Origin of the sequence: Streptomyces sp. NPDC056231 (assembly GCF_048270745.1) — a bacterium.
In the GTDB taxonomy this organism is placed as follows: domain Bacteria; phylum Actinomycetota; class Actinomycetes; order Streptomycetales; family Streptomycetaceae; genus Streptomyces.
In genome coordinates, this window is record NZ_JBLVKW010000008.1 from 1 (window position 1) to 115343 (window position 115343).

The following is a 115343-nucleotide window of genomic DNA, read 5'->3' on the forward strand; positions in this document are numbered from 1 at the left end:
CCGCAGCTCTGCGGCGGCCCGCCCGGCCGAGGCTCATCTTCCGCATCCGTTCCCCGCTGCTCTCAGTACGCCCCGCGGCCGTCGGTGACGGCGCGCAGCGTACGGACCATGAGTCCCAGATCCGTGGCCACCGACCAGTTGTCGACGTACCACAGATCAAGCGAAACCGTCTCCTGCCAGGAGAGGTCGGAACGCCCGCTGACCTGCCACAGCCCGGTCAGCCCGGGCCGGACCGCGAGCCGCCGGAGCTCGCGCTCGTCGTAGCGGGACACCTCCTCCGGAAGAGGCGGACGAGGGCCCACCAGGGACATCTCGCCACGGACGACATTGAGCAACTGCGGCAGCTCGTCGAGCGAGCTCCGGCGCAGCAGCCGGCCGATCCGCGTCACCCGGGGATCTCGACGGATCTTGAACATCGCACCGTCGTTCTCGTTCGCTGCGACGAGCTCCGCCTTGTGCGTTTCGGCGTCCTCGACCATGGTGCGGAACTTCCACATGGTGAATGGCCGGTTGTGCCGGCCCTGGCGGATCTGGCGGTGGAACACCGGGCCCTCGGAGGTGAGCCGTACGACTGCCCCGATCAGGAGCAACAACGGTGCCAGCAGCACCAGTCCGAGCGCCGCACCCGTGCGGTCCACCGCAGCCTTCAGGGCCATCTGCGGCCCCCGGCGGAGCGGCGGCACGATGTGCAGCAGCGTCAGTCCGGCCGCCGAGGCGGGTCGGACCCGGCCTGCCGCGATCTCCGAGAGGTCCGACAGCACGGACAGCTGCAGCCCCCCGTCGTGCAGGCCCCAGGACAGTTGCCGCAGCCGCTCCCCGGAAAGCTGTGGTCCGGGTATCACCAGGGCCAGGTCAGCCTCGTGGGCGAAGGCCCCGCCCAGCACCGTCGACACGTCGTCGTCGGCGGGAGCCGGTGCGAGGTGCCCCGGGACCGGAGCCTCGCAGTCGAGTGATGCCTCCCCTACGGGGATGGCCGCAACGACGTTGTACGCGTGGTCCGTTCGAGAGCCGAGCAGCCGCACCGCCCGGTCCACCCCTGAAGCCTCGCCGACTACCAGCACGCGGTGCTCGGCGCGCTGCCGCGCTCCTGGCCAGGGGAGTTGGCGTACGAGCGAGACGGCCACGGTCACCAGCAGGCCGGGCAGGAGCGCCTCGACCGTGGGAACCGGCCTCACCGGCTCGCCCAACACCGTGCCGAGGACGGCCAGTGCGCCGATGAGCAGCAGCCAGTCCCCGGGCGCGGTCAGTGCACCCCGGAGGCCCCCCGGCTGCTTGATTCTGTACCGGCCACGCGCCAGCCGGGCTCCGAACCACACCAACGCGGCGACGGCCGCCGCAAGTTGGGCCCGCGGGAGCCCGCCCGTGCGAAGGATGAGCCAGGCCGGTATCCCCATCCCGAGAAGATCGGCACCGACGACGAGCGGCAGGTACCGGCCCGGTCTCCTCTTCGGTGCGGGCGTCTGGTCAGAACGCTCGCGCTGTACAGTCGGGGCACTCCACAGCCGTTCAAGTTCCCTGCTGCGAGGCCGATTCGAAGCGGTCCGTAGTCGTGGCGCCCCCGCCAGTCCCACGGATCCCGGTATGTCGGATTCGGGTAGCTCGACATGCCCCATGAACCCCCCAGTCACAGTTGCATCTCCACAAACGGGACGCACCCGCCGATCCAAGGGACCGGCGGATGCGCCTTCGCTGGCTGCACGATATCCACACACGTGCCATTTTGCTGGAGTTCTCGTGAAGTTCAGACATAAACGATGGCTCGGATCTCGTCCCGTTCCGTGTTGTATACAGGAGGTCTGCGGTCGGCTGTTGGCATTTGGCGGGATCCGCCCTGGGACTATGTGCGGACATGTCACGGCCTCGTGGTGCCGCCTTCGCATCTGGGAGAATCAGCGGAGGCTGCGAGCGCCGGCGACGAGAGAGAGAAGGCGTGCCGTGACTCCCGCGGAGAAGAACTGGGCCGGAAACATCGCCTTCGGGGCGCGGCGCCTCCATGCCCCCCGCTCGGTGGCCGAGATCCAGGACATCGTGGCCTCCGGCACCACAGCCGGCACCACGGTACGGGCACTGGGCACCCGGCACTCCTTCAGCACCGTCGCGGACACGGCTGGAGACCTTGTGTCGCTGGCCGGACTGGACCGCGTCGTCGAGATCGACCGGGCGGCCGGATCGGTCACCGTCAGTGCGGGGCTGCGCTTCGGGGAGTTCGCCGATGTCCTTCATGAGAACGGCTACGCCCTGCACAACCTGGGCTCACTGCCGCACATCTCTGTGGCAGGAGCCTGCGCGACCGGCACGCACGGCTCGGGCATCGGCAACCGTTCGATCGCCGGGGCGGTCCGGGCGCTGGAGATGGTCACGGCGGACGGCCGGACCGCGGAGCTGAAGCGCGGCGACGCGGACTTCCCCGGGGGTGTGGTCGCCCTGGGCGCCCTGGGGGTGGTGACCCGGCTGACCCTGGACCTGGTGCCCGCCTTCGACGTACAGCAGTGGGTCTACGAGGACCTGCCGCGGTCCCGGCTCGGTGACGCGGACGGATTCGACGAGGTGATGTCCGCCGCGTACAGCGTCAGCGTCTTCACCGACTGGCGTGGTGGCCCGCTGAACCAGGTCTGGCTCAAGCAGCGGGTGGACACCGAAGGCGCGCGGCAGGCACCCGCCGAATGGCTCGGTGCCCGGCTCGCGGACGGCCCGCGCCACCCGATCCACGGCATGCCCGCCCGGAACTGCACCCGGCAGCAGGGCGTCCCCGGCGCTTGGCACCGGCGACTGCCTCACTTCCGGCTGGAGTTCACCCCCAGCAACGGGGACGAGCTGCAGTCGGAGTACTTCGTGGCACGGCGCGACGCCGCGGCGGCGTTTGCGGCACTGGACCGGATCCGGGACCGGATCGCCCCGCTGCTGCAGATCGGCGAGATCCGCGCCGTGGCCCGCGACGACCTATGGCTCAGCCCCGCGAGCGGCATCGACGCGGTGGCCTTCCACTTCACATGGGTCCCGGACCTGGCCGCCGTCACGCCGGTGCTCGGCGCGATCGAGGAGGCGCTCGCACCGTTCGGCGCCCGGCCGCACTGGGGCAAGGTGTGCACGACCGCGCCCGAGACGCTGCGCGCGCTGTACGGGAAGTACGGCGCCTTCGAGAAACTGATGGCCCGGTACGACCCGTCCGGCACCTTTCGCAACGACTTCTTGGACCGCCACTTCCCGTAGTGACGCACAGCCTGGAGGTCAGCGGCCGTCGCGCTCGTCCCGGTAGCGGGGCGGCCACGCGCTGGCCGATCGTCCCGGTGCGAGATGGTCCACCACGTCGGCGAGCTCCTCACAGGCCTGCTCGATCCTGCGCCGGATGTTCATGTCCTCGCTGACGATCGACGCCAGCAGCAGTGCGGTGAGTGCCATGGCGCCGTTGAGGATCGCCAGATTGAGCATGATTTCAAGGATCGTGTGACCACGGAACGGTCCCACTTCCTCAGTGCCCGCGACGATCGCCAGCACGGACAGCACGAGGGCACACGGCGCGCTGCCTGCCAGCTGGAAGCGCAGCGCTGCCCAGATGAGCACCGGGAACAGCAGGTAGAGCATCGACAGTGAGCTTCTGGTGGCCACCACGCCGATCACGACGCAGGCGACTGCCAGCGCGGTCGCCTCCGCCCATCGGGCGGTCCTCCGCGGCCGCCGCGCCCTGCGCATCACGAGGAGCAGGGGGGTGACGATGAGTACGCCCATGGCGTCCCCCGCCCACCAGGCCGCCCAGACCGGCCAGAAATGGCTGAGCGGCAGCCTGCCGGTGAGTGCCAGCATGGCCGTGCCCACCGTGGCGCTGATCAGCATCCCGGCCATCGCACCGAGGAAGACCAGGATCACCCCGTCGCGCAGCCGGTCCAGTTCCTTCCGGAACCCGGCCCGGCGGAGCATGAGGTACGCGCAGACCGGCGCGATGGTGTTGCCTGCGACGATGCCAGGGGTGGCGAGGTCGACCGGGCCGGTGACGGTGGCGACGACGAAGAAGGACCCAAGAGCGATACCCGGCCAGATACGCAGGCCGAGGTAGAGCAGAGAGCTCAGCGCGATGCCCGTCGGCGGCCAGAGGGGGGTGACTCTGGCTTCCTGGATGGTCACCTGCCTGAGCAGACCGATCTGTCCCACCCCGTAATAGGCGGCGGCGACCGCCAGGATGCTGAGGGCGGTCACCGCCGGACCTCTGATTCCCTCACCGCGGATCACAGCTCTCATGAGACACCGCGGGCCCGGGCGGCGGCTGTCTGACACGCTCGGCTCGGGGAGGCTCGCGGTGGGCTGCCCGGTGTCACCGGTCGTCACGCTGTGCGGCCCGGGACGCGTTGTGGCGCAGGACGAGTACGGCGGCATCGTCCTCGTGCCCGGTGCGTTCCGCCGCATGCAGCACCGCGTCGGCCAGCTCGTCGGCGCTGGCCGTGGCGCGTGAGGCCACCAGCCGCACCACCGTGTCCAGGCCCTCCTCGATCGGGAACGATGGCCCCTCGACCACCCCGTCGGTAAGCAGCACGAACGCCCCCGGGGTCGTCAGGCAGTGGCGCGTGACCGGATACTGCGTACCGGCCTGAATGCCCAGCGGCAGACCCCCCGCGTCCTCGGAAATGCCGGAGCGTCCGTCGACCGTCGCCCACACCCCGAACACATGTCCGGCGCGCGCGGTGTCGAGTACCCACGCGCGCGGGTCGAAGCGGACGAACGTGCAGGTCGCGAAGAGCATGTTGTCGACGGACAGCAACAGATCATTGGTGCGGCTCAGTATCTCGCCCGGATCCGAGGCCGTGGCGGCGATCGCCCGCATCCCGATCCGGATCTGCCCCATGAACGCGGCGGCTTCGACATCATGGCCCTGTACGTCCCCGATGGTGAAGGCGAGCGTGCCGTCCGGCAGCGGAAAGCCGTCGTACCAGTCGCCACCGATGTCCAGGCCGCTGCGGGCCGGCGCGTAACGGGCCGCCGTCTGCAGACCGGAGCTGGTGGGCAGGGTGGCCGGCAGCATCTCGCGTTGCAGCGCCTCGGCCAGCTCCACGCGCGCCTGGTGCAGTTGCACCTCCTGCCGCGCCCGGGCGGTGAGCTGCTGCAACGTGGTGAGCAGCTCCTCCGCACTCGCCGAAGTGGGAGGACGACGCCGGTTCATGGGCCGCTCCGCAGTGCATTCGTTCGCGAGCCGCAACACACAGGGCCTGACGTGGTGGTACGTAACCGTAAGGCCCTCTTCCGGCTGCCCCCTGCATCATATTTCGACACTGAACACCCTGCAGTGCAAGCGGCCGTCAGGGCATCACGTCGTGCCGACGCGAAGGGGCCGGGCCGGGAGCGCGCGAACGGACTCGGGTGGAGGGATGCTGAAGAGAGAACCGCGTTGTAGCGGCTCACCGTGGCCGGACGCGGGCGAGGAGGTGCGCAATGACACGCACGCTGGAATGGAATCTCCACCTCGATCTGTCCGAGGAAGGAGGCACGACCAAGGCCGAAGCCGTGCTGGACACCGGTTCGGAGAAGCTCACCGGCCACGGGGTGGCGCACTGCAACCCGACGGACGTGGACATCCCCATCATCGGTGACGAACTCGCGGCGAGCCGCGCGATGAAGGATGTCGCCAGCCAGCTGATGAGAGAGGCGGACCGCGAAATGGAGTCAGTGGGTGCCGGACCCCCGAAGGGTCCCCTCGGCAAGCCGTACGCCTGGACCGACGTGTCGAGCTAGGGCGTGTTTCGACAGTCCCGTCTGCCGGGCGGCGTCCGGCACGCTCGCTCGCTGAGTTGTCGGGCTCGCCCCGATACACCCAGTATCGGGTGACCCTCCGCGTTGCGAGCGTACGCACCAGACGCCGCCTGGCCTGCCCTACGGGCGGACGACGCTCCTTTCGATGCACGCGCTGGTCCCCCTCTCGGCAAGCTCTGCCCCGTCGCGGAGCAGTTGGCGGCCGCCGTCGGCGGAGCCACACCGGCAGGCGGTGAGTGCCATGCGTGAGATCCTCCCGGCGCTGGGCCGCTGGTACGCCTCCGGTGAACCGTTCGGACTTGCGACGGTCGTCGCGGTCACCCGCAGCGCGCCCCGCGGCCCCGGGGCGGCGATGGCGGTGGGCCCCGGCGACGAGGTCGTGGGCAGCGTCTCCGGCGGCTGCGTCGAAGGCGCCGTTTTTGACCTGGCCAAAGAAGTCGTGGAGACCGGACGGGCACAGCTCCACACCTTCGGCTACAGCGACGAGGACGCCTTCGCCGTTGGGCTCACCTGCGGAGGCGAGATCACCCTTCTCGTACGCCCCGTGTCGGCCGTCACCGATCCCGCGTTCGGTGAGGTCGCTGCGTCGGTCGCCGCGCACCGTCCGGTGGTGGTCGCCATCGTGACCGACGGCCCCGCCCCGCGCGGCGCCGCGCTCGCCGTATGGCCGGACGCGGTGTCCGGCTCCCTGGGCACCAGCGGCCTCGATGTCGCCGTCATCGCCGACGCCCGGGGCGAACTGGCCCTGGGGGCAACAGGCCTGCGCCACTACGGACCGCGCGGCGAACGCCGCGAGGACGACGTCACGGTGTTCCTGCAGTCGTTCGCGCCGCCGCCGCGCATGCTCGTCTTCGGGGCGATCGACTTTGCTGCTGCCGTGGCCCGCATCGGCGTGTTTCTCGGCTATCGGGTCACGGTGTGCGACGCCCGCCCGGCCTTCGCTGATCCCCGCCGCTTCCCGGCCGGGGCGGAGGTGGTCGTCGACTGGCCGCACCGCTACCTGCGCGGCACCGGCACCGACGACCGGACCGTGATGTGCGTACTCACCCACGATCCGAAATTCGACGTCCCGCTGCTGGAGGTGGCCCTGCGCTCCCCGGCCGCGTACATCGGCGTGATGGGGAGCCGCCGCACCCACGAGGAACGCCTGGCCCGGCTGCGCGAGACCGGACTCGGCGAGGCGGAGCTCGCGAGACTGCGCTCGCCCATCGGCCTCGACCTCGGCGCCCGCACCCCCGAGGAGGTGGCCGTCTCGATCGCCGCGGAGATCGTCGCGCTGCGCTGGGGCGGTACCGGCGCCCCCCTGGCGGACACGGCCGGGGCGATCCACCGGCCGCGACCGAAGTCCGTGTGAGGAGGAGACCATGCAGCTGCACCACTCTTTCACCGTGCCGGTACCGGTCGACGAGGCGTGGCGGGCGCTGCTCGACATCGAGCGGGTCTCGCGCTGCATGCCCGGCGCCACCGTGGAGGACTTCGACGGCGAGACCATCAAGGGCTCCGCCAAGGTGAAGGTGGGTCCGATCACCGTGACGTACCGCGGCACGGCGACCTTCCTGGAGAAGGACGAACCGGAGCACCTGATCGTGCTGGCCGCCAAGGGCAAGGAGGTGCGGGGCCAGGGTATGGCCGCGGCCGCCGTCACCGGGACGCTCGCCGAGCGCGACGACTGCACGACCGTCACGGTCGACGCCGACCTGACGGTCACCGGACGGCCGGCCCAGTTCGGCCGCGGGGTGATGAGCGACGTCAGCGACCGGCTCATCGGGCAGTTCGCCGGCTGCTCTTCCGCGCAGCTGTCGGAGGCGGCAGTGGCTGCGCGCGAACCCGAACCCGCGGCACCGCCCGGGGCCGGCGGCACAGGCGTGTTCGAGGCGGAACCGATCGACCGGCCGCGCGCGGCGGGTGCGCCGGTGGCCGAACGCGCGGCGGCCCTCGGCGCGGCCGTCCTTGCCGCGCTGGCCGTGGTTCTCCTGCGCGGGATCTGCCGTCGGCGGGCCGGCCACGGCCGGCCGCCTGCGGATCCACGGACGCCGGCACAGAACTGCTGAAGTTCACTCCGCCGACGGGGAAGGCAGCCCGATGGGATTGGGGAACGGCAGCACCTTGGCGCCCAGGACCTGTCGGGCCGGCAGCTCCAGCGCGGTGAGCAGCGTATCCACGGTGGCGTCGTCGACCGCGCGCAGCAGCCGGGCGGCCAGCCGGTCGGTGGCGTCCTCGATCAGATCGCGCTCCTCATGGCCGCGCGGCGTGGCGGCCCCGCCCGCGTCGACAAGTCCGCGCGCACGCAACCGCTCCTGGGCCGCCGCCCACTCCTCCTCGCTCCAGCCCCGCTCGTGCCGGATCCCGTCGCGGGGGACCCGGTCGGTCGCGGCGGCCAGCACGAGTGCCTCCGGAGCGTCCAGACCATGGTCGGCGAGCGCGGCGACGTGGGCGTCTCCCCGGAACTCCCGTACAGCTGTACTGAGTTGCCACAGTCTCTCCACCGGGTCCTCGCGGTCGCAGAGCGGGCGGTTGGCGGCGAACAGGGGCCGGGCCATCAAGGGTGCGTCCTCCACCATGGCCGCCAGCGGCGGGCAGAGCTCACCGGCCCGGGCATCGATGTCGGGGATGACCTTGCGCAGCGCCTCGGCGGCCCGGTGGGCGCGGATGTCCGTCATCGTCCCGGGGGTGACGATCTGCCACACCGCGGGCAGGGCCCGCGCCACCATCCCGGGGGCGAAGACACCGAGTGCAGCGGTGGCCGCACCCGGGTCGACCTGCCCCATCGGAGCGATGCGCGCGGCGAAATACCCCATCCAGAACCCCTTCAGGCCAAGGGACTTGCCCATGACGCGGCACTGCGCGTCGAAGTACGCGACCGCATGAAGGGGTTCGGTACGCAGCCACAGGGTGCGGGATCTCGAGTCCATGGACACCAAGCTAACGCGCGCCGAAGTGCCGCTCCACGATAATTGTGGTGTCGGTGCCGCGCGGCAGGATGCCGTACTGGTGACCGCGGTCCGCGCCCAGGCGTGCGGCGACGAACGCCTCGGCCTGCGGCGCCGGAGCGTGCCGCACCATCAGTGAGGACTGCAGGGCGAGCGCCATGCCCTCGACCGTCGCCCGCGCACGAAGCTCCGCAGCGAGCGGATCGCGCAGATCCGCGACCAGCTCTTGACGTACCCGACGCACATGCGCGTCCAGCACAGCACTGGCCCCGGCTGTGGTCTCCAGCTCGGCCCAGAAGGCATCCAGGGACTGCGGGGTCCTGGCGATACCGCGCAGCACATCGAGCGCGATCACATTGCCGGAGCCCTCCCACACGGCCATCACCGGCTGCTCGCGGTAGCGCCGGGCGAGTGGCCAGTCCTCGGTGTAGCCATTGCCGCCCAGGCACTCCAGCGCCTCGTACGCGTGGTGCGGACCGCGCTTGCAGATCCAGTACTTGGACACGGCGGTGGCCAGTCGGCGGAACATCGCCTCGGACTCGCTGCTGCCGGCCTCGTACGCCCGGGCGAGGCGTAGCGAGGTCCAGGTCGCGGCCTCCGTCTCCAGCGCCAGATCGGCGAGGACCGCTGTCATGGCGGGCTGGTCGACCAGCCTGGCGCCGAAGGCGCTGCGGTGCCGCGCATGCCAGATCGCTTCGGACACCGACTGGCGCATGCCCGCGGTAGTGCCGAGGACACAGTCCAGACGGGTGTGGTTGACCATTTCGATGATGGTGGGAACGCCGCGCCCGGGCTCGCCGACCCGCACCGCCCAGGTTCCGTCGAATTCCACCTCGGAGGACGCGTTCGACTTGTTGCCGAGCTTGTTCTTCAGCCGCTGGATACGGACGGTGTTACGGGTGCCGTCGGCCAGCACACGCGGCACGAGGAAGCAGGTCAGCCCGGCCGGGGCCTGGGCCAGAACGAGGAAGGCGTCCGACTGCGGGGCCGAGAAGAACCACTTGTGGCCGGTCAGCAGGTGGGCCCGGCCGTCGGGGTCGGAGGCCACCGGAACCGCGCGGGTGGTGTTGGCGCGAACGTCGGAACCCCCCTGCTTCTCCGTCATGCCCATGCCGAACGTCAGCCCCGACTTGCTGCCCGGGGCGATCAGCCGCGGGTCGTACGAGCGGCTCAGCAGGCCCGGGAGCCAGTCCCGGCCCACCTCGCCGTCGCGCTGCAGTACCGGGACCACGGCGTGCGACATCGACATCGGGCAGGCGTGGCCCGGCTCGATCTGGGCGAACAGCATGAAGGACGCCGCCCGCGCGACCGCGGCACCCGGCTTCGGATCGGCCCAGGCCGCGGTGTGCGTGCCGTAGCCCACAGCCGCGCCGATGACCTCGTGGTACGCGGGATGGAACTCGACTTCGTCGACGCGGTTGCCGTACCGGTCGTGGGTGCGGAGCGCGGGTGGCGACGTGTGGGCGAGCTCCGCATTCTGCTGGAACGGTTCCGAACCGACCAGGCTGCCGATCTCATGGAGCTCCGGCTCGTGCCAGGCCGCGCCGAATGCCCGTACCGCCTCGACGAGCGGCGGATTGGTGCCGTACTCGTCCAGGCCGGTCCGGGGCGGCGCCTGATTGGTGACCTCGTGGGTGGGGTGCGGTGCGGGAGCCCCTGACCGGAGGTCGGTGGAGTGTGCGGTGACGGTCATGTCGGTGGTCCTGTCTGACGTCGGCGGTGAGAAGTTTCGGCCGGGAGGTTGCTCTGCCGGTACGGCGGTGTGGTGGGAGCGGTCAGTCGCAGCCCGCTCCCACCGCTCTCAGGCACAGGGTGGCGATGTCCGCCACGACCGGCTCCGGGGCGGTGCGTTCGCCCACGGGGGAGAGCGGACCGAGCAGCGCCTCGCTGATCGCCCCGATGACGGCGGCGGCCGAGAGCCTGGCGTTCTGCGCGGGCAGCTCGCCGGCTTCGATCCCTGCGGCGATGACCGTCTCGGCGAGGGCGTGGTAGCCGCGGCGATAGGTCAGTCGCTCCGCCTCGACCAGCGGATCGACCGGCTCGGCAAGCAGCGCCCAGGCCGTGCGGGGTGTGCGCAGCGCCCTGAACGCGAAGACCTCGACCAGGGTGCGCAACTGCTCAGCCGCCCCTCTTGTGGCGCCCACGGCCTGCTGGACCGCGGTGAGCTCATGACCTGCGACATGACGGAAGACCGCGGCGAGCAGCTCCTGTTTGGAGGCGAAGTGGTTGTAGACGCTGCCAGTGGCGACTCCGGCCCGCTCGGCGAGCGCGGAGATGCTGGCCGCGGCGTATCCGCCCTCGGCCAGCAGTTGCCGCGCGGCGTCCAGCAGTCGCCGGCGATGCGCGAGCCGGGTCGCCTCGGTACGGGCGGTGGGGCGGTAGGCCACGATGCTCTGAACCTCGATTCATAGCTTCAGCTCCCACTGAACCACCGTTGTGTCCACCCCGCAATGATCGGCGGCCGTCGGCGGCGGCAGAGAGGTAGAACCTCCTTTCGCCTTTCCCGGGCTGGCGGAAAGTCCGTTCGAGGCCCGGTGGGCGACGGCTGTTACGGAATTCCGTGCCGGTCGCGCAGGGGTGAGCCGTGATGTGCGCGGGTTGACGTGGCGTACACCGTGCCGGATGCGCCGGTCCCGAACGGGTGGGTGCAGCGGTCAGTGATTGACAGGTACCCGGGTAGTCGAATACGTGCCCAGTGCATGGGTGTGTGACGGAAATGTCTGCATTTCGTAACACGTATCGAGGCGTCTATCGCAAATCGGGCGATCGGGCCAAAGTGTGCGCTCTCGGCATTACGCCGGGAACGATCAACGCTCGGGCCACCCGGTCCGGGCCTGCACCTGAGGGGTTTTCATGTCCCGTTCCGCACGGCGGTTCACTGCAACCGTTATTGCTGCCGGCGCGCTGGTGGGCGCCGCAGCTCTCCCGGCCGCCGCCGACGACAACGGCCGCGGTTATGGCCGGTCGCACTCGAATTCCGGCGTCGTCCTGGGCGAGATCCAGTACGACAGCCCCGGACCCGACTACGGCACCAACCGCAGCCTCAACGACGAGTGGGTCACCGTCACCAACACCAGCTACCGCACGGTTGACCTCGGTGGCTGGACCCTCAGCGATGAGAGCCGCCGTACCTACCGGTTCGACATGCGTCTGGCCGGCCGCTCCTCGGTGCGGGTCCACACCGGCTACGGCCGCGACAACCGTCACAACGTTTACCAGAACCTCCGCCACTACGTCTGGGACAGCCGCGACACGGCGACCCTGCGCGACGAGGACGGCGACAGGGTCGACGTGAAGTCGTGGGGCCGTCGCTACGACGGATCGTGGGGCCGCGGACGTGACGACGACAACCGCCGTCACCGCCGTCACGAGAACCGCGACCACGACCGTCGTTGGGGCCACAAGGACCGTGACCACGATGGTCGTTGGGGCCGCGAGGGCCGTGACCACGATGGTCGTTGGGGCCGCGAGGACCGTGACCACGATGGTCGTTGGGGCCACAAGGACCGTGACCACGACGGTCGGGGCCACAAGGACCGTGACCACGACGGTCGGGACCACAAGGACCGCGACCACGACGGTCGGGACCACAAGGACCGCGACCACGACGGTCGTCGCTGACCTCCTGCACCCACCTGCCCTGACTCTCTGACCCCCGCTCCCTGACCCGGGAGCGGGGCCCCGTCCCATTCGCCCGCGGCGTACCCCGGCCCCCGTCCGGGGTGCGCCGCCTGACGCTGGGGGTGCTGCGAGCCGTGGTGGTCACAGCCATCACCAGCGTGCACGGGGCAACGGTGACGAAGGCCAGGGTCCGCAGCGGGTGCGGCACTGCGCGGCTCGAATGCGGTTCTCACCGGACGTGTGCGTGCCCATGCCCTCATGCCCCGTCTCCCCGCGGATCGGGGCGAGCGGGGGCGACCTCGTCATTCGAGGCCTGAGGGCTGGGCGGAGCCGGCCTTGGACACGCTTCCGGGGACGGAGGACGCCGCGGGGGCCCGCGGTGTCAGGGACTCCGTTTTCGCCGACTCCGGGGCCGGTCGGGACGCGGGCGACTCGGTGACGGGCGGTGGCGCGGAGGCCGTCGGCTTCGGGGAAGGCGGGGACGGCGAATTCGGCGGCTCGGATGCGGGTGTGCGCGAGGACGGGGACTCGGTCGCCGGCGACGTCGATGGCGTGGACTTCGAGGGTGCCGAAGGCGACGGGCAGGGGCCGGTGGGCGGACAGGGTGACGGTGTGTGCTCGGCGGGCGGCTCGGTCTTCTTGTCGCTGCCACCGGTGTCACCCGCCTTGCGGGCGAGCCAGTCCCCGGACTTCGGGTCGAACATGATGAACACGTCCACCACCTGGGCAGCGGGTCTCACCACCACGACGTGCGAGGAGCTGAATCCGGGCCAGGGTTCGCCCTTCAGCCGTGCGGCGCCCTCGACCGCGACCGGTGGGAGCAGCGGATTCCCGCACGCGCAGCGCACCCGCGGCACACCGTGGTCGTCGACGAGAACGGCTGTGCCCGCTTGAAGCACCGCCTGGTAGCTGGTGGGGGCGCCGTTCCGGTAGCCGTGATTGGTGACCCGGGTGTCCATCCGCAGCCGGACGGAGGTCAGCGCCCGCAGGTAGTCGGGGACGCCGGACGGATCGATGCCCAGGACGGAGGCGAAGGCCTTGTTCTTGTCCGGATCGGCTGTCAGCGCGGTGATCTGCTTCTCCACGTCGCAGCTGGCGACCTTGAGGGTGCCACCGTAGAGACCGGGGGTCGCCCCATCCACGCCCTGCGTGACGTTGGCGCGGGTCTCCGACGGATTGGGTACCGGGGTCGGCGTCGCCGGGGCGCTGGTGCGCGCCGTCGATTCGGTGAACGGATCCTGACCGGCCGACCCGGCCGGCTGCAGGAACACCTCCCCGGCCGCCACCGAACCGCCGCCGGGGCGCGTGAGCACGATGGTCACGACCACCGCGGCCACGAGGGCGGCGCCGATCGACGCCACCTTCGGAACGGAACGCCACCAGGGGCGGCCCGGACCACCGGGTCCGCCCGGCACCGGCGGACCACCCGTGGAGCCGCCACCGCCACCGCCCGACGGGACATCGGGCGATGGAGGCACGGAACCCGGCTGAGGGGGGCCCGAGAGCGGGCCGGAAGGGGGGCCTGTCGGGCGGCCTGACGACGGCGGTTGGGCACTCACGGACTCTTCTTCCCGACGGAGGGACCAGTCCCAGGTTCTTCCGGTACCCGCCCATTGTGTGCTGGGTACTCGCGCGGCCCGCAAGCTGACGCCGTCGGGCCCTCCCAAGGGGCGGATGGCCGCGCTCCTGCCTAGCGTGGCAGCGTGAGCCACCAGGTATCCAGCGACCGCAGCGGAGCGCCGCGCGCCGCGCACGGCTGGGGTGAAGCTCTCCTGGCCGTGCTCGCCGGTCTCGTGGTCATGGCAGCCACCGCTGCCCTCGGTCTTTGGGCGGCAGGTGCGAGCGGTCTCCCCGGGGGCGCGTTCACGCGTGTCGTCGCGGCCGTCGTGGTGATGGCGGCGGGCGGTTCCGTCTCCCTCTCGGGAAACGCCGGGGAACTGGTCAGGACCCATGCGGAATTCTCGGTGCTTCCGCTGTCCGTGACTCTGGCCGGGGCCCTGGTCATCGCCGTTGGCTTTTTGCGGCCCCTGCGCCACCGGGCGGTCGCGGGCGCACGCGAACTGGCCGGCTGGGCCGCCCGGGTGGCAGTGCTGTGGGCGCTGGCCCTGATCGTCCTGTCGCTCCTGGCCCGTCAGAGTTTCGAGATTCCTCTCCAGAATCCGACCGGGGATGTCATCGGTGACCTGCGGGACCCCTCGCCGGAGGTCGGATTCAGGACCGACGTCCCGCTCACCCTGCTCCTCGGTCTGCTCTGGCTGGTGGGCGTCCTCGTCCTGGCTCTCGCCGTGTCGCGCAGCGCCCCGCTCCCGGCCCGCCTGCTGCGCTTCCAGGAGTCGGTGCGCCCGGCCGCGTACGCGATGGTGGCGCTGCTGCTCGCGTACGTCGTCCTGGGCGTGATCGTCGGACTCGTCGTCATCGTGACCGGGGCCCACCCGGCCGAGACGGTGGCCGTGATCCTCCTGGGGCTGCCGAACCTCGTCTGGCTCGCGTACACGCTCGGGCTCGGGGCAACCTGGGAGGGGAGGGTGGACGGGCCGTTCGGGCTGCCCATGCCGCAGGTGCTGGACTCGGTTCTGCGCACGCCGGACCTTTCCGTCCTCAGCGTCTCCACACTCGCCGACCACGACGGCCGGGCCTGGTGGCTGGTCGTCGTCGCCGCCGTGCTGACCTTGGCCGCCGCCTTTCTCATGGCGGCCCGCTCGCCCAGCCGGATGCGGCCGTGGCAGCACGCCGTGCACATGGCGGTGGCGCTCCTCCTCACCGTGCTGACCATCTGTCTCGTCGCCAGGGTCTCGGCACACTACGGTCTGTCACTGCTGGGCATCGGGGACCTCGGCGGCGGTCTCGGCGGCGAGGTGACGCTGCGCCCGCGACTGGTATCCGCGCTCGTCGTCGCCGTCGCGTGGGGGCTGGTCGCCGGCTTCCTCGGCGGCCTGCTCGCCTCAAGGATCCACCGGCGGGGAGAAGTCCCGGCGGACGGCTGAGGCGGTGACAGACTTCGCCTCCCGTACCAGCCCGGGGAACACGGGCAGTGCCCACCGCGGCGGCGCCGGCGGTGGTTCGGCCCCCGCCCCCGTGGCCCGGGCACCGATCCGCATGTCCACCTGCGTCGGCGGATGGTTCTTCTGCCCCGTGCCCCGGGCCGCACCGCGCAGTGCCGCCACGAACTGCAGACACGAGTCGTACCGGTCGTCCGGGCTCTTGGCCAGGGCCTTCGCCAGTACCTCGTCGACGGCGGCCGGGAGATCGGGGCGCCGGCCGGTCAGTGGCGGCGGCGGGTCGAACTGATGGGCCCACAGCAGTGCCATGTCGTCGTCGCGCCGGAAGGGCGGCACACCGGCCATCGTCTCGTACACGACACAGGCCAGGCTGTAGACATCGCATCGGCCGTCCACCGGGCGGCCGGAGATCTGTTCAGGCGCCACATAGTCGAGCGTGCCGACGAACTGGCCCACCGAGGTGAACCCGGTCAGCGACAGCGACTTCTTCGTCAGCCCGAAGTCCGTGAGGTACACATGCTCCGGGTGATCGCTGTCCGTGCCCGCCGCGACCAGTATGTTGCCGGGTTTGACGTCCCGGTGCACCAGATCGTGGTCGTGGGCGGCATCGAGCGCGGACGCCACCTGCGTGGCGATCCGGACCGCTGTCGCGATCGGCAGCGGCCCCTGACGGTCGATGAGGGCGCGCAGGTCCTGCCCGACGACGTAACGCATCGCGATGTAGAGGATGCCCGCGGTCTCCCCGGCCTCGAAGACCGGCACGATATGCGGATGATCGATCGCGGCAGCCACCCGCGACTCATGGGTGAACCGCTTGCGGAAGGTGTCGTTGCGGGCGAGTTCCGGGGCGAGCAGCTTGAGGGCGACCGTGCGGTCCAGCCGCAGATCCCTGGCCCGGTACACGACGGCCATGCCGCCGCGGCCGATCTCGCTCTCCACCCGGTAGCCGGCGATCTGTCTGCCGAGCAGATCGGACGGGCGGCCCACGGGCAGCGCCATGTCCTGCCCGGGGTCGGGGGAGTGCGGGGGGTCCGGCGCGGGTGCGGAGGACATCACACGTCACCCGTCCGGGTGGGCGGATGCGTGGCGTCCGCCCCGGACCGGTCGACGGGCCGCAGGGGCTGTGTCGGCTCGGCATCGGCAGGATCCGCCGGGCGGTACGGGGCCACCCGCGCGGGGTCGACGATCCGCGTCGGCTCGGGCTCCGGTGCGTGCGCCTCGCCCGCACCGCGGTCCGTGGGGGCAGTGCTCGGCCGACCGGGACCGCCCGAGGCCGCGTACGTACTCAGCTGGGTGCCGTCGCAGTACACCCAGCGCTCGTGCTCGGCGTCGTACAGCCACATCGCCTCGCCGTCGGCGACCATGCCCACCCGCAGCCCCTGGGTCCGGCGGCGGAAGGTCTCTCCGTCGATCCGGCCCTCGGCCAGCTCCTCCGCGGCGCGCCGGTACTGGGTCAGCGACTCCTGGACCCGCGCCATCAGCGGCCGGGGGTCCGCGGTGCGCGCGAGCGGCTGTCCTGACTCCGGCGGGCCGTGGGGGACGGAGACGAGCAACCGGCCGTCCACCCATGCCGACCAGCCGTTGGCGCAGAGGATCTGTCCCCAGTCGCCCTGCCGGCCGAGCAGCTGGACGGGAAGCAGCGGGTCGAGCGGCTCGGTGGGCCGGGTCACGTCGGGTGCTTCCCAGGCGGACATCCCGTCCGGGGGAACCACATGTGTGGGGCGGAATTCCGGTGTCGCCATGGGCTCCCGCCTCCACTACTTCCGCATGATGACGGGCTCGTGCCGACGGAGCAGCCGCGCCACCACCAGTCCGAAGACGACCGACAGCGCCACCAGCATCCCCATGTTCAGCAGCCACGCTTCCGTGGAGTGATCGAACAGCGGATCCGAGCTCACCTTTCCCGGCACGATCCTGGCGAGCCCGATGGTCCCGCCCATCGCCGCGAGCGCCCACCGGGACGGCACCAGCCATGCCAGCTGCTCCAACCCGGGCACCCCGTGCAGTTTCAGCAGCGCACCGCAGAACACGACCTGGACGATGGCGAGGAGCACCAGCAGCGGCATGGTGGCCTCCTCCTTGCGCACCAACGCGGAGACGACCAGACCGAGCATCATCGCCGTGAACGACAACAGGGCCACGGCCAGCGTGATTTCGACCAGTGGTGACAGGAGAACGCCTTTGCCGCCCGGGGCGTTCAGATCGACGCCCACCAGACCGACCAGGGTCAGCACCACCGCCTGCAGCACCGTCACGGTGCCCAGGACAACCACTTTGGACATCAGATACGCAGATCTGGACAGTCCGACGGCCCGCTCCCGCTGATAGATCGCCCGCTCCTTGACCAGCTCCCGTACGGCATTGGCGGCTCCGGTCAGCACGCTGCCCACACAGAGGATCAGCAGCGCGTTGATCGCCGTCTCCTGGGTCAGCCGGCTGCCGGCCAGGGCCCGGGTCATCGCGCCCATCACGAACGGCAGAGCGATCATGATGGCCAGGAAGGTCCGGTCGGCGCTCAGCGCTGCGGCGTACCGGCGGACCAGCGTCCACAGTTGAGCACCCCTGCTCCGGGTCTTCGGCGGCGGTGCGACCGGGGCGGCCGCGGCGTGCGGCAGCCTGGGCTGCGTGCTGGAGTTCGCGATGTACTGCCGGTGGAACGGGGAGGCGCGGTACTCCGCCGACCATTTCCGGTCCCGGTCGTTCTCGAACGCCTCGAACGCCTCGGGCCACTGCTCGAATCCGAAGAAGGCGAGCGCATCGTCCGGCGGCCCGTAGAAGGCGGTCTTCCCGCCGGGGGCCAGGACCAGCAGCCGGTGGCAGACATCGAGGCTGAGCACACTGTGCGTGACGACGATGACCGTACGCCCGTCGTCGGCGAGCTTGCGGAGCATGTGCATGACCGAGCGGTCCATACCGGGGTCGAGCCCCGAGGTCGGCTCGTCGAGGAAGAGCAACGACGGCCTCGTCAGCAACTCCAGCGCGATGCTGACGCGCTTGCGCTGGCCGCCGGAGAGGCTGTGGATCGACTGTTCCGTCCGCTTTTCCAGACCCAGCTCACTGATCACTTCGGTGACCCTGTCCCGGCGTTCCGACGGGGCCGTGTCGTGCGGGAAGCGGAGCTCGGCGGCGTACCCGAGGGCGCGGCGCACGGTCAGCTGGGAGTGCAGGATGTCGTCCTGCGGCACGAGCCCGATGCGATGGCGCAGCTCGGCGTAGTCGTGGTACAGGTCGCGGCCGTCGTACAGGACGCTGCCCTCGTCGGCCGGGCGGAGGCCGGTCAGTGCGTTGAGCAGGGTGGACTTACCCGAGCCGCTCGGACCCACCACGCCGAGCAGGCACTTCTCGCCCACCGGGAAGGAGACCTGGTCGAGCAACGTCTTGCGGCCCCGGTCCACCGTGACCGCCAGGTCCTGCACGTCGAGCGAGACCTCACCGGTGTCGACGAACTCCTGCAGCACGTCGCCGACCAGAGAGAACTCGGAGTGACCGATACCGACGATGTCACCGGCGGCGACCGGGGCGCGGCCGACCAGCTGGCCGTTGAGATACGTCCCGTTGTGTGAGCCGAGGTCGACGATCTCGTATGTGCCGTCCGGATGCGCCCGCAGTTCGGCGTGCCGGTGCGAGACGGTCAGGTCGTCGACGACGAGGTCGTTGTCGGCGCTGCGGCCGATGCGTACGGTATGGACGGGCCGCGGTCGCACGACGGTCGGCTGCCGGAACGTACCGGTGGCGGCCGGCATGGAGACGGTGGACGGGCGGTCCGCCGGATGTAGCGCGGGAGCGGGGGGCACCTGACCGACCAGAACCGCGCACGGCCCGTCCGCGGGATGACCGAACCGGATGACGCTGCCGGGTCCTACGCCCGATTCATGGATCCGCCTGCCCCCGGTGTACGTACCGTTCGTGCTGTTCTCGTCCTCCAGGGACCAGTGATCGGCCACGGGCCGGAGCACCGCATGGTGCCACGAGACCCGGTCATCGTCGATGACGATGTCGCTCAGCGGGTCGCGGCCGACGTGGTAGTCCCGGCTCGGACTTATCACCGTGGGTCCTGCGTCGGTCTCGAGAATGAGCTCGGGCGCAGTCGACGCGACAGGCCTCTCGGACATGGTCGAATTCTATCTATTGGTAGGGATATCCGCTCATGGGTGCACCGCGCGCAGCCACAAGGCCAGGACCAGAGTCAGTCCTGCGGTCACACTCCGATGAAGCTCACTGTTTCTGTCATGTCCGCCCGCCCGGTACGCAGCCGGGGCACGCCTTCCTTCTCGAATCCCACCGAGACCCCGCAGAACAGCGCGAGCCCGTCATCGGCCCCGACTATCTGGCTGACGGTCTTGCGATACATCGTCCACATGACCTGGGGGCAGCTGTGCAACCCTTCCGCCCTCAGCAACAGCATGACCGTCTGTAAGTACATCCCCGCGTCCCCCCACTGTCCGGGCCCCATCGTCCGGTCGAGGTAGCAGAACAGTACGACCGGCGCCCCGAACGCCTCCGAGTTCAAGGCGGCGATCTTCATGGGCCTGTCGGGGTCGTCGCGCTCGATTCCGAGCGCTTTGTACCGCTGGGCAGCCGCGGCGGAAAAGCGGTCCAGATACGGCGAGGTCAGTTCGGCCGGGTACATCGGGTACTCCCGCTCATCACCCGGGTCTCCCGCCAGTGCCCTGGCCGTCGCGCGCCTCTTCAGTTCGGCCAAGGGCTCACCGGTCACGGCATACACGTGCCACGGCTGGAGGTTCCCACTCGACGGAGCCCGCGTCGCTGCAGCCAGCACTCGTTCGAGTATCTCTCTGGATACCGGCTCATCGCTGAACGCCCGCACAGCCCGGCGACTGTCCACAGCTTCATACACATCCACGTCTTCTCGTCCTCTCACCCGTCGACGCTGGGCGGGGCATACCGCTTCAAGGGTTGTACAGAGGGGGCGGGAGCGGGCAGATGCGGAGTGGAGCCGCCCCCTGCGCCAAGACCGGGCGTCGCACGGGAGGCGGCCTCCCGACCGCTCAGGCGCCCAGTGCCGCCGAGACCACGGCCTTGGCCTCGTCCTGCACCTGGTCGAGGTGATCGGACCCGAGGAACGACTCCGCGTAGATCTTGTAGACGTCCTCGGTGCCCGAGGGGCGGGCGGCGAACCAGGCGTTCTCCGTGGTCACCTTGATGCCGCCGATCGGTGCGCCGTTGCCGGGAGCCGAGGTGAGCACCGCCGTGACCGGTTCGCCGGCCAGCGTGTCGGCCGTGACCTGCTTCGGCGAGAGCTTGGCGAGTACCGCCTTCTGTTCACGGTTCGCGGGGGCATCGATCCGGGCGTACGCGGGCTCGCCGAAGCGGGCGGTGAGCCCGGCGTAGTGCTCGGACGGCGACTTCCCCGTCACGGCAAGGATCTCCGAGGCAAGCAGCGCCAGAATGATGCCGTCCTTGTCGGTCGTCCACACCGATCCGTCACGACGCAGGAACGACGCGCCGGCCGACTCCTCGCCGCCGAATCCGAGCGACCCGTCGACCAGACCCTCCACGAACCACTTGAAGCCGACCGGCACCTCGACCAGCCGCCGCCCGAGAGCGTCGGCGACCCGGTCGATCATCCCCGACGACACCAGGGTCTTGCCGACGCCCGCCGTGTTCGGCCACTGATCACGGTGCGCGTACAGGTAGTTGATGGCGACGGCGAGATAGTGGTTCGGGTTCATCAGCCCGCCGTCCGGGGTCACGATGCCGTGCCGGTCCGCATCGGCGTCGTTCCCCGTCGCGATCCGATACCGGTCCCGTTGACCGATCAGCGATGCCATCGCGTACGGCGAGGAGCAGTCCATCCGGATCTTGCCGTCCCAGTCCAGCGTCATGAACCGCCAGGTGGGGTCGGTCAGCGGATTGACGACGGTCAGATCGAGCCGGTGCTGCTCGGCGATACGGCCCCAGTACGCGACCGACGCGCCGCCCAGCGGGTCCGCGCCGATCCGGACCCCGGCCGCGCGGATCGCGTCGAGGTCGAGCACGGACGGCAGGTCCGTGACATAGGTGCCGAGGAAGTCGTACGTGGAGGTGGTCGGCGCCGCCAGCGCGCGGACGTACGGCAGCCTCCGTACGTCCTTCATGCCGGTCGCGATGATCTCGTTGGCCCGCTCCTGGATCCAGCCGGTCGCCTCGGACCCGGCTGGGCCGCCGTTCGGCGGGTTGTACTTGAATCCGCCGTCGCTCGGCGGGTTGTGCGACGGCGTGACCACCACGCCGTCGGCGAGACCGGAGGTACGGCCCCGGTTGTGGGCGAGGATGGCGTGCGACACCGCCGGGGTGGGGGTGTAGCCGTCGGCCGAGTCGATCAGCACAGTCACGTCATTGGCGGCGAACACCTCGATTGCGGTGACCCGGGCGGGCTCGGACAGCGCATGGGTGTCGGATCCGAGGAACAGCGGGCCGGTCGTGCCCTGCTGCGCCCGGTACTCGCTGATGGCCTGACTGGTCGCGGCGATGTGGTCCTCGTTGAACGCCGTGGCCGTCGACGTCCCGCGGTGACCCGAGGTGCCGAACGCCACCCGCTGCTCCGGCTCGGCCGGATCGGGATGCAACGTGTAATACGCCGTCACCAGCCTGGCCACATCGGTCAGGTCCTCCGGACGTGCCTGCTGTCCGGCTCGTTCGTGCGGCATCTGCCCACTCTCCGTATCGGTCGGTCGTTGCGATCTGCCCGCCGGATCAGTTTCCCCGATGGCCGGCGTGGACCGGTGGCTGCCCGGCAGTACGCACCGCCACAGCGGCGGCGTACCCGGCGGGGACCAGCACATCGGCGACGGTCCAGCCCGGGGGGCCGGGCTCCGGCAGGGGGCCGGTGCCCAGATGGTCCAGCGAGAGCTCGCGTGCGAGCCCGATCCCCTCGCCCTTCAGATAGGCCTCTTTGCGGGTCCACGCCCGGGCGAAGGCGACAGGCCTGTCCTCCGCGCGGAGTCCTGCCAGCTCCTTTACCTCCGCCGGATGCAGCATCGCCCCGATGTCCGCAGCGGCCGCGCCGTTCGGTACCGCCTCCACGTCCACCCCGACGGGCGCGGCGGCGAACGCCAGCAGCGACAGGTCCCGGCTGTGCGACAGGGAGAAATGCACCCCGCCGTCGGTAGCCGGACGGCCGTGCGGACCACCGCAGGACGGGCACGGCTCACGGACCAGCCGCACCTCGCGTGGTTCGACACCCAGCCGGGCGCCGAGCAGCATCCGCAGCGCCACATGGGCCGTGACATAGCAGCGCCGGTCGGCCGGAGCGACGAATTTCCCGGCACGCCGCTGTTCCCCGGCGTCGAGAATTCCGTGCGCGAGCCGCTCGGCCGCATCACCGTGCCGCACCGCGTCCACGATCCACAAGGCAGGTATCCCGGCAGGCCAGGAGGGCAGCATGCCCCGGGCGCCGTTCGCCGGGTCGAACTCGATGGGCTGATGCACCGGTCGGATCATCTCCAATCACCTGGTGAACGCCGTGAGGGAGTGTCATCGGCGCGGGGAGCAGCGCCAATTCTATGGAGATCGGCGGCCCGGAGTCCGCGGCGATCGACGACGCCGTCGACGCCGTTGCGGCCCGGGGGACCCTGCCTGTCGTCGCGGCGGGGAACAGTTCGTTGGACGCCTGCACCATCTCCCCGGCCCGCGCGGCACACGTGGTCACGGTCGCGGCCAGCGACGCTCAGGACCGGCAGACCAGCTTCAGCAACTACGGCCCCTGCGTGGAGATGTACGCCCCCGGCCTGGCGATCGTATCGGCCAAGCTCGGCGGTGGTTCCGTGGTCATGAGCGGAACCTCCATGGCCAGCCCCCATGTTGCCGGGGTCGCCGCTCTCTACAAGGAGTGGAAGCCGGCTGCCACGCCGAACGACCTCACCCGCTGGCTCGTCGACCAGTCGACCAAGAACGCCCTGTCGTCCCTGGGCGCGGGTTCGCCGAACCGGCTCCTCTACACCGCGGGACTCTGATCCCGATCCGCTGAAGCCGTCCGGCCGGCGGGGTACGCATCCGCGGGCCCCGCTTGCTGCCGGGGCTGACGGCGGCGCGGGCGGATCGCGGTGGTTCCAGGGCTGCGGCACAGTGGTCCTATGGACGATCTCAACGCCCTCGCCGACGAGCATCTGGCCGCCGCCCGCACGTCCCCGCACGGCCGCAGCGCCCACCTGCTGCTGCGGCAGGAGCCCCTGCGGCAGACGGTCATCGCGCTCACCGCGGGCTCGGCCCTCGACGAGCACAACGCGCCGCCTGCCGCCTCGCTCCAGGTCCTGCGGGGGGCCGTCCGCCTCACCGCGGCCTCCGGCGACGTGGAAGTGACCGCCGGAGGGCTGCAGCCCATCCCGCACGAACGGCACGGACTGCTGGCGCTGCAGGACGCGGTGGTGCTGCTGACCGCGGTCAATGACTGACCTCACCGCGCCCGGACCCGTAGCCGCTCCAGCACCCAGAGCACGAAGCTGCCCGCGGCCAGCGAACCGCCCAGGACGCAGATGCCGGTCCAGCCCGCGCGTGACCAGACCACCGAGGCGAGTGCCGCTCCCGTGGCCCCGCCCAGGAAGAAGAGGGTCATGAACCCGGAGTTGATCCGGTTGCGGGCCTCCGGGCGGAGCGCGTAGATCACGTTCTGACTGCTGTTGAGGGCCGCCTGCTGAGCCACGTTCAGCGAGATCACGCCGAGCGCGAGCCACAGCAGCGAGGACTCGCCGGCGAGAAGCAGCAGCCAGGAGAGGGCGAGCAGGGCGGCCGAAGCCCCGGAGACCGCCTGCACACGGCCGCGGTCGCTCAGCCGGGCCGCGAAGTTCATGCCCACCACACCGATGACGCCCACGAGTCCGAAGAGTCCGATCGCGGCCGCGTTCCAGTTGTAGGGCGCCCGGGTCAGCAGGAAGGTCAGCGCGGTCAGCTGCACGCTGTACGAGGCCATGGAGAAGGCGGCGACGGCGGACCGCCAGCGCAGCAGGGGCTCCGTGCGCAGCAGGGAGAGGGTGGAGCGCAGCAGCCCGGCGTATCCCGTCGGGGCGGCGTCGTCCGACCGGGGCAGCCGGGGCAGATGGCGATGCAGGAGCACCGCCATGGCCGCCATGAGCAGGGCGTTCACCCAGTACGCAGTCCGCCAGCCGCCGAGCTCCGACAGCGCGCCGGAGGCCAGACGCCCGACCAGGCCGCCCAGCAGGACGCCCGACATGACGAGGCCGACGATCCTGCCGCGTTCGGCCGGAGCCGCGAGAGTCGCCGCGAACGGCACCACGACCTGGGCGCCGACGGAGGTGAGCGCCGTGAGCGCTGTCCCGGCGATCAGCAGGGGACCGGTGGGAGCACCGGCGGTCAGCAGCAGGAAGAGCGCCGTCAGTGCGAACAGGCCCACCGCCAGCTTTCGGCGCTCCATGACGTCCCCGAGTGGAACCAGCAGGATCAGGCCGAGCGCGTAGCCGCCCTGGGCGGCGGTCACGATCAGCCCCGCCGTCGTGACACCGATGTGCAGATTCGCCTCGATCACGTCGAGGAGCGGCTGCGCGAAGTAGTTGCCCGCGGCCGAGAGCCCGGCCGCGACGGCCATCAGGAGGACGAGCCCGCGGCCGAGGACGGGCGACGCCTCGGGCGGGATCGGCAGAGCTGTGCTGCGCCTTAGCGCCTGTGTGGAGTGAGCCATGTCCCTCAGCCTCGGGGACAGAACATCAATGAGTCCAACACATGTTTTTCATTCGATCGATCGTGGTTCACGATAGATGGATGGAGCTTCAGCAGATGCGGTACGTGGTGGCGGTGGCGGAGCTGGAAAACTTCACGCGCGCCGCGAAGAAATGCCTGGTCGTCCAGTCGGCCCTGAGCCATCAGATCGCCCGTCTGGAGAAGGAGCTCGGCGCCCGGCTGTTCGATCGCACGAGCCGTCGGGTCCGGCTCACCGCTGCCGGTGAGGCGTTCCTGCCGGCGGCCCGGCAGGCGCTGGACGCGGCCGAGCGGGCCCGCGCCGAGGTGACGGCAGCGGCGGGGGAGATCAGCGGGCGTCTCGGGATCGGGGCGATCCCGACGCTCTCCGCCGTCGATATCCCGGCCACACTGCGGGAGTTCCATCTCCGGCACCCGAAGGTCCGTATCGACCTGAGGGAAGGGGCGAGCAAGGGCCTCGTCCAGGAAGTGCAGGACGGGACGCTCGACGTGGCGTTTCTCGGTGTACTGCCGAGTTACCGGCCGAAGGGGGTGCGCGACCGCGAACTGGGTCGCGGGGAGCTCGCCGCCGTGGTGGCGCCCGGCCACCCGCTGGCCGATGAGTCCCAGGTGGACCTGGAACGGCTGGCTCGGGAGACGTTCGTCGACTACCCCGCCGGGACCGCGGCCCGCGCCCAGTCGGATGAGGCCTTCGAGGCGTCCGGACTCACCCGTGAAGTGGCGTTCGAGGTCAGCGGAACCGATTTCATTGTCCGGCTGGTACGCAGCGGACTGGTCGTCGCTCTCCTGCCCGCCGCGTTCGCGGCGGAACTGACGGGGCTCACCGTGCTTCCGGTGCGCAATGCGCCCGCACGGACGGAACGGCTGGTGTGGAGCCGGTTCCGCCCCACACCGGCGGCTGCGGCATTCCTGGCGGGTCTGGACATCGGGGACGACGAACTCTGCCCCAAGACCCCCTGAGGAGAGACTTTCGGCCACGCCCCGCAGGGTTCGTGCCCCCTGTCGATGTCGCTGAATGCGCGCACGGGTACCGCCGCCGAGCGGCCGTACTCCTCGCGGAAGAGACGCTCGATGTCCGCGGTGAGTACGGCCGCGCGCCGGTGGGACGGGGCGGCCCGGCGGCGCCGGGAGTCGTCGGCCATCAGCTCTCGACTTCACCCTCGAACGGCCGGACCTCGATGGGCAAGGTGGTCGCCCGCGCGGCCTTGCGGCCCCAGTCGAGGGCGGCATCCCGATCGGGCGCCTTGATGATGCACAGCCCGCCGAGGTACTCCTTCCCCTCGGCGTACGGGCCGTCGGTGAGCTGTGTGTCGCCGTCCGTCGCCCGCACCACGGTGGCCGTGCTCGGGGCGTTCAGTCCTCCGGCGAACACCCAGGCCCCGGCCTCCCGGAGCTCCTGGTGGAAGACCTCCACGTTCCGCATGATCCCTTCCAGCACCTCGGGGGCGGGCATCTCGCCCCCGGTCGGCGTGATCACGCTGAGCAGGTAGTGCTGCATGGTGTTCCTCCTGGGGTGCGGCGTCGGCACCGTGCCGGCGTCTCACCCTCTATACGAACGGCTCCTGCCCGGATCGACCCGCAGCACAGTCGTGTCCCGAAGAATTTTCTGCCGGTGTTCGAGCAGGGGGGACCCCGCCCCCGGACGTCTGACGCCTTGCGATCGGCCGACAGTGGGTACGGGACCGGCGCCCCGCCGAGGGATGCCCCGGCAAGGACCTGGGCAGGTAGTGGTGTACGAGCCGGACCGGGGCCGGGCAGTCGGGAGCAGAAGGGTGTGCGATGTGAGCGAGCGGACCGAGTGGCAGTTCTCCGACGACCGTGGACAACTGTCGAGTGCCGGGCGGCGCCCGTCGCGTGTGCTCGCCTATGTCCAGGCCGGAGCCACGCTGTGGGACCACGGGATACGTCCGAGCGGGATCTTCGGATCGGACCACGACGGCGAGTCGCCCGACCGGGCCAAAACCGGGTCGCTGCCGCTCACGGAGGTCGACTATCTCGGTGCGGGCAGCGTCCTGGACGTGGACACCCTCCTGCGGGGCGAGCCGGACCTCGTGGTGGCCGTCAGCTACGGGGGAGGGCATGTCTACGGGCTGGCCCCGGAGACCGCCAAGCACTTGGAGGAGCACGTTCCGGTCGTTGTCATCGACGTGGGCCAGGCACGCACCCTCGCCGACATCGGTGACCGGTTCGCCGAGCTGGCCCGCTCGCTCGGGGCCGAGGAGGGAGGGGCGTCGGCGACGCAGGACCTGGAAGCAGCCCGGGAGCGGCTGCGTGGTCTCGCCGCCGGTCCGTCCCGGCCCCGGGTCCTCGCCCTGTCACCGGCGGGGCAGGACCGGGCGCATCTCGCGCGTCCCCGCATGTGGCCGGAGCTGCGCGTACTGGCGGAACTGGGCGTCGACGTCCTTGAACCGGCCGCCGGACCCGGCGCCAACTGGTCCACGGTCGGCTGGGCGGAGGCGGTGGCCCTCCGTCCCAGGATCCTGCTCACCGACATCCGGTCCAATGCCACACCCCTGGACCGGCTCCGGTCGAATGCTGACTGGTCGGCGCTGGAGCGGGCGGCCGAGGTGGTGCCGTGGAATCCGGAACCGGTCTGCAGTCCCCGGGCCCGTGCATGGTTTCTGACGCTGGTGGCCCACGCGGTGGAGGCGGCGCAGGGCCGGTAACGCGCACGGGAACCGTCACACCGCCCGGCGCGTCCGACGGGCAAGCGGCAAGCGGCAAGGGCCGAGGGTAGACAGGGGCGGGGCATGAACAGAGGCAGGGCGGGCGGAACGGTCGCGGTGATCCTCGTGACCGCGCTGACGGCGTCGGCGTGCGGCGGGGGTGCCTCCGAGGATCTTGTGGCCGAGGGGAGCCCACCGGCCGCGCCCTACAGCGGCCCGCTCGACGTACCGCATCCGAACGTCGAAGCCGACACCCTGCGGGCGATGAAGACGAAATCGGGGGCCGCCGGCCGTGCTCTGGAGTGCGCGGGGGACATCTACTCCGGCAGCGGCAGTGAAACCTGGAGCAAGGGCGACGGCGGGGCGACGCCCGAGGAAGGGCTGAAGCTGTACTTCGAGATCGAGCAGTCCGATCTGCCGCAGTACGGCTATCGCGTGGAACGCGAGGAGGCGGACCGGGTCCTGTACTCGTTCGACGTGGACCGCAGGACGAAGATCGCCGTTGTCGTCGCCAAGGACCGCAAGGAGCGCCCGGGCTGGGGTCCGGAGACCGCCGCCTCGTGCGACCCGGCGGAGCTGCCGTCGAGCTACACGGACAAGCAGCCGTACCGGGTCTGGACCGACAAGGACGGCCACCGGGTCCCTGTGTCCGAGCTGAACAGCTGGGCCGGCGAGGCGCACTGCGACTGGCAGGAGGCGAACTTCCTTGAATGGGGCACGGGTTCGGGGGAGGCACCGGCCGACCGGAAGGTCTACGCGCGTGACCCGAAGGGCGTACTCCCGTCCGGCATGCTCACCTCGGCGTACGACGGGGACGTGACGATGCCCGCCGGTGCGCGGTCCACGGGCTACCACCTGGACGACTGGGAACTGTGGCTGACGGACGACCTGTCCAGGGCCTATGTCCGCACCTCGGACGGGGTGGAGGCGTGGCCCGCCATGAAGCAGCACATGGGATGCCGGTGACCTGTCCGGCGTGCCGGCGCACCATGGCGGATCCGAGGGCCGGCCCTGGTGCGCCGGACGGGCCCCGCACGGCGCCGGGGCCCGCCACCGCCCCCCGTACGGACCGTCTGCGATCGCGCCCACCGGCTTCGTTCGCGAGGCTGGGCTGAGCCGAGCCCGTACGAACGTCCCCAGGAGCAGGCATGCAGCAGGACAAGCACCCTTCCTACCATCCCGTCGTCTTCCGCGACCGCTCCGCGGGCTACGCCTTCCTGACCCGGTCCACAGCGTCCAGCGAGCAGACCATCCAGTGGGACGACGGGGAGACCTATCCCGTCATCGACGTGGAGATCTCCGCCGAGAGCCACCCCTTCTTCACCGGCAAGGCCCGGGTCGTCGACACCGAGGGGCAGGTCGCCAAGTTCGAGCGCCGTTACGGGGAGGGAGAGCGCCCGTAAGCCCGCTGACCGCGCACTGCCCCCAAGTCTGCCGCCGCACCCTGGGCGCGGCGGAAGACTTCTGACTGAAGCGCCTGTTCCCCGTGAGGACTTCGCACCTTCACCCGGAACTTCAACCCGTTCGCCCCCGGGCAGGCCGTGGCGACCCTGACCCCCCCCCAGGCGATCTTCGAGCCGATGTTCGCTACAACCTGGCCAAGGGCAAGGCAACGCCATGGCGGCTCAGCGAAGTTAGTGGGGGGTCGGGCTGGCACAGCGCTCCACTTGGCCATTCGGAGACACGGCCGTCTCGGCCGGCCCCACGGCTGGGTCAGCCCCGCTTGACCGCCCGCGTCGCAAAATAGTGCGACATGTATTGAGCGGATGCGTTGGATTGGTGCGGCGCTTCCGCGAAGCCGGTGAGGACGAACCCCGCGGCGAGTTGCCCGCCGATCTGGTCGGTGAGGGTGTGGCTGTATTCAAGAGGGGCATCCGCGCCGAACTTCGTGGCGCGTTCCTCGGCGGAGTACTGCGTGACATCGCTGTAGGGCAGCTTGTGCACGACGATCAGCTCGCCGCGCTCGTCGAGGGCCTCGTGGTCGAACAAGTACACATCAGGGTTGAGGAAGCCCACGAGTAGAGTTCCGCCCGGTCGCAGGACGCGGAAGCACTCACGCCACACCGGTGCCAAGTCTGGTACGAATAGGTTAGAGACCGGATGGAATACGACGTCGAATGTTGCGTCGCCGAAGGCGCTGAGGTCGCGCATGTCGCCCAGGACGGTGCGCAGCTCGAGTCCGTCGCGCGCCGCCACCATCTGGTCCTGGCCGAGCTGGCGGGGCGAGTTGTCGAATACGGTGACCCGCGCCCCTGCGGCGGCGAGGATCGGACCCTGCTGGCCACCGCCGGAGGCCAGGCACAACACGTCCTTGCCGGTCAGGTCCGTCGGCAGCCAGGAGCGGTCGACTGGCTCACGCCCGATGAGAACAATCGACCAGTCGCCCATGCGGGCGCGCTCGACATCCTCAGCACTCACCGGCCTCGACCACTCGTTGCCCTCTTGGACACACTTGTCCCAGGCTGCCCGATTGTGGGCAACGGGGTCGACAACAATGTCCTGCACGTTTAACTCCCTGCTACAGCCAAGCGGACACCTGCGGTACTGACAGTTCGGTGCCGCTAGCCAACACGATTGCAGGGTGCGGGCTCAACGAATTTAGCGGGCATCGAGGTGTCCACGGGCTCGACGGGTGGTCGCGCAGTGGGTGCGTGAGCGCTGGTTGCCGGGGTTGCGGAAGCCGTAGGCGTCGCGGGCGATGGTCTTGATGACCCGGTTGGTGCCTTCGGAGCCGGCGTTGGTGATCCCGGTGTGCAGGAACGCAAGGATCTCTGGCCACCATGTCTCGACGGTTGTGGCCAGGCGCTGCAGTTCGGGAAGTTCGGCGCATCGGCGCATCGGCGGTAGAAACGGTACAGCAGATCGCGGACCTGTTCCCGGTCCGGGCGGGTCCGGGCGGTGGCAAGCAGGTCCAGGAGGTCTTCCTTGGCGTTCCACGCGACGGTGATCGGCGCGCCGATCACCCTGGGCAGGTTGGACGGCTCGTCGAGGAGAGCGTCGACGTGCTCGCCGCGCATCCGGGCGGCGGAGCGGGTGAGCCGGTTGCGCAGGTCCCACTCGCGGTTGCCCTTGCGGCCGCGCCGGCCGCGGTGGGTCACGGTGACCCGGCGGCGGACCTCGGTGAGGGTCTGGTTCGCCAGCTGCACCAGGTGGAAGTGGTCCACGACCAGGGTGGCCTGCGTCAGGACCCGGCGGATCACCGACTTGAAGATCGTGCACATGTCGATCGCGACGTACTGGACCGCGTCGCGCCAGGCTTGGTCGCGGTCGGCCAGCCGGAAGCGACCGCGCCAACCTGGCGTTCGTGAACGGCGAGGCGTCGGTCTTCCGGCCATCGACGTGACCGACACCCGCCATGCGCGGGGCAGGATCGGACTCAATGTGTTCGGTGGCCGCGTCTACCAGGACACGTACGTACGCGCACTCGAGGAGAGATCCCACCCATGCCCGAAACGGCCGACACCCTAGGCTCACCCGGCTTTCTGGTCATCGGCGAATGCGTCGCCGACATCGTCCGGTTGCCGGGCGAGTACGACCGCGTCCACCCCGGCGGCAGCCCGGCCAACGTCGCGTACGGACTCGCCAGACTCGGCCGGCCCAGCACCCTGCTCACCCAGCTCGGCCCGGATGCCGAGGGCCGGCTGATCGCGGCCCATCTGGCGTCCGCCGGAGTCGTGGTGCGTACCGACGGCTCCACCGGGCCCACCCCGTCCGCCTCGGTGGCGCTGGACGCGGCCGGCCAGGCCGCGTACACCTTCGCCATCACGTGGACGCTCTCCTTGGTGGAACCGGAGCGGCCGCCGCACCATGTGCACACCGGCTCGATCGCGACGGTCATGGAACCCGGCGCTGCCACCGTCCTCGCCACCTTGGAGTCACTGCGTGGCGCGGCGACCGTCAGCTACGACCCCAATGTGCGGGCGGCCCTGATGGGCGACCACGACGCAGCCGTCCGCCAGGTGGAGCGCTGTGTCGCACTGAGTGATGTGGTCAAGGCCAGCGACGAGGATCTGGCGTGGCTGTACCCGGGGCAGTCCCCGGAGTCCGTCGCCGCGCGCTGGCTCGGCACGGGCGGCCCCGCCCTTGTCCTGGTCACCCGAGGGGCGGACGGCGCGCTTGCTTTCACTCCGGGCGCGCGGGCCACGGTCGACGCGCCCCGTGCCAAGGTCGTGGACACGGTGGGGGCGGGCGACGCGTTCATGTCGGGCACGCTGCATGCTCTCGCCGCGCACGGGCTGCTCGGCGCCGCAGGACGGGACGGACTGCGCGCCGTCGATCCGGAGACCGTCACCGATGTGCTGCACCACGCGGCTGTCTCCGCGGCGCTCACCGTCGCACGCGCCGGTGCCAACCCGCCCGACCAACGGGAGCTGCGTGCCGCGCTGACCCGCGTCTGAGCACGGCCGTGCCACCGCCCGCCCGACGGAGCTTCGTCGAGCGGCCGGTGGCACAGCGGGGCCTGCGGTCACGCGTGCGGTTCCGGGAGCATGTGCGGTGTGCTGTCGTCGTCGAGGAACTCCACGACCGCCAGGGCGAACAGCGCCGCCAGGGCGATCCACACCGTGACGAGCCCCGTCGGCCGGTCCCACACGATCAGGACCGCCGCGGCGACCACGACGACCGTCCAGTTGAGCCACTGCTTCGCCCGGTGCACCCAGACGCCGACCGGACCGCCGGTGATCCCGGCCGCGTCGCGCACGGCGCCGATGCCGCCGTTCCACATGGACTTGACCCGGGTGGCGGCGCGGCCTTCGCCGGAGAGCCAGGCGGCGAGCGCCACCACCGTGCCGAGCGTGACCACGAGCCCGACCACGGCGCGCAGCTGGACGACCAGGGCATCGAAGACGGAACCGGCCGCCGGCTGCGACACCGAGTCCGGAAGACTGTCCAGGTAGAACGCGCGGAACACCCACACCGCCAGGCCCAGCACCGCACCGCCCACCGCGATCGCGAGGGCCGCCGTGACCAGCGCACGGCGTCGGCGCACCGCGAGCAGCACCCCGCCCGCGGCGAGTACCAGGGTCACCACCGGAAGCCAGAACCCGGCCAGTTGCAGCAGCCGGAACCCCTTCTTGGCCTTGCCGATCGCATCGGACGTCAGCACGGTGAAGTCGGTGTGGATCTCCGGGATCTTCGCGGCGATCGTCAGCCCGTGATCGACCAGGAGCTGCTTCACCCGGTCGATCACCGGGGCGAGATCGATGACAACCGTGTCGTTGGTCAGCTTCACGGCTCCGCCCCCACTGCCGGTCAGCGCCTTGACGGCCGCCGCGTGGGCGCCGCGGTTGAGGGCGACCCACAGCTTCTCGAAGGCGTCCGAGGCCACGAACTTCTCCACGGTCCCGTGCACGAAGTTCGTCAGGCCAGTGGTCAGCGGGCCGCTCAGCCGTCCCAGCGCCCTGTCGAGGGCCGGCCGGTCCGCCGGGGCCACCTCGGCGAGCAGCGCGTGGACATCCAGATGTGTCATCACGGCATCGGTCACCCGGTTCGCCAGCGCTGCCTGCACGTCGGGGTCCGACGCCAGCGGTTTCATCATCGCCACATAGCGGTCGGTGTCGCCGACATCGTTCTTGGCCCAGACGGCGACGGCGCTCAGCGGCGTGAGGACGGCGGCGACGAGGATCAGCAGCACGGCGAAGACCGAGCGGATGTGGGGCCGGGACCGCACGGGCGTGCGCGCCTCCAGCTGCGTCACCCGCGCGCGCAGTGAGTCCAGTTCGTCGTTGACTGAGTGAGGCTGTGACTCGTCGTGGTCCGCTGATGCCATGACCCCAGGGGATGCCCTGCGCGCCGGGGCAGCACGGCGAGTTGCTCCGTACAGGTGAGCCAGGGGCGCGTGGCGGGCGTGAGCCGTTCGTGCTCGCGGGCTCCGCGCGCCCCCGTTCGGCCCAGTGAGCGCATCCTCACCGGGGTGACGGCCGTTCGCCAGCCGGTGGGTCTGATCGGTTGCGGGGGCCGGAGCGGCGAGTGCCGAGGGGATACCCACTCGACGGCGGCGCGCAACCGGATACGGGGGCGGGTACAGGGCAGCGGAATCACCGCCTTCGGGCGCGGTCCAGCCTGGGCTTCCGCCGTACTTCGCCGGCCAGGAACCCGCACGGACCACGCACAGTGCGCGACGGAAGGAATGGCACATGACACAGGCTGACACCGGGGTCGCGGTGACGGGAGTGGGGCTGGTGACCCCCGCGGGCGCCGATGAACACGCCTTCTGGGCGGGGCTCTGCGCGGGACACTCCGTGGCGCGGCGCTGTGACGAACTGGCAGGCCTGTCGGTCGACTTCGCCTGCACCGTCGACGGACTCGACCTGGACGCGGCGGTGGGCGGGCGCTCGACGTGGCGGATGGCACGGTTTGTGAAACTGGCCCTGATTGCCGCCCGGCAGGCCGTCGCGGACGCCGGACTCTCCCCGGCTGACTGGGACGGGAGCAGGGTCGGCGTGGTGCTCGGCGTCGGTGTGGGCGGTGTCTCCGTCCTCGTCGACAACCTTCGCAAGCTCGACGGCGCAGGACCTGAGGCTGTCTCCCCGCTGCTGGTGCCGATGATGATCCCGAACGCGGCGGCCGGGGAGCTCGCCATCGCGCTGAGCGCCCAGGGGCCCAGCCTGGCGCCCGGCACCGCCTGCGCGTCCGGGGCGACCGCGATCGCCGTCGCCCGTGACCTGCTGACGAGGGGCCGATGCGATGTCGTCGTGGCGGGAGGTGCGGAGTCCGCGCTGACCCCGCTCGTGGTGGCGGCCTTCGCGAAGATGGGGGCGCTCTCCACCCGTACCGGCGATCCGACGGGAGCGTCGCGACCGTTCGCCACGGACCGGGACGGGTTCGTCATCGGGGAGGGTGCCGCCGTGCTCGTGCTGGAGCGGACCGCTGACGCGTGCGCCCGCGGCGGACATCCGCGCGCGCTCCTGACCGGCGTGGGTTCCAGTACGGATGCCCACCACCCCACTGCCCCGACACCCGACGGGCGCGGTGCGCAGCGGGCGGTGGAGGCGGCGCTGCACGAGGCGGGCTGGGCGCCCCGCGAAGTCGACCACATCAACGCGCACGGCACATCCACTCCGTTGAACGACGCGATGGAGACCGCGCTCATCTCCCGGCTTTTCCCGCACCGGCCCTCGGTCACTGCTCCCAAGGGCGTGGTCGGACACACCCTTGCCGCCTCCGGGGCGATCGAGGCGGTGGCGACCGTACTGACCCTGGAGCAGGGCATCGTGCCGCCGATCGCCAATCTGGATGCGTTGCCGGACGGGTTCGCGCTCGACTGCGTGACCAAGGAGCCCCGCCGGCAGTCCGTCGAGCGCGCCGTCAGCCACTCCTTCGGCTTCGGCGGACACAACGTTGCTCTCGCCTTCCAGCGCGTCTGACCGGACCGCTCGCAGGTCCCGGTGGGAGCGGCGAGGTGTGTCCTCGCCGGTCCTTCATCGTTCTCCTGTTCATGACCGCAACGATCGACAGCACCACAGTCCACGGCACTGCCGACCTGTTGAGAGGCGTCCTCTTCGGCGTCAACTTCCTTCAGGAGCACGGGTTCTGGCGTCGGCTGATCTCCACGGAACCGTTCCGCCGCCCGGCCGTCCGCAGTGCCGACGAGCGCCTGGCCCTGACGTACGAACGGCTGAGGGTCCTCAACAGCGCGCTCGACAGCGCAGCAGGGCCCGCCGCCGACCCCCGCGCCCTCGCCGCCCTGCACGAGTGGCTCGGCCCGGTCGATCCGGCGCTCACCACCGTTGCGGGCATCCACTACAACCTCTTCCTCGGCAGCCTCCTCGACCACGCCGGCGACAACCGCCGTGATCTGTCGGACTTCCTCCGGCTGCGGCGCATCGGCACGTTCCTCTGTACGGAGGTGGCGCACGGCAATGACGCGGTGGCCATGGAGACCACGGCGACGTACGACCGCGCACGCGACGGGTTTGTACTGCACACCCCGCACGCCGGGGCACAGAAGTTCATGCCCAACACCAGTCCGGCCGGCGGACCCAAGGCCGGACTGGTTGCGGCGCGCCTGCTCGCCGACGGCGCCGACCACGGCGTCTTTCTCTTCCTGGTGCCGCTCACCGACGACACGCACGCTCTCCCGGGGGTACGCGTCCGCAGGCTGCCGGCGCGCCTGGGCAGCCCCGTCGACCACTGTCTGACCTCCTTCGACCGGGTCTTCGTGGGGCGTGACGCACTGCTCGGCGGTGAGCACGGACGGATCGGCGACGACGGGGAGTTCAGCAGCGTTCTGCCCAACCGCAGGCGTCGCTTCCTCACCTCGATCGCACGCGTCACGGTCGGCAAGATTTCCATGAGCGCCTGCGCGGTCGGCTCCGCGCGCGCGACGCTCGCCGTCGCCGTGCGCTACGGGAGCCATCGGCACATCGCCGGGCCGCGCGCCACGGAACGGGTGCGGGTGATCGCCCACCGCAGCCATCACGGCCCGCTCGCCGAGGCCATGGCCATGGTGTTCGCGATGAGCCTGCTGCACCGCAGGGCCCTCGACCGCTGGGAGGAACAGCTCGGGACCGGTACGGAGACGGGACGGGCCGAGGCGGAGCGGCTGGTCGCCGTCACGAAGGGGTGGATCACCTGGCAGGCCCGTGCCGTTGTCGTCGAGTGCCGCGAACGATGCGGAGCACAGGCGCTGTTGGAGAACAACGGCATGACCGAGCTGATCACCGGCGTGGAGGCGGTGATCACCGCCGAGGGCGACAACCTGGCCATCCACGCCAAGGCCGCCGCAGAAATGCTCTTCGTCACCTCACCGTCCGTGGACGGCGGCACCTCGGACCGGGCGACCGGAGAGCTCGCCGACCCCCGGTTCCTGGGGTGGCTGCATGCGCAGGTGGAGGCCATCTGGTTCGCCCGCGCCAGGGAGCGGATGAGCAGTGCACCGCACAGTGATCCGCTGGCGCGGTGGAACGCGGCGTCCGGGCCCGCCCTGCGGGGCGTCGAGGCGCACGCCCGCCGACAGGCGGCCGAGGCGTACGCAGAGGCGGTCGCCGAACTGCCCGCAGGCCCTGGCCGCGAGAGGCTGGCCGAACTGGAGCGGCTGTTCGCTCTCCAGTGGGTCGCCCGCAACAGCGGCGATCTGCTCGCCGCCGGCCATCTGACCGCCGATCAGGTCAATGCCCTGCCGGACGCCGTCGAGCAGCTCGTCGCCGCCGTCGCCGGGCATCTGCCCACCCTGATCGAATCCTTCGCGCTGCCGGACGAGGTGCTCGCGGACTGGCCCATCGCCGGCGCGAACTATGCCGATGCGTACGACGATCCGGAGGCGTCGTGGCACGCCGCCACCGGGGCGCAGGGGGAGCGGTGAAGGCTTCGGACGAGCGAACCGCCGGACAGCTGTGCAGGGTACGGGACGCGGTCGGGGCCCTCGGAATCCGGGCCGTTCTGCTGGCGTACTGGGGCACCAGATCCGTCCTTTCCCGGCGCTGTGCGAATCCACGGTTGATCGTTGGCGAATCGGTTCGCCGCAAGGCGTAACCGGCAGATCGGGAGTCAGTTACTTCGGCATCGGGACCGTGCGTTCCACCGTCCCGGGAACAGGCAGAACCTGCCTGAAATGCGCGACCTGCACGACCTAGCGAAGAGGAAGATCATGAGCGCGATTCACCCCCAGATCACCGACGTTCTCACGAACACCTTCAAGGTGCCGGCCGCCGAGATCCTTCCGGGTTCCACGATGGACAGCCTGGAGATGGACTCCCTCGCCGTCGCCGAGTTCGCCGTCATCATCAAGGAGACGCTGGGGGTCGAGGCCGACTCCGGCAAGCTCTACAAGGACGCCACCCTCGCCGACATCACGACGTTCATCGATGCCGTGGTGAGCGGCGACCCCGCGATGAGCAACGCCCGATGAACAGGCCTGCCGTTGCCGTCACCGGCCTGGGGATGATCACCCCGGTCGGCAACGACACCGACACCACCTGGGACGGGGTGTGCGCCGGGGTCTCACCGGCCCGCACCGTCCCCGAGCTCGAAGGCTGCGCGATCGACTTCGCGTGTACGGTCTCCGGTTTCGATCTGGACGACGCGGTCGGCGGCCGTGCGGCCTTCCGGATGGGGAGGTACGTCAAATTCGCCGTCCTCGCCGCGCGGGAAGCGGTCGCGGACGCCGGACTGGACCCGGCCGACTGGGACGGCAGCCGGGTCGCCGTGGTCGTCGGCACCAGCAGCGGAGGATCCGCGGGCCTGACCGAACAGGCCGTCGCCCTCGACCGGCGCGGGCCGGGGGCCACCTCGCCGGCGGGGATCCTCCTCACCATTCCGAACATGCCCGCGGCGGAGATCGCCATCCGGATGGGGGCGACCGGTCCCAGTCTGGCGCCGTGCACCGCCTGTTCCTCCGGGGTCACCGCGCTCTCCGTCGCCCGGGACCTGCTGGTCACCGGGCAGTGCGACCTCGCCATCGCCGGAGCCACCGAGTCGATCGTCTTCCCGGTCGCCATGACCGGATTCGCGCGGTCCGGTGCCGCCGCTACGAGGGACGGCGACCCGGGCCGCCTCTCCCGGCCGTTCGCGGCAGATCGTGCCGGCCTGGTCATGGGCGAGGGCGCCGCCGTCATGGTGCTGGAACGGGCGGATGACGCACGGGCCCGGGCAGCGGTCCCGCGGGCGCTGCTCGCCGGGACAGGCGCCACCACCGACGCCCACCATCCCACCAGTCCGCACCCGTCCGGCGCTGTCGCCCGCGCCGCGGTCGAGGCCGCGCTGCGCGACGCGGACTGGGCGGCCGCGGACGTCGAACACGTCAACGCGCACGGCACGTCGACACCGCTGGGCGACGCCATCGAAGCCGCTCTCATCAGCCGGGCCTACCCGCACCGGCCACCCGTCACCGCCCCCAAGGGGGTACTGGGCCACTGCATGGGGGCTGCCGGAGCCATCGAGGCGGGGCTGACGATCCTCACGCTGCAGCGCGGGGTCGTACCGCCGATCGCCAACCTGGACGCCCCGGCGCCCGAATTCGACATGGACTGCGTCACCCAACAGCCCCGCCACCGGCCCGTCCGGCGCGCCGTGAGCCACTCCTTCGGGTTCGGCGGCCACAACGCCGTGGTCGCTCTCCAGCGCCCGTAGGCAGGGGCGGAGCGGGCCCGGACGCCTCCGGCCCCACCGCGCCGCACCGCCGACGAGCACCGCGGGGCAGCGTGATAGCTTGCCAAAGCCAGTCAAACTCCACCTAGGAGTCAGGGAATCCGGTGCGAATCCGGAGCTGACGCGCAGCGGTGAGGGGGACGGGCGGGGCCACGGCCACTGGGACATCCACGGTTGTCCTGGGAAGGCGTCCCGTCCGAAGGAACCCGAGTCCGAAGACCTGCTGGCACCTGTCGCCCGGTACCGGGCGACAGTACTCCGTACAGTGGGCCCCGCGCATGGGCCCTGAGACGCAGAGGGACTCCGTGTCGTCCATAGCCAGCCCCGCCCGCGCCGCCGCCCTGCTCTCGGCGGCACTCCTCCTGCTGACCGCGTGCGGCGGAGGGACCGACAACCCCGCGGCCAAGTCAGCCGGCGGTGAAGGCTATCCGGTGACGCTCAGGAACTGTGGCCGCACCGTCACCGTCGAAGCCCCACCGCACCACGCCGTCTCCGTCGACCAGGGATCGACGGAGATCCTGCTCTCCCTCGGCCTCGCCGACCGGCTGGCGGCCACAGCCACCTGGACCGACCCGGTGATGAAGGGGCTGGAGAAGACCAACGCGAAGGTGCCACGCCTCTCGGAGAACCGGCCGTCGTCGGAGAAGGTCCTCGACCAGGAGCCCGACTTCGTCAGCGCCTCGTTCGAATCGACCCTCGCCAAGGGCGGCGTCGCCCCCCGCGAACAGTTCGAGGAGCTCGGTGTCCCCACCTACGTGTCGCCCGCGGACTGCACCGGCAAGGACAACAGCGGCAGCGGCGACGGAGCGCGTACCGAAGCACTGACCATGGACAGCGTCTACGATGAAGTGCGCGACCTGGCCGCCGTGTTCGGCGTTCAGCAGCGCGGCGACGAGCTCGTCGCCCGGCTGCGGGAGCGGGTGAAGAAGGCCACCGACGGCATCGACGCCTCCCACGCCACTCTCCTCTACTGGTTCTCCGACTCCAAGGCCCCGTATCTGGCGGGCTGCTGCGGCGCACCCGGCGTCATCACCAGGGAGCTCGGAGCGAAGAACGTCTTCGACGACACCCATGAGGAATGGCCGCAGATCAGCTGGGAGACCGTTGCCGACCGCAACCCCGACGTCCTGGTCATCGGCGATCTGACGCGCAGGGCACAGACCGCCGAGAGCGCCGCGAAGAAGATCGAGTTCCTGGAGTCCAGTCCCGCGACGAAGAACATGGACGCCGTCAAGCACAAGCGGTACGTGCTGCTCAGCGGCCAGGCCATGAACCCGTCCATCCGGACGGTCGAGGGTCTGGAACAGGTCGCCGCCGGGCTGCGGACGTTCGGGCTCGCCGGGTGACGGACACCGAACGGGTCGCAGCGGTACGCACGGACCAGGCACCCGGAACCGATGCGCACCGCAGGGCCGGTGGCGCACGAGGGCTGCGCGACGGTGTGCTGTGGGCCGCGGGCGTCGCCCTGCTCACGCTGTCCGTCGCCGTCGCCGTCACCATCGGCCCCGCCCGGATCTCCGTCGCCGACGTCTGGTCCGCGGTGGCCGCCCATCTCGGGGTGGGCGACTCGCGGCTCACCCCTATCCGGGACGGCATCATCTGGAACCTGCGCATGCCCCGTACCCTGCTCGCCGCAGTGTGCGGCGCCGGACTCGCGGTGTGCGGCACGGTCATGCAGTCCCTGCTCCGCAATCCGCTCGCCGATCCGTTCGTCCTCGGCGTCTCCTCCGGGGCGTCGACGGGTGCCGTCGTGGTCGTCGTCCTCGGGGTGGGCGGGGGCGCGGTGTCGATCTCGACCGGGGCGTTCATCGGGGCCCTCTGCTCGTTCGCCCTGGTGCTGCTGCTCAGTCACACCCTCGGCGGTACGACGGACCGAGTCGTCCTCTCCGGCGTCGCGGCCATGCAGCTGTTCTCCGCGCTGACCTCCTTCGTGGTGATGACCTCGGCCGACGCCGAGCAGACCCGAGGCGTGCTGTTCTGGTTGCTCGGCTCGCTCAGCGGCGTCGGCTGGACCGATGTGTGGGTCTGTTTCCCCGTGCTCGTCGTGACCCTGCTGATCTCTCTGGGCCACGCCCGAACGCTCGACGCCTTCGCCTTCGGTCAGGACGCGGCCGCCGCCCTGGGAGTCGATGTCGGCCGTACCCGGATCGTGCTGCTCTGCACGACCGCGCTGCTGACCGCCGCGCTCGTCAGCTCGGCGGGTGCCATCGGCTTCGTCGGGCTGGTGCTGCCACATGCCGCCCGGGCGCTCACCGGCTCCGGACACCGGCGGCTGCTACCGGTCACCGCGCTGGCCGGGGCGGTGTTCCTCGTCTGGGTCGACACACTCGCCCGGACCGTCCTCGATCCGCAGGAGGTGCCGGTGGGCGTCGTCACCGCCCTCATCGGCGTTCCCGCGTTCGTTCTGGTCCTCTACCGCACCCGGAGGACCACATGACATCCATCGGTACCGCCGCAGGCCTGCGTGCCCAGCGGGTCTCCCGGGAGGCGGGCGGCCGTCTCGTCCTCGACGGGGTCTCCCTCGTCCCTCCGCCCGGCGCGACCGTCGGACTCCTCGGCCCCAACGGGTCGGGCAAGTCCACGCTGCTGCGGGTGCTCGCGGGGGTCCTTGCACCGGCGGCGGGCGTGGTGACGCTCGACGGCGAACCGCTCGCCGCGATCGGCCGGCGCACCGTCGCGCAGCGGGTCGCCGTGGTCGACCAGCATGCCGACACCCAGGTCGAACTGCGCGTCCGGGACGTCGTGGGGCTCGGCCGCATTCCGCACCGCCGCGCCTGGTCGGCCCCCAGCCGTGCGGACGAAGACGCGGTACGTGAGGCACTGGAACGCACTGGGCTCGCCGAACGCAGCGACCAGGCCTGGCACACGCTCTCCGGGGGCGAGCGCCAGCGTGTCCAGATCGCCCGCGCACTGGCGCAGCAGCCGCGTGAACTGCTGCTGGACGAGCCGACGAACCATCTCGACATCCAGCACCAGCTGGAACTGTTGTCCCTGGTCTGCTCGCTGCCCGTCACCGGCGTCATCGCCCTGCACGACCTCAATCTGGCCGCGATGTTCTGCGACCGGATCGTCGTCATGAAGGAGGGGCGGGTGGTGGCCGCCGGCACCCCGGCGGACGTCATCACCGAGGAACTCATCTCGGATGTGTACCGGGTACGGTCGGTGGTCACCCAGGACGGCCCGGACGGGCGGCCCTCGGTGCGGTTTCTGCCCGGACGGGCCCAGTAGCCGGACATACGGAAGCAGCGGCGGAACCCGGCACGGTGCGGGCCCCTGGCCTGTCCGCTCCCCGGAGCCGTGCCTGCCCGGCCGCCGGGACCGGACGGACTCACCTGGCGAGGCCGTAGTGTCGGTAGAGCTCCTCCTCCTCGGAGACGGAGAGATGGGCATCCGCGTCCACCCTCGGGGCACCTTTCACACGGTCCTTCGGATGGGGAATGTGCAGATCGGAGCCCACCCGGCGAGCGCCGTCCAGGGGCACGAAATTCTCCTTCATACCGAACAGGCCGGTCTTCACCGTGATCCAGTCCGGTCTGCCGGTCGCGTCGTCGAGATACACCCGCCCCACGGTGCCGACCTTCTCGCCTTTGGGGTCGTACACCGTCAGGCCGTCGAGCTCCTTGGCATCCGTGAAACCGTCAGCGGCTCCCATGACCGGTTCCTCCTCGCCCGGGCGCGTGTCCTGTGGGCAGCTCCACCAAGGAAGGCACGTCCGGCTTCCATCGCGCCTCACCCGGATGGGCGATGCAACTTCCCGGCCCGGAACGATGGCCCCTCGCATCCGGGTCGGCAGCATGCGATGCCAGTGGCGGGACACAGCCCGGCGTTGGACCGTTCGAGTGAGATCGTGACGGCGTGGAGGCGTACGCGGGATTGCGGACCGGCACCCCGGGCGGTCCGGCCGAACGGCGCTCCGGCCGCACCGGTCTCCGCGTCACGGGCATGCCACCGTTTCGGCAAGCATGAGAACGCGCCCATCCGCCCCATTCTGCCCGCCGGCGCAACTCCTCCGGAGGAACCCCCTGTGCTCTACGGGCCCCCGAACTTTTCACCTTCGCCGCTCCGTGACGCCGGGTACCGCGCCGGATGTCGGACGCCGGATCCCGAGCGTGGCGTGCGGTTCTCCTCCAGCTGCAGCAGCCCCGCCCAACTCGGTTACAGAAGACCTGCCTTCGAGGAGGACTGCGGAACGTTCTGCGCGCGTTCGGTCCCGACGGACGGTTCGACGAACTGATCCGTACGGAGTTCGCCATCGCCGCGCGGCGCCGCTGGCCTGCTACCACCCCACCGCGCTGTCGCACTTCGTATCCGTCGCGTCCGCCGTAGGATCTGCACCCTGACCCGGCCGCCGCCGGTCCGGAGCCGAAGACCTTACAGGAGAGGCCCGTTGAACACGCCGCCGATAAGTGAGCAGGCCGCCGCGCACCGCATGGACCCGGCCGGAGGGTGCCCGCACGCCGACAACGCGCGGCTGCTCGCCCGGGGCGCCGTGGCGTCCGTCGTGCTCCCCGGGGAGGTGCCGGGGATGGCGGTGCTCGGGCACGACGCGCTCAAGGAGTTCCTCGCCCACCCCGATGTCGCCAAGGGCACAGCCCATTTCGCCGCGCTGGCCGAAGGACTGATCCCCGACGGCTGGCCACTGCGGACCTTCGCCACTGTGCAGGGCATGACCACCGCCGACGACGAGGACCACCGGCGGCTGCGCTCGCTGGTCAGCAAGGCGTTCACCGCACGGCGGGTCGAACAGCTCCGGCCGCGCATCGAAGTCCTCACCGCCGAACTGCTCGACCGGGTCGATGCCATGGCCGCCGAGGGGGACGGGACGGTCGACCTGCGCGCGGAGTTCGCGCTGCCGTTGCCGCTGGGGGTCATCTGCGAGCTCCTCGGGGTGGACGAGCGGCACCAGGACCGACTGCACCATCTGTCGAACCAGATCGTCTCCACCGACATCGGCCCCGCGGAGGCCATGGCCGCCAACCGGGAGCTGGTGGAACTGCTGAGCACCGTTGCCGCCGCCCGGGCCGAGCAGCCGGGCGACGACCTGATCAGCGCGCTGATCTCGGCCCGCGAGGAGGGCGGTGACCGGCTCAGCCAGCAGGAACTCATCGGCACCCTGCTGCTGATGATCATCGCCGGTCACGAGACCACGCTGAACCTGATCGCCAACGCCGTGCGCGCCCTGTGTACCCACCGGGACCAGCTCGGCCTGGTCACCTCGGGCCGGGCGGGGTGGCCGGACGTGGTGGAGGAGACACTGCGCTGGGACAGCCCGGTCAGCTACTTCCCGTTCCGCTACCCGACCCGCGACCTGACCCTCGACGGGACCGTCATCCCGAAGGGCACCCCCGTACTCGCCGGATACTCGGCCGCCGGACGCGATACCACGGTGCACGGCCCGGACGCCGACCGCTTCGACGTCACTCGGCCGGCCAGGACGTCGGCGGCGCGTCACCTCTCCCTCGGGCACGGGCCGCACTACTGCCTGGGAGCGCCGCTCGCCCGGATGGAGGCGACGATCGCGCTGGAACAGCTGTTCCGCCGCTTCCCGGAACTCGAGGTGACCGTCCCCGACACGGAGCTGCCCCGCCACGCCAGCTTCGTCGGCAATGGCGTGCGCACCCTGCGGGTGCGGCTCCGGCCCGACACGGATTCCGTCGCGGGCTGAGGCCCGGCACCGCATCGCGCGGCGCACCGCCGCCCGGCCCGCCCTACGGGCGGACGACGCTCCTTTTGAAACACGCCCGCAGTCGGCGCGCTCGTGGCGATGCTCATCGGCCGCATCCCGCCGAGCTTCATCCGCACGGAGCGGTGCCGCCCCTGCCGCATATGATCGACGGACCGTTTCCGACTGTCGTCCTGCCGTGCCATCGGGGGTGCACCATCCAATCCGTACGCGTCCGCCCACCCGGACAACGGGGCGAGCTGCTGAGTCGGCAGGAGGACGGTCTCGCCCTGCACCACCTCGTCTGGCGGCTCGGACCCGGCTGGCGGGTGTGCAGCAGCGCCGTACTCGGCGGCGGCATCGGGATGCGCGAGTGGATCCTCAACGCCCAGGTGCCCGGCGGTTATCCGCGCCTCGATCCCGACCGGCACCTCGCCGAGATCGCCGCCGCCGAAGCGCTCACTGGTCCCGGCGTCGGACTGATGACCGCGGCCGATGTCACCGCGTACGCCGTCGCCGACGACGAGGGTGTGACCGCCACCGCCACCAGCGGTCTGGGTGTACGGGGCTGGGCCGCCGACCCGGCCGCGGGACACGCTGGGCCGCTGCCGCCGGGCACGGTGAATATCGTCGTGACCGTCCCCGTGGCCCTTTCCGACGCCGCTCTGGTCAATGCCGTTGCGACCGCCACCGAGGCGAAGGTCCAGGCACTCCTGGACGCCGGACTCGACTGCTCCGGTACCCCCACCGACGCGGTGTGCATAGCCTCACCGGAGCCTGCACCCGGCGCGGCCGGGGAACCGTTCGCGGGCCCGCGCTCGACGTGGGGATCACGACTCGCCCGAGCCGTGCACACCGCCGTACGGGAGGGCGCACTGCGGCACCCTTGACCTCGAACCGCCCACGCGCCGACGAAGGGACTCCTGCTCTCATGACGTCCACCCCTGCCAACTCCATCCCCGAGCGGCCGACCGTGGCCGTCCTCGGCACCGGGATCATGGGATCCGGGATGACCCGGAGCCTGCTCCGCGCCGGACTCGACGTCCGTGCCTGGAACCGTACGCAGGCCAAGGCGGCCCCCCTCGCCGCCGACGGTGCCACGGTCACCGAAACGGCGGAGGAAGCCGTGCGGGGCGCCGACGTCATCCTGACGATGCTGAACGACGGACTCTCCGTGGCCGCCGCGCTCACTGCCGCGGCGCCCGGGGTGCAACGCGGGCAGGTCCTGCTGCAGAGTTCCACCGTCGGGATCGATGCCACCACCGAACTCGCCCAGAGGGCGGCGGACTTGGGTCTCGTCTATCTCGACGCCCCGGTTGCGGGTACCAAGCAGCCCGCGGAACAGGGTGCGTTGACGGTCTTCGTCTCCGGTCCGTCCGCCGTCCGCCCGTCGGTGAACCCCGTGCTGAACGCGATCGGACAGCGCACGGTCTGGGTCGGCGAAACACCGGGCGCCGCCTCGCGGCTCAAGCTCGTGGTCAACACCTGGGTGATCAACATGGTGAGCAGCATCGCCGAGTGCCTGAACCTCGCGGAGGGGCTGGGCATCGACCCGCAGTCGTTCCTCGACGTGATGAAGGGCGGCCCGCTGGATTCCGCGTATCTCCAGGGCAAGTCCGCCGCGGTCCTCTCCGGCGACCTCACCCCGAGCTTCACCCTGTCCACCGCGCTCAAGGACACCCGCCTCATCCTTGCCGCCGCCGAACAGACCGGGGTGACGCTGGATCTCGTCGCCGCGTCGGAGAACCGGTTCACGCGTGCGGAGGAGGCGGGACACGGCGGCGAGGACATGATCGCCACCTACTACGCGGGCCGCCCCGCGGAGAAGGACGACGACTGACCGTCCCGGGTCGCGACGGGCGCCCTGGCCTTGCGCTCCGTGGCCCCGGCGCCCGCCGGGCGCATGGTGCGCGCGGCGATCAGCCCAGACCCCGTCGACCTTGCGGAACGTGTCCTAAGGCGGGTTTCGAAAGTCCCGCCTGCCAGACGGCGTCTGGCACGCCCTGATGCCCACATCGGTGGGCAGGGCAACGGCGGACCCTCGCCCCTCCCTCGTCGTCGCTCACTCCTCGACGAACATGCCGTTGCGGAGCCTTTGCAGGATCCGGCTGAGCAGCCGCGACACATGCATCTGGGAGATGCCGAGTTCCGCACCGATCTGCGCCTGCGTCATCTCCTGACCGAAGCGCATATCGATGATGCGACGTTCGCGCGCGTCGAGTTGGCCCAGCAGCGGGGCGAGGGTGTGCAGGTTCTCGACCGTTTCCATGCCGGGGTCCGGGGAGCCGAGGGCGTCGACGAGCGTGCGCCCCGGCGGGTTGGGCCGTCCCGCGACCACTGGATTGGACGGCATGTCCAGCGATCCTGCGGTGTACCCGTTGGCGGCGACGATGCCTTCGGTGACCTCGTCCTCGCCTATCCCGAGCTGCTCGGCGAGCTCCGACACGGTGGGGTCCCGGTCGAACTCCGCGGCCAGTGAGTCCTTGGCCTTGGCGATGTCTGCCCGCAACTCCTGCATCCGTCGCGGCACATGGACTGCCCAGCTCGTGTCGCGGAAGAACCGCTTGATCTCCCCGACGATGTACGGCACCGCGAAGGAGGTGAACTCCACCTCGCGGGACAGGTCGAACCGGTCGATGGCCTTGATCAGCCCGATCGTGCCGACCTGGACGATGTCCTCCATGTCGTCGCCGCCGCGGTTCCGGAACCGGCCCGCGGCGAACCGGACGAGCGAGAGGTTCATCTCGATGAGCGTGTTACGAGCGTACTGATGGGCGGGGGTGCCCTCATCGAGAAGCCGGAGGCGGTCGAAGAACAGCCGCGACAGGACCCGCGCATCCTGCGGGGCGACCTTCCCCGCATCCTCGATCCACGGAAGTTCGCCCGTGTAGCCGGTCATGTCCGGGGCGTCTGCCCCGGTCGTCCGCTCTCTGTGCGCCGTCATCTCGTCACGCTCCCCTGGTCGTAGGCCATGAGATGTGTGCGCCTGCCCCCGGCAGGGGCGCCCATGCGTGAAAGAGCGAGTCGATCCGGCCAGTCGGCGTGAATGGCCGGGAATGTTCGTGATCCGGCGTCACAACCGTGCAGGTGAGAGGCGCGGGAGAGGACAGAACCGCCCCACCGGTACGGGGGAGCCCGGTGGGGCGGTCACTATCAGACTGCCACATGAGTCGGTCGAATGCGGCGCGACCGGTCCGTATCGACGGGCTGTTGAGTCGAAATCGATTCCGGACCGGGCAGCGGGGCGGGGTGGTCGCGCGGGTGTCCCACGACGGTGTGGATGACGGCGGGGGAATCCTGCGTCGTGCAGGCCGGCCGTTCTGCGCGTAGTTGTGCTGGGCTTTTGGCCCCGCCCAGTGCCCCTGAGCGACGGCGTCCCCGCAAGGATGTGCCGTCCGTCAGATCTGAAAGGCACTGCTCGAATCCGGGCTGGACCATGACCGGCGGGTCAACAAGGTACTGGTCGATTGTCGCCGTCCGCGTCACCAGCGCTGTCCACGGTGTGGTTCGGAGCCAAGGAACGGATGTGAGGGATTGGTGAGGGCAGTAGCCAGAGCAACGACAGGGCTCCGCCGGCGGCGGCGATGAGGAGGGTCGCTCTCAGGCCGATGACGGTAGCAAGTAGCCCACCGACGATGGCGCCGACGGGGCGTATGCCGTAATTGATCGTGCTGTACGCGCCCGCCACGCGACTGCGCATGCCGTCGGGGATCACCGTGGCCTGAAGGGAGTTGAGGTTGACGTCGAACAGCATCACGCCGAAGCCCGAGAGGAATTCGGCCGCGGACAAGGCTCCGGCACGGAGCCAGAGCGGGCCGTCTGCGGCAGCGGCAATGGCGATCGGCGCCGGGAACAGAAACGCGCCCACGACGATGCTGCGCCCCACGCCGAACCGTCGCGAGATCATCGGGGCGAACACCGCGCCAAGGAGGGAACCGGTCGCGCCGATCCCGAACGCGATGCCGATCACAGCCGCCGATAGTCCGAGGCTCCGGTTGGCGAACAGCACGATCAGCCCACTGCCCGCGACAAAGGTGAAGAAGTTGACGGTTGCCGCGCATCCGAGAGCCGCCCGCAGCACCGGGTGACGGACGACGAACGACAATCCCTCTCGGGCACGTTGCACCAGCGAGGGCGCCGTCGCGTTGCCGGGAGCGGCAGGCGGTTCATCGACCGAAATCCGACCGATCAGGACCGCTGACATCAGGAAGGTCAAGGCATCCACGGCGATGGTGACGGGTGCGGTCAGCGCCTGGACCAGAACGCCACCGATGGCCGGACCGGCGACATACGATGCCGATCGGCTGGTGCTGAGCTTGCTGTTCGCGTCGACGTAGGACGCGCGCGGCACGAGGCGCACGAAGAAGGGCGGATAGGCGGTGTTGAACAGCACCCCGGCAGCGCCCATCAGTAACGCCACCGCATACAACTGTCCGAGCGTCACCGCCCCTGACAGGTAGGCCGCCGGGACACTGAGCAGCACTGCGGCGCGCACCAGGTCGGCAAGGATCATCAGACGGCGCTTGTGGGCTCGGTGGTCAACCCATGCCCCCAGGAAGATTGCGAGCAGGTTCGGGGTCCAGATCAGTGCGGTCAGCCACGCCACCTGGTTGGCCGAAGCGTTCAGGGCGCTGATGGCGATCAGAGGCAGGGCCAGTTCCGTGATCCGGTCGCCGAACTGTGAGACCGACTGACCGGCCCAGAAGCGGCAGAACCGTCGATCCCGCCACAGCGATATCGCAGCGGTCTGCTCCGAGTTGTTCACGGTGTCTGCCCGGTCTGCTCCCCGGAACCTTCCGGCAGGACGTAGCGCATCAGTCGGACGCCGCGGCCGTCGGTGGGCCGCTCGGCCGGGTCACGAGTGACGTACGGCGCAAGAATGCGCTCGATCCCGTCCTCGATGGCGGTGAGTTCCTCAGCGGAAACGACGACGCGGGTGTTGGCCAGCCCGGCCAGCCTGCGCCACGCTGGATCGAGTGCAGGTTCGACTTCGGCAGCCCATCTGCTCGGGAAGTCGGCATAGCGCTGGAACATTTGTTGCGACAGCACCCGCGCGGCTGACTGGCCCTCCTCATCGGCCGGGTCCTGGGGCGTCTCGAATCGGAAGCCGCGTGCTACTGCCTCCCACCGCCGTTGGCGGCGGTCCGGGCCGGGCTCACTGTCGCGGACCAGCCCAAAGCCGGCCAAGTGGCGCAGATGCCAACTGGTCACCGACGGCGTTGCTCCCACGTCGGGCGCGAGTTGCGTGGCAGTCGCGGGCCCGTGCCGCTGAAGGTGGTCAAGGATCGCCAGCCGCACCGGATGCGCCAACGCACGCATGGCTTGCGGATCAGTGATCTCGATATCGCTCAGACGATTACTGGAGTCCATGATGTGAGAGTCTCCTCTCAAAATGTGTGAGAGTCAACTCTCACATCGACGGGTTGAGTGACCGTGGATGTATGAGGTGTAGTCAGGCACCTGCGGCGGCCTGTTGCCGAGCCATGATGTGGGCGAGTCGGCAGGAATCACTGCCGATCACGCCGTTGGGGCCAGGGATGCCGTCCACTGCCATGGGGAGCTCAACTACAGTTTCCGGTCAGCGCGGTTCGTGGACCTGGCAGGCGGCTCACTCGACTGGTCCCGGCGGTTCGCGAAACGCAGGCGGTGAGTGCATGAACGTTCACCCCCTGCTCGAGGCACTCGAAACACGCCCTAGGACCAGGCGATCTCGCCATGCCGGTCGACGAGGCGTCCGGAGCCGGCGCCGGGCTTCTCGGTGGCGAGGCCGACGATCGCATCCGTGCCCTCGGTGACGGTCTGCGGGCCGCTTTGGCCGGTGAGGTCGGTCGCGGTGTAACCGGGGTCCGCGGCATTGATCCGGATATCCGGCAGAGCCTTGGCGTATTGGGCGGTCAGCAGCGTCAGCGCCGCCTTCGAGGCGGCGTACAGCGGCGCGATGACCTCGGATTCGGGCCGCGAGGGGTCGCGGGTGAGGGCGAGCGAGCCCATACCGCTGCTGACGTTGACGATGACCGGATCTGGTGACCGGCGCAGCAGCGGCAGGAACGCACTGGTCACACGTACCGCACCGATGACATTGACGTCGAAGACTCCGATGGCCTCAGTGCCAGTGAGGGTGCTGGGGTCGCCTACGGGGCCGGGGATGCCGGCGTTGTTGATCAGCACGTCGATCGCGCCCTCGTGCTCCGCGACATCCGTGGCTGCGGCGGCCACCGACGCGTCGTCGCTCACATCGATCGGGACGAACCGCGCTCCGAGCGCGGCGGCGGCCTCAGCGCCCCGCTCCAGGTCACGGGCGCCGACGAGCACGGTATGGCCGAGATCGATGAGGCGGCGGGCGGTCTCGCGGCCGAGACCCTTGTTGGCTCCGGTGATGAAGGTGATGGTCATGCATCCATGGTTCGGCCAGCTGCGGGTGCCGGCCAGCCGGGCTGTCGGTCGACTACATCGTGCCTGGCCTGTCCCGTTGAAGATGAGCTGTTGGCAGAAAGGGGCGGAGCTGCATCCGATGCAGCAGGCTGCAGGGTCCAGGAAACCGCGATCCGCAGGTGACAGGCGTCCGCTTCGCCACCGTCCGCAGGCCACCTACCAGCGGCTCTTGCGTCCAGCTGAAGTTATCTCAACAATGTTGCACCTGATGCGGGATGAAGGACGCGACCGCTCGTCGGATGATCGGCCTCAGCGGGTCCCAGCGGCGGCCGTGGAATGGCTGACACCGAAGACCGCACCCGCGACCTGCTGCGTGAGGTTCTTGCGCATCAGGCAGGCCACCAGCATCACCGGCTGGTACAGCCCGATCGCCGCGGGCCGTCCGCCCGGCCTCACGACCTCGCCGAGCAGTTCCGCACACGGCCCGTACGGGACTTCGTCTACCCCCTGCTGACGTACACCATCAGCGAGAGCGATCTGATGCCGCCCGTCTGACCCTGAGGGATTTTGAATAACCCTCAGGGAAGGGCGGTGCTGCTTGGCTGCTCCCGTCCCGTCCAGACCGGGCGGGACTGGGAGTGGTCGGCAGATCACTCGTTAAGTCGACGGCAGGCCAGGCGCACAGCGGAGAGGATGCCGAGCTTGACGAGGCGTTTCAGCTTGGCGCGGGTGCCTTCGATGTTCTTGGGCAGCAGAACGTTCATGTACTCACCGCCTGTGTTTCGCGCCAGGTGGGGGGCGTGCCGGTGAGGCGGCGGGCCATGACATGGGTCATCGCCCAGTAGACGCGGGAGGCGGAGGAGGGGCGGTGCACGTCACGCAGGCCCCCACGTCTGAGCGACCTGCCGGGGCCGCCCCTCAGCACCGCATCTGCGGGTCGGCGGTGCATCGCGACCCTGTGAACACTCCGGCACCCCGGGAATACGTGCATGCCGAATGGACTTTTCGCTGCTGTAGTCAACGGTGGCGGTGCGGACAGCCGGTGCCATGAACCGGAGCGAGGGAGCCCATGCCCAAGGCGTACGTATTCACCCGCAGCGGCGGACCTGAGGTGGAAGCCTTCGTCGAGCAGGAGGCACCGACCTCTGGACCCGGGGAGCTCCTGGTCGCGGTCCGGGCGGCCGGAGTGAACCCTGTCGACTGGAAGCTCCGCAACGGGTACATCCGGCCCGGCGGCACGGCACCGGAGTTCCCCGCGGTGTTCGGCAGCGAGGTGGCCGGGACCGTCGTGCGGGTCGGCCCCGGTGTCGAGGGGTTCGACGTCGGGGACGCCGTCTTCGGCAACCCGCTGAGCGGTGGGTACGCCGAGTACGCACTGCTGCCCGTCGCGGTCACCGCGCACAAGCCCGACAGCCTGTCGTTCACCGAGGCGGCCGTGCTGCCCGTCGCAGCCGCCACCGCCTACGACGGCCTCCGCCAACTGGACCTCGCGCCGGGCTCGACGCTGCTGATCACCGGTGCCGGGGGCGGCGTCGGCGTGGTCGCCGTACAGCTCGCACGCCACTTCGGCCTGCGGGTCGTCGGCACGTCGAGCCAGGCCAAGAAGGACTTCGTCGAATCGCTCGGCGCCGTGCACGTCCCGTCCGGCCCCGGTGTCGCCGCACGCGTACGGGCGGCGGCACCGGACGGCATCGACGCCGTCTACGACCTCGTCGGCGGCGACGACCTGCGGTCCCTGGCCGAACTGGTCACGGACCGGAAGCGGCTGATCAGCGCCGGAGGCAAACCCCTGGCCGTCGAGCTCGGCGGGGCAGCCGTGGCCCGCGCCCGTACTGCGGCCGTTCTCGACGAGGTGGCCCGCCTCGCCGTCGACGGAGCCTTCACGGTCTGTGTGACACAGACTTTCCCGCTCGGCGAGGCGGCCGCGGCGCTGCGCGCAGTGGAGAGCGGACACACCCGCGGCAAGATCGTGATCGAGGTGGCCGCCGCATGAGCGCCCCGCGCCTCACCACTCGGTCCGGACACCCGCTGGACAACCCGGCCCGCGCCTCGCTGGCCGGACCGCACGCCCACTTCGCCGAACGCCGGGGCCGCGTCCTGCGCTACCCCACCGATGTGGCGCCCTGGTTCGCGCTTCCGGACATCCCGGACGCCGACGACTGGGCCGACGCCGCCGCCCTTGCCGGGCCCGGCGCATCCCTCACCCTCACCGCTCTGCGCGAACCGCCGCCCGGCGACTGGGAGATCGCCTTTCATGCCGAGGGCGTCCAGATGGTCGACGCCGACGTGGCAGCAGCCCCGGATCCGGAGGCCGTCCGCCTGGGGCCGGCCGATGTGCCGGAGATGCTCGCCCTGGTCGAACGCACCCGCCCCGGACCGTTCCTGCCGCGCACCGTCGAGCTCGGTACCTACCTCGGCATCCGGCGCGAAGGGGCACTCGTCGCGATGGCCGGGGAGCGGCTGCACCCGACCGGCTACAGCGAGATCAGCGGTGTCTGCACCGACGAGTCCGTACGAGGCCAGGGATTCGCCGGCCGGCTCGTGCTTGCCGTCGCGCACGAGATCAGGGAGCGCGGCGACATCCCGTTCCTGCACGCCTCCGCGACCAACACGAACGCGATCAGGCTCTACGAGTCCCTGGGCTTCCGGCTCCGCCGCCGGACGTCGTTCCTCTCTGCCGTCGTACCGCGGCAGCTGCCGGAGTCCGGGCGCGCCAGTGGCACGGGTGGTGCGCGGGTGGCAGCCTCGTACTGACGTGTGAGCCGTCTCTTCCTCCCCGCCGGGTGATGGTGTTCCCGCGACCGGTGTCACGGGAAGGACCTTCGGCCCGGGACTTCCGGACCGGACACCCCCGGCAGGCGCCGACCGAGGACCTTCGGCCCGGCCCCTGAGGCCGTTAGCCCTGTGTCCCGTTCTTCCGATTCCAGGTGCACTGGACGGGAATGCCGGGAAAAGGCCGGCACCAACACGAGGAGGCAATGCCGTGACGATCGGGCACGAGCGCGCGGCGGCCGAGCGGAGTGCGGCGGTGCCGGGCACCGATGCGGGGGAGGCCGCGGTCTTCGCTCCCCGGGTCGGGGACGGCGTGCTGTTCGGCGGGCTGTTTCTGCTGACCACCGTGGTCCTGATCCTCGACGTGCGTACCGGTGAGGATCTGCGGGTCGTGCCGCTGCTCGTCGTCGTGCCTGCCCTTGTCTCGGTCTTCGGCACCATGCGGCAGACGGTGTACACCGCCGCCTGGATCATGGCGGTGGTCGTCACCTCCCGGCTGGTGTCCGGAGGGACGTTCTGGGACCTCTTCGTCGGCGTCGGTTTCACGGTCCTGGCCTGTGTCCTGGGAGTCGGCGCCTGTGCGTTGCGGATCCGCCATGCCGTCGAGATCGCCCGGCTGCGCTCCGCGGCCGTCGCTCTTCAGAGGCAGATCCTGCGCCCACTGCCCATCCTGACCGGCCAGGTCGTCGCCGACGGGGTCTATGCGCCGATCGAGGAGGACCGGCTGGTCGGCGGCGACATCTACGAGGTCGTCGAATCACCGTACGGAACCCGGGTGATCATCGGCGATGTGCAGGGTAAGGGGATCGCCGCGATCGGTGCGGGGTTTGCCGCGCTCGGCGCGTTCCGGGAAGCGGCCATCCGCGAGCCCACCCTGACCGGAGTCGTGGACGCCCTGGAGGACGCGGTCGCCCGCCACAACGCCTTCTCCGCCCAGACCGGAGAGATCGAACGCTTTGTCACGGCCCTGGTCCTCGGCTTCGAGGGCGAGGATCGCGTGGAGGCCGTCAATTGCGGTCATCTGCCGCCCCATCTGCTGCACGACGGCGCGGCAGCCGCTGTCCCGCTCCGCCTCACCTCTGTACCGCTGGGCATGGCGGAGCTCTGCAGCGAGGCACGCGGCGCGGAGCGGTTCGACTTCCCGGCCGGTGCGACGCTGCTGGCATTCACCGACGGAGTGACCGAGGCCCGCGATGCCTCCGGTGCCTTCTACCCACTGGACACCCGGCTCGGCCGTTGGGCTGCGTACGAACCGCGTGAACTGCTGAACGCGCTCCATGCGGACCTGGACGCCTTCTCCGGCGGCGTACGGCGCGACGACATCGCGATGCTCGCCCTGCGCAAGGCGTCGACCGGCAACCGTCGCCGACAGGCCGGGGCGATGTCCGGTCTCGGGGCGCCCTGAGGGCATCGCAGACCTTCACTGGGCGGTGACGGAGAGGCGAAGATCGATCCAAAATGTCTCGGCGAGACTCATGTCGCGTCGGGACATTTGTAGGTGTACTGTGCAGCTATGAATCCGGAACGGAAGACCCCGGAGAGGCGAAGCCGCAAGGCCCGTCGTACCAGGGACTCACTGGCGCAGGCCGCGTTCGAGCTCGTACTCGACCGGGGTCTGAAGAACGTGACGGTCGAGGAGATCGCGGAACACGCGGACGTCGACCGGCGCACCTTCAGCCGGTACTTCACGAGCAAGGAAGCCGCAGTCCTGGACCCGCTCCGGGGCGACGGCGACCGGATCAATGACGCCCTGCGCGCCCGCCCCGCCGACGAACCCCCGCTGACCGCCTACCGCCGCGCCGTCCTCGACTGGCTCGAAGACCCCGAGGCGCAGGCCTGGCACCGGCGCCCCCGGATCTTCGACCTGCTGGTCGTCGCCGAGGAGGAGCCGACCCTCTACGCGGCGTTCCACCACATCCGGGTGGATGCCCAGGAGGACTCGGTCGCCATCATCGCGGAGCGGCTCGGCGTCGACCCACGGCTGGACATCCGTCCCGCCGTCACGGTCGCCGCAGGCGCAGGTGCACTCCTCGCAGCCCAGGCCGCCTGGGTCCGCGGCGGACAACCGGACGCCCTGCCCCGACTGGTAGGGCAGGCCTTCGACGCCCTCTGCGGAGAACTGCTGGCGCAGCTTCCCGCCGGGCCGGCGCCGCACAGCACGACGGAAGGAAACGAACCATCATGAGCCCGTCTCTCACCCCCGCCGACCAGGAGTTCGCCGGCCGGACCGCCCTCATCACCGGCGGTGCCTCCGGAATCGGACTGGCGCTGGCCCACCGGCTGGCCGCGGGCGGCGCGGCCGTCGTCGTCGCCGACTACGACGTGGAGAACGCCCGCAAGGCCGTCGCGGAGCTCGAGAACGCCGGCGCGAAGGCGGCTGCCGTCGCCATGGACGTGACCGACCCCGCCTCCGTGGAAGCCGGCGTGCAATTCGCCGTCGACACCTTCGAGGCCCTCCATCTCGCCGTCAACAACGCGGGCATCGGCGGCCCGAGCGCCCCGACCGGCGAGTACGCCGTCGAGGACTGGGGCCGGGTCGTCGCCACCAATCTCAGCGGAGTGTTCTATTCCCTGCGGTACGAGCTCCCCGCCATCGTCGCCGCGGGCGGCGGAGCCGTCGTCAACATGTCGTCGATCCTCGGCACCAACGGCTTCGCCGGATCCCCCGCCTATGTCGCCGCGAAGCACGGCGTCGTCGGTCTCACCAAGACGGCGGCCCTCGAATACGCCGCACACAACGTCCGGATCAACGCCGTCGGCCCCGGCTTCATCGACACGCCCCTGCTGCGCAACACCGAAGGCCCGGCCCGCGACCACCTCATCTCGCTGCACCCGGCCGGACGCCTCGGCACCGCGGAGGAGGTCGCCGAACTCGCTGCCTTCCTGCTCTCCGACCGCGCCTCCTTCATCCACGGCAGCTACCACCTGGTGGACGGCGGCTACTCCGCGTCCTGAGTGGCGGACGGGGTACCGAGAGCCGGAAGAGGCGACCGTGACCTCCCCGTACCGGGGATCGCGCTCCGAGCCGGCCGAGGTCCTCGGCCGGGCCCGCGCCGGATCGGTCGAGGTCCACGTCGAGACGTACACCCTGGACGAGGCACCGCCGGCGTACGCGAGGCTGCACCACGGCGAGATCAACGGCCGCGTGGCCATCCTCCCCAACGGCTGACTTCTCCAGTGGTACAGGAGGGAACGCGGGCCGTCGCCGATGGGCGACGGCCCGCACTCTCGTGCCCCGGAGCGATGCGTACGCCAGGTGCTTCGGCGATACTGGCCCGATGGAATTCGTCGCACTGATGACGCTGCCCGGGCTGGTGATTGGGCTGACTCTGGTCGCGTTTGTCGACCAGTTGATGCTGCGCGCCGGGCGGGCGGGGGTGCTGCCGTGGCGCAACGGCGCGCGCCAGGGTCAGGTGTCGGCTACCGGATTCGAGCAGCTGCACGCGACCTTCTCGCCGGGCAAGCAGAGCGAACTCAAGGAGCGCCAGAGCGCCCTGCTGCTCCGTGACGACGAGGAGGACGGTGCCCCGCCGAACCGCTCCACCGTCGACCTCGACGGCGGCCGCGCCGTCATCCGTCCGGCAGCGGCCACCTCCTCGCAGGGCTGAGGCACGCTCTGAAGCGCTCTCTTTTGCGCCGCGCCTTTCGGGGGCCACGGCCGTGGGGAGGCCCAGCTGCGCGGCAGCGGTGGCCGCATGTCAGGTGACGGGGACGTACAACCAATTGCCCTTGCTGCCGGTCTACTTGGCTGCAGTCCGGGAATTCCGCCCATCGCCTCCTCCATCACCGCCTGATCCTTCTCGCTCGGCGGCGGCACGGTCGTCTTGACCACGACCCTGGCGTGCTTCGGTGCGGCCTTCACCTACTGACCCCGACGAAGCGCAGCACAGAGCACTGGGAGTGACATGAACAGACGTGCACTGCGATGGAAAATCGGACTCGTCGCCGTGTTCGCGGTGAGCAGCGCCGTGATCGCCCCTGTGATCGCGCACGCGCAGGGGAGCGGGACCGGCCGGGTCGCCCCCGTCGCGGAACTCCCGGACGACTTCAACGGCGACGGATACTCCGATGTGGCGGTACCCGCGCCCTCGGCGCGCGTCGGCAGCAAGGCGAAGGCCGGATATGTGGCTGTGATGTACGGCTCGTCGACGGGCCTGAAGGCCTCGACCAAGCAGGTGTTCCACCAGGACAGTGCCGGTATCCCTGACGTCGCCGAGGCCGGGGACGCGTACGGAAGTTCGGTCACCACCGGTGATCTGGACGGCGACGGGTACGCGGATCTGGTCATCGGTGCCTCCGGCGAGGATGCCGGAACCGTCACCGACGCGGGCTCGCTGACGGTGATCTGGGGCGGCCCCAAGGGGCTGTCGGGTGCCGGTTCCGTGAGACTGGCTGTCGGCGACGGGACCTACGACAGACTCGGGAGCACGGTCAGGGCCGGAGACTTCGACGGGGACGGCGACATGGACGTCGTCGTGGTCGAGGACTACCTCGATCTGCGTGTGCTGTCCGGGCCGTTCGGCCGCGACGGCTCGGCGCAGGGCACGGTCCGGATCACCGACACGGACGGCATGCGGCTCCTGGACCTCGCCGCGGGCGACATCAATGGCGACGGGGTGACCGACCTTGCTGCGGTCGTCAACTCCCTCGACGAGTTCGACTGGCGGCACATCGTCTACTGGACGGGCACGAAAGCGGGACTGACCGCACCCCGCGCGGTCAAAGGTGCGAAGGGCTACTGGCTCGAGGGCGGTGAGAGCCTCGCCATCGGCGATGTGAACAACGACGGCATCGAGGACATCGTCGTGGGGCGGGCGGTCGACGGCTACGACAGCGACCTGGACATACCGACCGCCAACGGCGGCATGATCACCTATGTCCCGGGCAGCAGATCGGGCCCGGTCGGTACGCGGGCGAAGGTCTTCAACCAGGACAGTGCGGGCATTCCGGGTGTCGCCGAGAACAACGACGCATTCGGTGACTCCGTGCAGGTCGCCGACATCAACGGCGACGGCTACGACGACGTGTCGATCGGTGTCCCGGGTGAGGGCTTCGACGGCAAGAGCCAGGCAGGCTCGGTCGTCACCCTGCGCGGTACGGCCTTGGGCCTCACCGGCAAGGGCGCCAAGAGCTACTCGCAGGACACCTCGGGGGTACCCGGCGTCGCGGAGAACAACGACCGCTTCGGGGCGGCCACCAAACTGGTCGACACCAACGCCGACGGTCGCGCCGAGCTGATCGTCGGCGCGCCCGGCGAGAACGCCGACGCCGGCTCGGTGTGGGTGTTCAAGTCCACTGCCTCCGGGGTCACGCCGACCGGTTCGTTCACCTTCGGCGCGGTCACGCTCGGCACGGTCGCCAGGCGCGCGCAGCTCGGATCGACGTTCAACTAGGGCGGTTTCGAAAGCCCGTCCGCCAGGCGGCGTCTGGCCCGCTCCAGACGCCGCATGGCCCGCCCTGCAGGCGGACGACGCTGTTGCGACAGGCTGACTCGCGCCGAGCCGCAGGCGGCGGTAGGCAGGTTCGGCCGGATTGTTTCCGGGGCGCTGCGGGAGTGACGGAACCGGCCCCGACGCGGGGCCGGCAGCCGCCCGTGAACGGCTCGGGCGTCAATCGTCCTGCCGTTGAAGTTCCCCTTCGCCGGGAGGAGTTCGGCTGACCGGACAGGCCCGGCCTCGCGCAGGAGAATCCCGGAACACCCCCTGTACACGGCAGTACCGATTCGGAGATCCTCTGTACCGTGATCGACAGGACGAACGATTCCGCGTGGCCCAGGGGCATGGACGCGATGTGTAAGAAGTTGTCAGCCCGAGGCGTGACACTGCTGAACGGCTCGATGGACCGACCGTGGGGAATACGCACTGAGAGCCTTCGTGACGCCGGCGGTCACATGTGGGAGATCGCCCAGTGACCGCGGCGCCGGACACGGAGATCCGGACGCTCCTGGCCTTCCTGAACGGGCAGCGCCGGCATGTGCTGGGGATCCTCGACGGGCTTGACGCCGATGCGCTGAACAAGCCTGTGCTGCCGTCCGGGTGGACCTGCCTGGGACTTGTCCAGCACCTGGCACTCGATGTTGAGCGGTTCTGGTTCCGAGCCGTCTTCGTCGGCGACGAGAACGTCATCGACACTCTGGACGACACGGAGGACGCCTGGGAGGTGGCGTCCGACACTCCGGCCGCCGACATCCTCCATCAGTACCGCACAGAGACAGAACTCGCAGACGCCGTCGTCACAGCCGCGACGGCGGACGCCCCGTTGGCTTGGTGGCCCCACCACCTCTTCGGCGAACCGCACCTGCACACTCTTCGGGATGTCCTGCTCCACGTCATCACCGAGACTGCCTGCCATGCCGGCCACCTCGACGCGGCACGAGAGCTCATCGACGGACGACGTTGGCTGGTCCTGACATAGGTGGAGGGCCTGACACAAGAGTCGGCCACCCCCTCACCACCCGGGACCCCGTGAGACCCGAGAGGCGTAGGGAGACCTGCGGGAAAGGGGTTGTCCCGTAATCCTGACGGGTGCACGGGATGACGGGACAGCCCTTACGCTTCGGACGCGGCGGCCCTGCGGCGCAGCATCGAGTCGGCCAGACCGGCACCGCATTTCTGGAGCAGGCTGTACGCGAGGACCGGCAGCAGCACGTGAGGGCTGCCGGACAGGTTCGTCGCCGCCAGCACCGCACCGGCGCTGCTGTTGTTCATCCCGCAGGTGAGTGTGATCGCCACGGTGTCGGCCGGGTCGGCCCGTACCGTACGGGCGAGGCACCAGCCGATCGCGAACGACGCCGCACACAGCACAGCGGCCACGACCACCGACGCCACCAACAGCGCGGGCCGTGGGCTCAGCAGGAACCCGCCCAGTGCGCCCGACGCATTGCTGTAGGTGAGCAGCAGTGCGTCGACCAGCCCGAGCAGCGCGATCCACGGCAGATGCCGTGCGAGCGCCCCGGCGGGCAGCACCCGCTGGACAACGAGACCGGCGACACACGGCACGATCACGCTGATCACCGCGAACGCCCCGCCGTTCACCGCGGCCAGCCTCGACAGGTCCTGTGCGTAGTGGCCGACCGTCACCATCGAGGCCGCCGAGAGCGTCAACGGGATGGTGAACGGGCTCAGGAGCGTGGAGGTCAGGACGATGCCGACGATCAGCGACTGGTTGCCGCCCGCCCGGCTTCCCCAGACCGTGGCGCCGCCCGCAACCGGCATGGCGCCCACCAGGGCCAGTCCCGTGAGGAGCCCGCTGCAGCCGTCCGTGTCGGGGAGCCGTCCGAGCGCCACCGCCATGCACGGCAGCAGTGCGAGCGGGATCAGCGTATTGGCGAAGGTTCCGACCAGCAGCGGCAGCGGTCTGCGCAGGAGTCGCGGCAGGTCCCGGGCGGGCACCCGTAATGCCGCGGTGAAGAGCAGCCAGGCGAGGAGGAGCGACGGCAGCGTGAGCGGCGTACGGGCCCCGCCGGGTGCGGACACCGCGCCGAGGTCCAGTTGCCGCATGGCGAGACCGGCCTGCGGTAACAGGGCCGCGGCGGCGTAGGCGGCCACTATCGCCCAGGTCAGCCGATGCTGAAGGAGCGCGAGCGCACGCGTGACGGCGGGCGGACGCGTGACATGGTCGGTTCGGACGAGGGGCACGACCGGCGGATGGGGCATCGCACTGGACCTCTGTAGAGGGGGACCGGGACCAGCAGGTCACCTGCGGTGTGCGGGCAGTGCCGTCCGTATCAGCGCTGCCCCGAGCCCCAGCCAGAACGCGGCGAACAGCCAGCCGGCCACCACATCAGTCACCCAGTGCACCCCGAGCAGAACCCGGCTCAGCCCGACGGCCGCGGCCCAGCAGCCGATCAGGACGGCGGCGACGCGGCCGGCCCTGCTCCCGTACGCACGGTGGCCGATCGCCGCCACCAGGAGTCCCGCCATGAGCGCGGACGTCGTTGCGTGCCCGGACGGGAAGGCGAAACCGGAGGCGTGCGTCGCCCAGTCACCCACCGGGGGGCGGGGGCGGCTGATCGCTTCCATCAGCCCGTAGCGCAGTGCCTGCCCCAGCAGCAGGAAGGCGAGAGCGCCCGCCGCGTACCCCAGACGGTGCCGAAAGGTCCGGCCCGCGATCAGCCCGGCGGCCACCGCGGCGGCGTACGGGAACACGCCCGTACCCGTCGCCGTGACCGCCCTGGCCGCCGTGACCAAGGCGGAGGGCCGATGGTGCAGGGACCATGCGTGCACACCCTGATCGATGGGCAGCACGGCCCCGTGCCGGGAGGTGAGGACCACCACCGTCAGGCCGAGGAGACCGACGAACCCGATCAGTACGGCCCCGAGCGCCGTACGGATACAGGGGTCGATCGGGCCCGCGACGGACCGGCGCCCGGCCTCCGCGCCCTTGGTCACCGCGCCGCGACCAGTGGGCGCAGCCTGGTCTCACTCAGCCGCACCACGATCGGGGCGCAGCGCCGGGCGGCGACGGTCAGCGGCCAGGCCACGAGCGCGCCGGTGACCAGCCCGATGAGCACGTCGTGCGGATAGTGCACACCGATCCAGACCCGGGACGCGGCCATCAGCAGAGCCGCAGGGACGGCGATGGCACCGAGCCGTCGGTCGGTCAGCAGGATCGCGACCGCCGCGGCTGCGGCGATGGCGGCGTGATTGCTGGGGAAGGACCAGTCGCCGAGCGGAGGGCACGCTTCCACCGTGACCGCATGCAGGGTCTGGCAGGGCCGCTGTTCATGGACGGCCATCTTCAGCAGGTCGTTCGCCACATAGGCGGCCACCACGACCAGGGGCGCACAGAGTGCCATCGCCAGGCGGGCGGGGGCGGCGGAGCGGGCCCGCCACCAGGCCGCGAGCATCAGCAGGGCGAAGAGCGCGAGACCGAAGTCGGACCAGAGCCGGATCGTGGAGTCCAGAGCGGCGGGGGAGCGCTGTGCGAGCTCGGTGATCCAGGTGTAGAGGCCACCGTCGAGGGAGGTGGCGGCAGAGGCGAGCAGCATCAGCTCTGGTCTCCTTCAGCGGTGCGGCGGCCGCGCGAGCGCATCAGCTCGGCGGCGAGTGGGATCAGGGAGACAACGACCACGACGGCGACGATCGGCAGCAGATAGCGGTCGACATTGGGTACCGACGACCCCAGCCCGTAGCCGGCGAGCACCAGTGCGACGGTCCACACCAGTCCGCCGACGATCTGCCAGACGGTGAAGAGCCGGGCCGGTACGTTGAGTGCCCCGGCCAGCGGGTTGAGCACCGTGCGCACCACAGGGACGAAGCGCGCCAGCACGATCGCGCGCGCGTGTCCGTACTTTTCGAGAAGTTCCTCGGCGCGGGCGGCTCCCGCATGCAGTTGCTTGGCCCGGCTCCGGGCCAGCAGGGCGCGGCCGCCGCGGCGCCCGATCCAGTATCCGGCCTGGGCGCCGAGGAGTGCGCCGACCACGGCAGCGATGAGCACCTGTGACAAGGAGAGGTGGACCGCGCCGTGGTTGCCGGGCACGCTCAGCAGCCCCGCCGTGAAGAGCAGGGAGTCGCCGGGGAGGAAGAATCCGACGAGCAGCCCCGTCTCCGCGAACAGCACGACCGCGATGCCGAGCGCGCCGAACGTCGCGAGCAGCGACCCTGCGTCCAACAGGTTCACCGCCTGCGGCATGGCTGCCAGTGAGGATACGGACACGGCGTAAGGCCTCCCATAATGGTGACTGGGCGCACCGACGGGACGCCCGACTGACTACAGTGCTGTAGACGGTCTACGTCACTGTAGACGCTCGGAGCAGGAGGAGGGTTCCCATGTCCCAGGTGCAGGGGATATCGAGCGAGGATCCGACCCCTCGCGCGGACGGCAAGCCGACCTCTGGACCGGGCAGCGAGTCGGCCCAGACCTCCGCTTCGGTGCCCGGGCAGGCACCGGAGCCCTCCTCGGCGCCGGAACGGCGACCGGCCGGCGAGCTGGAATCCACCGTTCTCGCTGCCCTGTGGACGGCTGACACCCCGCTCACCCCTGGTCAGGTGCAGGGCGCCCTCGGCGCGCCCCTCGCCCGCACCACCGTCACCACGATCCTGACCCGGCTGTACGAGAAGGGCACGGTCACCCGTACCCGCGCCGGGCGCGGCTTCGCCTACAGCCCCACCGAGGATGCGCCCGGCCTCACCGCCCGCCGGATGCACAGCGAACTGCAGAAGGAAGGGGACCGCAGCACCGTGCTGGCCCGATTCGTCTCGCAGCTCACCGACGAGGACGAGCAGCTGCTCCGGGAGCTGCTCGACGGAGACGCCTCATGATGTACGCCGTATGGGTTCCACTGCTCATGCCGTTCGTCGCGGTTCCCGCCGCCCGCCGTCTGGCGGACGCCCTGGCGCCCCTGCGTGCCGTTCGGCTGCTCGCCGCGACGGCCGTGGGTCTCGCCCTGTGCAGCACGCTCGCGCTGGTGCTGCTGGTGGTGCCCGGCGCGACCCAGCTGTCCGCGGTCGCCGCGGTCGGTGAACTCGTCAAGCCGCTCGCCTCCGCGCCCGCCGCCGTGGCCGTCCCGCTCGCCCTTGCCGCCCTGGCCGTGCTGGCCGGCTGCACCGCCGCCGTGATCCGTACCGCCCGCCGCCACTGGGTGGAGCTGCAGCGCGCCAGGCAGTCGGCCGAATGCTCCAGCGGTGAACTGGCCGTCCTGCGCGACAGTCGCCCCGACGCCTATGCGCTGCCTGCACTCCCGGGCAGCCCCGGCCGGATCGTCGTCACCACCGGCATGCTGCGCGCCCTGAACCCCGCCGAACGGCACGCTCTGCTCGCGCACGAGCGTGCCCATCTCGCGGGCCGCCACCACCTCTACATCGCTGCTACCGAGCTCGCCGCCCTCTGCCATCCCGCTCTGCGCTCGCTGCGCGCGCCCATGGGCTACGCCCTGGAGCGCTGCGCCGACGAGGCGGCGGCCGTCGCTGTCGGCGACCGGCGGGTCGCCGCGCGCGCGATCGGCCGCGCGGCGCTCGCCGCGCGGGCGGCGGAAGGGATGCGGGCGCGCCCCCGTGTGGCGCTCGCGGCGGCGGGGGGCCCGGTTCCGCGCCGGGTCGCGGCGCTGCTCGGCCGGGTCACCCACCGGCCGGGCGTCGGCCGCGCCGCGGCGGCCGCGCTGCTGGCCTGCCTCATCCTGTCCGGGTCCGCCGCACTGGAAGCGACGAACGATCTGCACAGCAGCATCGAGGTCGCACAGGGCGAGGTCCCGCAGCGCTGACTGCGCGAGGCGCCTGCAGCGTGCGTGGCGCACGTTCCCCCGGCCGGGACTGCGCCACCCGCTTGCCGGACGGGGCAACCGACACGGCCGAGTACCAGGCGTGATCGACGCCGTCGCCCGCGGCATCGACGGCAACGACGCCCGGCCCGGCCGACGCGTCGGCCGGTCAGGGGTGTCCGGGTGAACCCTCCGGACGGGGCCGGCGGACTGGGGAAAGCAGAGCCGTTGCCGCGATGAGCAGGCAGCAGATGCCGGCGGCCAGACCCACCGGTGCCGTCCCATGGCGCTGTGCGGCCCAGGTGAGAACGGCCGCGCCGACCGGAGCTGCCGAATAATGGACGGTCCAGAACGCCGAGGTCACCCGCCCCAGCAAGTGCTCGGGCGTCACTTCCTGGCGTAGAGACATCGAGCACGTGCCCGCCATGCTGGTGCAGCCCAGGAACGTTGCGGTCAAGACGGCAGTGCCTGCCACGCTGTCGGCCCGGCCGATTCCCGCCACGGCGAGTCCGCAGACCGCGACGGTGCCGATCCATGTTGCGCCGAAGCCGAGCCTGCGGCGGACCGGGGCCACGAGGAGGGCTCCGGTGATCGTGCCCATCGCTCCGGCTGCGAAGACGGTTCCGACCGCGCTGTCGCTCTGGCCGAGGTCGTGCTTGAGGTGGTAGATGAGCAGGTCGTTCAGGCCGAGAGTCAGGAAACTGAAGAAGGTCAGAAGGAGGGTCAGGGCTCGCAGCACGGGGTGTCGGCGCAGAAAGGTCACCCCGGCCAGCAGGTCGTCCCACAGCCTCGGCCGAGCCGCTCCTGCCTCCGGCGCCGCGCTGGTCCGAGCCGCGCGCGTGCCGCCCGGGAACCGTACGAAGCTCACGCATACCGCCGACACACCAAAGCTCGCCGCGTCCACGCCGACAGCCGCCGCCGGGCCGAACCAACCTGCCACCACGCCCGCGCACAGCGGGCCGATCACCCCGGCCGCCGCAGCCGTCGCATTGAGTCTTCCGTTGGCCTCCGTGATCCGCCGGCCACCCACCAGGCTCCGGACGACGGTGACGTACGTGACGGAGAACAGCATTCCGACAGCCTCACCCAGAGGCAGCAGTACGTAGAGCAGCCAGGTCTGCGGGCCCAACGTCCATACCAGCGGTATCAGTGCATACAGTGCCATGCGGACGACATCGCAGGCGATCAGCAGCTTCCTGCGGTCCATCCGGTCCACCACGACCCCGGCGAAAACCCCTGCGAGGAGCGAGGCCGCGCCGGCCACGGCGGTGAGCAGGCCCATCTGCGCCACGGATCCCGTCGCGTGCAGCACCAACAGCGGCAGTGCAATCAAGGCGAAGGAGTCCCCGACGACCGAGAGGGTCTGCGCCGCCCAGAAGATGCCGAAGTTGCGGTCACGCCACAGCGGGCGTGACCCTTCCGATGAAGGGCCGTTGGCGGCAGGTTCGGACATATCGAGGAGCGTAGGGGGGACTTGTGCGGCGCACACCCGATTTCTGCAGGTCAACACGTTGTTCTGTGAGGGTGTGAGGTGGTGCGCGGCTGTGCTTTCTCGCCGCTTCGGCCGAGAGGGTTGTGCCGGGCCGCAGCCGGGACCTTCCCCCGTTGAACGGCGGATCCTCGATCGCCGACCCGGGGCAGAGCGCGAGGCGTACACTGCCCGCCTCCGCGGCCGGTGATCGACGGAAGTGACCCGCGAGGCCCAACGCCCTTTCAGCCATGGCGTTTCCGTTTCGCCGCTCCGCGACCGGGGCGGCCCATGTGCAGAGGCTCAGGGTCCGTCCAGCGCCTGCCCGCCGAGCACATGGGCCCGCAGTCGGTCGACGAAGACCCGTTGGCCCGCGACGAGACGCTCCGCGGCCTCCTCCGGTGTGCACCAGGCGAACCGGTCGATCTCCGGGAACTCCCGCTGCACGCCCGACCCCCGGGGCCACTCCATGGTGAACGTCCCCGGCTCGGCCCGCGCCGGATCGGCATCACCCTCCAGAGCCCACACCACTACCGTCTTGCCTCCGGCCTGGCGGGACTCACCGAGCGGCACCCACTCTCCGTCCGGCACCGGATGGCCGAACTCCTCCTCGAACTCACGGCGGGCAGCGGCCTCGGGTTCCTCTTCGGGCCCGTACTCACCCTTGGGGACGGACCACGAGGCAGCCTCGCGGCCCGCCCAGAAGGGGCCGCCCATGTGCCCGAGGAGCACCTGGAACCCGACGCCCCCGCCCGCCGACCGGAACAGAAGAAGACCCGCACTGCGCTTCCGAGATGACATGCCGTCAAGTCTTCCCCTTGATCACGGGTGTCATCGACTCGCCGCACCCTGTTTCCCCTGAGGTTCCCGGGGCCCCCTGGTGCGTGGCGGGTGCGCGCGGCCATGCTGTCCGCCGACAGCGCTTACTGCCCGCGCAACCATCGCCATTCCAGGAGGATTTGTGGGCCCTGGCATAGTCGGCAAGGCAACGCGTCCGCTCGTGCTCATCGCAACGGTGTCCGCGATGACGGTGGGAGCCATCGCCCCTGCCGTCGCCGATTCGACCCCCGACCCCCGTCCCCGTAACTCCGCCGAAATCCTCAGACCCGTCGCCCCGCCGACGGCGAGCCATGCGGCAGGCGAGTCCCGATCCGTCCTGGACGGCGACGGCATCGAGACCGCCCGCGCCTCGCGCCCGATCGCCCCCGGAGTCCGCCTCAGCTCGTACGACCGGCTCGAATCCGACAAGTGGCTGCGGGTCGACTCGCTCTCCGTCGACCTCGACGGCAGTGGCGTGCAGGCCGACTACCTCTCCACCGGCAAGGTCTCCGACCGGCGCACGGTCTCACAACTCGCCGCAGGGCACGACGCGGGCCCCGGCCGCCGGACCATCGCCGCGATCAACGCCGACTTCTTCGACATCAACCAGACGGGTGCGCCCGAAGGGATCGGAATCAAGGACGGCGTGCCCGTCCAGTCACCTGCCCCCGGGGTCAACCGGGCGGTCGGCATCGGCCCGGGCGCCGCGGGCCGCATCCTGAACCTGTACTTCGAGGGCACACTCACCCTGCCCTCCGGGCAGCGGCCGCTCGCCGCGTTCAACGCCGCCAATGTGCCGAGCGGGGGAGTGGGCGCCTACACCCCGGCCTGGGGGACCGCCGACCGTGCACTCACTGTCGACAAGGTGACTCCCGTCGCCGAAGCGGTCGTACGCGACGGCAAGGTCGTCTCCGTGTCGGCCGCCCCTGGCTCCGGCGCCGTCCCCGACGGCACCACGGTCCTCGTCGGGCGCGAGGCCGGAGCCGCCGCACTCACGTCGCTGCAGCCGGGCGACCCCGTGTCGCTGACCTATCGGGCGCGCACCGACAGCGGAGACGTACCCCGCACCGCCGTCGGCGGCAGGGAACTGCTCGTCGTCGACGGCGTCGCACAGAACCACGACGGAGAGGGCAACAACACCGCAGCCCCGCGCACCGCCGTCGGCTTCTCCCGGGACGGCAGCACGATGCAGATCCTCACCATCGACGGCCGGCAGGCCGACAGCGGCGGCGTCACACTCACCGAGCTCGGCCAGATGATGCGGCGGGCAGGCTCGTACAGCGCACTCAACCTGGACGGTGGCGGCTCCTCGACCCTCGTCGCCCGCGTGCCCGGAAGCGACGCCCTGCAGGTGGAGAACAGCCCGTCCGACGGCACCGAGCGCACCGTCCCCAACGGCCTGGCCCTCACCGCCCCCGACGGCAGTGGCCGCCTCAAGGGCTTCTGGGTCGAGACCCGTACCCCGGCCGGTACAGCACCGGGCGTCGACCCTGTCAAGGGCGGCCACCCCGACCGGGTCTTCCCCGGACTCACCCGCCGCCTCACCGCGATCGGATACGACGAGACGTACGGCCCGGCCACCGGAATCCCGCACTGGCGCACCACCGGCAACAACGTCGGTACGGTCGACGGCAACGGGCTCTTCACCGCACGCCACAGCGGCACCACGGTGGCGCGCGCCGAACTGGGATCCGCCCGCGGCAGCACCGCGCTGACCGTCCTCGACAGGCTGGCCCGGATCGAGCCGACCACACAGCGGGTGGGTCTCGCGAACGCCGAAGCCACCGGTACCTTCGGCATCGTCGGACTCGACGCGCACGGCACCAGCGCCCCCGTCGAACCCCGCGACGTCACCCTCGACTACGACCACGCGCTCTTCAGCATCCGCGATGACGGCAAGGGCAACTTCACCGTCACCTCACGCACCGGCGGCGGCGCCGGACAGATCAGGGCGACCGTCGCGGGCGCCACCACCGTCCTCGCCGTCAGCGTCGGCCTCGCCGAGCAGGCCGTCTCCGACTTCGACGACGCCGGCTCCTGGAAGTTCAGCCAGGCGCGGGCGAGCGGATCCCTCTCCGCCACCCCCGACGGCCACACCGGCACCGGACTCGGACTCACGTACGACTTCACCCAGTCGACCGCGACGCGCGCCGCGTACGCCGTCCCGCCCCAGCCGGTCACCGTGCCCGGACAGCCCCAGTCGTTCAAGCTCTGGATCAAGGGCGACGGCCAGGGAGCCTGGCCGACGCTGCACCTCAAGGACGCTGCGGGCTCCGACCAGCTGCTCCGCGGACCGTACGTCACCTGGACCGGCTGGCGTCAGGTCACCTTCGCCGTGCCGGCGGGCGCGGCCATGCCGCTCAGCGTGTACCGCTTCTACCTCGCCGAGACGGCGGCCGCCCAGCAGTACACCGGTGGAATCGTCATCGACGACCTCACCGCCCAGGTGCCGCCCACCGTCGACCTGCCCGAACAGGCGGTGACCACCGACCCGTTGATCGATCCGGCCGCGGTCACCGAAGCCCGGGACTGGCAGTTCGCGGTGATGTCGGACGCACAGTTCGTCGCCCGCGACCCCGGCAGCGCCATCGTCACCCAGGCGCGACGCACCCTGCGCGAGATCAAAGCGGCACGACCCGACTTCCTGGTCATCAACGGCGACCTCGTTGACGAGGGATCACCCGCGGACCTTGCCTTCGCGCGCCAGATCCTGACCGAGGAACTCGGCGACTCCTTGCCCTGGTACTACGTGCCCGGCAACCACGAAGTGATGGGCGGGAAGATCGACCACTTCATCACCCAATTCGGTCCCGCCCAGCGGACGTTCGACCACAAGGGCACCCGGATCATCACGCTCGACACGTCCAGCCTCACCTTGCGCGGCGGAGGATTCGCCCAGATCAAGGAGGTGCGCGCTCAGCTCGACGCGGCGGCGAAGGATCCTGACGTCGACTCGCTGATGATGATCGAGCACGTTCCGCCGCGCGACCCGACCGTTCAGAAGGGCAGCCAGCTCGGGGACCGCAAGGAGGCGGCCCTGGTCGAACAGTGGCTCGCCGACTTCCGCCGTACGACAGGCAAGGGCGCCGCATTCATCGGCAGCCATGTCGGGGTCTTCCACGCCTCGCACGTCGACGGCGTGCCGTATCTGATCAACGGCAACTCCGGGAAGGCACCCGCCGGTCCGGCGGACGAGGGGGGCTTCACCGGCTGGTCCCTCGTCGGCGCGGACCACGTCTCGGCCGCCGAACAGGCCGCCGCGCGGGAGAAGCCGTGGCGGGGCGCGCCCGACTGGGTCTCGGTGCAGACCCGGGCGCACGTCGACGCGCTGACACTGGAAGCCCCGTCCGTGCTCGGCGCGGGACACACCGCGAAGATCACGGCGACCGTCACCCAGGGCGCCCGCAGCGTCCCGGTCGCGTTCCCGCTGGCTGCCGACTGGACCGGGTCACCGAACGTCCACATCGGCGACCGGGACGGCGCCCGCCACCGGCACACAGCGGTCTTCGACCCGTCCACCGGCACCCTTACCGCGCTTCGGCCGGGCACGATCACGCTCGCGGTGACGGTCAACGGCACGACGCAGCTGACCCGGATCCGGATCGCCGCGGCCTCCGCCGCCTCGGCAGCCTGACGCAACACGCGCACTGCACGGCGGTCCCGCACCCGGTTCCACGACCGGGTGCGGGATCCCGTACTTCCGGTCCCTCACAGCTTGCGGTAGCCGTACGCCTCCGTCGCCGCGGCCTCCACCGCGGCAAGATCACCGCCCGCCGACGCCGTGACAAGTGCGGCGACCGCGCCCTCCACGAACGGCGCGTCCACCAGCCGTGCTCCGTGCGGCAGTTCGTCTCCCGCGGCCAGCATCGCTTTGACCGTGAGCACCGCACTGCCCAGGTCGGCCAGCACCGCGATGCCCACGCCGCCGTCGACCTTTCGGGCCGCCTCGGCGATGAGCTCCGCACTCGTTCCGAGCGCACCCGACGGCGTACCGCCGGCCGCAGCCACGGGCGCTGTCGCACCACCGGCTGCCAGCCCCTTGGCCAGCTCGGCCACCGCCTCAGCCACCGGCCCGCTGTGCGACACCAGCACGATCCCCACCTGCTTCTCTTCGCTCACGAGCCGCCTCCACTGCGCTCGTACGACTCCGCCAGCGTGGCGATCAGCAGCGCGGACGACGTCGCACCCGGATCCTGATGCCCGATGCTGCGCTCGCCCAGATAGCTGGCCCGGCCCTTGCGTGCCTGCATCGGCACGGTCGCGGTTGCCCCCGCCTCGGCCGCGTCCCGGGCAGCGGCGTACGACGTACCGAGCGCTTCCACGCCCGGAAGCAGTGCGTCGAGCATCGTCTTGTCCCCGGCCTGCGCACCGCCCAGCTGTCCTACGGCGGCGACGCCCTCGGCGAACGCCTCGGCCAGCTGTTGATCCGTCACGGTGGGCCCATAGCCCAGCGCCTTTCCCGTACGCCGCAGGAGTGTCCCGTACAACGGCCCCGACGCGCCGCCGACCGTCGAGATCAACTGCCGCCCCGCAAGCGTCAGTACGGCTCCAGGCGTTTGCGGGTCCTCCTGCTCCAGTGCCGCGGTCACCGCGGCGAATCCGCGCTGCATATTGCTGCCGTGATCGGCGTCCCCGATCGCCGAGTCGAGTTCGGTGAGGCGATCCGCCTCACGGTCCAAAGCAGCCGCGGCTGTGGCCATCCAGCGGCGGAAGAAGTCGGCGTCGAGCACATGGATCTCCTTGTCCCTGGAACAACGTCATGGGCGTACGGCCGCTCCTCAACGGCCCCAGCGGAGCGCGGGCGTCTCGACCGGCGCGTCCCAGAGCCGCAGCAGCTCCTCATCCACCTGGCAGAGCGTCACCGAGCATCCCGCCATGTCGAGCGAGGTCACATAGTTCCCGACGAGCGTACGAGCCACGACGACATGCCGCTCGGACAGCACTCGCTGCACCTCGGCATTGAACCCGTACAGCTCCAGCAGCGGTGTCGCCCCCATCCCGTTGACCAGCAGGAGCACCGGATTGTTCGGCCGCAGATCATCCAGAATCGCGTCCACTGCGAAGTCCGCGATCTCCCCCGACGTCATCATCGGGCGCCGCTCCCGCCCCGGTTCGCCGTGGATGCCGATGCCCAGTTCGAGCTCGCCCGGCGGTAGATCGAACGTGGGAGAGCCCTTGGCGGGGGTGGTGACGGAGCTCAGCGCCACCCCGAAACTCCGCGACGCCTCGTTCACCTGCCGGCCGATGGCCTCCACCCGCTCCAGCGGTGCACCCTCCTCGGCCGCCGCCCCGGCGATCTTCTCGACGAACAGTGTCGCCCCCGTACCCCGCCGCCCCGCTGTGAACAGACTGTCCGTCACGGCCACGTCGTCGTTGACGAGCACCTTCGCGATCTGCACGCCCTCGTCCTCGGCGAGCTCGGCGGCCATGTCGAAGTTCAGCACATCGCCGGTGTAGTTCTTGACGACGAACAGCACCCCCGCGCCACTGTCGACGGCGGCGGCGGCGCGCACCATCTGGTCCGGAACGGGAGACGTGAACACTTCCCCGGGACAGGCGGCGGACAGCATCCCGGGCCCGACGAACCCGGCGTGCAACGGCTCGTGCCCGGACCCGCCCCCGGAGACGAGCCCCACCTTTCCGGCGACGGGTGCGTCGCGCCGTACGACGACACGGTTGTCCACATCCACGGTCAGCTCGGGATGGGCGGCGGCGATGCCACGCAGGGCGTCCGCGACGACGGTTTCGGGGACGTTGATCAGCATCTTCACGGGTACCTCCTAGGGGGCTTAGCAGGTAAGTCTTCGACCTGCGTTTTTGCTGGTCAGAGTAGGTATGGACAGTTCTCGACCTTGGCGGTTCGTGGCGGCCGGAAGCGGGCTGTGGCGGTACTGATGCTGACTTAATGCTGACTTTTATGACAGTCTGTCAGGTCTGCTGGGCTGGTCGGGTGCGGGTCGGCTGAAGTTCTCCTGCCGCAAGTATCGACCCCACGGGAGTGAAGAACACGTGGGCGGGCGCTCAGGAGCAAGGCCGGCGCGGTTGGCAGCGTCGCCAGGCAGCTCGCCCGCCTGGCGGCGCGTCCCGGGTGATCGGTTCGGCCGGCTCCGAACAGAAGGCCCGCTACCTGCGCGAGACGCTCGGCTTCGACTACCACGGAGGGATACGCCGGCACCTCGACGACCTGGACGTCTACTTCGACAACGGGGCAGCGAGGCATCGTTTGCCGCGCTGTGCGGAGTCAGCCCCGTCGAGGGCTCCTCGGGCACTCGGCAGTACCGTCGCCTCAACCGCGGCGGCGACCGGCACGCCAACGCCGCCCCGAAGTTCGGGCTCGGGGGGTGGAGAAGCGGGTGTTGTCACGAGGGGCGCCTTTCTCACGGTGAACGGGGTCTGTGCCGGGGCTCAGATGACAGGCGGGCGGCCGGCAGCGGTCAGCCGCCACACGGTGCGCCAGCTCATGGGCCGGCGCCACTGCTCGGTGCGACGGGCCCAGCCCTCCCGCGAATCGCCGAGGGACTCGCGCACTGCACCCTCCCGTCGCGGTGTCACGCTGCCACCTCGTTGGTTGAGACGGCGGCCAGGGGCATGGCCGTCAGGCGGCCGAGCTGGGTTACCAGCAGCAGGCGGGGCGGCAGGCACAGGATCGCGGTGCCGGCCCACATCGCTGTGGGGACCGAGAAGGCTCCGGCCAGAATCCCCTCCGGCCGAGGCGAACGGCCGGGAGCCGGAGACCAGCCACGTCGAGGTCTGCGGGGTTCGCCCCTGCAGCTCGGGCGGCGTGAGCTGTTGACGCATCGACTTCTCCGCGCTCAGCATGTCTCATGAGACGGCCTCCCCTCGTTTCGCCGGCCGCTACGGGTCTTTGAGAATGCCGGTTGCCTCCACCGAGGCGAGGGAGAATGAGACAGGCGGTACCCGAAGATGGTTGAGCTGTAGTTCACTCAGGTGATTGACCGCACGCGAACGTGAACTGCCACATTCGCAGCCGGGCCGACTGGGCGCAATGTGACGGCCCCTCGACGGTTCCCCGTAGACGGTGGCAGCCGGACTTGGGCGGGCGCGTGCGCGGCACGCCCAACATTGCGGCGGCGAGGCACGGCTCGTGGGAAGAGTTGGTAGGTACGAGCCTTTCCCGTGGTGATGCAGTCCACAGAGGTACTTCACGGAGCTTGATGATGGCGACCTGGGAAGGTCGTCCGCGCGTGTTCACGCTCCATGCCGACGGCCGTTGCCAGCTCGCCGACCGAGTACGGCCCCTCGCGCAGGCGCGCCAGGATGTACAGGCGTGGGGGGCGTGGCGAGGGCTTGGAGGGGCGTGGTGATCTCCACGCCGTAGCGATCAACGCCCATGACGGACCGTCGTGATCCAGGACATGTCTGGCCTGATCGTGGGCAGCCGCCTCCTCCGCTGGCTGGAAGAATGATCAACTGGCAGGTCGGGAGTCGCAGGCGAGGAGGTATCGGTGGCGCGCGTGAGGCTGCGGACCCGGTTTCGGTACTGGTTCGACGGGACGATGGATCGGGGGACGCCGGCCCTGATCATCTGGCTGGCTCTGGCGTCGGTGCTGCTCATCGCGTTGGCCTCGACGTTGGTGGTGCTGTTCACGGACACCGACTCCGAGGACAACGGCGGCTGGCTCGGGGTGGCGTGGATGAGTCTGCTGCGCACGCTCGACCCCGGCACCATGGGCGGAGACACCGGCGGCCCCGTCTTCCTCGGGCTGATGCTGGCAGTGACGATCGGCGGGATCTTCATCGTCAGCGCCCTGATCGGTGTACTCACGACCGGCCTCAATCAGAAGATCCACGAACTGCGCAAGGGTCGCACGCAGTTGATCGAGCATGGGCACACCATTGTGCTCGGCTGGTCGGACCAGGTATTCACGGTGATCGCCGAGCTGGTCGAGGCGAACCAGAGTGAGCGACGCTCGTGCGTGGTGGTCCTCGCCGACCGGGACAAGGTCGCGATGGAGGACGCGATCCGCGCCCGGGTCCCCGACACCGGCAGCACCCGCGTCATCTGCCGGTCCGGCAGTCCGCTCGTACGGTCCGACCTGGATCTGGTCAGCCCGGACAGCGCGAAATCGATCATGGTGCTACCGCCGGTGGGTCAGGATCGCGACGTCGACGTGATCAAGGTCCTGCTGTTGCTGCACAGCCGTACGTGGCGGGGCGCCCGCCCGCCTGTCGTCGCCGCCGTGCACGACTCGGAGAACCTCGCTGCCGCCCGTCTCGCTGCGGGGGAGGGCGCGCTGGTCATCGACGCCGAGGACATCGCCGTACGCCTCATCGCGCAGGCGCACCGGCAGACCGGCCTGTCCGGGGTCTTCAACGAGTTGCTGAGCTTCGTCGGCAACGAGTTCTACCTCCGCGAGGAACCCGCCCTCGTGGGCACGACATACGGGGAGGCCCTGCACGCCTTCGAGACCGGCACACCGGCCGGGCTGCGCAGAAGCGGAGGGGAGGTGCTGGTCAATCCCGCCATGGACACCGTCATCGACCCCGGAGACCAGCTCCTGGTGATCGCGGAAGATGACCTGTTGATCCGGCGGTTCGCGACGCGCCCCATAATCGTCGAGGCGGCGATCACCTCGGTGCCCGCCCATCCGCCCGCCCTCGACCGCACGCTGCTCATCGGGGAGAACTCCCGCACGACGAAGCTCGTCACCCTGCTCGACAGCTTCGTGCAGCCCGGCTCCACCCTCGACATCGCGGCGTCGCGCCGGCCCGAGGCCGCCCTCGACCAGCCGGTGGCGAACCTGACGGTGGGCTACAAGCACTGCGAACCGACCCGCCGTTCCTCCCTCGAAGCCCTGGACCTGGGCGGCTATCAGCACATCGTCGTCCTCTCCGACGACACCGTCGCCCCCGGCCCCGCCGACGACCGGACGCTCGTCACGCTGCTCCACCTGCGCGACATCGAGGACACGCTTGGCGACCCGTACTCGATCGTGACGGAGATGAACGACGACGCCAACCGCGAGGTCGCCCAGGTCACCAAGGCCGACGACTTCATCGTCAGCACCAAGGTGATCAGCCTGCTGCTCACTCAGCTGACCGAGAACCGCGACCTGTACGACGTCTTCACGGATCTGTTCAACCCGGAGGGCTCCGAGATCTACCTCAAGCCCGCGTCCGACTACGTCGTCCTCGGCGCCGAGGCCAACTTCGCCACGGTGGTGGAGGCGGCCCGGCGCGAGGGCGAGACGGCGATCGGCTACCGCCTCGCCCGACGCAGTGAGGAGCCGCCCAGGTACGGGATCTGCCTCAACCCGTCGAAGACCGCCCGGCTGGTCCTCGGACCGCACGACGCGGTCGTCGTCCTTGCCGAGGGAGAGGCCGGGTGCGCGGATGTCGCTCCGCGGCTCACTTCATGTGGTCGAACAGCACGGCCAGTCCCACGACCAGGCCGACGGCCGTGACAATGACGAGCAGGGCGTAGAGGGCGCACAGCCAGCCGGTGAGGATCGCGGCCAACGCCCACCAGCGCCCGGGCAGCCCTCGGCGCTTGGCCCGGCGACGGGCCATGTGTCCGGCGACGATCGCGGTCAGACGCGAGAGTTCGACCAGCACGAACCAGTCGAGCGTGAGTGGAACGTAGAAGCTGGCCGCCGATGCCCAGAGGCTGCCGCTGGCCACGATGACCGCGAACAGGGCGGCGCCGACGCTGACGGATGCCGCTCGGTTCTCCGGTGCTGCCTGAATCGTCTCCCCCGTGTCAACCGTGGCGAAGACCCTAGCAACGAGGTAGGTCGCGGGGGGCGGGGACCGTTCCAGGGACGGCTCTAGACTGGGAGCCTTCGGCGTACTCGGGACGGGAGAACAGCGGTGGCGGCAGACGCGGGCGAGTTCGCGGATCCTCCGGCCGGGGTTCTCGCGGAGGCCGCAGCCGCCTTCGGGCTGCTCTCCTCCCCCGCACTGCTGCACATCGTGTGGGCGCTCGCGCAGGGGGAAAGCGACGTGACCGGGCTCGCGGAACGGGTGGGTGGCGTGCTGCCGGCGGTCAGCCAACACCTGACCAAGCTGAAGCTCGCGGGGTTGGTGCGGTCGCGGCGTGACGGGCGGCGGCAGGTCCACTTCGTCGGCGACCCCGATGTGGTGACGGTGGTCCGGGTGATGGTCGGGCAGCTCACCGCCCGGGCCGGCCAGGCTCCGGCAGTCGCACGGCACTGCGGCTTCGCTCAGGTTCACGGACACGGAATGGCGCCTCACTGCGGCTGGAGGAAAGGGGGTCGGGTGGGATGTCGCGCGGCGGAGCGGTCCGGCCCGCCGTCCGGATGCCCGGGAGGGGGCGTGACGGGCTGCCGGACGGCGGGAGCTCGGGGATGCGGTCAGACCTTCCCGAAGTCCAGGGCGATGCCCCGCAGCCCGGAGGCGTACCCCTGGCCAGCGAGCACACCGCACTGGTCATGGCCAAGATGCACCGGACCGAGGACGGCGAGTGGCGGATGAGCGCGATCGGCCGCCCCGCGTCGGGACAGATGTTCCAGGAGCTGCTCCCCGCCGTGATCCGCCATCTGTGAGACGCGGTCGGCCCGGTCCGCACCCCAAGTCGATGCCCGCTCCGGGACAATCCTGTTGGAAACGGGGGCCGGCACTCCGCCCGGGAAGAAGAACAGCACATGATCCGGACGCACTTCGCGTCCCGCGATTTGGCGAAGAAGAGGACGATCCACGCATGATTACGCTCACGAAAGAAGACGGCCCGGCGGACCTGGACGGGGTCACCCATATGTCCATCGGCGTGTCCTGGGACCCAACGGCCGGAAGCAGTGGCGGGGTGATGGGCAAGCTCCGCCGCAAGAAGGGCACCGACCTGGACCTGATCGCCATAGCCATGCACAACGGGGACCCGGTGCGCCTGGCCGGCCTCGACTCCCTCGACCCGATGGGCAACGGCTCCCTGATACACAGCGGCGACAACCAGACCGGGCACGGGGACGGCGACGACGAGACCGTCACGGTCGAGTTCGCCCGGATCCCGGCACACGTCACCTCGATCGTGTTCATCGCCGCCGCCTACAAGAAGGGGAGCTCCTTCCAGCAGGCGCGCAACATCAGCTTCAAGGTGTACGACGCGACCGGCGGCAGCTCACAGCAGGTCGCCGACATCTGGCCCAGCCTGCTCACCAGCGACAACGGCTGCGCCGTCGCCAAGGCCATGCGCGCCGGCGACAGCTGGAAACTCGAAGTGATCAACCAGACGGGCAAGATCAAGCAGGGCGACGAGCACGCCCTGATGCGCTTCGCCGTGAGCAAGTGACCCGAGACCCGTCAGGCCGCAGTCCCCTTGCTGCCTTTCGCGACAGGGTGTCAGGTATCCCGTGTCGATCGGTGGCGTTGTGGTCGGAACCCGGACCGGCAGCGACGACCGCGAAGCGGCCTCGTGGACCGGGCGCGGTTGGCCGCACCTGGGTGGCTATGCCGCGGTCGGTGCGCCGCCGTCGGTCACCGGCGGCCGGCAGGTTTCCAGCCAGCGTGCCGAGCAGGCGATATGGGCGGTGGCCGCGGCTGCGGCGGCGGTCGGATCACGGTTGGTGAGTGCGTCGGCGATGGCGCGGTGACCTGCGTCGCTCTCGCGTTTCATCGCCGGGCCTTCTGGGAGCAGGTACACCTGGTAGGCGCGCGAACGAGCGCTCAAGACCGCCAGCAGTGACTCGATGGCGGGATTGCCCGCGATGCGGGCGATCTCGGAGTGGAACCGGTGGTTGAGTTCGCTGCCCTTCTCCGGATCATCCGTGGCCTCCAGTGCCTCCATGGTCGCGATGAGAGCCTTCAGCTCCTCGGGGGTGATCCTGGCCGCCGCCTGCGCCGCGACGTGCGCCTCCAGGACGCGCCGGGCCTCGAACAGTTCCAGGACACCGTCCAGCGGCAGGAGCTCGATTGTCAGCGACAGGCTGCCGATCATGTCGGCGGGCCGCAACTGCGAGACGAAGGTGCCCGATCCGTGCCGGGACTCGACCACACCGAGCGCGGCGAGCATGCGGACCGCCTCACGCAGTGAACTGCGCGAGACGCCGAGCTCCTCACACAGCTCGCCCTCCGGCGGAAGGCGGCACTCCGCACCGAGGCGGCCACTGGAGATCATGCACCGTAGGCCCTGGACCGCCTTCTCGACTGCGGACATCTCACCCTCCTTCATGGCTCGGCGGCGCCGGCGAGCACATCGCAACCCACCTGCACGGGACCGTCAGGGTCCTCGATGCCACAGAGCGACGCCCCCGATACGAGCCGGGCATGCGCTGCAGTTGGGGCAGGGCACCGGGCGCGGCACCAGCTACCTCGACGTCGTCTACTCGCCGGACGGCGCCGTGCTCGTGGCCAGCCGTGATCAGGCCGTGGAGCTGTGGGACGCGCACAGCCAACGACGCACCGCCGAACTGGCCGGTCACGAAGGCGGCGTGCGCGCATGTCCATCTCACTCGACGGAAGGACGCTCGTCGCGGGGGACGACTTCCCCCACGTCTGGGTGTGGGGCCTTGTGACAGGCGTCTGCACGGCGAGCCTCACCGGACCTCAACCCGCAGGAGGGCATCTGGCCGCTGGTCAAACGCGAGATCGGCAACCTCGCGGCCGCTGACCTCTCCCAGGTCACCCGAGCCGTCAAGCGCAAGCTGAAGCAGATCCAGTACCAGCCCGAGGTGGTCGACGGCTGCCTCGCCGGCACCGGCCTGGCCATGGACGACTGACCGACATCACGAATTCAAGTTCAGTAGCCAGACTTACCTACGACGGAGCTTCTTCTTCGGCGGCGGGTTGCAGCCAGTCGCTGTCGGGGCGAGCCAGCAGCCGGGCGTTCTTGTATGCCATGGCGGTGGTGAGAACCGTGTGGCCACGGTAGAACTCCCCTTGCCGGGAGACCACCAGCGCGAGGTCCACCACGCTGGCGTCGAGGAGCGACAGCGGGAGCAGGAGCTGAACCGTGTCTTGCGCCGGGTACCAGGTGGGCACTACTGCCTTGTAGTTGCGGCGGACTCGGTCCTCCGCTCCGTCGACGGCCCCCTTCAGTGCCATGCGTGCAAGGTGGGGGCTTCCCTGGAGCGTTGTGGGAAATCGGGCAAGGTTTCCCTGATCGTCGAGGATGTGGTCCACGCTGACGACGAGTTCCCGACGCCAGTCGTAGATGTAGTCCGCGGGGTCGTCGGTGTAGGTGACGAAGTCGGGACGCAGAGAGGGCGGGAAGTGATCCATGAAGTCGCGCTTGCTCCCCAGACGCCAGTCGGCGAAGACCCACGGCTGGCTGTCGGGCCGGTCGTTGCGACGGAAGAGCCCGTAGATCGTCTCCTGCCGCGCAGTTGCCAGTCCTGTGTTGAAGGCGGAGTAGGACCCATCGGTGCTCGTCGAGATCTTGCCCTGCTGGTGTGCGCGCTCGAACGTCCACCGGATGTAATTGCGCAGGATGCGGTTGCCGCTCGGTGCGTCTGCCTCCCGCCCGTCCCAGTTCTCAGGCTCTGCTGTATCCGCCAAGCGGTCAAAAAGGTCGGGCTCACCAGAGCCCTCGCGAAGACTGGCGCTCGATCGAACCTTCCCCATGTGCGCGTATTCGTAGAGCGCGTTGCCCGACAGGCCAGACGGACGGGGTGATCGTGCCGCAGGCGCAGGCGCAGGCGGTGCCGGAGGCGGCGCGCTGTCGAAGTGCTGCTTCAGGCGAGCAAGGTCTGCTGGTGACGCCAAGGGGCGGTTCTCGCTGGTCAAAGGAAGTCTCTCAAGGTCGCATGTCGGAAGTGCCCGACAGTCTCTCTCATGTAACTAGGCATCGTCAGGGGCTTCATGAGATGCCGTCACCAGTTGCCTCAGCGAGGATGCGGTGCCGACAAGAGCACGCCGATGCTATGCCGGTTGAAGGGCCCTCGCTACAGCGCGGCTGACGTGATCACGGACCACCTCGGCGGACACGTAGGAGAGCGCCTCCGCCAGTGCGTCGGACACGGAGGCGAACTGGCTCTCTTGCTGGCGCAGATGGACATCAAGGAAGTGAACCACCGCACCTGTGGCGCTGCAGCGGGCCTGCCGCGTGTACAGCACGGTGAGGGAGAAGGCCCAGCAGGCGTGAAGGAAGCCGTAGATGGGACGAGGAGTTCCCCGCCAGGGGGAGAAGAAGGTGACGTCGGCGGGGAGGCGCACGTCGTGCGCGGCCAGGGCGTCGTTGAGCCAGTTGTGGGCGGCCTCGTGGATCAGGTCGCGGGCCAGGACCTCGGGGTGCGCGGTGTAGTCGGTGAAGACCGTGCCCGGGAGGCGGGTGAGGGCCCAGCTGTGGAGGGTCTCGTCGAGCCGGCGATGGTTGAGCAGGCAGATGACGGGGGCGTGCTGAGTGAGCAATGTGCCGAAGCCGTGCTCGGTCGCGGAGGCGAGGGCGGCACGAACGAGGCCCTGGGCTTCGGGCGGGGTAGGGCTGGTGTCGGGGCGGATGAGGTAGTACGCGGTTTCGGAGATCTCCGAGCGGAGCAGGTCTGCGGGGCGCGGGCTGAGGACGATGTGCGGGCCGGCCGACAGGTGGGTCAGGTCTCGCACCGTCGTATGGCGGTACCAGGCGAGGTGGTCCGCGTCCCGGGCGCGCGCCGCGTGTTCGGCGCCTTCGAGCAGGTGGTGGGCCACAGCGTAGTGGAGGGCGGACGAGCCGAGGCGGTTGCCGAGTACGGAGGCGATACGGCTGGTCCGTTGGCGCTGGTGGTCGGCGATGCCGCCGAGGGCGACCAGGTCTTCCGGGGAGAGAGCGCTCATCTGGGGCTCCGGGAGTGGAACGGGGCCGGACCGGGACGGGCCCGGCCCCGTGGCGGGTCAGGACTCGGTGGTGGGCTCAGCGGCGTCAGGCTGCACCGTGGCCAGCCAGGTCTCGGTGGCCGCGTTGGAGGTGTGCGCGGTGGTGCGCACGGGGTCGCTGTCACGCAGGGACGCGACCGCCTCCAGGAACTCGTTGAACGTCTTGTCGTCTGCCACTGCTCGCTCTCTCTCCTCAGGTCGGGGCGGTGGGTCGGGGCGAAGGGCTGGTACGGGCGGGCCGCGGGGGTCGGTCACGGATGCAAGGCTCCTTACTCGGAGACGAAGAGCGTCAGGAACTTGCGAACGCGGCCGGCGCGGACCGGTTCGGTGCCGTGGACGAGCTGGCTGCCGAAGACCACGAGCGTTCCCGGAGAGGGGGCGACGCTCCATCGAGTGCGCGGCATGCTGCGAAACCAGGGGGAGGACATGTCCGTCCCGTCGTGTGCGAAGCGCATCCCCTGGGCGTAACCCGACCCGGTCGGCGCCTCGTCGGCGGTCCAGACGGCGTCGCTGCCCGTGGTCTCCACGTAGAACGCGCCGCCGGTGTCGTGGATGTCCGTGAGCGTGACCGTCGCGGCGGCGATCTGGCGGGGACGGGCGACGGGATCGGGGGCGATGCCGTCGGCATGCGGGGTGATGTACTGGCCGGTGCCGTACTCAAGGTAGATCCACGGCCGGTGGCCGGTGACCGACGGCAGGGTGCGCGTGAGGGCGGCCATCTGGAGCTTCAGGGCCTGGTCGAGGAGGGTGGTCGCTTCGTGCGGGATGTCCGTCATCTCGATGCGGCCAGCCGGCTCGTAGACGTCCTGGGCCTTGGCGGGGGAGCGACCTGGGATCTCGTGGATGGTCGTGCGGCGGCCAGTGCCGTACCGGTCGCGTCCGAGGGAGCCGAGCGTGTCGTCCATGACGTCGTTGAGGCGCTCGATCTCGTTCGGTTTGAGGAAGCTCTCCACGGTCCGGATGGACAGCGTCTCGGCGATGTGGATCACTGCTCGTCTCCATCGCTGGAGTGGGCTTCGGTTGCGCAGGCGCAGGCGCAGGCGCAGGCGCAGGCGCAGGCGCAGGCGCAGAGGGCGGAGGGCGGGGCAGAGGCGGCCTCGGCCAGGGCCTCCGTGAGTACGTGTACGGCCTGGGCGAGGTTCTCGAAGTACTCGGCAAGTGTGGTGCCGACAGCGGGTACGAGATGGAGGTCGAGCGTCGGATACACCCGGCCGGTGGTGCGGCATGTGAGCTCGCTGCGACCGAGGACCAACGAACACGCTCCGGGCAGGGAGGACTCGGCTCGGCCGGCGGCACGGCACAGGCGCACGGTTGTACGCGCGTACTCGGCGCGGTCGCGCGGCAGGATGCCGACCGAGAGGAAGCGGGGCTCGGCTCCGGGGAGGTCGGCGTAGGTGTGGCCCTGGCAGCTGTCGTAGGTGACGGCGTCCCAGCCTGCGGTGAGCGCGTCGACGACCGGGCGGATGCCGGGCTCGATGCCGTCGTACCACTGGGGATGGTGGGGGTCGAGATCGTCTGCCTCGTGCACGCCGGGGAGGCCGACCGTATTGATGTTCCCGTTGGGGCTGACCTGGAGACGCGCGGGCGTGCGGGGCACGGTGGGGTCGTCCCAGCGGGTCAGGAACGCCGCGACGTGGTGCATGTCGTTGGGGCGGACGGGACGCCAGTGCAGCCGGGAACAGGAGGCACCGGGCGGGAGATCCGGCTGGGCGAGCAGGGCGGCGACGCCGTCGATCAGGCGCATGCGGTGGTCGCAGTACGCGTCTTCGTCGCCCGCGGCGGCGAAGCGGAGGCGGACCGCCGGGCAGCCTGCGCCGCAGGTGTCGCGGTAGTCGCAGGTCGTGCACTTCGTGACCAGGGAGCGTGCCTGCTGAAGCAGGGGCGAGCTGCCCTGGGCGCCAGCCACGTCCGCCTCGGCGTGTACGTCACCGAGCGCGGCCAGGCCGGCCTGCGGCCAGGGCAGCTCGTCACAGCTTCCCAGGCGGTCATCGGGATAAAGGGTGAGGACGTGGTCGCACTTCAAGTCGGAGAAGTGACAGGAACGGGTTTGTAGACCCCTCAGGCGGCGGATGACGGAGACGACGGGCTCCAGCTTGACGCCGCGGAACAGGCCGTCGGCGACCCAGTGGTGGGCGGCCTCCAGCACGAAGTCGGCGTACTGACGCGGCGTGACGGCCCAGGCCGGGCCGGTGGGGCCGATGGCCCGTCGCTGGAGTGCCCGGCTGGTCGGCGCACGGGATCCCACCGTCGTGGTCGACTGAGTGACCGCCGCGTCGAAGCACGGCACCAGGCTGACCGTCGTCACGGCGGGAAAGGAGGCAAGGTGCTCCATGACGTCGGAGGCCCGGCTGAGGACGTACGGGGTGACGGCGCAGATGACGCCGACGCGGCGTTCCCTACGGCCGAGGAGTTCTAGGGCTTCGACCACTCGGGGGTGCGTGGGGCGGCCGTCGTAACCGACGCGCCACGAGTTCCCGAGCGCGTCCCCGTCGAAGGAGATGCCGATCTCCAGCTTTGGGCAGTGCCGCTCGAACAGATCCAGCCAGGCGTCGTCGAGCTGGAGGCCGTTGGTCTGGAGGCTCACGCGGACGACGTTCGGCTGTGCGGCGAGCGCGTCCAGGATCTCCGCGATCCGTTCCCGGCCGGCGGTCAGGGGCTCCCCGCCGTGGAGTTCAACGCTGAGCGGACGCCCGGAGAAGATCGAACCGAGGCGGTGGACCTGTGCCGCGCTGATCCGGGCGCCGCCCGGTGACTCCTTGCGCTTCTCGAAGCAGTACAGGCAGTCGATGTCGCAGGTCTCCCCGCGGAGCTTGAGGATGACGGAGACGGCCGTGTCCGGCCCGGTGCTCGACAGCGGGGCGTAGAGACTCTCCAGGTCGATGGGGGCGGTGCGGGTGACGGGCATCAAAGGACTCCCGAGGAGGAGAGGCGCGGTCTACGCGCCATCGGTGGAGACCGTGGACAGCCACCCGAGAAGCTGTCCGCCGGTGATGGGGATGTGGACGTCGCCGCGGCGCAGGAACCACCCGTCGGCGTACCGTTGGGGCAGCCAGCCAGCGTCAGGGGCACCCAGGTTGGGAGGCTTCTGCAGCGGCTCGTCGACGGGCCAGCAGTCCAGGAGCGCTCTGGTCACGCGTCGCTGAACCGGACGGAACCACTCCCACGTTTCCGTGCGGGCCGGGTCGATCGGCGGACGGAACGGAGCGCTGGCAAGCAGCGGCAGCCACTTGTCGCCCAGGACCGGGTGGCTGGCCGCCGCGCAGCCGAGCGCGGTGAGGCAGGTCTCCAGCTTCCGGCACACGACGCCAGCTGATTCGGCCAGGCCGTCCTCGACGAGGCCGGTCAGGTCCTCCGCGAGACTCGCCGCGACCTCAGCCTGGTCGGCGACCGCCCAGCGTCGGTAGCCCTGGCGCTCCCCGGGGTCGAGCACCGGATCCCAGCGTCCGGAGCCGTACGAGAGTGCGGTGCGCAGACACATGAGGTCGTGCATCGAGACGCGTACCTGGCGGAACGATCCGAGGTCGTTGCGGCGGACGTCGAAGGAGCGGAGCAGGTGGCGGAGTTCCTCCGCCCGCTGCGGCGCCGTCGCCTGGAGGTCGACACGGACGCCGTCCACGATGCGCGATTCCCACGCCGGAAGGGCGCCGTCCACGATGCCACGCAGGTCGATGTCGCTCGCCGCGTGTGCGAACCCGCAGGCGAGGGCTCCCTCCAACCAGACCTCGCGGGCCTCGCCGGCTGAGAGGAGCGTTCGGGCGACCCTGTCGGCGATCTCCCGACGAAGTTGTGCCGATGGGTTCACCGGTGCCCTCCTTCGATCAGGATCTTGTCGTCGGCGGTGATCTCCCTGAGGAGATCGACGGACCATCGGTCGAGTGCGCCGCGCACGTCGGAGCGCTGGGCGCCGATATGGGGCGAGGCCAGGAGGTTGAGCGGCGTCGTGGAGCCGGTGAGGAGCGGCAGGTGCTCCCGCTCGACCGGGTCGAGGGCGAGGCCCGAGAGCCTCCCGTCCGCCAGTGCCCGCAGGCAGGCGGTGACGTCGAGGGTCCCCAGCCGCCCTGCGCAGATGAGCAGAGGCCGCTGCGGAGCGACGCGTGCGAGGAAGTCCTCGCCGACGAGCTGTTCGGTCGTGGGGCGCAGCGGCAGAGCGATCACGTGTACCTGCGACTGCTCCATGAGGGCTGTCGGCGACAGCTCTCGCAGACCGGGAGAGTTCGACGGCCACGCGGCGAAGGCCGTGCGGCCCACGTAGGGGGCGAGGGCCCAGTCGGCGGCCTGCCCCACCGGGCCCGCGCCCCAGATGCCTGCGGCCAGGGTGCCGAGTGGCGCACCCATGCACGCCTGCTTCTCGTGTCGGCCGAGCAGCAGCGCGTGCTGCCCCAAGGGGATCCGCCGGGCCAGGGCGAGGGCGGCGGTGAGGACCCACTCGCCCACGGCGCCCGCGCCGGCCTCGGCGTTGCGGTGCAGCGTGATGCCACGGTGCCGGAGTGCGCTCACGTCGATGTGGTCGATGCCGGAGCCGGCCCGTACGACGTGCCGCAGACGAGGGAGCGCGTCGAGCTCCCGCTCGCCGAGTCGGACGCCGGAACGCAGGACGAGCACGGTCGTGTCGGCGGGCAGAGGCGAGTCCAGGTCCGGCAACTCGTGTACGAGGACATCGGGCAGGGCACGGCGGATCGCGCTCGCGTCCGCCGCACCGCGTAGCACCAGGACAGCGCTCATCCGAGGAACTCCGGCTTCTCGTACCGGCCGAAGGCGAGATCGCCCTCGCCGACGACGACGGTCACGGGCGACGGCGCGCCGAAGTACGCGTCGCAGGCGCGCTTCACTCCCGGGAGCCCGTCCCAGGCCCGTGGATTGACCGCCGTGTCCGCGTAGTCGTCGACGAGCAGCACGCCCGTCGGCACCAGGCGGGTGACGCAGTGCGTGAGTCCCGTGAGGGTCGAGTCGTAGAAGTCGCCGTCCAGGTAGGCGAACGCGATCTCGTCGGGCAGCTCCTTGGGAAGGGTCTCGTCGAACCATCCCGGATGGATGACCGGCGCCGACCTGCCCCAGGCCGCGTGCGTAGCGCGCACGTCGTCCGGGGACGACCGGAGCTCGCCCGTCGCCAGGTGGTCCGAGTCCTCGGCGCCGGGCGCGGGCATGCCCTGGAAGGAGTCGTAGACGTGGATCTCGCGGTCGCGGTCGCCCAGCGAGTCGAGCACGCTACGGATCCAGAGGGCCATCGCGCCCCTGCAGCAGCCGAGTTCGACCACGGCTCCCGGCACGCCGCGGGCGGTCAGGTCGGCGAGTTCGTCGGCGATCACGCGGAGCCGGTCGGCACAGACTGTCCCTGAGTGCTCCCGCAGCAGCCAATCCCGCAGATCCTTCAGCGTCGGATCCATGAAGGTCACCACCTGTCCACGAAGGGGTCGGCGAGCTCCCCGCTCAACGCCGCCGACAGCGGGCGGTTGATCCGGGGCAACAGGTACACGTCGCCCAGACGTTCCAACGGAACCCACTCGAAGCCCACCTGGATGGGGTCCGGCGGTTCCGGCATGCGCGGCTCGGCGTCGTTCACCTGCTCGGCGAGGAAGTTGAACTGAACCTTCTGTACGTCTCCGAACTCGCCCTGCCACGACTCGGGGACGTACTCGACGACGCACAGCAGACGCCGGGCCACGACCTGGAGGCCGGTCTCCTGTGCAACCTTGCGGTTCACAGCGTGGCGCAAGTGCTCGCCGACTTGGGCCTTGCCGCCGGGAAGGTTGTAGTGGAATCCGGCCTCGTCGTCGTACGACAGCAGCAGGACGGCGCCGTCGCGCACGATCGCCGCCTTCACGGAGACACTGATCCGAGGTAGCTCGGGTGTCAGACGCACGACAGCGCTTCCGGTTCGCCGACGCGCATCAGGTCGCCGACCTCCGCGAGGGACCCCGCGACGGTGGAGCGGAAACTCCCTCCGCGCCGGAACTGACGAGCGGCGGTGCGCATACCCGCGAGGGCGGCACGGCTGAGCTGGTTCGCGTAGATGCAGAGGCGGAAGCCGGCCTCTCCGAGTTCGGCGGTGCTCAGGTCGGGGAACGCCGTGGGCACGCTGACCAGCGGTACGCCGTGGCTCCACGTACGTCCGATGGCCCGCGCCTGATCACCGGTCGCGTCCTTGGAGTGGATGAGTACCGCATCCGCCCCGGCCTTGGCGTACACCTCGGCCCTGGCGATCGCCGTGGCCATGTCCTCACCGGCGATCAGGGCCTCGGTGCGGGCCACAACCACAAGGTCGTCACCGGCGACCTTCCGTATGCGCTCCACCTGCTCGCACAGAAGGTCCCGGTCGGCGAGGGTCTGGGCCCGGTGGGCAGCGAAGCTGTTGCACTTCGGGTACGCGCTGTCCTCGACACACACCGCCGCGGCTCCGGCGCGCATCAGGTCGTACGCGAACCGCTCCGCCGTGCGCCCCGAACCGCCCGCGTTGTCGATGTCCACGATGACGGGCAGTTCGGTGACACGGCCGAGCGAGGCGACCACGTCGGACAGGTCCCGGGGGCCCAGGACGTTGGCGTCCGGCAGCCCGGAGGCCGCGGACACCTCCAGACCGCTCACCCACAGGGCGTCGAAGCCCGCTTCCGTCGCGACGTGCGCGGCGAGCGCATTCACCGCACCGATCGCCAGTATCGGGTGCTTCCGCTCGCTGTCGTCGAGGGCCTCGCGCAAACGCATTGCCTTCGTGCCGTCAGCCATGGGTCTCTCCTCCTTCCGTGTGGGCGGCGATGGGCGGCACCAGCTCTCGTTCGCGCAGTACATCCCAGGCTGCGAGCAGCACCTCGGACCGGGGCCGGCGGGCGTCCAGGCGGACCACGTCGCCGAGGAGCGGGAACTCGTCGGGCTTCGTGACCACGGCCTCATAGGTCTCGCGAACCCGGCTCTGGACGTCGTGCACGTCCCAGTCGGCCCGGACGGCGTCTCCCTGTCGGGCCTGCGCCCGGCTCATCGAGGCGTCGGTCTCCAGGTCCAGGACGAGCGTGAGATCGGGGGCCACGGTGAGGTGCGCGGCCAGCGTCTCGTACGTCTCCGACGCCCTCATGCCGTGCTTCACGGCGAAGAAGGCCAGCTCGCTGAGGAGCCAGCGATCCGCGATCACGGGCCGGACCGGTTGTTGGGGGAGCACGAGGTGATCCAGCGTGGCCCGCTTGTCCGCGGCGATCGCGGACAGGTAGGCGTCACGGTTCCCGGCGTTCGGCTGGTACTTGCCGGTGACGATGGCGGCGGCCTGGTCGGCGGCGAGGAAGTTGGTGGTGAGCATGCACAGCGGTGTGACGCCGTAGAACCCCTCCCAGAGCCGGAAAAGGCCCTTGCGTAGCGTCGTCTTGCCGGTGCCGTCGAGCCCCTCGATGACGATGAACGGATGGCGATGGTTCATTCGACCTGCCCCGCCCCCGTGCCGCCGGCGTACTTGGTGAAGCGGCCCCGCCAGCGGGCCGTGGTGGACACCAGGTCCACCAGCCGCAGCTCCGCCAACTCGTAGACGAGGCGGGGCAGCTCGGGCTCGGCGCAGATGCTGGCCTCGATTGCCCGGCAGTATGCGGCGCGGAGGGCCGGGTCGTCGGCGGAGTTACGCAGCGCCGCCTCCAGCACCCGCGTGGCCATGCCGTGGGCCACGACGCTCATCGCGCTGCCCAGGGCCTGCTCATGCAGCTGGCCCGGGTGCGGCTCCAACGTGATGTGGTGCACCCCGCGGTGGCGGATCACCGCGAAGAAGCCCACCCACCACGCGGCGGCGGCGCTGACGGCGGTTACGGCGTCGGACCAGGCCGCCCCGGACCGCTCCGCGAGGATGCCCTGGGCAGCGGTGTCGGCGGCGCGGTGAAGTGCCCCGCGCCGGTTCCGCGACTCCACTCCGTGCCGCTGGGGCAGCTCCCACCAGAAGCCGAGCCCGGCGTCCTCCAGTAGCGGCATCGCGGACTCGTCGGCTGCTGGCAGCGGAGACGGGCGCTGGGCCAGCACGGAGACATCGGCGCCCGGCACGTCCGGCAGCGCCTTCTCCTCGGCGACGGCAGTCCGCCATTCGTCGAGATGGAGATGGAGCCGCTGGGTCAGCAGCCCGTCTGCCAGTGTCTGCCAGGCATGGGCCAGCGGCGGCGAACCGGGTGGCCGGGGCGGCAGGGTCAAGGAGGTCACAGGGCGGATCCTCACGTCCGGGGAGTCGCGGCACGCGGCTCCGGTCGGTGGTGCTCCACCACGATGGCCGCCACGAAGGCCGACGCCTATGAGTGTTTATGAGCCCCACCAGCGGAACGTGTCCGGGTGGTCGCAGAGCGGGGGAGAATGCCGACCATGGTCGACAGCGGACAGCGGCGGTGTACGCGCTGCGGTGCCCTTCTCAGTCGCTTCAACGCCGGTACACGATGCGCCTCGTGCCAGGACGGGACGGCTGCACGACGGGCAGACCCGGCCTTCTGGCGTGATCCGACGGTCCGGCGAGCCGTGGCCGCATGGGAACTCGGAACCGTCGTCAAGCTGTTCAGGAAGCACACGGGCCTCTCCCAGGCCGGCGTGGCGCGGATGGTCAGCATCGACCAGGCCGAGGTCAGCAGACTCGAACGCGGGCTCAAACAGATCCGCGACCGACGGCAGTTCGTCCAGTGGACCGATGCGCTGGGAGTTCCGGAGGAGCTGCTCGGGCTCCTGCCCACGGCCGATCCGCACATCCGGGACTCCACGGGCCGACAGGGAACGGCGAACACCGGAGCCCGTGGGTACGCGCCGCTGCCTGAAGGTCCGGGCCAGCTTCTCTTACCCGCCGGCCGGTCCGTCTCGACGACGGCGCTTCCCGTGCTGACCCTTCCCGCGGCCTCCTTCCTCGGGGACAGCCTGAGACTCGACTCCCGTCCGGAGCTGGATGCCTGGCGCACCATGCCGATGCGCGCGCTCGTCGTCGCGAACCGCACGGTGGACGGGGCGGTCCGGCAGTTCGTCACCGACGCCCGACCGAGCAGCGTACGCGGCACCGCCTCCGACCCGGTCGACATCCCTGCCGCGTACGAACTGGACGACTTGACCTACGGCATCCTGTGGGCCGTGTCTGGTTTCGAGGCGGCACTCCTCGGCGATGACCAAGCCCTGTACACCTCGCTGGCGTCGCTCACCGCTTCCCCAGGCTCACCAGTCGCCTCCGACCAGGGACTGACCGAAGTCTCCCGGATGCTGATCGGCTCAGAGACCGCCGCCCGGTACATCCTGGGCCACCGTGACCACCTAGGCGACGCGCCCGTCTTCTGGACCAGAGAACAGCGCGGTGAAGAGGCCGCCACGTGGCTGTTCTTCCGGCACAAGTACCGGTACCTCGAACGATTGGCACCCCGGCGTCCGGGCGGTACCAGCGGCCGAGGGTTCTGCGTCCCCGAGACGGCGGTCGCCTCCTCGCCGGCGTACGAGCGCGTTCTGCTGTTCCTCGCCATCGCGCTCATGGAGTCCTTCGGCATCCGCACCTGGGTGACCGACGACGAAGGTTTCGCGCACACCGACGGCTTCGCGCTCTCTCAAGGGCGCCAAGCCGTCATCGCCTCATGGGTACGGACCGAGGGGGCGTCCCACCTCGCGGTCACCGCGCGGCCGGGGGCCCTGCGCACGTTCGCCGACGTGACAGGCCACGTCAGCCATCACTCGGCCACGGCGGCCGAACAAGCGGGACAGCGCCTCGCGGCCACGGCGCAGTACCTCGGCCTCGATGCCTCCTGGCTCGGGCGCCGGTGCGCACAGTTGTCGGCCGTGGGCACGGAGCGGCTCGCCCGGCCGCGCAGCCGGTTACTCGGCCTTGAAGGGCTGGATGCCGCCTGCCGGTTCGTGGCCGGGCAGCTGGTGATCATTCCGCATACCCGGACGGCGCCGACCCGATAGCCTGCGTGAACCACTCGTGAGGCCGCGCTCGGCGGCGTCCGGACAGGGGAGCAGGGGATATGACGGAGTCGGTCAGGAAGGTGGCGGTCTTCTCCCTCGGCGGCACGATCGCCATGACCACGGATCCCACTACCGGAGGCGTCGTACCCGCGCTCTCGGCCCACGAACTCATCGCCGCGGTACCCGCCCTGGCCACGAGCGGTATCGGCCTCAAGGTGCGGGACTTCCGGCGTCTGCCCGGTGCCTCCCTGAGCTTCGCGGACCTCACCGCGCTGTCGGCCGCGATCGCGGCGGAGCTGGAGACCGGAGACGTCGACGGCGTCGTCATCACCCAGGGCACCGACACCATCGAGGAGACCGCCTTCCTCCTCGACCTCTACCACGGCCACGAGCAGCCGGTCGTCGTCACCGGCGCCATGCGCAACCCCACCCTGCCCGGCGCCGACGGTCCGGCCAACCTCCACGCCGCCGTCCTGGCCGCCGCCGACCCCGGACTCAGTGGCGCCGGCTGCCTCGTCGTACTCGGCGACGAGGTCCACTCGGCACGGACCGTCCGCAAGTCCCACACCACCAGCCCCGCTGCCTTCACCTCACCGGCGTGCGGCCCGATCGCGCGGATCGTGGAGAACCGGGTGCGGATGGTAGGCGTGCTGCCGCGCCGCGGACCGCTGGTCGGCGTCCCCGACCGTGAGGCGCGCGTCGGGCTCTACACCGTCACCCTCGGCGACGACGGCGCCCTGCTCGACGTGTGGGACGGCAACTGCGACGGGCTCGTGGTCGCGGCCTTCGGCGTGGGCCACGTCCCGGAGCGTCTCGTCGAAGGGCTCACCAAGCTCGCGTCCCGCATCCCCGTGGTCCTCGCCTCCCGCATCGGCAACGGACCCGTCCTGTCCGACACGTACGGCTTCCCCGGCTCCGAGAAGGACCTCCTCGGACGAGGACTCATCGGTGCCGGAGACCTCGGCCCCTACCATGCGCGGATCCTGCTGCAGGCCCTGCTCGCCCAGGGCGCCGACGGGGCGGCGGTCCGCGAGACCTTCACCACCGCCTCCGCCCGCTGACCCCACCTCATCAGGAGACACCCGCACATGCGTGCTCACGAGCTGACCGTCGGCCGTACCTTCGGCGTCACCTTCGACCACGGGGAGGACTTCTTCGAGGCGCTGTCCACCTTCTGCCGGGACAACGGCGTACGGCAGGGCTATATCCCCTCGTTCATCGGGGCCTTCGCGGAGGCCGAGATCGTGGGTGCCTGCGAGAAGCTCGCGGACCCGGACGCACCGGTCTGGGCGAAGACGTACGTCACCAACGTTGAGGCGTTCGGCGCCGGCACCCTCGCCCATGACCCCGCCACCGGCGGGATACTCCCGCACATCCACGTCTCCGCCGGCCTGAAGGCCCAGTCGGCCGACGGCAGGACGAGTCACCTCCTCGGCGCCAAGGTCCAGTTCCTCAGCGAGCTGATGGTCGTGGAGGTCACGTCGCCCACGATGACCCGGCCCCGGAACCCCGACCTCTACGACGTTCCACTGCTCACGTTCGGCTGACCGGCAGAAGCCGGCGAATCCAGGAGTGGCCCGGAGCGATCACCTCGATCGCGTCCGCCAGCCAGGCGCGTGCCGGAGCGTCGAGCAGCGGCAGCACAGCTTCGAAGTCGGTCTCGTCCTTCTCCCGGGTCGCTTTCGCCTTGTAGAAGAGCTGCACCTCGGGCACGAGATACGGGATGCCCGTCTCGCTCGTTCGCCCGAGCTGGTCGATCGGGAGCCGGATCTTCGGGGTGCGCCGCGAGACCCACTGGGTGCCCTCGGCCTCGTCCAGCATGAGCTGCACCGACCAGGGCGCCTCCGTCGTGCGGCGGCACCAGATGTCGTGGAGCGGCGGCCGAAGGACCTCTCCAGGACGCCACGGTCGAAGCTCCCCCTGGCCGGGCGGGTCCGCCACGTACAGGTCCCAGTCGGCCAGCAGTTCACGTACGAGGGCCTGGTCTCGCCGGAGGACGAGGACGTCGAGATCGCCGTGTGCGCGCAGCTCGCGGCCGACCGCGAGTTCGATCGCGTAGCCACCGGCGATCCACCACGGGAAGTCCGCCTTGGCGAAGACCGCGGCCACATCCTCGGGACGATCCGGCACCCAGCGTCCCAATACGTCACTCACCCGCCCATACTCTCAGCTTGAGATTTAACCTCGCCATTCGAACATGGCCCTCTGCCGTATCTGCTGGGCGTTTTCTCCCGATTCGACCCTGTCGCGGGCGCGTTGATCGCGCCTGAAAGCGCCGGTCAGACGTGTTCGAATCCGCTGGGTTAAATCTCAAGCTCAGTGGCCGGACGGGCAGAGGTAAAGGCCGACGGCGGGTGTCGGCGGTCTCGCTGGAGCGCCTTGTCGCTCGTTCGTCCCTGCGCTCATAAACGCCCATGAGTATCAGGGGCACCTGCGTCCATCGTTGAGGGCGTGACTCGCGACTGGCACCGTGGCTGGTGCTTGAGCCACGATCTTCCCGGAGCCGCGCGCCCGAAGCCAGCGTGCTTCCTGCGGCCGTACGCCTCTCTGCGGCGTACCTGACGCACTTCCGCGACCACGTCGCAGCCTCGGGAGACGGCCATCGACGTCACCCAAAAGGAGGTCCGCCGCCCGATGATCAGCGCGCCGTCCGCCGCTCTCGGCCTCGTGTACCGCTGGACCGACCACACTCTCAACCCGACCGGCGAAGCCCGCGCGGTTCTGCGACGTGTCCTCAAGGACCTGGGCCTGTCCGGAAACGTCATCAGTGACGGAGTCCTGGCCGTCTCGGAGCTCGTGGCCAACGCGCACGAGCACGCGTGCGGCCCGTACGAGGTGCACATCCGCTCGGCCGCCGGGAGATACATCTGCGAGATCCATGACGGGGATCCGGTGCTCCCCACGGGCCTCTACCTCGGTGCCACGCCCTCGCCGGACGCCGAACCGGCTGAGGGGGCGGGCGGGTTGCTCGCTGAGCGGGGACGGGGCCTGCGCATCGTGAATGAAGTGGCCCAGGGGCAGTGGGGGTTCCACGTCACGGAATGCGGCGCCAAGGCCGCCTGGATCGTGTTGGCCACGGCTTCAGCGGAGCTGTCCGAGGGGAAGGATGCTGACGGCGTTCGGGCATCCTGTGCCGAGCGTGAACCGAGGCCCCGAAGCGCCTGACAATTCATCAGATCCTGTTCGACGCTGCCAGGACGCGTCTGGCGAGGCAGGCAGGGTTGCAGCAGGCCCCGAGAGGCGAGTGCGCCAAGCGACACTGGCCAACCGCTGTCTGATCCGACGGATACCTCTCGGTCCGCTGACGCGGTGAACCTGCGCGGACCGGTCAGCGCAGCCCTGCGAACACCACAGCTGCCGCCGTGCCGCCCAGGACGGCGCCCACGATCACCTGCGCGGTCGTATGGTCGCGCAGCGAGACCCGGGACCAGCCGACAGCGGCGACGCCGAGGAAGAGGAGGGCAGCCCACCAGACGGGCGAGGTGCTGGTGGGCAGTGCCGCCGGCGTCGTAGCCCTGGGGATCATGGACACATGAGCGAGAAGTGAAGGGCTTGGACACCATGACAGAGAAGACCTCCCGCGCCTCGGGCGAAGAGGCAGTCCGCGATGCCGGCCCAGTCGGTGCTCCGGTCATCCTGAGCAACGAGTCCGGCTCGTTCGCCTGGGGTGTGCTGACCAAGCGCCACCCTGCCCTCATCCAGCAGGTACGAGATGCCTTCCCGTACGGCCGCCGACAGTACGAGGCCCTCGACGCCCTGCTGGAGGAGATCACCAACGGTGTGGTCGAGCCGCTTGCCCCTGCGGAACACGACCACGAGCGCTGGGCGGACTGGGGGCAAGAGCACTTCGGGCGCTCGTGGTACGACGCCCCGTTCCTGTGGGCGGAGAGCTACTTCTACCGCAGGCTCCTCGCCGCCGTCGAGTACTTCGGCACCGGCCCATGGCAGGGAGTTGATCCGTTCGCGCCGTTCAAGCAGGCCGAACTGCGCGGCGACGCGGTGGAAGAGGAGTTGCGGGCCCTCGACGCACTTGCGGACGCGCCGGCCGAGGAGCGGGCCACGGCCCTGCTCCACGCCTCGCTCTGGGGCAATCGTGCGGACCTCGGCTTCCGCGTTGCGGCGGGGGAGCCGACGATCGATGGCGCCGCTGCCTCCACGCTGGTCGCCGACGACAGCGCCGTGCTGTGGCAGCTCCTGCCCGCCGGAGCGTCCTCCACCGTCTCCGTGGTGGCGGACAACGCGGGACGAGAGCTCATCCCGGATCTGATCCTTATCGACCACCTCCTCGAACAGCGGCACGCCGAGCGCGTCGTGCTCCACGTCAAGCCCTACCCCTACTACGTCTCCGACGCGATGACGGCTGACGTCGTCGACTGCCTCCGTCGCCTCACCGAGGCGCCCGGCGAAGCCGGCCGGATCGGCGGCCGACTCTGGAAGGCCATGGCGGCAGAAAGCCTGGAGGTCCGCACCCACCCGTTCTTCTGCGCTCCGCTGCCGTACGGGGAGATGCCCGAGGACCTTCGCGGCGAGTTCGCGAGCGCCACGCTCACCATCCTGAAGGGTGACCTCAACTACCGTCGCCTGGTAGGCGACCAGGCGTGGGACGCCACGGCGCCTTTCACTGACCGCACTGACTACTTCCCGGGGGCCGTCGCGGCGCTCCGGACTCTGAAGTCCGACGTCATCGTCGGTCTGGACAAGGGAACGCTGGACGCCCTCGAACGGTCCAGGACTGCCTTGCGTACGAGCGGAACTCACGCGCTGATTCAGGTGCGACGGTAGACCTGGGGCGGGGTGAGCTCCCGCGCATCAGGTCTCATACCTGGAATGGGCGGCCACGTGCAAGCTCTCTCCCGGCTCGGCATGGGCCGCTCCGTCCTCCACGAGGTCGACCGGCAGATCCAGGCCGACAGGCTGGCCCGCCAGCAAGCCCAGGAGAACGGTGAGGAGAGGCCCGCCCCGCGGCCACTGGGCACAGTGCGGCCCATCATGGCCAAGAACTTCTACTTCCCCGTCGGCTCGGGTGTCGGGATGGACTACTGCCGGGGGCTGTACGACCACATCCAGATCGCCCTCGGCGACAACTGCCAACCTCTGTATGGCTTCTTCGAGGGCGGCAACTTCAAGCAGGCCAAGAAGGACGAAGTCCTCATGGAGCCGCTTGACGTCACCCGCTCCCTGGACGCCATGGGCCTCGAACACCTGCGCATCGTCTGCCTGTGGGCGACCGACGAGATCCGTCAGCGGATGATCAACGCACTCGCCCGCGCCTACGGACTCGATCCCGCCAGCCTCAACCCCGCCGAAGGCAAGAGCGTCACGCTGCACGGCACCCGGGTCAGCGTCGTCTTCCACCACGTTCCCGACTTCCTCCAGCACGGATCCGCGGCCGGCAGGACCGCGCACACGGCCGACCTGGTCTCTTTGAAGGCGGGGTCAGGAGAGATCGTCGGTGTATGGGCGGAAACCGAGTACGGCGACGGGAAGAAGGGCTCCCCGGCGAGGCCGAAGGACAGCGAAGACGCGAAGCACCAGACCCACCGGATCCTCGCCAAGATGGGTCTGGTGGTCCAGTACATCGACAGGGCCGTCCAGACCGGCATCGACAAGTCCACCGGCATGGACCACCAGAGCCTGTCCTGCCTCATGGACCTCTACCGCAATCTCGGGTTCATTGACCGGCGGATCTCCCGCGTTCTGGCCAAGCCCATCGGGAAGCTCCCCGCCGACGGGGTCGCGCACTGCGGCGTCCATGTCCGCAGGCAGTCACGTCGCCCGGGTGAGAGAGACGCCAGGATCTCCGTCTCCGCGAGCGTCCTCAAGCCCCCCACCGTGCCGGACGGCGCGTGGACGCTCCACGGATGGTCATACACCGACCGCACCTGGAGGCCGTACCACCTGGCCGAAGCCGCCTTCCACGCCGCCGACTACCCGGCCGGGAAGATGACGGAGTTCATGGACAACTTCGCCGGCTATTCCAGCACCGCCAAGGTCATCGACCAGGCGCTGGAGGACCTCGCCGACTACCTGGGCGGCACCCCGTACACGGTCACGGTTGACGGCGTCGCCTGCCGACGGCTGTGGAAGGGCCTGAACAACAGGACTCAGGGCCAGCCACCCGAGCCCAACACCACCTGGCTCCCGGGTTCCACGATCGCCCCCAGGCACCGGCCGATCGCCGTGGTGCGCCTCAACAAAACCGACGAGGAGGTCCCGCGCCCGGTGCAGGTGACCATCACCGACGAGGACGACAGCGAGATCAAGACCAAGGAACGCACCACGCAGGTCTTCCGGATCGACCCCGATCTCGGTGAGCAGTGCACCTGGCTGCTGGTCAACACAACCCATCAGTTCGACGGCAACGGTGCCGGTAGGCAAGGCTCGAAGAAGACCCGTTACGGCGCACTGCCGTGGAACAAGGGCAAGAACGAGATCAAGGCGAACTACTACGCCATGACCGCAACCGAGATCTTCCCGATCACCGTGAACACCGACCAGCGCCGAGAACTGATGATGGTGACCGCCAGGCTCTGCCACCAGGCCCTCGCTTGGAAGCACCGTACCCGCTACCCGATCCCGCTCCATGCGGCGCTTCAGATGGACAATGACCACCCGCAGTACCGACGCACCATCACGCCTGAGGACCTCGACGGCGACTTGAATGGCGAGGACGAGTAGCCTCGTCACCTCTGCCACGCGGCCGCGGTCGGGGCACCACACAGAGGATCGCGCGCCGCTGCGGTCGGCTGGAACGCGCTTGCGTGGCGCCCGGGTGGCCGCTGCGCAAGCGCCGCCAGTCGTCTGGCAGGCTGACCCCCGAGCCGCAGCCATAGCGGCCTGATTCCGGACACGGAGCCGGGAAGATCGGCCCAGTCCGATGTGATCACTTCCTCCTGTGGGATGTCGATCAGTAGGCTGTGGGGGTGATTCGTCGGTGTCCATGCCCCTCGTGCCTTGCTTCTTCTATGGTGGAGCGTATGCATGCGCCGAGCGAGGTGGTGCTGTCGTTGCGGAAGTCAGGGGGTGTGCGTTGAGCGGCGCGACTCTGCCGTCGCGCGTCGGTCCGTACCTCGTCGAACGGCGGCTCGGCGCCGGCGGGATGGGGGAGGTGTACCTCGCCTACTCGGTCGCGGGTGAACCGGTCGCTGTGAAGGTGATCAGGCCCGACCGCACGGATCCGCACACGCGCGCCCGGTTCGAACGCGAGGCGACGATCGCGCGTACGATCTCGGGCACGGGTCGTGTGGCCCGTTTCATCGAGGCGGACCCGTTCGCCGAGCAGCCCTGGCTGGCCATGGACTATGTCCCCGGTCGCCCGCTTTCCGACGTCGTGCGGGACCAGGGTCCGCTGTCCGCGCCACTCGTGGCGAGCCTCGGCGCGTTGCTAGCTGAGGGGCTTGCCGCGGTGCACGCCGCGGGCCTGGTGCACCGCGACCTGAAGGCGCAGAACGTCATCCTCGGCGACTTCGGCCCGGTGATCATCGACTTCGGCCTCGGCGCTTTCGTCGGAGCGTCCAAGGGAACGCTCACGCAGGCTGGCATGGTCATCGGCACGGTTCGCTGCATGCCGCCCGAGCAGGCCCTGGGCGAGCTCGACGTGACGCAGGCCGCTGATGTGTACGGCCTGGGCACCGTACTTCTCTACGCGGCGACCGAGCACTACCCGTACGACGGCGCCCGGTGGGAGGCAGTCGCCGCGCAGGTGGTCAACCCAGAGATCGGCCCCGACCTGTGCGGGCTGCCCGATGAGCTGGCCCCGGTCGTGACGGCCATGCTGGCACACAAGGCGGACGACCGCCCCTCTCTGGAGGAAGTGACCCGGCAGTGTGCTGATCTCATGCATCAGCTGGGTACGAGTCCGGCTCGTGCACGGCGCGCTCTGATCCAGGAGACGACGGCGAAGGACCATTCCACGATGGTGCTGCCGCAGCCTGATGGACCGATGCTGGACCGGCTGGACTCACTCGAGAAACTGCTGCGCGAAGAGCCAGCGGTCCCGGTGGAAGAGATCTTTGTCTCGCCACCCGGCGGTGAATCCGGTCCGGACTCACCAGCCGCGAGCGACACCGCGAGCCCACTCCCGCCTGTGTTCGTGCAGGTACCCGAGCCCGCGAGCGGAAGCCCGGCTGCGCCCACACCACAAAGGGGCCGCCCTCCCGCTTCCCGGAGGGTCGCCGAGGAGTTGCGCGAGCGCTACGCGGTGGGGCCCGCGCTCGCCTGGTCGAAGCGCTGAACCGCTCTTCCCCCCTATCTACTGGCGAGATCGGTTCGGGGCGGCAGAGAGGGCGAGGGGGCGATTCGTCGGCGCCCGTCTCACCTGTCGGCCGCCTCAGGCCCCGCACGACCACCCTGCACATCACGAGCACACAGTCCACAGAGGAGCACCACGTGACCACGGCGATGCAGCCCGAGGTTCCTGAAGGGCGCGACGCCGATGAGGCGCAGTCGGCATACCCGGCCGGTGCCAGGCCGGCCTTCGCCCCCGGCGCCCAGGTGCGCATCCGCCACGAGCAGTGGCTCGTGAAGTCCGTCTCGGGGTCCCGTGACGGACTCATGGTCGAGGCCAGCGGCGTTTCCTCGTTCGTCCGTGGTACGGATGCGATCTTCTACTCCGGGCTGGATGTGATCGAGGTGCTCGATCCGCGCAAGACCCAGCTCGTGCCCGACGAGACCTCCAAGCACGCCAAAGCCCGCCTCCACCTGGAGGCGGTCATCCGCAAGACCGCGCTGCCGCAGACCGAGCACGGCATCGCCCTCGCCGACTCCTTCCTCATGGACCGGCAGCAGCATCAGCTGCGTCCCGCCGAGCTGGCGCTGTCCATGCGCAACCCGCAGCCCCGGCTGCTGATCGCCGACGTAGTTGGTCTGGGCAAGACGCTGGAGATCGGCATCACGCTCTCGGAGCTGATCCGGCGGGGGCGCGGCGAGCGCATCCTCGTGGTCACGCCCGCCCATGTGCTGGAGCAGTTCCAGCGCGAGCTGTGGACCCGCTTCTCTCTGCCGCTGGTGCGCCTGGACTCCACCGGTATCCAGCGCATTCAGCAGGAGATCCCGGCAGGCCGGAACCCGTTCGCCCACTTCAAGCGCGTCATCGTCTCCGTCGACACCCTCAAGTCGGCGACGTACGCCCACCACCTGGAAAACATCACCTGGGACGCGGTCGTCATCGACGAGTCGCACAACCTCGTGAACAAGGGCACCCGCAACAACCGCCTCGCCCGCCGCCTCGCCGAGCAGACCGATGCGCTGATCCTGGCCTCCGCCACTCCGCACAACGGCGACGCCGAATCCTTTGCCGAGCTGATCCGGATGCTCGATCCGGCGGCCATCGCCGACCCCAAGAACTACAAGGTCGCCGACCTCGACCACCTCTACATCAGGCGCACCAAGACCGACCGAGAGGTACGCGACAGCCTCAAGGGCAAGCCCTGGGCCGAGCGCGGCGACTCCCTGCCGGTGCCGGCTCCGGCGACACCGAAGGAAGTCGCCGTCCTGGAGAAGCTCGCGAGCGAGTGGACCCCGGGGGACCCCAGCCGTTCGTCGGTCTGCGCCGATCCGCTGGTCGGCTACAACTTCCTCAAGGCGTTCCTCTCCTCCCACGTCGCCCTGCGGAAATCCCTCGCCAACCGCCGTGCCTACCTGGACAACCCGAAGACCGGTACGGCGAGGGGTAAGGCCAAGGCCGCGGCGGACACCCCCGAGCGCCGCGCCGATCTCGCCGCCGAGAGCAAGGCGCTCGCGGAGCTGGAGGCGCTGGTCGCGGACTTCACCGACCAGGACTCCGCCAAACTTGACGCGCTCGTACGCACCCTGAAGGAACTCGGCGTCGGCCCGCGCTCCGAGCGTCGCATCGTGATCTTCTCCGAGCGGGTCCACACCCTGGACTGGCTGGCCCAGGAAGTTCCGGCCCGGCTCGGCTTCAAGAAGAACGAGGCGAAGGCCGACGCGGCGCGTCCCTGGAAGGCGTACGGCGGAGCCGTCGAGGTCATGCACGGCGACACCACCAACGACCAGCAACAGCAGGAGATCGTCGACCGCTTCGGTCGGCTCGAAGAGCCGGTACGGCTGCTGTTCACCGGTGACATCGCCTCCGAGGGCGTAAACCTGCACCACCAGTGCCACGACCTCATCCACTACGACCTGCCCTGGTCCCTCATCCGCATCGAGCAGCGCAACGGACGCATCGACCGCTACGGGCAGGCGGTCAGCCCCGAGTTCCGTGCGCTCACCCTCACCGCCGATGTGCCTTGGCGGCGCGACGAGGAGAGCGGCGAGATGCTCACGCTCGACGACCGGCTCGTCGGCGCCCGCCTGCTGCGGCGCGAGGCCCAGGCACACGAGATCGAGACCGGCGAGGGCAGCGCCGAGGCCGTCACCGGCCTCTACAACGACAAGAAGGAAGAGGACCGCCTCACCCGCGACCTCATCAAGGGCGGCACCGTCGAGCGCTCCATCAAGCAGTCGCAGCAGGAGTCCGGCGGGGTCCTCGCGGGACTCCTTGCCGGCGCCAACGCCCGGCTCGCCGACCCGACGGCTCCTCCTGCCACCCTCGGTACGGCCCCGGTGCCCGAGGCCGACGTACCCCATGTCTTCACCGACACCAAGGCGTACTTTCACGCCGCGATGGACCTCATCTACCCGGAGGCCGAGCGCGCGGTCCTCGGCTGGAAGCCCGAGACGGCCCATGGCCGAATCGAGTTCACTCCGCCCGACGACCTGCAGTACCGCTTCCGGGCGCTGCCGAAGTCGTACCTGGAGCAGGAGAAGATCCTCACGACGTCCAAGTACGACGGCACGCTGAGCATCACCTTCGACAAGCAGTACGCCGCCGACCGTCTGGAGGCCGCCCGCAACGCCAAGCAGGGCAAGACGGACCAGCCCACCTCCCAGTGGCCCAATGTCTCCTACGCCTCCGACATCCACCCCGTGCTCGACTGGGTGACGGACAAGGTCCTCGCCAAGCTCCAGTACGACGAGGCGTTTGTCCTCGCCTTCCAGCCCGACCCCGCCAAGGCCAAGCGGATCGACGCCGCCCTGCCCGAAGCCCTCACCGGCCCGGTCTACCTCCTGCAAGGCGTGTACTCCAACGCGGCGGGCAAGCCGACGGTCGTGGAGTGGATGGCCGTCACCGGGCTCACCGCGGGCAGCCCTCGCGTATGGCGCATGGACTCGGCGTTCCTCGCCGCCTGCGGTGTCGGCCCCGGCATGCCCGGCCGCGCCCAGCCCGTCGCCCCTGACCTCCTCCAGGAACTCGTCCCCGCGGCCGTCGACGCGGCCGAGACCCACCTGCGCGAGCGCCGCGCCGACTACGACAAGCAGGTCGACTCCTACCTCGCCCCGTACGAGGACCGGGTGCAGGTCTGGGAGCAGGGCGCCCTGATCGCCGTCGGCAACCAGCAGCGCCGCATCCAGCAGGTGTACGACACGGCCGCCCGCCGCCGCGACCTCGTACGCCGCCTGCGGACCGACGGCGACCCGATGCTGCGGGTCCTCTGCGTCCTCGAACCCCTTCACGCCACCGCCGCGTCCACCGCGCACGCCGAGGAGTCCGCACGATGAGCTACACCTACGACTCCTTCGCCAACCGCGGCGAATACCTCTCCGCCCATTACTTCAGCGAAGAGCTGGAGAACACCCTCAAGAAGGGCAAGGCGGGCGACGAGGGCTTGTTCACCCTGTGGACCGGCCGCGAGACCGACCCGCACGATCCCCAGCCGACCCCGCGCGAACTACTGCCCCGGCTGCGCGGCGACTACCTGGCCACCGTGCGCCCCTTCCTACACCTCCGCGCCCAGCAGGAAGAACCCGGCAGCACCTACGACGACCCGACGGGGGAGTGGGCCGAGCGCATCACCGCCTGGCACACCACCGTCATCGAAGCCCTCGGCTACGGCGAGCGGCCCAAGCAGCCGGTCACCGTGCACAACGCCGGCAAGGAGTACGAGCTCCAGGTCGCCTGGCACGGAGACGGCGTCGTCGCCCTCGACTGCGGCTGGACCGACTCTCTCGACGACGCCCTCGACCCCGACGAGGCCGGACAGCTCCTCCACCCCCTCAAGACCACCGATGGCCTCCTCGAGGTCGGCGAGAAGCTGGCGGGCTGGCTCTTCCAGAGCGAACTCCACGAGCCCGGCGGCGACGCTCCCCGCTTCATCCTGCTGCTGTGCGGTGGCGTACTCGTCCTCGCCGACCGCAAGTCCTGGGCCGAAGGCCGCTACCTCGCCGCCGGCCTGGACGCGGCCCTCGCCCGCAACGACACGGCGAAGGCCGGCGAACTCTCCCTCCTCGCCGCCCTTTTCTCCCATGACATGCTCGCGCCCCGCCCCGACGGCAAGGGCCGACGCATCGACGAGCTGATCAAGGCATCTCGCGACAACGCCGTCGGCGTCAACTCCGAGCTGCGCAAGGGACTCCAGCAGTCGGTCGAGATCATCGCCAACGAGGTTCTCGACCGCTTGCGCGAGGCGAAGGTCAAGCCGCGGGAGATCGAGGACCTCAGGAAGGGCCCGTTCGCCAAGCAGCTCACCCGTGAATCCCTGCGCTACCTCTACCGCATCCTCTTCCTTCTGTACGCGGAGGCCCGCCCCGAACTGGGCATCCTGCCCGCCGACGACTCCACCTACGAGGCCGGCTACTCGATCGCCCGGCTGCGCGAGCTGGTCGCGCGCGAGCGAAAGCTGGTCGACGAGGACAGCCGGGACGGCTTCCACCTCTACGCCTCCCTCGACGTCCTCTTCAACAAGGTCAACTTCGGACATCGTCCGCACGGCAGCGAAGCGGACGACAGCAAGCCCGCCGCCGAGCGCAGCGAACAGCGCGGCCTCCGTTTCGAGCCGCTGCGCAGCGAGCTGTTCGACCCGAAGGCGATCACCCTCATCGGCAGTGGCGTCCTGGACCCCCGGTGGGACGAGGACGGGGACGAGGAACCGCGGTGGCTGGACCTGCGGCTGCGCAACGAAGCCCTGCACCAGGTGCTGCGTCTGCTCACCCTGAAGGAGGCCGGCCAGAAGGGCCGGCAGGGCGGCTTCATCTCCTACCGGAACCTCGGTATCAACCAGCTCGGTGCCGTCTACGAAGGTCTGATGTCGTACACCGGCATCATCGACGAGGAGAAGGAGCTGGCCGAGGTCGCCAAGCCCGGCGCCAAGAAGGGCGGCAAGCAGTACGGCGACCCCGAGAAGGGCTCCTGGCTCGTCCCCGCCGACCGGCTGAACGACTACTCGGAGAACACGCACGTCGTGTACTCCGCCCAGGACACCGAACAGCACGGCCTGCGCGGCCCCAAGAAGTACGCCCCGGGCCGGTTCGTCTACCGCCTGGCCGGCCGCGACCGCGAGACCTCCGCCTCGTACTACACCCCCGAGTCCCTCACCGAGGTCACCGTCGAGCTGGCGCTCAAGCACCGCCTCGACCAGGAGAAGGACGCCGACGGAAACACGGTACGGACCCGCGCGAGCGAACTCCTGCGCTACACCATCTGCGAGCCGGCCCTCGGCTCCGGCGCGTTCCTCAACAAGGCTATTGACCTGGTAGCCGAGGAGTACCTCAAGCGCCGCCAGGAGGAGCTGGGCGCCAACCTGGACACGTCGAAGGCGCTCGAAGCGAAGCAGAAGGTGAAGGCGTACATCGCCCTTCACAACGCGTACGGCATCGACCTCAACGAGACTGGCGTCGAGCTCGCCGAGGTGTCGCTGTGGCTCAACACCATGCACCCCGGCATGCGCGCGCCATGGTTCGGTCTGCATCTGCGGCGTGGCAACTCCCTGATCGGGGCGCGGCGGTGGGTGTATGAGGCCGAGCGCATCAAGAAGGAGCGGACCATCGGCGCGCAGACACCGACCAAGCTGCCGTTCCGGGCGTCGGCGGACGGTGCGGAGCAGCCGCTGCCGGACGGGGCCGTGCATCAGTTCCTCCTGCCGACGCCTGGGTGGGGTGCGGTCGCGGGGACGAGCGGCGACGCGAAGAAGCTGGTCGAGCAGCTCGCCGGGTCGCAGGTGGATCAGCTGAAGGCGTGGAAGAAGGGCGTTCAGACCAAGCCGAGGACGACGGGCGGCAAGGCGAGCCAGCTCGCCCGGCTCCAGGCCGCGGCCCGTCGGGTCGAGTTCCTGTGGAAGCTCGTCGCCAAGCGCATGGAACTCAGCGAGCAGGAGATTGCCCGCACGATCGAAGTCTGGGGGACGGACCGCGCGGAGGAGTACACCTTTCTCCGCCACGACAAGCAGAACGCGGACCAGAGCCTGCCGCTGACGAAGGAGCAGGTCTTCAAGGACCTCTTCGAGGCGGAGGGCTCCCCGTACTGGCGCCTCAAGCAGGTCATGGATGCGTGGTGCGCGCTGTGGTTCTGGCCACTGGACAAGGTGGGCCTGCTGGACGGGACGGACGCGGAGTATGTCACGGCTCCGGTGGTGGCAGCGGAGACGGGGGCGGACTTGGACGCCCTGTTGTCGTCGGTGGCTGGGGTGGTTGGCCCGGCGGTTGAGAGCGAGACGCCGTTGCCTGCGCCGCCCGAGCCCACGGCCGTGCCGCGATTCGTCGAGAGCCGGATGCTGTTCGCCATGGACGGTGACCAGATGTCCCTGGGGGAAGAGGACACCGACGACGAGCTCGTGAAGAAGGAGGAGCTCAAGAAGGCACGTACCCCCTCCCGGCCGAAGAAGCCCCGTGGGCCGGTACGCCGGCGGGACGTCATCCCGCTTGTGGACTTGGACGACTGGATCGCCTTCCTGGAGTCCATGGTGGGTACGGAGCCCATTCGGGAAGACGGCTTTGCCGCATCCATCGACTCCCTGGAGGAGCTGGCGCTCCTTGAGGACCTGGTCCAAGTCGAGATGGGCATGGACGATGCGCTGAAGGCGGTCGAGACGCGGTATCCGTGGATGCGTGTCGTCCGAGACATTGCCGAGGAGCAGGGTTTTCTGCACTGGGAGCTGGACTTCGCCGGTGTGTTCGAGGGCGAGGTGGGGGGCTTCGACCTGCAGGTGGGTAACCCGCCGTGGGTGCGGCCGACATGGAACGAAGATTCGGTTATTGCGGAGTATGAACCGTGGTTCATGCTCGAGGAGAAGCCGAAGGGGGAGGAGAAGAAGCGAAAGCGCGAAGCCGAACTCACCCGTGTTCAGGTGCAGAAATATCTGCTTCGCGAGTTGACGAATACGGCGGCGACGGCGAGCTATCTGTCGGCATCGGCTGTTTATCCGTTGGTCGCCGGAACGAAGCCAGATCTTTATCGAGCATTCATGTGCGAGGTGTGGGGCCACACAGGGATTGGCGGGACGGCAGGAATGGTGCATCCCGACACTCACTTTCGTGGGGGTGCAGAGGCCGCACTGCGTACGGCGGCGTATCGGCGCCTACGGGTGCACGGTGACTTTGTCAATGCCGGGAACCGCTTCTTCCCTCCACCGGTGGGGCGATCCAGTCACTTTGGCGTACATGTGTACGGGGCAGATAGTGAGGTCTTCTTCGACTCGCTTTCTTGGCTCTTCACCGTCGATTCGCTGCGGTTGTCCGCTGCTGCTGACGATGAGGGTGCGGATCCCGGGGTCAAGTTCAACGGGGACTGGGACGAGCGACCGCACCCGAAGCGTGTGGTTCGCGTTACGCATGAGACCCTCGAGCGTTGGCGTCGGCTCGCGGATGATGAAGGGCCATTGGAGCACACGCGTTTGCTCACGCCTGTAAGCACGGCAGAGGACCCAGCGATTGATGCATTGGGTGCTTATCCTCTGCGCCTTGGCATGTTGAACCCGGGGATCTTTATTGGGTTCGACGAAGGCGCATCGAAGAAGGCGAAGTTTGGGCCTGGCAAGGACCAGCGGCTCGTTGACTACAACACCGGGACCGACGGTCAGGAGGACTATGAGGCGAAGGCGTGGATCGACGTCATCCTCAAGGGACCGCAGATCGGCGTTGCCAACCCGATGTTCAAGCAGCCCAGCCAGGGCGGTGGCGAGGTGCGCGGCCTCGACCCGAGGTCGCTTGCGGACAACGCTGTACCGGAGTCGGAGTATCGGCGCGTTGCTTCTCGCGATGTGTTCCTGAACGCACAGGAGAAATGGCCCGACTGGGAGATGTACGAGGCGCTTCTCGCGTCGGAGGGGGAGCGTGCGCAGGCTCGGCTCCAGATCGCCGAGAATCGCAAGGTGCAGCCAGAAGAGGTCGATGACGAGCAGGTCGAGAAGCTCCTGCTTGCGAAGGCGAGTTTTCCGTACAGTAAGGAGTTCCGGGTCGCGTGGCGTGAGATGGTCGCGCCCGACACTGAGCGCGCCCTGTATGCGGCACTCATCCCGCCGGGGACGACGCATATCCATGCAGTCCATTCGGCCCGTTTCTCGGACGAACGCTTGACTGCTCTCGTGGCGGGTTTCTTGGCCGCACTCCCCGTGGACTATCTGCTGCGAACCGCAGGCGCCGGCCATCTTGACGTCGCTCAGACCAAGCGACTTCCCGCCCCCCAGGAAGACCACCCCCTAGCCCCCGCTCTCCTCCTCCGTACCCTCCGCCTCAACGCCCTCACCACCGCCTACGCCGATCTCTGGTCAGATCTCTACGACCCCAAGTGGCCCGGCTACGAGCCTTGGGCCATCGACTGGCCCAACCTCAGGACCGAGCTGCACGACATCACCCACACCTGGCAGCGTGACACCCCCCTCCGTACCGAGTACGCCCGCCGTGCCGCCCTCGTTGAGATCGACGCGATTGTCGCCGTCTGGCTCGGCATCGACGCGGACACGCTCATCGCCATGTACCGGGCCCGTTTCCCGATCATGCAGGACTTCGACCGGGTGACCTGGTTCGACGCCACTGAGCGGAAGATCGCCGGGGACCGGTACACGTACGGCTTCGACCAGACGAAGGACCACTGGACCCAGTTCGAGGCCTACCAGGAGGCCTACGAGAAGGACCCCAAGACCACTGTCCCCGTCCCCGACGGCTACACCGCCCCCTTCTACAAGGCCGACCGCGAGCGCGAAATGCGTGAAGCCCACGCCTACTTCAAGCAGCGTCTCGACGAAGTCGTGAGCAAGGGTCTTTGGGACCCGGAGAAGATGGAGGTTCCGACCCGGTGAGGCCGACCCTCGAAGCACAGGGACTCAAGGAGAGCCTGCTCCAGTACCTGTCCACGACGTACGGCCTCGCCGACGAGGGCGTCCGCAAGGCGCTGCACGCCTTCCTCGGGGACGAGACGACGGGCATGTTCCGCGGGCCGTACCTTCGCCTCCGTACCCCCTTCACCCCGGCCGGCGACGGCTGGGAGCAGCACCTGGACTGGGTGCGTACGGACGGCTGGACGCCGTACGCGCACCAGGCCCGTGCTTTCGCCCGGCTCACCTCGAAGGACGGGCACGTACCTCAGCCGACGCTGGTCACGACGGGTACGGGTTCCGGCAAGACCGAGTCGTTCCTGTACCCCGTGCTCGACCACTGCGCCCGTGAGCGTGCGGCCGGGAACAACGGGGTCAAGGCGATCTTCCTCTATCCGATGAACGCTCTGGCCACCGATCAGGCGGCCCGTATCAACGGACTGCTCACCGACTACGACGAGCTGAGCGGGGTACGGGCCGGCCTGTACATCGGGGACAAGGCGGCGACGCACTATGACCGGGTCTACACGCGCCGGCAGGACATGCGGCTGTCGCCGCCGGACATCCTGATCACCAACTACAAGATGCTCGACCTGCTCCTGCAGCGTGCCGCCGACGCGCCGCTGTGGGACGGCAGCGACATCCGTTACGTGGTCGTCGACGAGTTCCACACGTACGACGGCGCTCAGGGCACCGACGTCGCCATGCTGCTGCGCCGCCTTGCCATCGCCGTCGGCGCGAGCCGGCCCGGCAAGCCGCTCGGCACGATCACGCCCGTTGCCACCTCTGCGACCCTCGCCTCCGGCACCGACGCCGATGGGGTGCGGCAGCTCCTCTCCGTGGCAGGAAATGTCTTCGGTGCCGAGTTCACCGAGGATGCGATCGTCGGTGAGAACCGGTTGACGGTTGACGAGTTCATGCTCGACGAGTCGATCACGGACGCGAAGTTCCTTCCCGGTCAGGCCGCACCCCCCGAGGCGCTGACCGCCCTGCCGGATCTGGCTTCCGGCTCCGAGGCGCTCGCGGACCTCGCCGAAGCCGTCACCGGACGCCGTACCACCGATCCGGTCGTCCTCGGTGCCGCGCTCAAGCGCAATCGCCTCACGTATGCGGTCCTGAAGGCGTTCGACGGCACGGCGTGCACCTACGATGAGGTGCTCGACGTGATGCGCCGCAGTGGGGCGAAGAGCTGGGACGAGGCGATCACGACGCGGCCGCAGGTCGCCGCGGCGGCGCTCGCCCGCTTCGTCGCCCTGCTGTCCGTGGCACGCGACCCGGACATGCCGGCCGGGATCAGCCGCCCCTTCGTACAGGTCGAGGTGCACCAGTGGGCGCGGTCCGTCACGCGCATGCTCCGGGGCGTACTGCCTTGGCCGAAGGCCGAGTTCGCCTGGGACACGGTCGGGGCGGAGAGCCGGCTGCGTACGACGCCCGACACGACCACCTCGCGTGACACCAAGGTCTTCCTGCCCGCGGTGTACTGCCGCGAGTGCGGGCGTTCCGGCTGGTCGGTGCTCGCCCCCGAGTCGGACCTGGAGGAGCTGAGCTTCGAGGCCCACAAGATTCGCCGGGCCACTGTCACGGCCAACAAGTCCAAGGTGCGCACCCTGGTGGCGGCCACGGACAACGAGGCTCGCGAGGGCAACGGCCGTACCGCCATGGACCGGGCGGAGCAGAGGTCGCTGACCACCGGCGGGGCAGGCGTGCTCATGGTGCTCGACGGTTCTTCCCGTCGTCTGCGCCTGCCGGATCCTCAGGACGATTACGACGACGAGGGCAACCCGCAGCCCGCAGGCCCCGATTCGGTCTTCGTGCTCGTCCAGCTCGGGGACACCGCGGAACGGGCAGCCAAGGACGACTGGTGCCCGGCGTGCGGCACGCACAATGCCATCCGCTTCCTTGGTACGGGCTCCGCCGCGCTGGCCGCCGCGTCCATCACCCAGCTCTTCACCGGCGGGGAGATGGACAAGGAACAGCGTGAGACGAAGACGCTGATGTTCAACGACTCGGTGCAGGACGCCGCGCACCGGGCCGGTTTCGTAGCCTCCCGCTCGTACACCTTCTCCTTGCGGGCCCTGTTTACCAAGCACCTGAGCGAGCAGCCGTCCACCGCGCTGAACGACCTCGTCGCCGACGTCGTCCTGTCCACCACCGACCGTGAGACGCTCGCCGCCGTCGTCCCGCCGGACCTGCACGACGACGCGGGAGTCGCGCGACTGCTGTCGGGCAAGGGACGCGGTGGGGACAAGAGGACCTGGGACCTGATCGGTGAGCGGTTCGCGTTCGAGGCCGTGATGGAGTTCGGCCATCGTTCCCGCAACGGCCGTACCCTCGAACTGACCCGTACGGCTGCCGCCTGGGTGGGTATCCCCGACGAGCGGGCGGCCGTCGCGATCGTACGTTCCGCCCACGAGGAGTCCACCCATCATGGGCTGGCGCTCACGGCGCACGATGACACCCGGTATCTGACGTTCCTGCGCGGCCTGCTGGAGCGGCTGCGTACGCGGGGAGCGGTCGGGCACCGCTGGCTGGACAAGTTCCTCGACGAGGCGGGTACGAGCCGCTACTTCATCTGGGGTGGCCGCCCGCGCGGTATGAAGGCCTTTCCCCGGGGAGTCTCCGCGCCGAGCTTCCTGCTCGCCCGGCCCAAGCAGAAGAGCGAGTTCGACTTCGCCGCCGGGCGTCTGTCCTGGTATCAGTCCTGGGCTCAGCGCTGCTTCGACATGACCCGCGAGCAGGCCGACGAGTTCTGGGTGCGGTTGCTGCCCCAGCTCACCGACGCCGGGCTGCTCTCGGTGCGTACCCCGCGCGACACGGCCGTCCGCGTCTACGGCCTCCAGCCGGGCGCTGTCCGCCTGCAGCTGCTGTCCGAAGCCCAGGTCAACGTGTCGTATGTGCGCTGCCCGAAGTGCTTCTGGGAGCAGACCGTTCATCCCTCACTGCTGGCGCAGTACCACGGGCAGCCCTGCCAGTCGTACCGCTGCTCGTCCGGACGTCTTGTCGCGGGTGACCGCTGGCTGGAGACCGTGGACCGGCACGACCGGGATCGCGACTACCGCGACGACTACTACCGCAGCCTGTACCGGCGAGCCGGGACCTACCAGGTCATCACCGCCGAGCACACCGGTCTGCTCTCCCGTGCCAAGCGTGAGCGCGTCGAGGAGGCCTTCCGCAAGGGCGAGGGGTTCAACGACCCCAATGTGCTGTCCTGCACACCCACCCTGGAGATGGGCATCGACATCGGCGACCTGTCCGCCGTCGTCCTCGGCGCCCTGCCGCGCCGTCCGGCGAACTACGCCCAGCAGGCGGGCCGGGCCGGGCGCCGTACCGGCAACGCCTTCCTCCTCACCATCCCCGACCGTTCCCGCCGCGACCTGTACTTCCTCGACCGGCCGCGGGACATGATCGACGGGCGGATCGTGCCGCCGGGCTCGTACCTGTCGGCCATCGAGATCCTGCGCCGCCAGTACACCGCCCACCTCCTCGATCTCGCGGCACGCGGCCGCCTGCTGCGCGAGGACGGCAAGCCGCTGGCCGCCCTGTCGCGCCGTGTCGACGAGCTCTTCGGCCCCTCCGGCTATCTCGCCGACTTCACCGAGGCCGCCCTCGCCCGTGGCGAGGAGCTCGTCGCGGGCTTCCTCGCGCTGTTCCCGACCGGTGTGAGCGAGACTGCTCAGGAGGAGCTGAAGCAGTACGCGGTCCGGGGGATCCGCAGCGCGATCGAGAAGGCCGAGCGGGAGTGGGAGCGCGAGAACCAGAAACTGCGCACCCGTATCCGTACGATCCGCTCGGCCATCGACGAGCTCAAGGAAGGCGACGACGAGCAGGCGCGTACGAAGGCGGAGCTGGAAGCCGAGCTGGGCGCCCTCTCGAAGCAGGGAGCCACGCGTCAGCGCCAGCCGGCCCAGACCGTGCTGTGCGACCTCGGTCTGCTGCCCAACTACGCCCTCATCGACGCCACGACCACCCTGGAGGCCACTGTCTACTGGCCCGAGGGCACCACACCCGAGGGGCGGGACAGCTACAAGTCGAGGCCGCTCTCCTACGGACGGCCGCGCAGCTTCGCCCTGTCCGAACTCGCCCCCGGCAACACCTTCTACGCCGAGGGCTACAAGCACCGGATCACCGGCATCGACATCGTCACCGGCCGGGACCAGGACTGGCGCCACTGGCGCTTCTGCCCCTCGTGCGGCTACGTCCGCACCGAGAACGCCGAGCACGACATCACCTCCTGCCCGCGCTGCGGGGAAGCGGGCATCGCCGACTCCGGCAGCCTGTGGCAGATCGTCCAGCCCAGCGTCGTCACCGCCCGCGACAAGCGCGAGGACGCCAGGATCGGCGACGAGAGCGACGACCGTGATCGCCGTTTCTACACCGTCGTGGACATGGTCGACATCGCTCCCAAGGACTTCGCCCCGGGCAAGTCCTGGCGGCACACCAAGGAGATCTTCGGCGTCGACTACACCCGCCACGCCGTCATCCGCCGCGTCAACGCCGGACCGCTCAGCATCGGAGCCCAGGAGAACGACCAGCTCGCAGGGCGGCCCGTGCGCATTGCCCCCTTCCATGTGTGCACCGCCTGTGGAGCCGCGACCGCCGACGGCCGGCCCGTCTTCGACGACGACCGCGACGCCGTCGACAACTCCGCCAACCGCCAGCGCGAAGTCAAGCACCACACCCCTTGGTGCCCGCTGCGGCGCGGCAAGCAGGACGTGCCCCAGGAACCCGTCCTGCTCGCCCACGAGCTGGAGACCGAAGCGCTGCGGATCCTGCTGCCCGCCGCGACCGTCCTCGTCGAGGAGCGGGTCCACTCCTTCCAGGCGGCCCTGCGCCTGGGCGTGGACGAAGCCTTCGGCGGCGACCCCCAGCACCTCGATTCCACCCTCGCCACCATGCCGGACCGTGAGACCGCGGAGAAGCGGCACTTCCTGGTCCTGTACGACCGCCTCCCGCACGGCACCGGCTACCTCGACCGGCTCACCGACCCGGCAGCCTTCCGGCAGGTACTCGAGGGGGCGCGGCGGCTTCTCGAGGAGTGCCCCTGCAACGGGGAGGCCGTGCCGGCCTGCCACCGCTGCCTGTACCGCTACGCCGACGAGCAGTACATCGACCGCGTCTCCCGCCAGGCCGCCCTGGAGATCCTCGACGAACTCCTCGGCACCGACACCGACGCGTGGAACACCAAACCGGTCGGCAACACCGACCATATCGGCCTCGACGGACAGGTCGAGTCCGACCTCGAGGCACGCTTCCTCAACGCCCTGCGCGGGTGGGCCGGCCAGCGCGGTGACGCCGTCCTGGAAGAGAGTGGAGACAACAGCGCCTACCTGCGTCTCGACGAGGTCGGCACCATCCACGGCTGGCGTCTGACCGCCCAGCGCAACGAAGGGTTCACCCGTACCGACTTCACCTTCGAACGCACTGAGGGCCCCAAGCAGAAGATCACCGTCTACCTCGACGGACACCGCTACCACGCCACCCGCCAGCACAACCGGCTCGCCGGCGACGCCGACAAACGCAACCGGCTCCGGGCCGACGGGCGCATCGTCTTCCAGCTCACCTGGGACGACCTCGACGCCTTCGAGCGGCAGACCGGCACGGCACAGGCCTCCTCGGGACGGGAGGCGGCCGAGCCGGTTTGGCCGCCCTATCCGCACAGTGCCCAGGACATCGCCAAGCAGCTCTACGCCGATCGTGGCGGCGATGATCTCGCCATTACCGGCTTCGCCGACCCGATGACCATGCTCCTCGCGTACCTGCGCAGTCCGGACGACGCGGCCTGGGGCAGGCGGGCATCGGCCGTGGTCGGCGGACTCCTCGGAACCGGCCAGGAGATCCTCGTCGGCAACGGCACCCCCGACCAGACCCGTCAGTCGCTCGACCGACTCCTCGACGCCTGGGGCGGCACCGACGGCATCGACCCGGCCCCCGTCCAGGGCGCCGGCACGCTCAACCTTTTCCAGAGCAGCGACCAGTCCGGTCTTCCCGTCGCCTTCCTCGTCGACGGAGCCACCGGCCAATGGTCCGCCCTGGTCTGCCTCGACGACACAGCACCCGACCAGCTCGGCACGCCCGAACACAAGGCACGCTGGCGCTCCTGGCTCCAGTGGTCCAACATTCTGCAGTTCCTCGCCCACGATGGCGGCGACGGTTTTCAGCTGACCACGGCCACCGCGGCAAAGTGCGACACCTCGGTCCTCAAGGCCTTCGGCGGCCTCGGCGAACTCGAATCCCTGGTCGTGCAGTACGGCACCGGCACACCCGCGCCGCAGCGCCCTGCAGTGGAGGCATCCGACGCCACTCCGCTGGAAGCGAAGCTGCGGGACCTGCTGTGGGACCGGGAGATCCTCGAGTACCTCGACGAGGATGAACCCGATGCCCCCCTCACCCGCCTCGCCCACACCTTGGCCGACGGCGGCAAGAAGGCTCCCGCCTACGGCTACGAACTCGGCGAACGCGGCTGGCTCGCCGACTTCGCCTGGGATCACGGTGACCAGCGGATCGCCGTCATGGCCGAGCCGTACGACCACGAGGACGAGGAGAGCGACAAGACCTGGCGCGCCTACCGCGACGCCGGGTTCACCATCCGCTCGGCCGACGACTGGCTCGCCGATCTCGACACCCTGCTGACCACGCTTCCCG

Annotated in this window: 95 protein-coding genes, 6 pseudogenes and 1 riboswitch (1 of these 102 running past the window's edge); of the genes and pseudogenes, 51 read left to right on the forward strand and 50 right to left on the reverse strand. The window is 70.0% G+C overall.

Translation table 11 applies throughout. The features are described 5' to 3' along the window. Window positions 1–62: 62 nt before the first annotated feature. Entirely contained in the window at window positions 63–1571 is a 1509-nt protein-coding gene (locus ACNPQM_RS09285) for an exopolysaccharide biosynthesis polyprenyl glycosylphosphotransferase (protein ID WP_418083622.1), read from the reverse strand. A 364-nt stretch (window positions 1572–1935) separates the two neighbouring features. On the opposite strand from ACNPQM_RS09285, the gene ACNPQM_RS09290 reads away from it, so the two are divergent. Beyond that, complete coding sequence (locus ACNPQM_RS09290; protein WP_358860067.1) at window positions 1936–3210, forward strand: FAD-binding protein; 1275 nt, start codon at window positions 1936–1938, stop codon at window positions 3208–3210. An 18-nt stretch (window positions 3211–3228) separates the two neighbouring features. Here the strand turns inward: ACNPQM_RS09290 and ACNPQM_RS09295 are convergent, their stop codons facing one another. Both ACNPQM_RS09295 and ACNPQM_RS09300 read right to left on the reverse strand, forming a co-directional pair. Further along, on the reverse strand, window positions 3229–4224 hold the full coding sequence (locus ACNPQM_RS09295) for an MASE1 domain-containing protein (RefSeq protein WP_418083742.1): 996 nt from the start codon (window positions 4222–4224) through the stop codon (window positions 3229–3231). A gap of 82 nt (window positions 4225–4306) precedes the next feature. After that, the gene (locus ACNPQM_RS09300; protein ID WP_418083623.1) at window positions 4307–5149 is read right to left on the reverse strand and encodes a PP2C family protein-serine/threonine phosphatase; all 843 of its coding nucleotides are present in this window, start codon (window positions 5147–5149) and stop codon (window positions 4307–4309) included. 269 nt (window positions 5150–5418) lie between these two features. On the opposite strand from ACNPQM_RS09300, the gene ACNPQM_RS09305 reads away from it, so the two are divergent. From ACNPQM_RS09305 to ACNPQM_RS09315, 3 genes are all read left to right on the forward strand, one after another. Then, window positions 5419–5718, forward strand: coding sequence for a DUF1876 domain-containing protein (locus ACNPQM_RS09305; protein ID WP_418083624.1), 300 nt, complete (start codon window positions 5419–5421; stop codon window positions 5716–5718). Between the two features lie 259 nt (window positions 5719–5977). Beyond that, the gene (locus ACNPQM_RS09310; RefSeq protein WP_418083625.1) at window positions 5978–7090 is read left to right on the forward strand and encodes an XdhC family protein; all 1113 of its coding nucleotides are present in this window, start codon (window positions 5978–5980) and stop codon (window positions 7088–7090) included. A 10-nt stretch (window positions 7091–7100) separates the two neighbouring features. Then, the gene (locus ACNPQM_RS09315) at window positions 7101–7787 is read left to right on the forward strand and encodes an SRPBCC family protein (RefSeq protein WP_418083626.1); all 687 of its coding nucleotides are present in this window, start codon (window positions 7101–7103) and stop codon (window positions 7785–7787) included. A gap of 3 nt (window positions 7788–7790) precedes the next feature. Here ACNPQM_RS09315 and ACNPQM_RS09320 read toward each other — a convergent pair whose 3' ends face one another. The 3 genes from ACNPQM_RS09320 to ACNPQM_RS09330 all read right to left on the reverse strand — a co-directional run bounded on the left by ACNPQM_RS09320 (window position 7791) and on the right by ACNPQM_RS09330 (window position 11053). Next, window positions 7791–8648: an SCO6745 family protein gene (locus tag ACNPQM_RS09320; RefSeq protein WP_418083627.1), complete on the reverse strand. Its 858-nt coding sequence runs from the start codon at window positions 8646–8648 to the stop codon at window positions 7791–7793. 10 nt (window positions 8649–8658) lie between these two features. Next, a complete protein-coding gene (locus ACNPQM_RS09325; protein WP_418083628.1) occupies window positions 8659–10359 on the reverse strand; it encodes an acyl-CoA dehydrogenase family protein in 1701 nt (566 codons plus the stop codon). An 82-nt stretch (window positions 10360–10441) separates the two neighbouring features. Then, the gene (locus ACNPQM_RS09330) at window positions 10442–11053 is read right to left on the reverse strand and encodes a TetR/AcrR family transcriptional regulator (protein ID WP_358860075.1); all 612 of its coding nucleotides are present in this window, start codon (window positions 11051–11053) and stop codon (window positions 10442–10444) included. A gap of 466 nt (window positions 11054–11519) precedes the next feature. Between ACNPQM_RS09330 and ACNPQM_RS09335 the strand changes: the two genes are divergently transcribed. Then, window positions 11520–12287, forward strand: coding sequence for a lamin tail domain-containing protein (locus ACNPQM_RS09335; RefSeq protein ID WP_418083629.1), 768 nt, complete (start codon window positions 11520–11522; stop codon window positions 12285–12287). A 302-nt stretch (window positions 12288–12589) separates the two neighbouring features. Here the strand turns inward: ACNPQM_RS09335 and ACNPQM_RS09340 are convergent, their stop codons facing one another. Continuing rightward, entirely contained in the window at window positions 12590–13846 is a 1257-nt protein-coding gene (locus ACNPQM_RS09340) for a DUF6777 domain-containing protein (protein WP_418083630.1), read from the reverse strand. Between the two features lie 144 nt (window positions 13847–13990). Here ACNPQM_RS09340 and ACNPQM_RS09345 point away from each other — a divergent pair, with 144 nt between their 5' ends. Beyond that, a complete protein-coding gene (locus ACNPQM_RS09345) occupies window positions 13991–15271 on the forward strand; it encodes a streptophobe family protein (protein WP_418083631.1) in 1281 nt (426 codons plus the stop codon). On the opposite strand, the gene ACNPQM_RS09350 is transcribed toward ACNPQM_RS09345, so the two are convergent. The 6 genes from ACNPQM_RS09350 to ACNPQM_RS09375 form a co-directional block, all read right to left on the reverse strand. Then, window positions 15230–16285 carry a serine/threonine-protein kinase gene (locus ACNPQM_RS09350; RefSeq protein WP_418083743.1) on the reverse strand — a complete coding sequence of 352 codons (1056 nt, stop codon included), beginning with the start codon at window positions 16283–16285 and terminating at the stop codon, window positions 15230–15232. The two genes, ACNPQM_RS09345 and ACNPQM_RS09350, sit on opposite strands and share 42 nt — an antisense overlap. A 53-nt stretch (window positions 16286–16338) precedes the next feature. Beyond that, window positions 16339–17028 (reverse strand): hypothetical protein, encoded by a 690-nt coding sequence (locus ACNPQM_RS09355; RefSeq protein WP_418083632.1) that lies wholly within the window; start codon window positions 17026–17028, stop codon window positions 16339–16341. Window positions 17029–17043: 15 nt separating this feature from the next. Further along, on the reverse strand, window positions 17044–19398 hold the full coding sequence (locus ACNPQM_RS09360) for an FHA domain-containing protein (protein WP_418083633.1): 2355 nt from the start codon (window positions 19396–19398) through the stop codon (window positions 17044–17046). Window positions 19399–19484: 86 nt separating this feature from the next. Further along, window positions 19485–20150 carry a nitroreductase gene (locus tag ACNPQM_RS09365; RefSeq protein ID WP_358860081.1) on the reverse strand — a complete coding sequence of 222 codons (666 nt, stop codon included), beginning with the start codon at window positions 20148–20150 and terminating at the stop codon, window positions 19485–19487. Between the two features lie 145 nt (window positions 20151–20295). Continuing rightward, the gene (pgm, locus tag ACNPQM_RS09370) at window positions 20296–21936 is read right to left on the reverse strand and encodes a phosphoglucomutase (alpha-D-glucose-1,6-bisphosphate-dependent) (protein WP_418083634.1); all 1641 of its coding nucleotides are present in this window, start codon (window positions 21934–21936) and stop codon (window positions 20296–20298) included. 46 nt (window positions 21937–21982) lie between these two features. Then, entirely contained in the window at window positions 21983–22717 is a 735-nt protein-coding gene (locus ACNPQM_RS09375; protein WP_418083635.1) for a 4'-phosphopantetheinyl transferase family protein, read from the reverse strand. 74 nt (window positions 22718–22791) lie between these two features. On the opposite strand from ACNPQM_RS09375, the gene ACNPQM_RS09380 reads away from it, so the two are divergent. Beyond that, a complete protein-coding gene (locus ACNPQM_RS09380; RefSeq protein ID WP_418083636.1) occupies window positions 22792–23241 on the forward strand; it encodes a S8 family serine peptidase in 450 nt (149 codons plus the stop codon). 120 nt (window positions 23242–23361) lie between these two features. Then, entirely contained in the window at window positions 23362–23679 is a 318-nt protein-coding gene (locus ACNPQM_RS09385) for a cupin (RefSeq protein WP_266989129.1), read from the forward strand. Window positions 23680–23681: 2 nt separating this feature from the next. Here ACNPQM_RS09385 and ACNPQM_RS09390 read toward each other — a convergent pair whose 3' ends face one another. Beyond that, window positions 23682–24920, reverse strand: coding sequence for an MFS transporter (locus tag ACNPQM_RS09390; RefSeq protein ID WP_418083638.1), 1239 nt, complete (start codon window positions 24918–24920; stop codon window positions 23682–23684). An 80-nt stretch (window positions 24921–25000) separates the two neighbouring features. Here ACNPQM_RS09390 and ACNPQM_RS09395 point away from each other — a divergent pair, with 80 nt between their 5' ends. Beyond that, a complete protein-coding gene (locus tag ACNPQM_RS09395) occupies window positions 25001–25897 on the forward strand; it encodes a LysR family transcriptional regulator (protein ID WP_418083639.1) in 897 nt (298 codons plus the stop codon). A 181-nt stretch (window positions 25898–26078) separates the two neighbouring features. Here ACNPQM_RS09395 and ACNPQM_RS09400 read toward each other — a convergent pair whose 3' ends face one another. Next, window positions 26079–26435 (reverse strand): YciI family protein, encoded by a 357-nt coding sequence (locus ACNPQM_RS09400; RefSeq protein WP_418083641.1) that lies wholly within the window; start codon window positions 26433–26435, stop codon window positions 26079–26081. 283 nt (window positions 26436–26718) lie between these two features. On the opposite strand from ACNPQM_RS09400, the gene ACNPQM_RS09405 reads away from it, so the two are divergent. The 3 genes from ACNPQM_RS09405 to ACNPQM_RS09415 all read left to right on the forward strand — a co-directional run bounded on the left by ACNPQM_RS09405 (window position 26719) and on the right by ACNPQM_RS09415 (window position 29006). Further along, window positions 26719–27603, forward strand: a complete 885-nt coding sequence (locus ACNPQM_RS09405) for an ABC transporter substrate-binding protein (protein WP_418083642.1) — start codon at window positions 26719–26721, stop codon at window positions 27601–27603. Between the two features lie 84 nt (window positions 27604–27687). Beyond that, complete coding sequence (locus ACNPQM_RS09410; RefSeq protein ID WP_418083643.1) at window positions 27688–28569, forward strand: hypothetical protein; 882 nt, start codon at window positions 27688–27690, stop codon at window positions 28567–28569. 182 nt (window positions 28570–28751) lie between these two features. Continuing rightward, a complete protein-coding gene (locus ACNPQM_RS09415; protein ID WP_358860090.1) occupies window positions 28752–29006 on the forward strand; it encodes a type B 50S ribosomal protein L31 in 255 nt (84 codons plus the stop codon). Between the two features lie 310 nt (window positions 29007–29316). Here the strand turns inward: ACNPQM_RS09415 and ACNPQM_RS09420 are convergent, their stop codons facing one another. From ACNPQM_RS09420 to ACNPQM_RS09430, 3 genes and pseudogenes are all read right to left on the reverse strand, one after another. Beyond that, on the reverse strand, window positions 29317–30108 hold the full coding sequence (locus ACNPQM_RS09420; RefSeq protein WP_418083645.1) for a class I SAM-dependent methyltransferase: 792 nt from the start codon (window positions 30106–30108) through the stop codon (window positions 29317–29319). A gap of 93 nt (window positions 30109–30201) precedes the next feature. Then, window positions 30202–30441 carry a transposase gene (locus ACNPQM_RS09425; RefSeq protein ID WP_418083646.1) on the reverse strand — a complete coding sequence of 80 codons (240 nt, stop codon included), beginning with the start codon at window positions 30439–30441 and terminating at the stop codon, window positions 30202–30204. Between the two features lie 53 nt (window positions 30442–30494). Beyond that, a pseudogene (locus ACNPQM_RS09430) lies at window positions 30495–30938 on the reverse strand (transposase); the annotation flags it as partial. Window positions 30939–31046: 108 nt separating this feature from the next. Here ACNPQM_RS09430 and ACNPQM_RS09435 point away from each other — a divergent pair. Next, window positions 31047–32000 carry a carbohydrate kinase family protein gene (locus ACNPQM_RS09435; protein ID WP_418083647.1) on the forward strand — a complete coding sequence of 318 codons (954 nt, stop codon included), beginning with the start codon at window positions 31047–31049 and terminating at the stop codon, window positions 31998–32000. 68 nt (window positions 32001–32068) lie between these two features. On the opposite strand, the gene ACNPQM_RS09440 is transcribed toward ACNPQM_RS09435, so the two are convergent. Next, window positions 32069–33370: a hypothetical protein gene (locus ACNPQM_RS09440; protein WP_418083648.1), complete on the reverse strand. Its 1302-nt coding sequence runs from the start codon at window positions 33368–33370 to the stop codon at window positions 32069–32071. A gap of 367 nt (window positions 33371–33737) precedes the next feature. Between ACNPQM_RS09440 and ACNPQM_RS09445 the strand changes: the two genes are divergently transcribed. The 7 genes and pseudogenes from ACNPQM_RS09445 (at window position 33738) to ACNPQM_RS09475 (ending at window position 41916) form a co-directional block, all read left to right on the forward strand. After that, window positions 33738–34967: a beta-ketoacyl-[acyl-carrier-protein] synthase family protein gene (locus ACNPQM_RS09445; protein WP_418083649.1), complete on the forward strand. Its 1230-nt coding sequence runs from the start codon at window positions 33738–33740 to the stop codon at window positions 34965–34967. 71 nt (window positions 34968–35038) lie between these two features. Then, a pseudogene (locus ACNPQM_RS09450) lies at window positions 35039–37074 on the forward strand (acyl-CoA dehydrogenase). A gap of 115 nt (window positions 37075–37189) precedes the next feature. Next, the gene (locus ACNPQM_RS09455; RefSeq protein ID WP_358860222.1) at window positions 37190–37450 is read left to right on the forward strand and encodes an acyl carrier protein; all 261 of its coding nucleotides are present in this window, start codon (window positions 37190–37192) and stop codon (window positions 37448–37450) included. Further along, entirely contained in the window at window positions 37447–38670 is a 1224-nt protein-coding gene (locus ACNPQM_RS09460) for a beta-ketoacyl-[acyl-carrier-protein] synthase family protein (protein WP_418083650.1), read from the forward strand. Before ACNPQM_RS09455 ends, ACNPQM_RS09460 begins: the two co-directional genes overlap by 4 nt. Before the next feature lie 72 nt (window positions 38671–38742). Beyond that, a riboswitch (cobalamin riboswitch) is annotated at window positions 38743–38931 on the forward strand. Window positions 38932–38993: 62 nt separating this feature from the next. Further along, window positions 38994–40034 carry an ABC transporter substrate-binding protein gene (locus tag ACNPQM_RS09465; protein ID WP_418083652.1) on the forward strand — a complete coding sequence of 347 codons (1041 nt, stop codon included), beginning with the start codon at window positions 38994–38996 and terminating at the stop codon, window positions 40032–40034. Continuing rightward, window positions 40031–41125 (forward strand): FecCD family ABC transporter permease, encoded by a 1095-nt coding sequence (locus ACNPQM_RS09470; protein ID WP_418083653.1) that lies wholly within the window; start codon window positions 40031–40033, stop codon window positions 41123–41125. The genes ACNPQM_RS09465 and ACNPQM_RS09470 overlap by 4 nt, the downstream gene beginning before the upstream one ends. Then, a complete protein-coding gene (locus tag ACNPQM_RS09475; RefSeq protein WP_358860224.1) occupies window positions 41122–41916 on the forward strand; it encodes an ABC transporter ATP-binding protein in 795 nt (264 codons plus the stop codon). Before ACNPQM_RS09470 ends, ACNPQM_RS09475 begins: the two co-directional genes overlap by 4 nt. Window positions 41917–42019: 103 nt before the next feature. On the opposite strand, the pseudogene ACNPQM_RS09480 reads toward ACNPQM_RS09475, so the two are convergent. Then, a pseudogene (locus ACNPQM_RS09480) lies at window positions 42020–42340 on the reverse strand (PRC-barrel domain-containing protein); the annotation flags it as partial. A gap of 777 nt (window positions 42341–43117) precedes the next feature. Between ACNPQM_RS09480 and ACNPQM_RS09485 the strand changes: the two are divergent. The 3 genes from ACNPQM_RS09485 (at window position 43118) to ACNPQM_RS09495 (ending at window position 46190) form a co-directional block, all read left to right on the forward strand. Then, the gene (locus ACNPQM_RS09485) at window positions 43118–44353 is read left to right on the forward strand and encodes a cytochrome P450 family protein (RefSeq protein WP_418083744.1); all 1236 of its coding nucleotides are present in this window, start codon (window positions 43118–43120) and stop codon (window positions 44351–44353) included. Window positions 44354–44514: 161 nt separating this feature from the next. Further along, a complete protein-coding gene (locus tag ACNPQM_RS09490; protein WP_358860225.1) occupies window positions 44515–45240 on the forward strand; it encodes an adenosylcobinamide amidohydrolase in 726 nt (241 codons plus the stop codon). 41 nt (window positions 45241–45281) lie between these two features. Then, window positions 45282–46190: an NAD(P)-dependent oxidoreductase gene (locus tag ACNPQM_RS09495; protein ID WP_418083654.1), complete on the forward strand. Its 909-nt coding sequence runs from the start codon at window positions 45282–45284 to the stop codon at window positions 46188–46190. 222 nt (window positions 46191–46412) lie between these two features. On the opposite strand, the gene ACNPQM_RS09500 is transcribed toward ACNPQM_RS09495, so the two are convergent. The 4 genes from ACNPQM_RS09500 to ACNPQM_RS09515 all read right to left on the reverse strand — a co-directional run bounded on the left by ACNPQM_RS09500 (window position 46413) and on the right by ACNPQM_RS09515 (window position 50743). Next, window positions 46413–47294 (reverse strand): RNA polymerase sigma factor SigF, encoded by an 882-nt coding sequence (locus tag ACNPQM_RS09500; protein ID WP_418083655.1) that lies wholly within the window; start codon window positions 47292–47294, stop codon window positions 46413–46415. Window positions 47295–47798: 504 nt separating this feature from the next. Beyond that, window positions 47799–49115 carry an MFS transporter gene (locus ACNPQM_RS09505; protein ID WP_418083657.1) on the reverse strand — a complete coding sequence of 439 codons (1317 nt, stop codon included), beginning with the start codon at window positions 49113–49115 and terminating at the stop codon, window positions 47799–47801. Next, window positions 49112–49720, reverse strand: a complete 609-nt coding sequence (locus tag ACNPQM_RS09510; RefSeq protein ID WP_418083659.1) for an ArsR/SmtB family transcription factor — start codon at window positions 49718–49720, stop codon at window positions 49112–49114. The genes ACNPQM_RS09505 and ACNPQM_RS09510 overlap by 4 nt, the downstream gene beginning before the upstream one ends. Before the next feature lie 324 nt (window positions 49721–50044). Beyond that, window positions 50045–50743, reverse strand: coding sequence for an SDR family NAD(P)-dependent oxidoreductase (locus ACNPQM_RS09515; protein WP_418083661.1), 699 nt, complete (start codon window positions 50741–50743; stop codon window positions 50045–50047). A gap of 315 nt (window positions 50744–51058) precedes the next feature. On the opposite strand from ACNPQM_RS09515, the gene ACNPQM_RS09520 reads away from it, so the two are divergent. The 10 genes and pseudogenes from ACNPQM_RS09520 (at window position 51059) to ACNPQM_RS09565 (ending at window position 59908) form a co-directional block, all read left to right on the forward strand. After that, on the forward strand, window positions 51059–51277 hold the full coding sequence (locus tag ACNPQM_RS09520) for a hypothetical protein (protein ID WP_418083662.1): 219 nt from the start codon (window positions 51059–51061) through the stop codon (window positions 51275–51277). 514 nt (window positions 51278–51791) lie between these two features. Beyond that, the gene (locus ACNPQM_RS09525) at window positions 51792–52715 is read left to right on the forward strand and encodes an NADP-dependent oxidoreductase (protein WP_418083663.1); all 924 of its coding nucleotides are present in this window, start codon (window positions 51792–51794) and stop codon (window positions 52713–52715) included. Continuing rightward, complete coding sequence (locus ACNPQM_RS09530; protein WP_358860232.1) at window positions 52712–53476, forward strand: GNAT family N-acetyltransferase; 765 nt, start codon at window positions 52712–52714, stop codon at window positions 53474–53476. The genes ACNPQM_RS09525 and ACNPQM_RS09530 overlap by 4 nt, the downstream gene beginning before the upstream one ends. A gap of 229 nt (window positions 53477–53705) precedes the next feature. Next, the gene (locus ACNPQM_RS09535; RefSeq protein WP_418083664.1) at window positions 53706–54899 is read left to right on the forward strand and encodes a PP2C family protein-serine/threonine phosphatase; all 1194 of its coding nucleotides are present in this window, start codon (window positions 53706–53708) and stop codon (window positions 54897–54899) included. A 108-nt stretch (window positions 54900–55007) separates the two neighbouring features. After that, window positions 55008–55679 carry a TetR family transcriptional regulator gene (locus ACNPQM_RS09540; RefSeq protein ID WP_358860234.1) on the forward strand — a complete coding sequence of 224 codons (672 nt, stop codon included), beginning with the start codon at window positions 55008–55010 and terminating at the stop codon, window positions 55677–55679. Beyond that, a complete protein-coding gene (locus tag ACNPQM_RS09545) occupies window positions 55676–56449 on the forward strand; it encodes an SDR family NAD(P)-dependent oxidoreductase (RefSeq protein WP_418083665.1) in 774 nt (257 codons plus the stop codon). The genes ACNPQM_RS09540 and ACNPQM_RS09545 overlap by 4 nt, the downstream gene beginning before the upstream one ends. A 28-nt stretch (window positions 56450–56477) precedes the next feature. After that, window positions 56478–56663 (forward strand): annotated as a pseudogene (locus ACNPQM_RS09550) (NAD(P)-dependent alcohol dehydrogenase); the annotation flags it as partial. A gap of 109 nt (window positions 56664–56772) precedes the next feature. Further along, window positions 56773–57102 (forward strand): DUF6191 domain-containing protein, encoded by a 330-nt coding sequence (locus ACNPQM_RS09555; protein WP_358860236.1) that lies wholly within the window; start codon window positions 56773–56775, stop codon window positions 57100–57102. Window positions 57103–57399: 297 nt separating this feature from the next. Continuing rightward, entirely contained in the window at window positions 57400–58887 is a 1488-nt protein-coding gene (locus ACNPQM_RS09560; RefSeq protein WP_418083666.1) for an FG-GAP repeat protein, read from the forward strand. A gap of 514 nt (window positions 58888–59401) precedes the next feature. Continuing rightward, a complete protein-coding gene (locus ACNPQM_RS09565) occupies window positions 59402–59908 on the forward strand; it encodes a DUF664 domain-containing protein (protein ID WP_418083667.1) in 507 nt (168 codons plus the stop codon). Between the two features lie 134 nt (window positions 59909–60042). Here the strand turns inward: ACNPQM_RS09565 and ACNPQM_RS09570 are convergent, their stop codons facing one another. Genes ACNPQM_RS09570 through ACNPQM_RS09585 form a run of 4 tightly spaced genes read right to left on the reverse strand, consistent with a single transcriptional unit; the run spans window position 60043 to window position 63127 of the window. Further along, window positions 60043–61149: a bile acid:sodium symporter family protein gene (locus ACNPQM_RS09570; protein ID WP_418083668.1), complete on the reverse strand. Its 1107-nt coding sequence runs from the start codon at window positions 61147–61149 to the stop codon at window positions 60043–60045. Window positions 61150–61188: 39 nt separating this feature from the next. Further along, window positions 61189–61884: a phosphatase PAP2 family protein gene (locus tag ACNPQM_RS09575; protein ID WP_358860240.1), complete on the reverse strand. Its 696-nt coding sequence runs from the start codon at window positions 61882–61884 to the stop codon at window positions 61189–61191. Further along, window positions 61881–62483: a phosphatase PAP2 family protein gene (locus ACNPQM_RS09580; protein WP_358860241.1), complete on the reverse strand. Its 603-nt coding sequence runs from the start codon at window positions 62481–62483 to the stop codon at window positions 61881–61883. The genes ACNPQM_RS09575 and ACNPQM_RS09580 overlap by 4 nt, the downstream gene beginning before the upstream one ends. Continuing rightward, window positions 62483–63127 carry a DedA family protein gene (locus ACNPQM_RS09585; protein WP_418083745.1) on the reverse strand — a complete coding sequence of 215 codons (645 nt, stop codon included), beginning with the start codon at window positions 63125–63127 and terminating at the stop codon, window positions 62483–62485. The genes ACNPQM_RS09580 and ACNPQM_RS09585 overlap by 1 nt, the downstream gene beginning before the upstream one ends. 239 nt (window positions 63128–63366) lie before the next feature. On the opposite strand from ACNPQM_RS09585, the gene ACNPQM_RS09590 reads away from it, so the two are divergent. Then, window positions 63367–63756: a BlaI/MecI/CopY family transcriptional regulator gene (locus ACNPQM_RS09590; RefSeq protein WP_358860270.1), complete on the forward strand. Its 390-nt coding sequence runs from the start codon at window positions 63367–63369 to the stop codon at window positions 63754–63756. Beyond that, entirely contained in the window at window positions 63753–64694 is a 942-nt protein-coding gene (locus tag ACNPQM_RS09595) for a M48 family metalloprotease (protein WP_418083669.1), read from the forward strand. Before ACNPQM_RS09590 ends, ACNPQM_RS09595 begins: the two co-directional genes overlap by 4 nt. 166 nt (window positions 64695–64860) lie before the next feature. Here the strand turns inward: ACNPQM_RS09595 and ACNPQM_RS09600 are convergent, their stop codons facing one another. Both ACNPQM_RS09600 and ACNPQM_RS09605 read right to left on the reverse strand, forming a co-directional pair. After that, window positions 64861–66144 carry an MFS transporter gene (locus ACNPQM_RS09600; RefSeq protein ID WP_418083670.1) on the reverse strand — a complete coding sequence of 428 codons (1284 nt, stop codon included), beginning with the start codon at window positions 66142–66144 and terminating at the stop codon, window positions 64861–64863. Window positions 66145–66462: 318 nt separating this feature from the next. After that, window positions 66463–66960 (reverse strand): NUDIX domain-containing protein, encoded by a 498-nt coding sequence (locus ACNPQM_RS09605; RefSeq protein WP_418083672.1) that lies wholly within the window; start codon window positions 66958–66960, stop codon window positions 66463–66465. 223 nt (window positions 66961–67183) lie between these two features. Here ACNPQM_RS09605 and ACNPQM_RS09610 point away from each other — a divergent pair, with 223 nt between their 5' ends. After that, window positions 67184–70612 (forward strand): phosphodiester glycosidase family protein, encoded by a 3429-nt coding sequence (locus ACNPQM_RS09610; RefSeq protein ID WP_418083746.1) that lies wholly within the window; start codon window positions 67184–67186, stop codon window positions 70610–70612. Between the two features lie 74 nt (window positions 70613–70686). On the opposite strand, the gene ACNPQM_RS09615 is transcribed toward ACNPQM_RS09610, so the two are convergent. From ACNPQM_RS09615 to dhaK, 3 genes are read right to left on the reverse strand one after another with little or no spacing between them, the layout of a single operon-like run. Beyond that, window positions 70687–71097 carry a PTS-dependent dihydroxyacetone kinase phosphotransferase subunit DhaM gene (locus tag ACNPQM_RS09615; protein ID WP_358860245.1) on the reverse strand — a complete coding sequence of 137 codons (411 nt, stop codon included), beginning with the start codon at window positions 71095–71097 and terminating at the stop codon, window positions 70687–70689. Beyond that, the gene (gene dhaL / locus ACNPQM_RS09620; RefSeq protein WP_358860246.1) at window positions 71094–71708 is read right to left on the reverse strand and encodes a dihydroxyacetone kinase subunit DhaL; all 615 of its coding nucleotides are present in this window, start codon (window positions 71706–71708) and stop codon (window positions 71094–71096) included. Before dhaL ends, ACNPQM_RS09615 begins: the two co-directional genes overlap by 4 nt. A gap of 48 nt (window positions 71709–71756) precedes the next feature. Beyond that, window positions 71757–72749, reverse strand: coding sequence for a dihydroxyacetone kinase subunit DhaK (gene dhaK, locus ACNPQM_RS09625; RefSeq protein WP_418083673.1), 993 nt, complete (start codon window positions 72747–72749; stop codon window positions 71757–71759). A gap of 439 nt (window positions 72750–73188) precedes the next feature. Here dhaK and ACNPQM_RS09630 point away from each other — a divergent pair. Then, window positions 73189–73299, forward strand: a pseudogene (locus ACNPQM_RS09630) (transposase); the annotation flags it as partial. A gap of 84 nt (window positions 73300–73383) precedes the next feature. Here ACNPQM_RS09630 and ACNPQM_RS09635 read toward each other — a convergent pair. After that, complete coding sequence (locus ACNPQM_RS09635; RefSeq protein ID WP_418083751.1) at window positions 73384–73530, reverse strand: hypothetical protein; 147 nt, start codon at window positions 73528–73530, stop codon at window positions 73384–73386. Between the two features lie 914 nt (window positions 73531–74444). Here ACNPQM_RS09635 and ACNPQM_RS09640 point away from each other — a divergent pair. Then, on the forward strand, window positions 74445–76403 hold the full coding sequence (locus ACNPQM_RS09640; RefSeq protein ID WP_418083674.1) for a CASTOR/POLLUX-related putative ion channel: 1959 nt from the start codon (window positions 74445–74447) through the stop codon (window positions 76401–76403). On the opposite strand, the gene ACNPQM_RS09645 is transcribed toward ACNPQM_RS09640, so the two are convergent. Continuing rightward, window positions 76348–76620, reverse strand: a complete 273-nt coding sequence (locus ACNPQM_RS09645) for a hypothetical protein (RefSeq protein WP_418083676.1) — start codon at window positions 76618–76620, stop codon at window positions 76348–76350. The two genes, ACNPQM_RS09640 and ACNPQM_RS09645, sit on opposite strands and share 56 nt — an antisense overlap. Window positions 76621–76809: 189 nt before the next feature. Here ACNPQM_RS09645 and ACNPQM_RS09650 point away from each other — a divergent pair. The 3 genes and pseudogenes from ACNPQM_RS09650 to ACNPQM_RS09660 form a co-directional block, all read left to right on the forward strand. After that, window positions 76810–77148: pseudogene (locus ACNPQM_RS09650) on the forward strand (ArsR/SmtB family transcription factor); the annotation flags it as partial. A 158-nt stretch (window positions 77149–77306) separates the two neighbouring features. After that, entirely contained in the window at window positions 77307–77504 is a 198-nt protein-coding gene (locus tag ACNPQM_RS09655) for a hypothetical protein (protein WP_418083752.1), read from the forward strand. 155 nt (window positions 77505–77659) lie between these two features. Then, window positions 77660–78244, forward strand: a complete 585-nt coding sequence (locus ACNPQM_RS09660; protein WP_418083678.1) for a TerD family protein — start codon at window positions 77660–77662, stop codon at window positions 78242–78244. A 156-nt stretch (window positions 78245–78400) separates the two neighbouring features. Here the strand turns inward: ACNPQM_RS09660 and ACNPQM_RS09665 are convergent, their stop codons facing one another. The 13 genes from ACNPQM_RS09665 to ACNPQM_RS09725 all read right to left on the reverse strand — a co-directional run bounded on the left by ACNPQM_RS09665 (window position 78401) and on the right by ACNPQM_RS09725 (window position 89898). Continuing rightward, window positions 78401–79108, reverse strand: a complete 708-nt coding sequence (locus tag ACNPQM_RS09665) for a FadR/GntR family transcriptional regulator (RefSeq protein ID WP_418083679.1) — start codon at window positions 79106–79108, stop codon at window positions 78401–78403. Between the two features lie 599 nt (window positions 79109–79707). Further along, window positions 79708–80448 carry a DUF3825 domain-containing protein gene (locus ACNPQM_RS09670; protein WP_418083680.1) on the reverse strand — a complete coding sequence of 247 codons (741 nt, stop codon included), beginning with the start codon at window positions 80446–80448 and terminating at the stop codon, window positions 79708–79710. A 363-nt stretch (window positions 80449–80811) separates the two neighbouring features. Continuing rightward, window positions 80812–81702 carry an aKG-HExxH-type peptide beta-hydroxylase gene (locus ACNPQM_RS09675; RefSeq protein ID WP_418083681.1) on the reverse strand — a complete coding sequence of 297 codons (891 nt, stop codon included), beginning with the start codon at window positions 81700–81702 and terminating at the stop codon, window positions 80812–80814. A 57-nt stretch (window positions 81703–81759) separates the two neighbouring features. Beyond that, window positions 81760–81918, reverse strand: coding sequence for a hypothetical protein (locus ACNPQM_RS09680; RefSeq protein ID WP_418083683.1), 159 nt, complete (start codon window positions 81916–81918; stop codon window positions 81760–81762). 92 nt (window positions 81919–82010) lie between these two features. Then, window positions 82011–82730, reverse strand: coding sequence for a 2OG-Fe(II) oxygenase (locus tag ACNPQM_RS09685; protein WP_418083684.1), 720 nt, complete (start codon window positions 82728–82730; stop codon window positions 82011–82013). Then, window positions 82727–84646: a radical SAM protein gene (locus ACNPQM_RS09690; protein ID WP_418083685.1), complete on the reverse strand. Its 1920-nt coding sequence runs from the start codon at window positions 84644–84646 to the stop codon at window positions 82727–82729. The genes ACNPQM_RS09685 and ACNPQM_RS09690 overlap by 4 nt, the downstream gene beginning before the upstream one ends. 30 nt (window positions 84647–84676) lie before the next feature. Then, window positions 84677–85543, reverse strand: coding sequence for a hypothetical protein (locus ACNPQM_RS09695; RefSeq protein ID WP_418083687.1), 867 nt, complete (start codon window positions 85541–85543; stop codon window positions 84677–84679). Further along, complete coding sequence (locus ACNPQM_RS09700; RefSeq protein ID WP_418083688.1) at window positions 85540–86463, reverse strand: NAD(P)-dependent oxidoreductase; 924 nt, start codon at window positions 86461–86463, stop codon at window positions 85540–85542. Before ACNPQM_RS09700 ends, ACNPQM_RS09695 begins: the two co-directional genes overlap by 4 nt. Next, a complete protein-coding gene (locus tag ACNPQM_RS09705) occupies window positions 86460–87125 on the reverse strand; it encodes a TylF/MycF/NovP-related O-methyltransferase (protein ID WP_418083689.1) in 666 nt (221 codons plus the stop codon). Before ACNPQM_RS09705 ends, ACNPQM_RS09700 begins: the two co-directional genes overlap by 4 nt. Before the next feature lie 5 nt (window positions 87126–87130). Beyond that, window positions 87131–87601: an NUDIX domain-containing protein gene (locus ACNPQM_RS09710; protein ID WP_418083690.1), complete on the reverse strand. Its 471-nt coding sequence runs from the start codon at window positions 87599–87601 to the stop codon at window positions 87131–87133. Next, window positions 87592–88461: an isocitrate lyase/phosphoenolpyruvate mutase family protein gene (locus tag ACNPQM_RS09715; RefSeq protein WP_418083692.1), complete on the reverse strand. Its 870-nt coding sequence runs from the start codon at window positions 88459–88461 to the stop codon at window positions 87592–87594. Before ACNPQM_RS09715 ends, ACNPQM_RS09710 begins: the two co-directional genes overlap by 10 nt. After that, window positions 88454–89140 (reverse strand): dTMP kinase, encoded by a 687-nt coding sequence (locus ACNPQM_RS09720; RefSeq protein WP_418083693.1) that lies wholly within the window; start codon window positions 89138–89140, stop codon window positions 88454–88456. The genes ACNPQM_RS09715 and ACNPQM_RS09720 overlap by 8 nt, the downstream gene beginning before the upstream one ends. After that, on the reverse strand, window positions 89137–89898 hold the full coding sequence (locus ACNPQM_RS09725; RefSeq protein WP_418083694.1) for a hypothetical protein: 762 nt from the start codon (window positions 89896–89898) through the stop codon (window positions 89137–89139). The genes ACNPQM_RS09720 and ACNPQM_RS09725 overlap by 4 nt, the downstream gene beginning before the upstream one ends. Before the next feature lie 306 nt (window positions 89899–90204). Here ACNPQM_RS09725 and ACNPQM_RS09730 point away from each other — a divergent pair, with 306 nt between their 5' ends. From ACNPQM_RS09730 to ACNPQM_RS09740, 3 genes are read left to right on the forward strand one after another with little or no spacing between them, the layout of a single operon-like run. Then, a complete protein-coding gene (locus ACNPQM_RS09730) occupies window positions 90205–91617 on the forward strand; it encodes a helix-turn-helix domain-containing protein (RefSeq protein ID WP_418083695.1) in 1413 nt (470 codons plus the stop codon). Window positions 91618–91676: 59 nt separating this feature from the next. Then, entirely contained in the window at window positions 91677–92678 is a 1002-nt protein-coding gene (locus ACNPQM_RS09735) for an asparaginase (RefSeq protein ID WP_418083696.1), read from the forward strand. A gap of 27 nt (window positions 92679–92705) precedes the next feature. Next, complete coding sequence (locus ACNPQM_RS09740; protein ID WP_418083697.1) at window positions 92706–93164, forward strand: PPC domain-containing DNA-binding protein; 459 nt, start codon at window positions 92706–92708, stop codon at window positions 93162–93164. Here ACNPQM_RS09740 and ACNPQM_RS09745 read toward each other — a convergent pair. Next, the gene (locus ACNPQM_RS09745) at window positions 93151–93771 is read right to left on the reverse strand and encodes a nucleotidyltransferase domain-containing protein (protein ID WP_418083698.1); all 621 of its coding nucleotides are present in this window, start codon (window positions 93769–93771) and stop codon (window positions 93151–93153) included. The genes ACNPQM_RS09740 and ACNPQM_RS09745 overlap by 14 nt on opposite strands. 480 nt (window positions 93772–94251) lie before the next feature. Between ACNPQM_RS09745 and ACNPQM_RS09750 the strand changes: the two genes are divergently transcribed. Next, window positions 94252–94782 (forward strand): ATP-binding protein, encoded by a 531-nt coding sequence (locus tag ACNPQM_RS09750; protein WP_418083699.1) that lies wholly within the window; start codon window positions 94252–94254, stop codon window positions 94780–94782. Window positions 94783–94945: 163 nt separating this feature from the next. Here the strand turns inward: ACNPQM_RS09750 and ACNPQM_RS09755 are convergent, their stop codons facing one another. Next, window positions 94946–95143, reverse strand: a complete 198-nt coding sequence (locus ACNPQM_RS09755; protein ID WP_418083700.1) for a phosphatase PAP2 family protein — start codon at window positions 95141–95143, stop codon at window positions 94946–94948. A gap of 35 nt (window positions 95144–95178) precedes the next feature. Between ACNPQM_RS09755 and ACNPQM_RS09760 the strand changes: the two genes are divergently transcribed. The 6 genes from ACNPQM_RS09760 to ACNPQM_RS09785 all read left to right on the forward strand — a co-directional run. Further along, window positions 95179–96399 carry a damage-control phosphatase ARMT1 family protein gene (locus ACNPQM_RS09760; RefSeq protein WP_418083747.1) on the forward strand — a complete coding sequence of 407 codons (1221 nt, stop codon included), beginning with the start codon at window positions 95179–95181 and terminating at the stop codon, window positions 96397–96399. A gap of 45 nt (window positions 96400–96444) precedes the next feature. Continuing rightward, entirely contained in the window at window positions 96445–98295 is a 1851-nt protein-coding gene (locus ACNPQM_RS09765) for an RNaseH domain-containing protein (RefSeq protein WP_418083701.1), read from the forward strand. A 352-nt stretch (window positions 98296–98647) separates the two neighbouring features. Next, window positions 98648–99850 (forward strand): serine/threonine-protein kinase, encoded by a 1203-nt coding sequence (locus tag ACNPQM_RS09770; RefSeq protein WP_418083702.1) that lies wholly within the window; start codon window positions 98648–98650, stop codon window positions 99848–99850. Between the two features lie 155 nt (window positions 99851–100005). Then, the gene (locus tag ACNPQM_RS09775) at window positions 100006–103176 is read left to right on the forward strand and encodes a DEAD/DEAH box helicase (RefSeq protein ID WP_418083703.1); all 3171 of its coding nucleotides are present in this window, start codon (window positions 100006–100008) and stop codon (window positions 103174–103176) included. Further along, window positions 103173–108686, forward strand: a complete 5514-nt coding sequence (locus tag ACNPQM_RS09780; protein ID WP_418083704.1) for a hypothetical protein — start codon at window positions 103173–103175, stop codon at window positions 108684–108686. The genes ACNPQM_RS09775 and ACNPQM_RS09780 overlap by 4 nt, the downstream gene beginning before the upstream one ends. Next, window positions 108683–115343, forward strand: the 5' portion of a protein-coding gene (locus tag ACNPQM_RS09785; protein ID WP_418083705.1) for a DEAD/DEAH box helicase. The gene runs 47 nt beyond the window's last position; only the first 6661 of its 6708 coding nucleotides appear in the window; it begins with the start codon at window positions 108683–108685; its stop codon lies beyond the right edge, outside the window. The genes ACNPQM_RS09780 and ACNPQM_RS09785 overlap by 4 nt, the downstream gene beginning before the upstream one ends.

Excerpts from the sequence above, each read along its gene's own strand:
- ACNPQM_RS09595 (WP_418083669.1), top strand. The coding sequence starts at position 63,753 with ATGATGTACGCCGTATGGGTTCCACTGCTCATGCCGTTCGTCGCGGTT.
- ACNPQM_RS09315 (WP_418083626.1), top strand. The coding sequence starts at position 7,101 with ATGCAGCTGCACCACTCTTTCACCGTGCCGGTACCGGTCGACGAGGCG.
- ACNPQM_RS09435 (WP_418083647.1), top strand. The coding sequence starts at position 31,047 with ATGCCCGAAACGGCCGACACCCTAGGCTCACCCGGCTTTCTGGTCATC.
- ACNPQM_RS09690 (WP_418083685.1), bottom strand. The coding sequence starts at position 84,646 with ATGCCCGTCACCCGCACCGCCCCCATCGACCTGGAGAGTCTCTACGCC.
- ACNPQM_RS09390 (WP_418083638.1), bottom strand. The coding sequence starts at position 24,920 with ATGGCTCACTCCACACAGGCGCTAAGGCGCAGCACAGCTCTGCCGATC.
- ACNPQM_RS09750 (WP_418083699.1), top strand. The coding sequence starts at position 94,252 with ATGATCAGCGCGCCGTCCGCCGCTCTCGGCCTCGTGTACCGCTGGACC.
- ACNPQM_RS09525 (WP_418083663.1), top strand. The coding sequence starts at position 51,792 with ATGCCCAAGGCGTACGTATTCACCCGCAGCGGCGGACCTGAGGTGGAA.
- ACNPQM_RS09425 (WP_418083646.1), bottom strand. The coding sequence starts at position 30,441 with ATGCGCCGATGCGCCGAACTTCCCGAACTGCAGCGCCTGGCCACAACC.
- ACNPQM_RS09780 (WP_418083704.1), top strand. The coding sequence starts at position 103,173 with ATGAGCTACACCTACGACTCCTTCGCCAACCGCGGCGAATACCTCTCC.
- ACNPQM_RS09490 (WP_358860225.1), top strand. The coding sequence starts at position 44,515 with ATGATCGACGGACCGTTTCCGACTGTCGTCCTGCCGTGCCATCGGGGG.
- ACNPQM_RS09540 (WP_358860234.1), top strand. The coding sequence starts at position 55,008 with ATGAATCCGGAACGGAAGACCCCGGAGAGGCGAAGCCGCAAGGCCCGT.
- ACNPQM_RS09385 (WP_266989129.1), top strand. The coding sequence starts at position 23,362 with ATGGACGATCTCAACGCCCTCGCCGACGAGCATCTGGCCGCCGCCCGC.
- ACNPQM_RS09755 (WP_418083700.1), bottom strand. The coding sequence starts at position 95,143 with ATGATCCCCAGGGCTACGACGCCGGCGGCACTGCCCACCAGCACCTCG.
- ACNPQM_RS09335 (WP_418083629.1), top strand. The coding sequence starts at position 11,520 with ATGTCCCGTTCCGCACGGCGGTTCACTGCAACCGTTATTGCTGCCGGC.
- ACNPQM_RS09380 (WP_418083636.1), top strand. The coding sequence starts at position 22,792 with ATGGAGATCGGCGGCCCGGAGTCCGCGGCGATCGACGACGCCGTCGAC.
- ACNPQM_RS09320 (WP_418083627.1), bottom strand. The coding sequence starts at position 8,648 with ATGGACTCGAGATCCCGCACCCTGTGGCTGCGTACCGAACCCCTTCAT.
- ACNPQM_RS09760 (WP_418083747.1), top strand. The coding sequence starts at position 95,179 with ATGACAGAGAAGACCTCCCGCGCCTCGGGCGAAGAGGCAGTCCGCGAT.
- ACNPQM_RS09475 (WP_358860224.1), top strand. The coding sequence starts at position 41,122 with ATGACATCCATCGGTACCGCCGCAGGCCTGCGTGCCCAGCGGGTCTCC.
- ACNPQM_RS09520 (WP_418083662.1), top strand. The coding sequence starts at position 51,059 with ATGGCTGACACCGAAGACCGCACCCGCGACCTGCTGCGTGAGGTTCTT.
- ACNPQM_RS09675 (WP_418083681.1), bottom strand. The coding sequence starts at position 81,702 with ATGAGCGCTCTCTCCCCGGAAGACCTGGTCGCCCTCGGCGGCATCGCC.
- ACNPQM_RS09410 (WP_418083643.1), top strand. The coding sequence starts at position 27,688 with ATGAACAGAGGCAGGGCGGGCGGAACGGTCGCGGTGATCCTCGTGACC.
- ACNPQM_RS09765 (WP_418083701.1), top strand. The coding sequence starts at position 96,445 with ATGGGCGGCCACGTGCAAGCTCTCTCCCGGCTCGGCATGGGCCGCTCC.
- ACNPQM_RS09485 (WP_418083744.1), top strand. The coding sequence starts at position 43,118 with ATGGACCCGGCCGGAGGGTGCCCGCACGCCGACAACGCGCGGCTGCTC.
- ACNPQM_RS09515 (WP_418083661.1), bottom strand. The coding sequence starts at position 50,743 with ATGACCATCACCTTCATCACCGGAGCCAACAAGGGTCTCGGCCGCGAG.
- ACNPQM_RS09655 (WP_418083752.1), top strand. The coding sequence starts at position 77,307 with ATGCGGTCAGACCTTCCCGAAGTCCAGGGCGATGCCCCGCAGCCCGGA.
- ACNPQM_RS09585 (WP_418083745.1), bottom strand. The coding sequence starts at position 63,127 with ATGCCGCAGGCGGTGAACCTGTTGGACGCAGGGTCGCTGCTCGCGACG.
- ACNPQM_RS09300 (WP_418083623.1), bottom strand. The coding sequence starts at position 5,149 with ATGAACCGGCGTCGTCCTCCCACTTCGGCGAGTGCGGAGGAGCTGCTC.
- ACNPQM_RS09355 (WP_418083632.1), bottom strand. The coding sequence starts at position 17,028 with ATGGCGACACCGGAATTCCGCCCCACACATGTGGTTCCCCCGGACGGG.
- ACNPQM_RS09530 (WP_358860232.1), top strand. The coding sequence starts at position 52,712 with ATGAGCGCCCCGCGCCTCACCACTCGGTCCGGACACCCGCTGGACAAC.
- ACNPQM_RS09310 (WP_418083625.1), top strand. The coding sequence starts at position 5,978 with ATGCGTGAGATCCTCCCGGCGCTGGGCCGCTGGTACGCCTCCGGTGAA.
- ACNPQM_RS09500 (WP_418083655.1), bottom strand. The coding sequence starts at position 47,294 with ATGACGGCGCACAGAGAGCGGACGACCGGGGCAGACGCCCCGGACATG.
- ACNPQM_RS09605 (WP_418083672.1), bottom strand. The coding sequence starts at position 66,960 with ATGTCATCTCGGAAGCGCAGTGCGGGTCTTCTTCTGTTCCGGTCGGCG.
- ACNPQM_RS09700 (WP_418083688.1), bottom strand. The coding sequence starts at position 86,463 with ATGAGCGCTGTCCTGGTGCTACGCGGTGCGGCGGACGCGAGCGCGATC.
- ACNPQM_RS09735 (WP_418083696.1), top strand. The coding sequence starts at position 91,677 with ATGACGGAGTCGGTCAGGAAGGTGGCGGTCTTCTCCCTCGGCGGCACG.
- ACNPQM_RS09325 (WP_418083628.1), bottom strand. The coding sequence starts at position 10,359 with ATGACCGTCACCGCACACTCCACCGACCTCCGGTCAGGGGCTCCCGCA.
- ACNPQM_RS09720 (WP_418083693.1), bottom strand. The coding sequence starts at position 89,140 with ATGAACCATCGCCATCCGTTCATCGTCATCGAGGGGCTCGACGGCACC.
- ACNPQM_RS09665 (WP_418083679.1), bottom strand. The coding sequence starts at position 79,108 with ATGTCCGCAGTCGAGAAGGCGGTCCAGGGCCTACGGTGCATGATCTCC.
- pgm (WP_418083634.1), bottom strand. The coding sequence starts at position 21,936 with ATGCCGCACGAACGAGCCGGACAGCAGGCACGTCCGGAGGACCTGACC.
- ACNPQM_RS09705 (WP_418083689.1), bottom strand. The coding sequence starts at position 87,125 with ATGGATCCGACGCTGAAGGATCTGCGGGATTGGCTGCTGCGGGAGCAC.
- ACNPQM_RS09305 (WP_418083624.1), top strand. The coding sequence starts at position 5,419 with ATGACACGCACGCTGGAATGGAATCTCCACCTCGATCTGTCCGAGGAA.
- ACNPQM_RS09545 (WP_418083665.1), top strand. The coding sequence starts at position 55,676 with ATGAGCCCGTCTCTCACCCCCGCCGACCAGGAGTTCGCCGGCCGGACC.
- ACNPQM_RS09740 (WP_418083697.1), top strand. The coding sequence starts at position 92,706 with ATGCGTGCTCACGAGCTGACCGTCGGCCGTACCTTCGGCGTCACCTTC.
- ACNPQM_RS09400 (WP_418083641.1), bottom strand. The coding sequence starts at position 26,435 with ATGCAGCACTACCTGCTCAGCGTGATCACGCCGACCGGGGGCGAGATG.
- ACNPQM_RS09600 (WP_418083670.1), bottom strand. The coding sequence starts at position 66,144 with ATGTCCGAACCTGCCGCCAACGGCCCTTCATCGGAAGGGTCACGCCCG.
- ACNPQM_RS09660 (WP_418083678.1), top strand. The coding sequence starts at position 77,660 with ATGATTACGCTCACGAAAGAAGACGGCCCGGCGGACCTGGACGGGGTC.
- ACNPQM_RS09460 (WP_418083650.1), top strand. The coding sequence starts at position 37,447 with ATGAACAGGCCTGCCGTTGCCGTCACCGGCCTGGGGATGATCACCCCG.
- ACNPQM_RS09570 (WP_418083668.1), bottom strand. The coding sequence starts at position 61,149 with ATGCCCCATCCGCCGGTCGTGCCCCTCGTCCGAACCGACCATGTCACG.
- ACNPQM_RS09610 (WP_418083746.1), top strand. The coding sequence starts at position 67,184 with ATGACGGTGGGAGCCATCGCCCCTGCCGTCGCCGATTCGACCCCCGAC.
- ACNPQM_RS09495 (WP_418083654.1), top strand. The coding sequence starts at position 45,282 with ATGACGTCCACCCCTGCCAACTCCATCCCCGAGCGGCCGACCGTGGCC.
- ACNPQM_RS09350 (WP_418083743.1), bottom strand. The coding sequence starts at position 16,285 with ATGGCGCTGCCCGTGGGCCGCCCGTCCGATCTGCTCGGCAGACAGATC.
- ACNPQM_RS09455 (WP_358860222.1), top strand. The coding sequence starts at position 37,190 with ATGAGCGCGATTCACCCCCAGATCACCGACGTTCTCACGAACACCTTC.
- ACNPQM_RS09415 (WP_358860090.1), top strand. The coding sequence starts at position 28,752 with ATGCAGCAGGACAAGCACCCTTCCTACCATCCCGTCGTCTTCCGCGAC.
- ACNPQM_RS09715 (WP_418083692.1), bottom strand. The coding sequence starts at position 88,461 with ATGGCTGACGGCACGAAGGCAATGCGTTTGCGCGAGGCCCTCGACGAC.
- ACNPQM_RS09440 (WP_418083648.1), bottom strand. The coding sequence starts at position 33,370 with ATGGCATCAGCGGACCACGACGAGTCACAGCCTCACTCAGTCAACGAC.
- ACNPQM_RS09580 (WP_358860241.1), bottom strand. The coding sequence starts at position 62,483 with ATGCTGCTCGCCTCTGCCGCCACCTCCCTCGACGGTGGCCTCTACACC.
- ACNPQM_RS09560 (WP_418083666.1), top strand. The coding sequence starts at position 57,400 with ATGAACAGACGTGCACTGCGATGGAAAATCGGACTCGTCGCCGTGTTC.
- ACNPQM_RS09395 (WP_418083639.1), top strand. The coding sequence starts at position 25,001 with ATGGAGCTTCAGCAGATGCGGTACGTGGTGGCGGTGGCGGAGCTGGAA.
- ACNPQM_RS09510 (WP_418083659.1), bottom strand. The coding sequence starts at position 49,720 with ATGGACTCCAGTAATCGTCTGAGCGATATCGAGATCACTGATCCGCAA.
- ACNPQM_RS09445 (WP_418083649.1), top strand. The coding sequence starts at position 33,738 with ATGACACAGGCTGACACCGGGGTCGCGGTGACGGGAGTGGGGCTGGTG.
- ACNPQM_RS09555 (WP_358860236.1), top strand. The coding sequence starts at position 56,773 with ATGGAATTCGTCGCACTGATGACGCTGCCCGGGCTGGTGATTGGGCTG.
- ACNPQM_RS09360 (WP_418083633.1), bottom strand. The coding sequence starts at position 19,398 with ATGTCCGAGAGGCCTGTCGCGTCGACTGCGCCCGAGCTCATTCTCGAG.